General features: G+C 67.0%; 95 protein-coding genes, 2 tRNA genes, 21 pseudogenes and 1 riboswitch (2 of these 119 running past the window's edge). Of the genes and pseudogenes, 78 read left to right on the top strand and 40 right to left on the bottom strand.

Annotated elements, in window-relative coordinates:
• Both N0A20_RS12720 and N0A20_RS12715 read left to right on the top strand, forming a co-directional pair.
• Positions 1–807 carry the 3' portion of a diacylglycerol/lipid kinase family protein gene (locus tag N0A20_RS12720; protein WP_260580726.1) on the top strand. 168 nt of this gene lie to the left of the window's left edge, so 807 of the gene's 975 nt are visible here — the last part of the coding sequence; its start codon lies off the left edge, out of view; the stop codon is at positions 805–807.
• A gap of 149 nt (positions 808–956) precedes the next feature.
• On the top strand, positions 957–1,808 hold the full coding sequence (locus N0A20_RS12715; protein WP_409574684.1) for a hypothetical protein: 852 nt from the start codon (positions 957–959) through the stop codon (positions 1,806–1,808).
• A gap of 178 nt (positions 1,809–1,986) precedes the next feature.
• Here N0A20_RS12715 and N0A20_RS12710 read toward each other — a convergent pair whose 3' ends face one another.
• The 4 genes from N0A20_RS12710 to N0A20_RS12695 all read right to left on the bottom strand — a co-directional run bounded on the left by N0A20_RS12710 (position 1,987) and on the right by N0A20_RS12695 (position 5,609).
• Complete coding sequence (locus N0A20_RS12710; protein WP_260580725.1) at positions 1,987–3,153, bottom strand: ATP-binding protein; 1,167 nt, start codon at positions 3,151–3,153, stop codon at positions 1,987–1,989.
• On the bottom strand, positions 3,065–3,949 hold the full coding sequence (locus N0A20_RS12705; protein ID WP_260580724.1) for a CHASE3 domain-containing protein: 885 nt from the start codon (positions 3,947–3,949) through the stop codon (positions 3,065–3,067). Before N0A20_RS12705 ends, N0A20_RS12710 begins: the two co-directional genes overlap by 89 nt.
• Positions 3,950–4,063: 114 nt before the next feature.
• Complete coding sequence (gene spt / locus N0A20_RS12700; RefSeq protein WP_260580723.1) at positions 4,064–5,266, bottom strand: serine palmitoyltransferase; 1,203 nt, start codon at positions 5,264–5,266, stop codon at positions 4,064–4,066.
• Positions 5,267–5,375: 109 nt separating this feature from the next.
• Positions 5,376–5,609, bottom strand: coding sequence for an acyl carrier protein (locus tag N0A20_RS12695; protein ID WP_260580722.1), 234 nt, complete (start codon positions 5,607–5,609; stop codon positions 5,376–5,378).
• A gap of 150 nt (positions 5,610–5,759) precedes the next feature.
• On the opposite strand from N0A20_RS12695, the gene N0A20_RS12690 reads away from it, so the two are divergent.
• From N0A20_RS12690 to N0A20_RS20195, 3 genes are all read left to right on the top strand, one after another.
• Positions 5,760–6,326: a Pycsar system effector family protein gene (locus N0A20_RS12690; protein ID WP_260580721.1), complete on the top strand. Its 567-nt coding sequence runs from the start codon at positions 5,760–5,762 to the stop codon at positions 6,324–6,326.
• 312 nt (positions 6,327–6,638) lie between these two features.
• Positions 6,639–7,142: an MATE family efflux transporter gene (locus N0A20_RS20200; protein ID WP_312846540.1), complete on the top strand. Its 504-nt coding sequence runs from the start codon at positions 6,639–6,641 to the stop codon at positions 7,140–7,142.
• Positions 7,143–7,209: 67 nt separating this feature from the next.
• A complete protein-coding gene (locus N0A20_RS20195; protein ID WP_312846539.1) occupies positions 7,210–8,052 on the top strand; it encodes an MATE family efflux transporter in 843 nt (280 codons plus the stop codon).
• A 117-nt stretch (positions 8,053–8,169) separates the two neighbouring features.
• Here N0A20_RS20195 and N0A20_RS12680 read toward each other — a convergent pair whose 3' ends face one another.
• On the bottom strand, positions 8,170–8,619 hold the full coding sequence (locus N0A20_RS12680; protein WP_260580720.1) for an HNH endonuclease: 450 nt from the start codon (positions 8,617–8,619) through the stop codon (positions 8,170–8,172).
• 140 nt (positions 8,620–8,759) lie between these two features.
• Here N0A20_RS12680 and groES point away from each other — a divergent pair, with 140 nt between their 5' ends.
• The 6 genes and pseudogenes from groES to N0A20_RS12650 all read left to right on the top strand — a co-directional run bounded on the left by groES (position 8,760) and on the right by N0A20_RS12650 (position 15,162).
• Positions 8,760–9,050 carry a co-chaperone GroES gene (gene groES / locus N0A20_RS12675; RefSeq protein WP_260580719.1) on the top strand — a complete coding sequence of 97 codons (291 nt, stop codon included), beginning with the start codon at positions 8,760–8,762 and terminating at the stop codon, positions 9,048–9,050.
• Positions 9,051–9,113: 63 nt separating this feature from the next.
• Entirely contained in the window at positions 9,114–10,757 is a 1,644-nt protein-coding gene (groL, locus tag N0A20_RS12670) for a chaperonin GroEL (RefSeq protein ID WP_260580718.1), read from the top strand.
• Positions 10,758–11,435: 678 nt separating this feature from the next.
• Entirely contained in the window at positions 11,436–13,172 is a 1,737-nt protein-coding gene (locus N0A20_RS12665) for a hypothetical protein (protein ID WP_260580717.1), read from the top strand.
• A gap of 10 nt (positions 13,173–13,182) precedes the next feature.
• Entirely contained in the window at positions 13,183–14,364 is a 1,182-nt protein-coding gene (locus N0A20_RS12660) for a hypothetical protein (RefSeq protein ID WP_260580716.1), read from the top strand.
• A pseudogene (locus tag N0A20_RS12655) lies at positions 14,361–14,987 on the top strand (glutaminyl-peptide cyclotransferase); the annotation flags it as partial. The gene N0A20_RS12660 and the pseudogene N0A20_RS12655, both read left to right, overlap by 4 nt.
• 73 nt (positions 14,988–15,060) lie before the next feature.
• Positions 15,061–15,162: a glutaminyl-peptide cyclotransferase gene (locus N0A20_RS12650; RefSeq protein ID WP_260583912.1), complete on the top strand. Its 102-nt coding sequence runs from the start codon at positions 15,061–15,063 to the stop codon at positions 15,160–15,162.
• 39 nt (positions 15,163–15,201) lie between these two features.
• Here N0A20_RS12650 and N0A20_RS12645 read toward each other — a convergent pair whose 3' ends face one another.
• The 4 genes from N0A20_RS12645 to N0A20_RS12630 form a co-directional block, all read right to left on the bottom strand.
• A complete protein-coding gene (locus N0A20_RS12645; RefSeq protein WP_260580715.1) occupies positions 15,202–15,894 on the bottom strand; it encodes a DJ-1/PfpI family protein in 693 nt (230 codons plus the stop codon).
• A riboswitch (ZMP/ZTP riboswitch) is annotated at positions 15,862–15,954 on the bottom strand. It overlaps the preceding gene by 33 nt.
• A 33-nt stretch (positions 15,955–15,987) precedes the next feature.
• Positions 15,988–16,197 carry a hypothetical protein gene (locus tag N0A20_RS12640; RefSeq protein ID WP_260580714.1) on the bottom strand — a complete coding sequence of 70 codons (210 nt, stop codon included), beginning with the start codon at positions 16,195–16,197 and terminating at the stop codon, positions 15,988–15,990.
• A gap of 78 nt (positions 16,198–16,275) precedes the next feature.
• Positions 16,276–16,605: an entericidin EcnAB gene (locus tag N0A20_RS12635; RefSeq protein ID WP_260580713.1), complete on the bottom strand. Its 330-nt coding sequence runs from the start codon at positions 16,603–16,605 to the stop codon at positions 16,276–16,278.
• A 184-nt stretch (positions 16,606–16,789) separates the two neighbouring features.
• A complete protein-coding gene (locus N0A20_RS12630) occupies positions 16,790–17,257 on the bottom strand; it encodes a hypothetical protein (protein WP_260580712.1) in 468 nt (155 codons plus the stop codon).
• A gap of 87 nt (positions 17,258–17,344) precedes the next feature.
• On the opposite strand from N0A20_RS12630, the gene N0A20_RS12625 reads away from it, so the two are divergent.
• The 4 genes from N0A20_RS12625 to metH all read left to right on the top strand — a co-directional run bounded on the left by N0A20_RS12625 (position 17,345) and on the right by metH (position 23,104).
• Positions 17,345–18,331, top strand: a complete 987-nt coding sequence (locus tag N0A20_RS12625; protein WP_260580711.1) for an ArsR/SmtB family transcription factor — start codon at positions 17,345–17,347, stop codon at positions 18,329–18,331.
• Positions 18,328–19,269, top strand: coding sequence for a methylenetetrahydrofolate reductase (metF, locus tag N0A20_RS12620; RefSeq protein ID WP_260580710.1), 942 nt, complete (start codon positions 18,328–18,330; stop codon positions 19,267–19,269). Before N0A20_RS12625 ends, metF begins: the two co-directional genes overlap by 4 nt.
• Positions 19,205–20,332: a homocysteine S-methyltransferase family protein gene (locus N0A20_RS12615; protein WP_260580709.1), complete on the top strand. Its 1,128-nt coding sequence runs from the start codon at positions 19,205–19,207 to the stop codon at positions 20,330–20,332. The genes metF and N0A20_RS12615 overlap by 65 nt, the downstream gene beginning before the upstream one ends.
• 150 nt (positions 20,333–20,482) lie before the next feature.
• Positions 20,483–23,104 carry a methionine synthase gene (gene metH, locus N0A20_RS12610; protein ID WP_260580708.1) on the top strand — a complete coding sequence of 874 codons (2,622 nt, stop codon included), beginning with the start codon at positions 20,483–20,485 and terminating at the stop codon, positions 23,102–23,104.
• Positions 23,105–23,206: 102 nt separating this feature from the next.
• Here metH and N0A20_RS12605 read toward each other — a convergent pair whose 3' ends face one another.
• Positions 23,207–23,458: a hypothetical protein gene (locus N0A20_RS12605; protein WP_260580707.1), complete on the bottom strand. Its 252-nt coding sequence runs from the start codon at positions 23,456–23,458 to the stop codon at positions 23,207–23,209.
• On the opposite strand from N0A20_RS12605, the gene N0A20_RS12600 reads away from it, so the two are divergent.
• Positions 23,457–24,086: a phytanoyl-CoA dioxygenase family protein gene (locus N0A20_RS12600; protein WP_260580706.1), complete on the top strand. Its 630-nt coding sequence runs from the start codon at positions 23,457–23,459 to the stop codon at positions 24,084–24,086. The genes N0A20_RS12605 and N0A20_RS12600 overlap by 2 nt on opposite strands.
• A gap of 212 nt (positions 24,087–24,298) precedes the next feature.
• On the opposite strand, the gene N0A20_RS12595 is transcribed toward N0A20_RS12600, so the two are convergent.
• A complete protein-coding gene (locus N0A20_RS12595; protein ID WP_260580705.1) occupies positions 24,299–25,087 on the bottom strand; it encodes a response regulator in 789 nt (262 codons plus the stop codon).
• 253 nt (positions 25,088–25,340) lie between these two features.
• On the opposite strand from N0A20_RS12595, the gene N0A20_RS12590 reads away from it, so the two are divergent.
• The 9 genes and pseudogenes from N0A20_RS12590 (at position 25,341) to N0A20_RS12555 (ending at position 35,108) form a co-directional block, all read left to right on the top strand.
• On the top strand, positions 25,341–26,816 hold the full coding sequence (locus N0A20_RS12590) for a GAF domain-containing protein (protein WP_260580704.1): 1,476 nt from the start codon (positions 25,341–25,343) through the stop codon (positions 26,814–26,816).
• 17 nt (positions 26,817–26,833) lie between these two features.
• Positions 26,834–27,571, top strand: coding sequence for a Crp/Fnr family transcriptional regulator (locus N0A20_RS12585; RefSeq protein WP_260580703.1), 738 nt, complete (start codon positions 26,834–26,836; stop codon positions 27,569–27,571).
• A 77-nt stretch (positions 27,572–27,648) separates the two neighbouring features.
• Positions 27,649–28,662: a ligase-associated DNA damage response exonuclease gene (locus tag N0A20_RS12580; protein WP_260580702.1), complete on the top strand. Its 1,014-nt coding sequence runs from the start codon at positions 27,649–27,651 to the stop codon at positions 28,660–28,662.
• Complete coding sequence (locus tag N0A20_RS12575; protein ID WP_260580701.1) at positions 28,659–30,362, top strand: cisplatin damage response ATP-dependent DNA ligase; 1,704 nt, start codon at positions 28,659–28,661, stop codon at positions 30,360–30,362. The genes N0A20_RS12580 and N0A20_RS12575 overlap by 4 nt, the downstream gene beginning before the upstream one ends.
• Before the next feature lie 120 nt (positions 30,363–30,482).
• On the top strand, positions 30,483–31,097 hold the full coding sequence (locus tag N0A20_RS12570; RefSeq protein WP_260580700.1) for a superoxide dismutase: 615 nt from the start codon (positions 30,483–30,485) through the stop codon (positions 31,095–31,097).
• A 107-nt stretch (positions 31,098–31,204) separates the two neighbouring features.
• The gene (locus N0A20_RS12565) at positions 31,205–32,782 is read left to right on the top strand and encodes an acyltransferase family protein (RefSeq protein WP_260580699.1); all 1,578 of its coding nucleotides are present in this window, start codon (positions 31,205–31,207) and stop codon (positions 32,780–32,782) included.
• Positions 32,667–32,987: pseudogene (locus N0A20_RS20760) on the top strand (acyltransferase); the annotation flags it as partial. The gene N0A20_RS12565 and the pseudogene N0A20_RS20760, both read left to right, overlap by 116 nt.
• A 103-nt stretch (positions 32,988–33,090) precedes the next feature.
• On the top strand, positions 33,091–34,470 hold the full coding sequence (locus N0A20_RS12560) for an L-serine ammonia-lyase (protein WP_260580698.1): 1,380 nt from the start codon (positions 33,091–33,093) through the stop codon (positions 34,468–34,470).
• Between the two features lie 65 nt (positions 34,471–34,535).
• On the top strand, positions 34,536–35,108 hold the full coding sequence (locus N0A20_RS12555) for an AbiV family abortive infection protein (RefSeq protein WP_260580697.1): 573 nt from the start codon (positions 34,536–34,538) through the stop codon (positions 35,106–35,108).
• 14 nt (positions 35,109–35,122) lie between these two features.
• Here N0A20_RS12555 and N0A20_RS12550 read toward each other — a convergent pair whose 3' ends face one another.
• The gene (locus tag N0A20_RS12550; RefSeq protein ID WP_260580696.1) at positions 35,123–36,013 is read right to left on the bottom strand and encodes a LysR family transcriptional regulator; all 891 of its coding nucleotides are present in this window, start codon (positions 36,011–36,013) and stop codon (positions 35,123–35,125) included.
• 99 nt (positions 36,014–36,112) lie between these two features.
• On the opposite strand from N0A20_RS12550, the gene N0A20_RS12545 reads away from it, so the two are divergent.
• The 4 genes from N0A20_RS12545 to N0A20_RS12530 all read left to right on the top strand — a co-directional run bounded on the left by N0A20_RS12545 (position 36,113) and on the right by N0A20_RS12530 (position 39,153).
• On the top strand, positions 36,113–37,225 hold the full coding sequence (locus N0A20_RS12545; RefSeq protein WP_260580695.1) for an S-(hydroxymethyl)glutathione dehydrogenase/class III alcohol dehydrogenase: 1,113 nt from the start codon (positions 36,113–36,115) through the stop codon (positions 37,223–37,225).
• A gap of 119 nt (positions 37,226–37,344) precedes the next feature.
• A complete protein-coding gene (purU, locus tag N0A20_RS12540; RefSeq protein ID WP_260580694.1) occupies positions 37,345–38,205 on the top strand; it encodes a formyltetrahydrofolate deformylase in 861 nt (286 codons plus the stop codon).
• A gap of 55 nt (positions 38,206–38,260) precedes the next feature.
• Positions 38,261–38,641: a VOC family protein gene (locus tag N0A20_RS12535; RefSeq protein WP_260580693.1), complete on the top strand. Its 381-nt coding sequence runs from the start codon at positions 38,261–38,263 to the stop codon at positions 38,639–38,641.
• A gap of 8 nt (positions 38,642–38,649) precedes the next feature.
• The gene (locus N0A20_RS12530; protein ID WP_260580692.1) at positions 38,650–39,153 is read left to right on the top strand and encodes a prolyl-tRNA synthetase associated domain-containing protein; all 504 of its coding nucleotides are present in this window, start codon (positions 38,650–38,652) and stop codon (positions 39,151–39,153) included.
• A 61-nt stretch (positions 39,154–39,214) separates the two neighbouring features.
• Here the strand turns inward: N0A20_RS12530 and N0A20_RS12525 are convergent, their stop codons facing one another.
• Positions 39,215–39,427: a hypothetical protein gene (locus tag N0A20_RS12525; RefSeq protein WP_260580691.1), complete on the bottom strand. Its 213-nt coding sequence runs from the start codon at positions 39,425–39,427 to the stop codon at positions 39,215–39,217.
• 243 nt (positions 39,428–39,670) lie between these two features.
• Positions 39,671–40,783, bottom strand: a complete 1,113-nt coding sequence (locus N0A20_RS12520; RefSeq protein ID WP_260580690.1) for a serine hydrolase domain-containing protein — start codon at positions 40,781–40,783, stop codon at positions 39,671–39,673.
• Between the two features lie 72 nt (positions 40,784–40,855).
• Here N0A20_RS12520 and fghA point away from each other — a divergent pair, with 72 nt between their 5' ends.
• Complete coding sequence (fghA, locus tag N0A20_RS12515; protein ID WP_260580689.1) at positions 40,856–41,719, top strand: S-formylglutathione hydrolase; 864 nt, start codon at positions 40,856–40,858, stop codon at positions 41,717–41,719.
• Positions 41,720–41,751: 32 nt separating this feature from the next.
• Here fghA and N0A20_RS12510 read toward each other — a convergent pair.
• The 5 genes and pseudogenes from N0A20_RS12510 to N0A20_RS12490 form a co-directional block, all read right to left on the bottom strand.
• Positions 41,752–42,731, bottom strand: a pseudogene (locus tag N0A20_RS12510) (quinone oxidoreductase family protein).
• A 210-nt stretch (positions 42,732–42,941) separates the two neighbouring features.
• A complete protein-coding gene (locus N0A20_RS12505) occupies positions 42,942–44,756 on the bottom strand; it encodes a DEAD/DEAH box helicase (RefSeq protein WP_260580688.1) in 1,815 nt (604 codons plus the stop codon).
• A 124-nt stretch (positions 44,757–44,880) separates the two neighbouring features.
• Entirely contained in the window at positions 44,881–46,053 is a 1,173-nt protein-coding gene (locus N0A20_RS12500; RefSeq protein WP_260580687.1) for an NAD(P)/FAD-dependent oxidoreductase, read from the bottom strand.
• 6 nt (positions 46,054–46,059) lie between these two features.
• On the bottom strand, positions 46,060–46,239 hold the full coding sequence (locus tag N0A20_RS12495) for a hypothetical protein (RefSeq protein WP_260580686.1): 180 nt from the start codon (positions 46,237–46,239) through the stop codon (positions 46,060–46,062).
• Positions 46,236–46,712 carry a GreA/GreB family elongation factor gene (locus N0A20_RS12490; protein ID WP_260580685.1) on the bottom strand — a complete coding sequence of 159 codons (477 nt, stop codon included), beginning with the start codon at positions 46,710–46,712 and terminating at the stop codon, positions 46,236–46,238. Before N0A20_RS12490 ends, N0A20_RS12495 begins: the two co-directional genes overlap by 4 nt.
• 122 nt (positions 46,713–46,834) lie before the next feature.
• On the opposite strand from N0A20_RS12490, the gene N0A20_RS12485 reads away from it, so the two are divergent.
• A complete protein-coding gene (locus tag N0A20_RS12485; RefSeq protein WP_260580684.1) occupies positions 46,835–47,581 on the top strand; it encodes a head GIN domain-containing protein in 747 nt (248 codons plus the stop codon).
• Between the two features lie 43 nt (positions 47,582–47,624).
• The gene (locus N0A20_RS12480; RefSeq protein WP_260580683.1) at positions 47,625–48,335 is read left to right on the top strand and encodes a head GIN domain-containing protein; all 711 of its coding nucleotides are present in this window, start codon (positions 47,625–47,627) and stop codon (positions 48,333–48,335) included.
• A 187-nt stretch (positions 48,336–48,522) separates the two neighbouring features.
• On the opposite strand, the gene N0A20_RS12475 is transcribed toward N0A20_RS12480, so the two are convergent.
• On the bottom strand, positions 48,523–49,341 hold the full coding sequence (locus N0A20_RS12475; protein WP_260580682.1) for an SDR family oxidoreductase: 819 nt from the start codon (positions 49,339–49,341) through the stop codon (positions 48,523–48,525).
• A gap of 537 nt (positions 49,342–49,878) precedes the next feature.
• Between N0A20_RS12475 and N0A20_RS12470 the strand changes: the two genes are divergently transcribed.
• The 8 genes from N0A20_RS12470 to N0A20_RS12435 all read left to right on the top strand — a co-directional run bounded on the left by N0A20_RS12470 (position 49,879) and on the right by N0A20_RS12435 (position 59,405).
• Positions 49,879–50,058, top strand: coding sequence for a hypothetical protein (locus N0A20_RS12470; RefSeq protein ID WP_260580681.1), 180 nt, complete (start codon positions 49,879–49,881; stop codon positions 50,056–50,058).
• A 116-nt stretch (positions 50,059–50,174) separates the two neighbouring features.
• Complete coding sequence (secA, locus tag N0A20_RS12465; RefSeq protein ID WP_260580680.1) at positions 50,175–52,910, top strand: preprotein translocase subunit SecA; 2,736 nt, start codon at positions 50,175–50,177, stop codon at positions 52,908–52,910.
• Between the two features lie 164 nt (positions 52,911–53,074).
• Positions 53,075–53,833, top strand: a complete 759-nt coding sequence (locus tag N0A20_RS12460; protein WP_260580679.1) for a sulfite exporter TauE/SafE family protein — start codon at positions 53,075–53,077, stop codon at positions 53,831–53,833.
• A gap of 308 nt (positions 53,834–54,141) precedes the next feature.
• Positions 54,142–55,539 carry a circularly permuted type 2 ATP-grasp protein gene (locus N0A20_RS12455; protein ID WP_260583911.1) on the top strand — a complete coding sequence of 466 codons (1,398 nt, stop codon included), beginning with the start codon at positions 54,142–54,144 and terminating at the stop codon, positions 55,537–55,539.
• 211 nt (positions 55,540–55,750) lie between these two features.
• A complete protein-coding gene (locus N0A20_RS12450; protein ID WP_260580678.1) occupies positions 55,751–56,692 on the top strand; it encodes an alpha-E domain-containing protein in 942 nt (313 codons plus the stop codon).
• Positions 56,693–56,703: 11 nt separating this feature from the next.
• Complete coding sequence (locus tag N0A20_RS12445; protein ID WP_260580677.1) at positions 56,704–57,507, top strand: transglutaminase family protein; 804 nt, start codon at positions 56,704–56,706, stop codon at positions 57,505–57,507.
• Positions 57,508–57,543: 36 nt separating this feature from the next.
• On the top strand, positions 57,544–58,275 hold the full coding sequence (locus N0A20_RS12440) for a peptidase (RefSeq protein WP_260580676.1): 732 nt from the start codon (positions 57,544–57,546) through the stop codon (positions 58,273–58,275).
• An 83-nt stretch (positions 58,276–58,358) separates the two neighbouring features.
• On the top strand, positions 58,359–59,405 hold the full coding sequence (locus N0A20_RS12435; RefSeq protein WP_312846538.1) for a right-handed parallel beta-helix repeat-containing protein: 1,047 nt from the start codon (positions 58,359–58,361) through the stop codon (positions 59,403–59,405).
• Between the two features lie 103 nt (positions 59,406–59,508).
• Here the strand turns inward: N0A20_RS12435 and N0A20_RS12430 are convergent, their stop codons facing one another.
• The 6 genes and pseudogenes from N0A20_RS12430 to N0A20_RS12405 form a co-directional block, all read right to left on the bottom strand.
• The gene (locus tag N0A20_RS12430) at positions 59,509–60,015 is read right to left on the bottom strand and encodes a YbjN domain-containing protein (RefSeq protein ID WP_260580675.1); all 507 of its coding nucleotides are present in this window, start codon (positions 60,013–60,015) and stop codon (positions 59,509–59,511) included.
• A 45-nt stretch (positions 60,016–60,060) separates the two neighbouring features.
• Positions 60,061–60,349: pseudogene (locus tag N0A20_RS12425) on the bottom strand (accessory factor UbiK family protein).
• Position 60,350: 1 nt separating this feature from the next.
• Positions 60,351–60,596: a tryptophan-rich sensory protein gene (locus N0A20_RS12420; RefSeq protein ID WP_260580674.1), complete on the bottom strand. Its 246-nt coding sequence runs from the start codon at positions 60,594–60,596 to the stop codon at positions 60,351–60,353.
• Between the two features lie 79 nt (positions 60,597–60,675).
• Positions 60,676–60,894: pseudogene (locus N0A20_RS12415) on the bottom strand (tryptophan-rich sensory protein); the annotation flags it as partial.
• Between the two features lie 345 nt (positions 60,895–61,239).
• Complete coding sequence (locus N0A20_RS12410; protein ID WP_260580673.1) at positions 61,240–61,977, bottom strand: TlyA family RNA methyltransferase; 738 nt, start codon at positions 61,975–61,977, stop codon at positions 61,240–61,242.
• 96 nt (positions 61,978–62,073) lie between these two features.
• Positions 62,074–64,146 carry a protein-disulfide reductase DsbD family protein gene (locus N0A20_RS12405; protein ID WP_409574683.1) on the bottom strand — a complete coding sequence of 691 codons (2,073 nt, stop codon included), beginning with the start codon at positions 64,144–64,146 and terminating at the stop codon, positions 62,074–62,076.
• Positions 64,147–64,230: 84 nt separating this feature from the next.
• On the opposite strand from N0A20_RS12405, the gene N0A20_RS12400 reads away from it, so the two are divergent.
• Both N0A20_RS12400 and proC read left to right on the top strand, forming a co-directional pair.
• A complete protein-coding gene (locus tag N0A20_RS12400) occupies positions 64,231–65,919 on the top strand; it encodes an alkaline phosphatase family protein (protein ID WP_260580671.1) in 1,689 nt (562 codons plus the stop codon).
• Between the two features lie 19 nt (positions 65,920–65,938).
• A complete protein-coding gene (gene proC / locus N0A20_RS12395; protein ID WP_260580670.1) occupies positions 65,939–66,769 on the top strand; it encodes a pyrroline-5-carboxylate reductase in 831 nt (276 codons plus the stop codon).
• Positions 66,770–66,797: 28 nt separating this feature from the next.
• Here the strand turns inward: proC and N0A20_RS12390 are convergent.
• Positions 66,798–67,308 (bottom strand): annotated as a pseudogene (locus tag N0A20_RS12390) (MarR family winged helix-turn-helix transcriptional regulator).
• 77 nt (positions 67,309–67,385) lie between these two features.
• Between N0A20_RS12390 and N0A20_RS12385 the strand changes: the two are divergent.
• From N0A20_RS12385 to N0A20_RS12355, 7 genes and pseudogenes are all read left to right on the top strand, one after another.
• Positions 67,386–68,473: pseudogene (locus N0A20_RS12385) on the top strand (branched-chain amino acid aminotransferase).
• Between the two features lie 58 nt (positions 68,474–68,531).
• Positions 68,532–68,606, top strand: a tRNA-Gln gene (locus N0A20_RS12380).
• Between the two features lie 72 nt (positions 68,607–68,678).
• Positions 68,679–69,266 (top strand): methylated-DNA--[protein]-cysteine S-methyltransferase, encoded by a 588-nt coding sequence (locus tag N0A20_RS12375; protein WP_260580669.1) that lies wholly within the window; start codon positions 68,679–68,681, stop codon positions 69,264–69,266.
• Between the two features lie 74 nt (positions 69,267–69,340).
• On the top strand, positions 69,341–71,152 hold the full coding sequence (locus tag N0A20_RS12370) for a monovalent cation:proton antiporter-2 (CPA2) family protein (protein WP_260580668.1): 1,812 nt from the start codon (positions 69,341–69,343) through the stop codon (positions 71,150–71,152).
• A 201-nt stretch (positions 71,153–71,353) separates the two neighbouring features.
• Entirely contained in the window at positions 71,354–72,130 is a 777-nt protein-coding gene (locus N0A20_RS12365) for an SDR family NAD(P)-dependent oxidoreductase (RefSeq protein WP_260580667.1), read from the top strand.
• A complete protein-coding gene (locus tag N0A20_RS12360; protein ID WP_260580666.1) occupies positions 72,127–72,918 on the top strand; it encodes an enoyl-CoA hydratase/isomerase family protein in 792 nt (263 codons plus the stop codon). The genes N0A20_RS12365 and N0A20_RS12360 overlap by 4 nt, the downstream gene beginning before the upstream one ends.
• Positions 72,915–73,673: an N-acyl homoserine lactonase family protein gene (locus N0A20_RS12355; RefSeq protein ID WP_260580665.1), complete on the top strand. Its 759-nt coding sequence runs from the start codon at positions 72,915–72,917 to the stop codon at positions 73,671–73,673. The genes N0A20_RS12360 and N0A20_RS12355 overlap by 4 nt, the downstream gene beginning before the upstream one ends.
• Before the next feature lie 176 nt (positions 73,674–73,849).
• On the opposite strand, the gene N0A20_RS12350 is transcribed toward N0A20_RS12355, so the two are convergent.
• The 5 genes and pseudogenes from N0A20_RS12350 to N0A20_RS12335 all read right to left on the bottom strand — a co-directional run bounded on the left by N0A20_RS12350 (position 73,850) and on the right by N0A20_RS12335 (position 78,134).
• Positions 73,850–74,044 carry a hypothetical protein gene (locus N0A20_RS12350; RefSeq protein ID WP_260580664.1) on the bottom strand — a complete coding sequence of 65 codons (195 nt, stop codon included), beginning with the start codon at positions 74,042–74,044 and terminating at the stop codon, positions 73,850–73,852.
• A 19-nt stretch (positions 74,045–74,063) separates the two neighbouring features.
• A pseudogene (locus tag N0A20_RS20755) lies at positions 74,064–74,579 on the bottom strand (enoyl-CoA hydratase/isomerase family protein); the annotation flags it as partial.
• Positions 74,576–75,421: a MaoC family dehydratase N-terminal domain-containing protein gene (locus N0A20_RS12345; RefSeq protein WP_260580663.1), complete on the bottom strand. Its 846-nt coding sequence runs from the start codon at positions 75,419–75,421 to the stop codon at positions 74,576–74,578. The pseudogene N0A20_RS20755 and the gene N0A20_RS12345, both read right to left, overlap by 4 nt.
• 75 nt (positions 75,422–75,496) lie before the next feature.
• Positions 75,497–76,999: pseudogene (locus N0A20_RS12340) on the bottom strand (MFS transporter).
• A gap of 99 nt (positions 77,000–77,098) precedes the next feature.
• Positions 77,099–78,134: pseudogene (locus N0A20_RS12335) on the bottom strand (LacI family DNA-binding transcriptional regulator).
• A 383-nt stretch (positions 78,135–78,517) separates the two neighbouring features.
• Between N0A20_RS12335 and N0A20_RS12330 the strand changes: the two are divergent.
• From N0A20_RS12330 to N0A20_RS12310, 5 genes and pseudogenes are all read left to right on the top strand, one after another.
• A pseudogene (locus N0A20_RS12330) lies at positions 78,518–81,260 on the top strand (TonB-dependent receptor).
• A 75-nt stretch (positions 81,261–81,335) separates the two neighbouring features.
• Positions 81,336–82,841 carry a tryptophan halogenase family protein gene (locus tag N0A20_RS12325; RefSeq protein WP_260580662.1) on the top strand — a complete coding sequence of 502 codons (1,506 nt, stop codon included), beginning with the start codon at positions 81,336–81,338 and terminating at the stop codon, positions 82,839–82,841.
• Positions 82,838–84,652, top strand: coding sequence for an alpha-amylase family glycosyl hydrolase (locus N0A20_RS12320; protein WP_260580661.1), 1,815 nt, complete (start codon positions 82,838–82,840; stop codon positions 84,650–84,652). Before N0A20_RS12325 ends, N0A20_RS12320 begins: the two co-directional genes overlap by 4 nt.
• Before the next feature lie 13 nt (positions 84,653–84,665).
• A pseudogene (locus N0A20_RS12315) lies at positions 84,666–86,311 on the top strand (alpha-amylase family glycosyl hydrolase).
• A pseudogene (locus tag N0A20_RS12310) lies at positions 86,311–88,348 on the top strand (glycoside hydrolase family 97 protein). The pseudogenes N0A20_RS12315 and N0A20_RS12310 overlap by 1 nt, the downstream one beginning before the upstream one ends.
• A 64-nt stretch (positions 88,349–88,412) precedes the next feature.
• Here N0A20_RS12310 and N0A20_RS12305 read toward each other — a convergent pair.
• Together N0A20_RS12305 and N0A20_RS12300 are read right to left on the bottom strand one after the other, a co-directional pair.
• Positions 88,413–88,489: transfer RNA gene (locus N0A20_RS12305), tRNA-Thr, on the bottom strand.
• A gap of 18 nt (positions 88,490–88,507) precedes the next feature.
• Complete coding sequence (locus tag N0A20_RS12300; RefSeq protein WP_260580660.1) at positions 88,508–89,380, bottom strand: hypothetical protein; 873 nt, start codon at positions 89,378–89,380, stop codon at positions 88,508–88,510.
• Positions 89,381–89,443: 63 nt separating this feature from the next.
• Between N0A20_RS12300 and N0A20_RS12295 the strand changes: the two genes are divergently transcribed.
• From N0A20_RS12295 to N0A20_RS12255, 9 genes and pseudogenes are all read left to right on the top strand, one after another.
• A complete protein-coding gene (locus tag N0A20_RS12295) occupies positions 89,444–90,022 on the top strand; it encodes a NifU family protein (protein WP_260583910.1) in 579 nt (192 codons plus the stop codon).
• A gap of 28 nt (positions 90,023–90,050) precedes the next feature.
• Positions 90,051–90,645, top strand: a pseudogene (locus N0A20_RS12290) (malonic semialdehyde reductase).
• Positions 90,646–90,715: 70 nt separating this feature from the next.
• Positions 90,716–91,267, top strand: a complete 552-nt coding sequence (gene tsaB / locus N0A20_RS12285) for a tRNA (adenosine(37)-N6)-threonylcarbamoyltransferase complex dimerization subunit type 1 TsaB (RefSeq protein ID WP_409574682.1) — start codon at positions 90,716–90,718, stop codon at positions 91,265–91,267.
• Complete coding sequence (locus tag N0A20_RS12280) at positions 91,264–91,659, top strand: GNAT family N-acetyltransferase (RefSeq protein WP_260580658.1); 396 nt, start codon at positions 91,264–91,266, stop codon at positions 91,657–91,659. Before tsaB ends, N0A20_RS12280 begins: the two co-directional genes overlap by 4 nt.
• Before the next feature lie 195 nt (positions 91,660–91,854).
• Positions 91,855–92,289, top strand: coding sequence for a MucR family transcriptional regulator (locus N0A20_RS12275; protein ID WP_260580657.1), 435 nt, complete (start codon positions 91,855–91,857; stop codon positions 92,287–92,289).
• A gap of 132 nt (positions 92,290–92,421) precedes the next feature.
• Positions 92,422–92,844 (top strand): Fur family transcriptional regulator, encoded by a 423-nt coding sequence (locus N0A20_RS12270; protein WP_260580656.1) that lies wholly within the window; start codon positions 92,422–92,424, stop codon positions 92,842–92,844.
• Positions 92,816–93,698 (top strand): annotated as a pseudogene (locus N0A20_RS12265) (lysophospholipid acyltransferase family protein). Before N0A20_RS12270 ends, N0A20_RS12265 begins: the two are co-directional and overlap by 29 nt.
• A 49-nt stretch (positions 93,699–93,747) precedes the next feature.
• Positions 93,748–95,089: pseudogene (gene miaB, locus N0A20_RS12260) on the top strand (tRNA (N6-isopentenyl adenosine(37)-C2)-methylthiotransferase MiaB).
• A complete protein-coding gene (locus tag N0A20_RS12255; RefSeq protein WP_260580655.1) occupies positions 95,089–96,093 on the top strand; it encodes a PhoH family protein in 1,005 nt (334 codons plus the stop codon). The pseudogene miaB and the gene N0A20_RS12255 overlap by 1 nt, the downstream one beginning before the upstream one ends.
• 136 nt (positions 96,094–96,229) lie before the next feature.
• On the opposite strand, the gene N0A20_RS12250 is transcribed toward N0A20_RS12255, so the two are convergent.
• From N0A20_RS12250 to N0A20_RS12230, 5 genes are all read right to left on the bottom strand, one after another.
• The gene (locus tag N0A20_RS12250) at positions 96,230–96,898 is read right to left on the bottom strand and encodes a hypothetical protein (protein ID WP_260580654.1); all 669 of its coding nucleotides are present in this window, start codon (positions 96,896–96,898) and stop codon (positions 96,230–96,232) included.
• Positions 96,899–97,012: 114 nt separating this feature from the next.
• Positions 97,013–97,285, bottom strand: coding sequence for a hypothetical protein (locus N0A20_RS12245; RefSeq protein ID WP_260580653.1), 273 nt, complete (start codon positions 97,283–97,285; stop codon positions 97,013–97,015).
• A 181-nt stretch (positions 97,286–97,466) separates the two neighbouring features.
• Positions 97,467–97,829: a hypothetical protein gene (locus tag N0A20_RS12240; RefSeq protein WP_260580652.1), complete on the bottom strand. Its 363-nt coding sequence runs from the start codon at positions 97,827–97,829 to the stop codon at positions 97,467–97,469.
• A 97-nt stretch (positions 97,830–97,926) separates the two neighbouring features.
• Positions 97,927–98,832, bottom strand: coding sequence for a hypothetical protein (locus N0A20_RS12235; RefSeq protein ID WP_260580651.1), 906 nt, complete (start codon positions 98,830–98,832; stop codon positions 97,927–97,929).
• A 1-nt stretch (position 98,833) separates the two neighbouring features.
• Positions 98,834–99,814 carry a toll/interleukin-1 receptor domain-containing protein gene (locus tag N0A20_RS12230; protein ID WP_260580650.1) on the bottom strand — a complete coding sequence of 327 codons (981 nt, stop codon included), beginning with the start codon at positions 99,812–99,814 and terminating at the stop codon, positions 98,834–98,836.
• 270 nt (positions 99,815–100,084) lie between these two features.
• On the opposite strand from N0A20_RS12230, the gene N0A20_RS20190 reads away from it, so the two are divergent.
• The 4 genes and pseudogenes from N0A20_RS20190 to N0A20_RS20745 all read left to right on the top strand — a co-directional run bounded on the left by N0A20_RS20190 (position 100,085) and on the right by N0A20_RS20745 (position 103,339).
• A complete protein-coding gene (locus tag N0A20_RS20190) occupies positions 100,085–101,356 on the top strand; it encodes a TonB-dependent receptor plug domain-containing protein (RefSeq protein ID WP_312846536.1) in 1,272 nt (423 codons plus the stop codon).
• A pseudogene (locus tag N0A20_RS20185) lies at positions 101,241–102,119 on the top strand (TonB-dependent receptor domain-containing protein); the annotation flags it as partial. The gene N0A20_RS20190 and the pseudogene N0A20_RS20185, both read left to right, overlap by 116 nt.
• A 241-nt stretch (positions 102,120–102,360) precedes the next feature.
• Positions 102,361–102,660 (top strand): annotated as a pseudogene (locus N0A20_RS20750) (DUF6607 family protein); the annotation flags it as partial.
• A 52-nt stretch (positions 102,661–102,712) separates the two neighbouring features.
• A complete protein-coding gene (locus N0A20_RS20745; RefSeq protein WP_409574681.1) occupies positions 102,713–103,339 on the top strand; it encodes a DUF6607 family protein in 627 nt (208 codons plus the stop codon).
• Positions 103,340–103,682: 343 nt separating this feature from the next.
• Here the strand turns inward: N0A20_RS20745 and N0A20_RS12215 are convergent, their stop codons facing one another.
• Entirely contained in the window at positions 103,683–104,066 is a 384-nt protein-coding gene (locus N0A20_RS12215; RefSeq protein ID WP_260580649.1) for a DoxX family protein, read from the bottom strand.
• 267 nt (positions 104,067–104,333) lie between these two features.
• On the opposite strand from N0A20_RS12215, the gene N0A20_RS12210 reads away from it, so the two are divergent.
• From N0A20_RS12210 to N0A20_RS12160, 11 genes and pseudogenes are all read left to right on the top strand, one after another.
• A complete protein-coding gene (locus tag N0A20_RS12210) occupies positions 104,334–104,789 on the top strand; it encodes a carboxymuconolactone decarboxylase family protein (RefSeq protein ID WP_260580648.1) in 456 nt (151 codons plus the stop codon).
• A gap of 87 nt (positions 104,790–104,876) precedes the next feature.
• Entirely contained in the window at positions 104,877–105,656 is a 780-nt protein-coding gene (locus N0A20_RS12205; protein ID WP_409574680.1) for a sigma-70 family RNA polymerase sigma factor, read from the top strand.
• A 361-nt stretch (positions 105,657–106,017) separates the two neighbouring features.
• The gene (locus N0A20_RS12200) at positions 106,018–106,299 is read left to right on the top strand and encodes a hypothetical protein (protein ID WP_260580647.1); all 282 of its coding nucleotides are present in this window, start codon (positions 106,018–106,020) and stop codon (positions 106,297–106,299) included.
• 136 nt (positions 106,300–106,435) lie between these two features.
• Positions 106,436–106,942, top strand: a complete 507-nt coding sequence (ybeY, locus tag N0A20_RS12195) for an rRNA maturation RNase YbeY (protein WP_260580646.1) — start codon at positions 106,436–106,438, stop codon at positions 106,940–106,942.
• 18 nt (positions 106,943–106,960) lie between these two features.
• Positions 106,961–107,897 (top strand): annotated as a pseudogene (locus N0A20_RS12190) (hemolysin family protein).
• Positions 107,898–107,938: 41 nt separating this feature from the next.
• A pseudogene (locus N0A20_RS12185) lies at positions 107,939–109,093 on the top strand (glycosyltransferase family 4 protein).
• A 4-nt stretch (positions 109,094–109,097) separates the two neighbouring features.
• Positions 109,098–110,418 (top strand): annotated as a pseudogene (locus N0A20_RS12180) (replication-associated recombination protein A).
• 567 nt (positions 110,419–110,985) lie between these two features.
• The gene (locus N0A20_RS12175; protein ID WP_260580644.1) at positions 110,986–111,354 is read left to right on the top strand and encodes a BlaI/MecI/CopY family transcriptional regulator; all 369 of its coding nucleotides are present in this window, start codon (positions 110,986–110,988) and stop codon (positions 111,352–111,354) included.
• Positions 111,351–113,072, top strand: a complete 1,722-nt coding sequence (locus N0A20_RS12170) for a M56 family metallopeptidase (RefSeq protein ID WP_260580643.1) — start codon at positions 111,351–111,353, stop codon at positions 113,070–113,072. Before N0A20_RS12175 ends, N0A20_RS12170 begins: the two co-directional genes overlap by 4 nt.
• 332 nt (positions 113,073–113,404) lie before the next feature.
• On the top strand, positions 113,405–114,325 hold the full coding sequence (locus N0A20_RS12165; RefSeq protein WP_260580642.1) for an MBL fold metallo-hydrolase: 921 nt from the start codon (positions 113,405–113,407) through the stop codon (positions 114,323–114,325).
• A protein-coding gene (locus N0A20_RS12160; protein ID WP_260580641.1) for a DUF4230 domain-containing protein crosses the window boundary here: on the top strand, positions 114,322–114,474 show its beginning. It continues 456 nt past the right edge of the window; 153 of the gene's 609 nt are visible here — the first part of the coding sequence; it begins with the start codon at positions 114,322–114,324; its stop codon lies beyond the right edge, outside the window. The genes N0A20_RS12165 and N0A20_RS12160 overlap by 4 nt, the downstream gene beginning before the upstream one ends.

Below are 114,474 nucleotides of genomic sequence, written 5' to 3'. Positions count from 1 at the left end.
ATCGTCGCGATCAACGGCGGCGACGGCACGGTGCAGGCGGCGCTGACCGAGCTGTATTCGGGCGGCCATTTCGGCGGCTCGCCGCCGCCGGTCGCGGTGCTGCCCAACGGCAAGACCAATTTGATCGCGCTCGACCTGGGCGCGGAGGGCGATCCGCTCAAGGCGCTCGAACGCGTGATCGAACTGGTCGAATCGGGCCGGATCGAGGATCATGTCATCGAACGCCAGCTGATCTCGCTCGACAGCGGCGGCGAAGCCCGGCCGGTGCTCGGCATGTTCCTCGGCGGCGCCTATCTCGCCGACGTCATGCTCTATTGCCGCAACCGCATCTATCCGCTCGGCCTGCCGAACGGCGTGTCGCATTTCCTGGCGGCGGTGCTCGGCCTGTTCGCGATGATCCTCGGCCTCGGCGGCGGGCGGCTGCCGCCCAAGCCCGAACCGATGACCGTGTCGCTGATCCGTCAGGGCGAGTTCAAGGGCAAATTCTCGCTGCTGATCGTCACGACGCTCGAGAAACTGCTGCTCAGCATCCGCACGAGCGAGGCGCATGGCACCAACGGCCACATGAAATTGCTCGCGACCGATACCAGCGTCGGTGCGCTGTTCCGCATGCTCGGCGGCGCCTGGCGCGGCACGCTCGGCCAGCACCATCTGGCGGGGGTGCATTTCGAGCAGGGCGATGAAATCCGCATCGAGGGCAAACGGTCGAACGTCATCCTCGACGGCGAGATCTTCGAGGCGACGGGCGGCAGGCCGATCGTGCTGACCTCGACCCAGCCGGTGCCCTTCCTGCGCCTCGCCGCCTGAGGGCATTCCCGTGGCTCGGCCCGAATTTCCCAGCCGCTTCCCCGAGCGAAGACGAGGGACTCCTTCGAGCGGAGCGAGAAGCATCGGACGTCGAAGGCCTCGACTTCGCTCGGCCGGGCCCCTCGTCTTCGCTCGGGGAAGCGGAGGGTTTGGTGTCGCTGGTCCGCGCCGAACTTTCCATCCCCGTCGATCCGCGCGTCCGCGCGATGGCGGCGGCGATCGCGGCGCATTATCCGGGCTCGGCGCGCGCGGTGCTGTTTTACGGCAGTTGCCTGCGCGAAAGCGAACTCGACGGGCTGATGCTCGATTTCTACCTGATCGTCTCGGACTATGGCGACGCCTATGACCGGCGCTGGATGGCGGCGGCGAACCGGCTGATCCCGCCCAACGTCTTTCCCTTCCAGCATCAGGGGCTGATCGCCAAATATGCGGTGCTCAGCGAGGCCGACTTCGACCGGCTCAACGGGGCCGGGACGCGCAACGTGTCGGTGTGGGCGCGCTTCGCCCAGCCGTCGCGGCTGGTGTGGGCGGTCGACGACACCGCGGCGGAGCGCGCCGTTGCGGCCGTGTCGCGCGCCGCGCCAACGCTGCTCGCCGCGGCGGGGCGTGTCGAGGGCGAGGATGTCCTCGACTGGTGGCGCCGTGCCTTCTCGCTGACCTACGCCGCCGAACTGCGCGCCGAGCGCAAGGGACGGGCGCAATCGGTGGTCGATGCCGACCCGGAACGCTACCGGCGCTTCGGTGCCCCCGCGATCGCCGCCATTCCCGCGAACGCGCGCGGCGGCGGCTGGCTGCGCCGCCGCGTCGAAGGCAAGGCGCTCAGCATCATCCGGCTTGCGAAGGCGAGCCTGACCTATGCCGGCGGGATCGATTACCTTGCCTGGAAGATCAACCGCCACGCGGGGACGAAGATCGAGATCAAGCCCTGGCAACGGAGATGGCCGCTGGTCGCGGCGCTGACGCTGGTGCCGCGATTGATGCGGAGCGGGGCGATCCGGTAGGCTGTTTCGGGCGGTTGCGGATGTTCCTTCTCCCCTCCCTGCAAGGGAGGGGTCGGGGTGGGTGGCCGCCAAAGGCGGCGCTTTTCCTCTTGCTCGCTGCGCTCGCTACCCACCCCTAACCCCTCCCTAAAAGGGAGGGGAATGTCTTGTGTCCACCCCAACGCCGCTGCTCTGGCTTCTACCCGAACGCCGCGACCTTTTCCGCCGGGCGCGGTTCGGTGCTTCGCCGGATCGCCTGGTCGAGCTGGGTCAGCGTGAAGGGCTTGCGCAGCACGTCATGGTCGCCGAAGCTGGCGATCTCGCTCGCGTCGCCTGCGAAACCGGTCACGAACAGCACCGCGAGATCGGGCCAGCGCTGCTTCAGTCCGGCGACCATTTCGGGGCCGGTCAGTTCGGGCATCAGCACGTCGGACAGGATCAGGTCGAAGCCATGCGCCTCGACCAGCGCCGCGGCCTCGCGCGGGTCGCCGCACGCGACGGCGCGGTGGCCCAGTTCCTCGACCGCCTCGACCGTCGCGGTCAGGACGCGCGGATCGTCCTCGACCACCAATATCTGCAGCGCGTCGCTCGCCGCCGCCGCGGCGGCGGCCGGGGCGGCGGGGAGGTCGGCCGGCATCGCGGCGGGCGGGCGCGCGACGGGCAGCAGCATCGCGACGCGGGTGCCTTCGCCTTCGGCCGACTGGATCTGCACCTCGCCCTCCGACTGGCGGCAGAAGGCGAAGACCTGGCTCATGCCGAGGCCGGTACCCTGGCCCGCGGGCTTGGTCGTGTAAAAGGGGTCGAAGACGCGTTCGAGCACTTCGGGCGACATGCCGCAGCCGGTGTCGATCACCTGCACCGCGAGCGCCGCCGCCTCTTCCTCTTCGTCGCGCAAGGTGCGGATCGTCAGCGAGCCATGCCCCTCCATCGCGTCGCGCGCGTTGACCGCGAGGTTGAGCAGCGCGTTCTCGAACTGCTGGCGGTCGAGCCAGCAGGCGAGCCCCGGCGCCTGCAGGTCGAGCGTCAGCGCGATGCGGTCGCCGATCGTGCGTTCGATCAGCTCGGCGAAGGCGGCGATGCTGTCGTCGACGACCATCATCTCGGGCCGCGCGGGTTCGGACCGCGCAAAGGCGAGCAGGCGGCGGGTCAGGTCGGCGGCACGGTTGGCGCCGTCGAGCGCATTGTGGATATGCCGCTGCGCCTTGTCGGGCGCGTCGGCGAGCCAGCGCTGCGCGAGTTCGAGCCCGCCGACGACCACCGCGAGCATATTGTTGAAATCATGCGCGATGCCGCCGGTCAGCTGGCCGACCGCCTCCATCTTCTGCGCCTGGCGGAGCTGGTCCTCGGCCGCCGCGCGCTCGGCCATCTCGCTGCGCAGCGCGAGGTTCGCGCGCGCCAGCTCGGCGGTGCGGTCCTCGACCGCCGATTCGAGCTGCGCCGCGCGCTCGCTTTCGGCGAACTGTTCGCGGCGCGCGAGCCGCCGCTCGCCTTCGGCGCGGACGAGCGAGAAGGTAGCGACGATCGCGATGATCGCGGCGCTCGGCGCCGAGCAGCGAAAAGAGCAGGATCGCCTGGTTCAGGCTGGCACGGTCGGACGCCGCGATCCGGTTGCGTTCGGCGAGCAGGGTGCGCTCGTTGCGGATCAGCTCGGTGAGCAGCCGGTCGATCCGCACCAGCGCGGCATCATGGCCCGCGGCATTATATTTGGAGATGGCCGCGACGGTCTGGCGGTAATTGGCGCTGAGCGCGGCATCGCCGAGCTGCTGGCCGCGGCGGTCGAGCTCGGCGGTCAATTGCTTGACCAGTTCGGCCGCCTTCGGATTGTCGCGCACGTTGCGGCGCAGCAGCGTCAGATATTGGCGCGCGACGCCCCATTGCTGCTGATAGACGCGGCCATCCTCCTTTTGCAGCCCGACCGCGAAACGCCCGAGCGCCGCCTCGGCGCGCGCCAGCGCGGCGTCGAGGCTGCGCGTCTGCGAGATGACCTCCAGGCTGTGCGCCTGCGAGCTCAGCGAGCGATCGTAATTGTCGTTGGCGCGGGTCACCAGCAGGACGAGGGCGACCACGACGCCGGTCAGGATCGCGCCCACGCCAACGGTCAGCCAGAAGCGGATCCGCCCGCGCCGGTCGTCGTTTTCGCTGTCGTAATCCCGCTCGAACACCGCCGCCTTGTACCGGACAAGCGCCGCGCCGCAAAGCCACGAACGAGATCGCGGCGGCCCCGCCCGATCAATTCGCCCCGAAAAGGAATCCGCTGGTCGGCGCCGGCGCCCGGTTCAGCCGATAATCCCCACGGCCTTGCCGGCGCGCTCGAAGCGGCCCAATATCTCGCCGACCTGCGCGCTCGAATGCTCGGCGCAGAGCGAACAGCGCAGCAATGTCATGCCCGCGGGGGTCGCGGGCGGGCGCGCGAGGTTGACGTAGAGGCCTTCCTCCAGCAGCGCCTCCCACATCATCGCGCCCTTTTCGAGATCGGGCATGATCACCGCGATGATCGCCGACTGCGGCTCGTCGGTGCCGAGCGTGAAGCCCAGGTCGCGCAGCCCCTTGTGCAGCGCCTTGCTGTTCTCCCACAGATGGGCGCGCTTGTTCGACCCGTGCATCAGCTTGCGGATGCTCGTCGCGGCGGTCGCGACGACGCTCGGCGGCAGCGAGGCGGTGAACACATAAGGGCGGCAGACGAGCCGCATGATCTCGAACTTCGGATGGTTCGACACGCAGAAGCCGCCGACGGTGCCGACGCTCTTGCTGAAAGTGCCGATGATGAAGTCGACATCGTCGATCACCCCCTGCGCCTCGGCGACGCCGCGGCCATGCTCGCCGATGAAGCCCATCGAATGTGCCTCGTCGACCAGCACCATCGCGCCGTTTTCCTTGGCGATGCGCACCATCTCCTTCAGCGGGGCGACATCGCCGAGCATCGAATAGACGCCCTCGAGCACCACCAGCTTGCCCGCTTCGGGGGGCAGGCGCTTCAGCCTTTTCTCCAGCGCTTCGATGTCGTTGTGGCGAAAGGCGACGATCTCGGCATCGCCCATCTTGCAGCCGTCGTAGATCGAGGCGTGGCTGTCGATGTCGAGGATGACGTAGTCGCCCTTGCCGGCGATCGTCGAAATGATGCCGAGGTTCGCCTGGTAACCGGTCGAGAACACCATGGCATGATCCATGGCGTAGAACTCTTTCAGCGCCTCCTCGCACTCCTTGTGCCCCTGATAGGTGCCGTTGAGCACGCGGCTGCCGGTGGTGCCGCTGCCGAATGTGTCGAGCGCCTCCTTGCCCGCGGCGATGACATCCGCGTCGAAGGTCATGCCCATATAATTATAGGTGCCGAGCAGGATCGTCTCGCGCCCGTTGCAGATCGCGACGGTGGGGGAGACGACGCGCTCCATCACCAGGCTGAACGGGTCGGTGACGCCGGTCGCGAGCAGGGCCTCGCGCTGCTGGATGAGCGGATCGAATTTGGAAAAAAGGTCGGCCATATCAAATATCCAAAGACCGTTCGCATCGAGCGAAATCGAGATACCCCTCGAACTTGCGCTATCCCGGCGGGTGCCTCGACTTCGCTCGACACGAACGGAGAAAGAGGCGTCAGCCCTGCAGTTTTTCCACCGCGGCGACGAGTTGGCCGACATTCTCGATCTCGGCCTGCTGGTTCATGCTGATGATGATGTCGAACGTGTCTTCCACCTCCGCGACGAAATCCATCACCGTCAGGCTGTCCCACTCGAGGTCGCCCGCGAAAGTCGTGGCGTCGGTCAGTTCGACGCCCTTTTTGTTGAACGGCGCGATCAGGCCGTGAATCTGGTCCTTGAGGCTGCTCATTGGCTGCGTCCCGTAAAGAGGAATGTTGCGCGCGGCCATGCCGCGCCCCCGCCCGCTTGGCAAGCGAATGCGGCGGTATTCGGGCAGCATCTTGCCCGCGCCGGACGGACGTGCCATCGAACGGGCGTGGGGCGAAGGAACAGGCGGGCGATGGTGCAAGAAACGAAGGGCGAGGAAAAGCCGGCGACATCCTTTCCGGTGAACGCCGCGCATCTGGTGCGCACGACGCAGCAGCTGACCATGCAATTGTCGCAGATGGCCGACCAGAAGGCGTCGATCCTGATGGGCGCGACCTTCGTCGTCTTCACGCTCGCGGTCGGACAGGCGCGCTCGGGCGGCGGCGCGCTCGCGATGCCGCTGACGATCCTCGCGACCTTTTCCTTCCTGTCGGCGCTGCTCGCGGTGTCGGCGGTGCTGCCGCGGGTGGGGAAGGGGCCGCCGGTCGATTATCGCGACGGCAAGGATCACAGCAACATCCTCTTCTTCGGCCGCTTCGCGCAGATGAGCGAGGACGAGTTCATCGCCGCGATCAAGGAGCGGATGCGGACCGAGGAGGATATGTACGAAGCGATGCTGCGCGACACCTATCAGAACGGCATCGTGCTGGCGCGGCGCAAATATCGCTATCTCGCTTATGCGTACCGGCTGTTCGTCGTCGGGCTGAGCCTGACCTTCGCCGCCTTCGCGGTCGAGATGGTGATGCTGTGGAGCCGATGACGCGCTGATGGGCCGAGCTGACCGGTTTGGGGTGGTGAGCGGACATTTGAGGAATGAACCGGTTTCCCCTCCCGCAAGCGGGAGGGGCAGCGAGACTTACGAACTTGTTCGTTAGTCGCAGCGGGGTGGGCCATCGCGACGCCGCTGCCCACCCCCGACCCCTCCCGCCTGCGGGAGGGGAGATAAACGTCCGCCCCCACCCCAAACCCCTCATCCCTGTTGCCTTTATGCCACCCGCGGCAACGAAACGCCGCCTTGCCCGCGCCCGCGATTGAAACCTCCGCTCGGCCGCGCCTATCCGGGCTGGCTGTGTTGCAGAAGACCACCCCCCTGACCGCGGAGATTCCGCATGGCCTCGGCGCCGAATTCCGCGCGACGCTGGCGCTTGCCTGGCCGCTGGCGGCGGCGAATCTGCTGCAGATGCTGGTCCATGCGATCGACGTGATCTTCGTGGCGCGGCTCGGCGATACGGCGCTCGCCGCCTCGTCGCTCGGCGTCTCGGTCTTCGGGCTGCTGCTGTGGACCGGCTCGGGCCTCGTCGGCGCGTCGGCGCCGCTGATCGCTGCCGAACTCGGGCGGCGCAAGCATGCGGTGCGCGAGGTGCGGCGCACGGTGCGCATGGCGCTGTGGCTCAGCGCGCTCGTCTCGCTGGCCTTCATGGGCATTTGCGCGGCGGGCGGGCCGATCATGCGCGCGACGGGGCAGGCCCCCGACCTGTCGGCGCGCGCCGCGGGGTTCCTCCTCATCCTGCTGTGGGGCATGTTCCCGATGATCGCCGCGAGCGTGCTGCGCATCTTCGTCTCGGCGCTCGGCTAAGCCGAAGATCGCGACCGCGATCACCTTCGGCGCGCTCGGGGTCAACGCGCTCGGCAATTGGGCGCTGGTGTTCGGGCATCTCGGCCTTCCCGCGCTCGGTCTGCACGGCTCGGCGCTGTCCAGCGTGATGACCAGCACGCTGATGCTGCTCGCCTATGTCGTCGTCATCCAGTCCGACCGGCGGCTGCGGCGCTATCATCTGTTCGGCAACTGGTGGCGCGGCGAATGGACGCGCTTTTTCGACATGCTGCGCATCGGCGCGCCGATCGCGCTGACCATCCTGGCCGAGGCGGGGCTGTTCACCGGCGCCGCCTTCCTGATGGGGCGCATCGGCGAGGCGCAGCTCGCGGGGCATACGATCGCGCTGCAGGTTGCGGCGCTCGCCTTCCAGATTCCCTTCGGGGTCGCGCAGGCGGCGACGATCCGCGTCGGCCTCGCCTATGGCGCGCGCGACCGTCGCGGCATCGCCCATGCCGGGACCGCGGCGATGATGCTGGGCATCGGCTTCATGGGGCTGACCGCGCTGACGATGTGGCTGTTCCCGTCGCTCGTGCTGTCGATCTATGTCGATGTTAACGCCGCAAAGAATGCGGCGCTCGTCGGCTTCGCGATGCAGTTCCTGGTGGTCGCCGCGGCCTTTCAGCTGTTCGACGGCGCGCAGGCGGTCGCGGCGGGCGCGCTGCGCGGCCTGCAGGACACGCGCACCCCGATGATCATCGCGATCTGCGGTTACTGGATCGGCGGTTACGGGACCGCGATCTACCTCGGCTTCTTCACGCCATGGGCGGGGGTCGGGGTGTGGATCGGGCTGGCGGTCGGGCTGGTCGTGGTGGCGGGCCTGCTCATGCTGCGCTGGCGGATGCGGTCGCGACTGGGGCTGCTTCCTGTTCCTGCGACCATCCCGAAATGACCAAGCTTTGCGCTCCCGCGAAGGCGGGAGCCCAGGGGTTGCGAAAGCCCAGCTTGGCGCAATGACGATCTGGGTCCCGCCTTCGCGGGGACACACGGCTTTGCCGTGAAACTGGGCCTAGCCCAGCTTCCGCAGACGCTCCTCTACCTGTGCATGAAGTGCTTGTAACCACTCGCGTCCGGCGTCGGGTTTGAAGGCGTCTATGGGGGAGTGGCCTTTCTTGGCGTTGCACGGTTTGCACGCCAGCACCAGATTCTGGATAGCGTTGGCAGCGTCGCCGGTCTGGCCTTCGACATGATCTATGGTGGCCGTGTCCTTCGCCAAGGTCGCAGAGCAATAAAAGCAGGTTGCGCCATGAGCCCCGACAGCCTTCTTCAAACTGTTCGTTGCACTCCATGGCCCGTCGGCGACTCCGGCGACCCAGTAGAGTGGTACTTTCATCTCGTCACTGTGCAGACGCGCAAACACAAGCGCCCGATAGGGCATCGAATTGAGGCAGGGGCGGGCCGCGATTTCCGGCCGCTCCAACTCTTCCTGCGCTGTCTTTCGTATCGCTTTGCCTGCCATGCCGAGCGTTATGGCGCGCAAGCGTAAAATTTTCGTTGGACCCGCTTGACGCTATCACATCCCCCGCCCATATGCCCGCCTGTTAGCACTCACCCATGGCGAGTGCTAAAGACCATTGTTCGCAAAATGGAGGGAGTCCCATGGCTCAATTTCGTCCGCTGCACGACCGCGTGCTCGTCCGCCGTATCGAAGCCGAAGAAAAGACGGCCGGCGGCATCATCATCCCCGACACCGCCAAGGAAAAGCCGCAGGAAGGCGAAGTCGTCGCCGTCGGCACCGGCATCAAGGCCGAGGACGGCAAGGTCACGCCGCTCGACGTCAAGTCGGGCGACCGCATCCTGTTCGGCAAATGGTCGGGCACCGAGGTCAAGGTCGACGGCGAAGAGCTGCTGATCATGAAGGAATCGGACATCCTCGGCGTCATCGCCTGAGCGATTTCATCGAATTCAGTGTGAAGTTGCGCAGTTTTCTGCGCCTTTGAAAGGAACAAGCACATGGCTGCTAAAGACGTCAAATTCTCGCGCGACGCGCGCGAACGCATCCTGAAGGGTGTCGACACCCTCGCCGACGCGGTGAAGGTCACCCTCGGTCCCAAGGGCCGCAACGTCGTGATCGACAAGAGCTTCGGCGCGCCCCGCATCACCAAGGACGGCGTCACCGTCGCCAAGGAAATCGAACTGAAGGACAAGTTCGAGAATATGGGCGCGCAGATGCTGCGCGAAGTCGCCAGCAAGGCGAACGACAAGGCCGGCGACGGCACCACCACCGCGACCGTGCTCGCCCAGGCGATCGTGCGCGAGGGCATGAAGTCGGTTGCTGCCGGCATGAACCCGATGGACCTGAAGCGCGGCATCGACCTCGCGGTCACCAAGGTCGTCGAAACGATCAAGGCGCAGTCGAAGCCGGTTTCGGGCACCGCTGAAATCGCCCAGGTCGGCATCATCTCGGCCAATGGCGACAAGGAAGTCGGCGAGAAGATCGCCGAAGCGATGGACAAGGTCGGCAAGGAAGGCGTGATCACCGTCGAGGAAGCCAAGGGCCTCGATTTCGAGCTCGACGTCGTCGAAGGCATGCAGTTCGACCGCGGCTATCTGAGCCCCTATTTCATCACCAACCCGGAAAAGATGCTCGTCGAGCTGACCGATCCCTATATTCTGATCTTCGAGAAGAAGCTGTCGAACCTCCAGTCGATGCTGCCGATCCTCGAAGCGGTGGTGCAGTCGGGCCGTCCGCTGCTGATCATCGCCGAGGACATCGAGGGCGAAGCGCTCGCGACCCTCGTCGTGAACCGCCTGCGCGGCGGCCTGAAGGTCGCGGCCGTCAAGGCGCCGGGCTTCGGCGACCGCCGCAAGGCGATGCTGCAGGACATCGCGATCCTGACCGCCGGCGAAATGATCAGCGAGGACCTCGGCATCAAGCTGGAGAGCGTCACGCTCAACATGCTCGGCCAGGCCAAGCGCGTCACCATCGACAAGGACAACACCACCATCGTCGACGGTGCGGGCGAGGCCGATGCGATCAAGGGCCGCGTCGAACAGATCCGCGCGCAGATCGAAACCACCACGTCGGACTACGACCGTGAAAAGCTGCAGGAACGTCTGGCGAAGCTCGCCGGCGGCGTTGCGGTGATCAAGGTCGGCGGCGCTTCGGAGGTCGAGGTGAAGGAACGCAAGGACCGCGTCGACGACGCGCTCCACGCGACCCGCGCCGCGGTCGAGGAAGGCATCGTCCCCGGCGGCGGTACCGCGCTCCTCTATGCGACCAAGGCGCTCGAAGGCCTGTCGGGCATCAACGAGGACCAGACCCGCGGCATCGACATCATCCGTCGCGCGCTGCAGGCTCCGGTCCGCCAGATCGCCGAGAACGCGGGCTTCGACGGCGGCGTCGTCGCCGGCAAGCTGTTCGACCAGCAGGACACGAGCTTCGGCTTCAACGCCTCGACCGACGTCTATGAAGATCTGGTCAAGGCCGGCGTCATCGACCCGACCAAGGTCGTGCGCATCGCGCTGCAGGACGCCGCCTCGGTCGCCGGCCTGCTGATCACCACCGAAGCGGCGGTGAGCGAGCTGCCCGACGACAAGCCGGCGATGCCCATGGGCGGCGGCGGCATGGGCGGCATGGGCGGCATGGATTTCTAAGGTCCGACGCCGGCCTGCCGAACGGCCAAGTCACAAGGAAGGGCCGGGAGAGCGATCTCCCGGCCCTTTTTCTTTGGCGATCATGTCTTTTGCAAACCGGCGTGGACGGCGGCTTTGGGGTGTATTGCAGTCATTCCCCTCCCTTTTAGGGAGGCGATTATGTCCATTGCAAACACGCCCGGTGAACAGGCGGTATTGGGCGGGAGCGGACATTGGAATAGATCAGGCCCTCCCCTTCAGGGGAGGGCAGCGAGACTTACGAACTTGTTCGTTAGTCGCAGCGGGTGGGGTCCATCGGCCTTGCGCAAGGCCGATGGACCCCACCCCAACCCCCTCCCCTGAAGGGGAGGGGCTTTATGTCCGCCTTCCACCCCGATCCCGACAGGCCGCTTGGGTTTGCAAAAGATATAATCGCCTTTAGGGAGGGGTTAGGGGTGGGTAGCGAGCGCAGCGAGCAAGAAGGAAGAACGCCGCCTTCGGCGGCCACCCACCCCCGACCCCTCCCTTGCAGGGAGGGGAGATCAGCGTCCATTCCCGTCCGATACCAGCCGTTCAGCGGGCGTGTTTGCAAAGGACATAATGGCCATTCTTTTGGTCAATCGGAACCTCTTCGGCCTGGCTTTGCTGTTGCAAAAATGCGGTGATGCCCTTCTATCGCCAAAAAGGGAGGCGGCTGACGTGAAGCGTTTTTGGGGATGGGCGGCGATGACGGTGAGTCTGGCCGCGGCTGGCGCGGTCGCCACGCAGGCTTTCGCCATCCCCGAGCCCGATCTCGTCTTCCGCGCCACGCCGGTGGTCGACCCGGCGACGCGCGAGATCGACGCGATCGACATCGACATGGTCTTTCGCGGCGCCGCCGACGGCACGACCCGCGTCGAATTTCCCGACGAATGGGGCGGCTTTTCCGGCCTCTATCGCTATGCGAACCATATCCGTGCCGACGGTGCCACAATGGCGGCGGGCACGAAGCCGGGCGAACGGCTGCTGACCCACGAACCCGGCGCGACGGTCCGCCTGTCCTATCGCATCGCGCGCCGGATCATCGCCGACCCGCTCGACGGCAACGAGCGCGTCAACAATTACAAGCCGATCGTCACCGCCGACTATTTCCACCTGCTCGGGCCGACCTATATCGCCCGGCCGAGCCATCTCGATGACAGCAGGGCGGTACGGGTCGAGCTTGGCGCGATGCCCGCGGGCATGAGCCTGGCCTCCGACCTCCAGCATGTCGCGGCGGGGGCGAACACCGATTTCGCCACGCTGGTCGACAGCGTGATCGTCGGCGGCGATTTCCGGCTGCTCGACACCGGCGACGGCGCGCGCATCGCGATCCGCGGCACCTTCAAGAGCCGTACCGATGCCGAATGGCTGTCCTCGTTGCGCCGCGTCGCGGTGACCGCGCGCGACTATTGGGGCGACGGCGATTTCCCCTATCTGGTCACGATCATGGCCAGCCCGCGGCAGCCGCACGGCCGCCAGAACGGCGGCACCGGCCTTGGCGACGCCTTCGCCTTTTTCGCGACCGAGGACAGCGATCCGCTCGTCATCGACGACACGATGATGCACGAAATGACGCATACGTGGATCACCAATCGCGTCGGGCAGCTGGCGCTGACCGGCGGGCGCGAGGCCGAGCAATATTGGCTGTCCGAGGGCTTCACCGACTTTGTGAAGATGCGGCTGATGGTGCGCGCCGGGCTGTGGGACGCCGCCGCCTTCGCCGGGGCCTTCAACGCGCTGCAGTCCGAACTCGCCGCCTCGCCCTTCGTCGCGGCGCCGAATCTGGAGGTCGCGCCGAAATTCTGGACCGACCACAGCGGCCAGCGATTGCCCTATCTGCGCGGCGCCCTGTTCGCGATGCTCGCCGATCAGCTGCTGCGGCGGAAAAGCGGCGGGCGCGCGACGATGGACGATGTGCTGCGCGGCATGAAGGCGCGCGCCGCGGCGGGCGACCCCGGCGATGCGATCGCGCTGTTCCGCGCGGGGCTGACCGCGAAGGGGGTCGGGGCGGGCCCGCTGATCGCGCGGCATATCGACCAGGGCGTTCCGATCGTGCTGGCGCCGGACAGCTTTGCGCCCTGCGGCACGCTCGAGGCGCGCAGCACGCCCGCCTGGACGCCGGGCTTCGCCGTATCGGCGCTGCGCGGCGACATGCGCGTGATCGGCGGGGTGGAGGAGGGCGGTCCGGCGTGGAAGGCGGGGCTGCGCGACGGCATGAAGGCGCTCGGCTGGTCGATCTATGCGAACGACATGACAAAAGAGATCGAGATCACCATCGACGACGGCGGCAAGCCGCGCGAGGTCAAATATCTGCCGGTCGGCGACCGTCAGGTTCATTATCAGGAACTGGTGCTGCGGCCCTTGTCGAGCGATGCCGAACGGGCGCTATGCCTGAAGCGCCTCGGTGGCGTATGAGCGGACCAAGATGACCCAGGCCAATCCCATCGACCGCCTTCGCGCCGCGCTCCTCGCCGACGAGGCGGCGCAGCTCCGGCTCGCGCCGCTCGCCGACACGGCGGCATTTCTCGACGCGATCACCGCTTATGTGGCGGGCCTTGGCCTGCCGATCGCGCGCGACGCCTTCGCCGCCGGGCTGGCGCGCGCCGCGACCCCGCAGATGCTCCAGCAACTGCCCGCGCTGCGCCTCGCCGAGGCGCCGCCGCGCCAGTGGCTGCCGGTCGAGCTCAAGGATTTTCAGGGCGCGATCGTCGTCGAATGGCTGCATTTCGCGGGGCTGCCGCTCACCGATCCCTTTTTTGACGACACATGGCGCAAGGTGCAGCATCTGCCGTTCAATCGCCTGATGCGCTGCGCCACCCCCCTGTCGGCGATCGACGCCTTTGCCGACGCGCCGGCGCCCGATGGGCTGGTCTTTCACATGTCGCGCTGCGGATCGACACTGGCGGGGCAGATGCTGGGGGCGGAGCCGAGCCATATCGTCGCCGCCGAGCCGCCCGTCGTCGATACGGTGATCCAGCTGGTCGGGCAGGGGATACTGCCGCCCGCGACGATCCACGCGATGGCGGGGGCGGTGATGCGCGACCGGACCGGGCAGGCGCGGCACCGCTTCATCAAGGTCGATGCCTGGCACGCGCTGGTGCTGCCGCTGCTGCGCGGCGTCTGGCCCGGCACGCCCTGGACCTTCCTCTACCGCGACCCGGTCGAGGTGCTGGTGTCGCAGCAGCGCTGGCCGGGCATGCATGTCCGGCCCGGCGTGATCCCGCTCGCGGCCTATGGCGTCGATCCGGCCGAAGGCGCGGCGGCGGGCCATTATGCGGCATGGATCCTCGACCGCATCTGCGCCAGCGCGCTCGCGGCGATCGACGGGCACGGCCTGCTCGTCAATTACGACCAGCTCCCCGGGGCGCTGACCGACGCGGTGCTGCCGCATTTCGGCATTGCGCCGGGCCCCGACGCGCTGGCGCGCATCGCGGCGGCGGGCGGGCGTTATTCCAAAGCGCCCACCCGGGCCTTCACCGGCGATTCCGAAGCCAAGCAGCGCGCGGCTTCGCCCGAACTGCGGGCCGCCGCGGCGCCGCTGCTCGCGACCTATGCCCGGCTGGAGGAGCGGCGGGCCGCGGCGATGGCCCCGGTTGCGGCAGGATGACGATGCGCGCGCTGCTCCTGATCGCCGCGGCGGTGCTGGCGCTTCCCGCCGCGGCCCCGCCGCCCGAGCCGGTTGCGGAGGCGGCCGCGCCGAAAACGGTACCGGTCTGCGGCTATCGCATCGTCCAGACCTATCCGCACGACCGCGGCAGCTTCACCCAGGGGCTCTTCTGGCACGATGGCCATCTTTATGAAGGCACTGGGCAGTACGGCCGCTCGCGGGTCGCGCGGCTCGACCTCGCCACCGGCAAGGCGCTCGCCGAAACGAAATTGCCCGCCGGCGAATTCGGCGAGGGCATCGTCCGCTGGAAGAACCAGATCATCGGGGTGACGTGGCAGGGCGGGGTCGGCCACCGCTGGCGGCTCAAGGACCTGAAGCCCATCGGCGATTTCCGCTATGACGGCGAAGGCTGGGGCGTGACGATGGTCGGCGACAGCCTGGTGCTCAGCGACGGCACGCCCGACCTGCGCTTCTTCGACCCGGCGACGATGACCGAGCAGAAGAAGGTCACCGTGCGCCTGGCGGGCGCGCCGCTGCCGAGGATCAACGAACTCGAGACGATCGACGGCGAAATCTGGGCCAATATCTGGATGACCGACGCGATCGTGCGCATCGATCCCGCGACCGGCGTGGTGAACGCCGTCGTCGATCTGACCGGGCTGAAGGACCTGGTCGAGCGGCAACGACCGCGACGCGGTGCTCAACGGCATCGCCTGGGACGCGAAGGGGAAACGGATCTTCGTGACCGGCAAATATTGGACGAAACTGTTCGAGATCGCGCTGACCGACTGCCGCTAGGGCGCGGTGAGCGCCGCCTCCATCCGCGCCGCCGCCGCGTCATAGGCGCGCGCTTTCAGCCCCGCCGTCACCGCCGCCGGGGCGCGGTCGGGGTGACCGCCGCACGAAGGGCGGCGCGGGGTCATATTCGATCGCCAGCTGGATCGCCTGCGCGACCGCGTCGCCCTTCAGCCGCGCGATCAGGGTGAGCGCGAAATCGAGGCCCGAGGTGACGCCGCCGCTGGTCACGACATTCCCGTCCTCGACGACGCGCGCATCGACCCATTCGGCGCCGACCAGCGGCAGCAGATGGGTATAGCCCCAGTGCGTCGTCGCCCGTTTGCCTTGCAGCAGCCCGGCGCGGCCGAGCAGGAAGGCGCCGGTGCACACGCTCGTCACCCACTGCGCGCCCGCGGCCTGGGCGGCGATGAAATCAATCGTCGCCGGGTCCGCCAGCGCCTCGACGACGCCATGCCCGCCGGGAACGCAGAGGATGTCGGCCCGCGGCGCCGAGGCGAAATCGTGCGTCGGCAGGATCGCAAAGCCGCTGTCGGTGGCGATCGGGTCGCGGCTTGCCGCGGCGCCCGCCAGGATCGCGCCGGGCATCCGCGACAGCGCCTGCGCGGGCGCGGTGAAGTCGAGCTGGGTGATGCCGGGGAACAGCAGGAAGACGATGGCGGTCGGCTGGGTGTCGGTCATGGGCGTGTCCTTGCGCTGGCAGTGGAGCACCCAGGCGCGCGGCTTGCGGGACATGATGGTCCGTCCCGCTTCCCGATGGGACTCCATCTTCAAGCGCCAGTCGCGGGACCGCCCCTGTCTATCGGGTCCCGTCCGAAAGCGAAAGCGCTATCGCCCTTTCTCGTCGGCTCCGGCGCCGGCCTCCTTCGCGGCCGCCGTGCCGTCGCGGCTTTCGAGCATCTTGGCGGCATCGTCGAGCGCCTTGGCCTCGCCGACCGTGACCCCGCCGGGCCCGGGTTCATTCTCGGTACGGTCGCACCCGGTGGTCGCCATCAGCGCGGCGATCATCGTCGCGATCGCGGCCTTGCGGTCCGGCATCGTCTCTCTCCCGAAAAAAGGGCCCCATCCGCGCGCGAATGGAGCCCCTTTCGTAGCGCGCCTCGGCGCGCCGACGACTTATTTCTTGTCGTTGGCCTCGGCCTTCTTGGTTTCTTCGGCGATCTTGTCGCCGGCCTTCGCGGTGGCGTCACCGGCGGCGTTCACCGCGCCTTCGACGACATTGCCGGCCTTGTCGGCGGCGCCTTCGACGGCGGCCCCGGCATCCTTGGCGGCATCGGCGGTGGCGTCGGCGGCGTCGGCCGCGCCTTCGGCGACGGCATCGCCGGCAGCGGTGGCGTCGTCAGCGATGGCGTCGGCGGTTTCGCCGACGGCGTCCTGCGTCTTTTCCGAGCAGGCGGCGAGGCTGAACGCCGCAGCGGCGGCCGAAGCGATGATGAATTTGCGCATGGATATTCCTTTCAAAAGCAGGGAGACCGCTTCCGGTCCCTGGCGCGCAGGACTAACCCCCCGTTATGCGGTTGGCAACTGCGCGTGCCGAACGCGCGAGGCGCCGGTCGGTTCCAGAACGGAAAAGGGGCCGCCGGCATGTGCCGACGACCCCCTACTCCTTGGTCCGGAGACCGGAAGAAGCTTACTTCTTGGCTTCTTCGACGGCGGCCTTGGCGGTGTCGACCGCTTCCTTGGCATCCTTGGTAGCGGCAGCGGCCTTGTCGGCGGCTTCGCCGGCCTTGTCGGCGGCGCCGGTCGCGGCGTCGGCAGCTTCGCCAGCGGCAGCGGCGGTCGCGTCGGCAGTGCCTTCGGCGGCGGCCATCGCGCCATCGGCAGCGCCTTCTGTGGTGGCTTCGGTCGTCGCTTCGGGGGTTGCGGCTTCGTCAGCCTTCTTTTCGCCGCAGGCGGCGAGGCCCAGCGAGGCGGCGAGGACGAGCGACAGAGTGATCGACTTTTTCATATTGGGAATACCCCTCTCGATTGAACTGATCGGTAGCACAACGGATACGGTCCATTCCGACCCGGCGAATTGCCCACCGGCGAATATCGCTACAATTTCGCCAAAAGCGGCGCAACGGGGTTTTTGCGCGCTTCGCCGCAAATGGGCCACGACGCCCGTTCATCTTTGCGCAAGGTAGCGGAAAAGCGGCACGGCGCTCGGTTGACTGGATATAAAGAAATCTTTATATGTAGTTTCGTGACCGAGTTGATCGACATTTTCCGTGCCTTGGCGGACCCGACGCGCCTGCGAGTCGTCGCCTTGCTGCGCGAGATGGAGCTGGCGATCGGGGAATTGGCCGTGGTGCTCGAACAAAGCCAGCCGCGCGTGTCGCGCCACGTCCGCATTCTCGCGGAGGCGGGAATCATCGAACGGCGGCGCGAGGGCAGCTGGGTGTTCCTGCGCATCGCCGAGGACGGGCCGGTCGGCCAGATCCTGGCGCGGGCGGAGGAATGGCCCTTTTCGCCGCGCGAGGCGCTGATCGTCGGATATGATGCGCAGCGGCTCGCCGCGGTGCGCGCCGAGCGTGCGGCGGTCGCCGAACGCTATTTTGCCGACCATGCCGCCGAATGGGACGCGATCCGGTCGCGTCATGTCGCCGAAAGCGAGGTCGAGGCGGCGATGCTCGCGCTGGTGGCGGGACGCCGGCTCGGCCACCTGCTCGACATCGGCACCGGCACCGGCCGCATGGCCGAGATTTTCGCGCCCAGCGTGCGGCGGATCACCGCGCTCGACCGCAGCCCCGAAATGCTCCGCATCGCGCGCGCCAAGCTCGCCGACCAGCCCGTGCCGATCGACCTGGTGCAGGGCGACTTCCTCGCCCTGCCGCTCGCCGATGCCAGCGTCGACAGCGTCGTGATCCACCAGGCCCTGCACTTCGCGCACGAACCCGACCGGGTGATCGCCGAGGCGAGCCGCGTGCTGCGCGGCGGCGGCCACCTGCTGATCGTCGATTTCGCGCCGCACGAGGACGAGGAGATGCGCACGCTCGCGGCGCACGCCCGCCTCGGTTTTTCGGACGCGCAGATCCGTGGCTGGTTCGCCTCGGCGGGCATGGTGCTCGAAACCTCGCAGACGCTCGAGGGCGGCGACCTTGCGGTCAAGCTCTGGCTCGGCCGCCGGCGCTCCGACGAAGATCAAAACCCCGTCCGCGAGGACGGACAACGCAAGAGGCTCGCGGCATGACGACCAATCTCAACTCGCTGTCGGAAGCGCGCCGCGCCGCCGCTTCGCCGCTTTTCGCCAATCTGGAGGGCGATATCGGCGTCAGCTTCGAATTCTTCCCGCCCAAGACCGAGAAGATGGAAGCGCAGCTGTGGGATACGTTCCGCACGCTCGAGCCGCTGGCGCCGACCTTTGTTTCGGTGACCTATGGCGCGGGCGGATCGACGCGCGAGCGGACCCACGCGACCGTCGCACGGATCGCGGCGGAAAGCGCGGTGCCGCCCGCCGCGCACCTGACCTGCGTCGAGGCGTCGCGCGCCGAAATCGACGAGGTCGCGCGCGCCTATTGGGACGCGGGCGTGCGGCATATCGTTGCGCTGCGCGGCGACGTGCCGGGCGGCGCGCCCTATCGCCCGCACGCGCAAGGCTATGCCAATGCGATCGAACTGGTCGCGGGGCTGAAGGCGATCGCGCCGTTCGACATTTCGGTCGCCGCCTATCCGGAGGTGCATCCCGACGCCTCCTGCGCCGAGGCCGATCTCGACAATCTGAAGCGCAAGCTCGATGCCGGCGCGACCCGTGCGATCACCCAATTCTTCTTTTCGCCCGACGCCTTCCTGCGCTTTCGCGATGCCGCGGCCGCCGCGGGCATCGACGCGCCGATCGTGCCGGGCATCCTGCCGGTGTCGAACGTGTCGCAGACGCGGCGCATGGCCGATATGTGCGGGACGCAAATCCCGGCGTGGATGATCGCACTGTTCGAGGGGCTCGACGACCTGCCCGCCGCGCGCCAGCTCGTCGCCGCCACGGTCGCGGCGGAGATGTGCCGCCGCCTCTATGCCGGCGGGGTGCGCGATTTCCATTTCTACACGCTCAACCGGGCGGAACTCAGCTATGCCATCTGCCACCTGCTCGGCCTGCGCCCGGCGGCGGCCCCCGCGACGGAGAAAGCCGCATGACCCCCCTTCTTCTTCGGGCGCCCGCGAAGCCCTGCAGGCGGCGGCGCGCGAGCGCATCCTGCTCACCGACGGCGGCTGGGGCACCCAGATCCAGCTCAGGAAGCTCGTCGAGGCCGACTATGCGGGTTCGCTCGGGCTTTCGCACGACCAGAAGGGCAATAACGACATCCTCGCGCTGACGCGCCCCGATGTCGTGACCGCGATCGGCGAGGCCTATCTGCAGGCGGGGTCCGATATCGTCTCGACCAACACCTTCAGCGCCAACCGCATCAGCCAGGCCGATTATGGCGCCGAGGCGCTGGTCGCCGACATCAACCATCAAAGCGCGCGGCTGGGCCGCGAGATCGCCGACGTCTATCAGGAGCGCGACGGGCGCCGCCGCTTCATCGCGGGCGCGGTCGGGCCGACGAACAAGACGCTGTCGCTCTCGCCCGACGTCAACAACCCCGGTTATCGTGAGATCGACTTCGACGAGCTGAAGGCCGTCTATCTCGACCAGGTGGTGGCGCTGGCCGAAGGCGGGGCCGACTTCATCCTGATCGAGACGATCTTCGACACGCTGAACGCCAAGGCGGGCATCGCCGCGACGCTGGAGGCCGAGACGAAGGTCGGGCGCGAGCTGCCGCTGATGATCTCGATGACGCTCACCGACCTCAGCGGGCGCAATCTGTCGGGGCATACGGTCGAGGCCTTCTGGTATGCGGTGCGCCACGCGAAGCCGCTGACGATCGGGCTCAACTGCTCGTTCGGTGCGGCGCAGTTGCGCCCGCATGTGAAAGTGCTCTCCGACCTCGCCGACGCGCTGGTGATGGTCTATCCGAACGCCGGCCTGCCCAACGAACTCGGCGAATATGACGAGATGCCCGAGACGACCGCGGAGCTGGTGCGCGAATGGGCCGAGCATGGGCAGGTCAACATCCTCGGCGGCTGCTGCGGCTCGACGCCCGCGCATATCGCCGCGATGGCGAAGGCGATCGAGGGGCTGGCGCCGCGCGTGCTTCCCGAGGTGCCGGTGCGGACAAGGCTGGCGGGACTGGAGCCTTTTACGATGGCGGCAGCCTGACAATCCTCCCCGCTCGCGGGGAGGTGGCAGCGCGCAGCGCTGACGGAGGGGGTTCTCGGTCAGCAGCCACAGTTTTTGCGGAGAGCCCCCTCCACCACCGCTTCGCGGCGGTCCCCCTCCCCGCGGGGCGGGGAGGATCTGGAAGAAAAAATGACCGAAACCCTTTCCTCCTCCACCTTCGTCAACATCGGCGAGCGCACCAACGTCACCGGCTCGGCGGCGTTCAAGAAGCTGATCCTCGCCGACGATTATGCCGCCGCGGTCGAGGTCGCGCGCCAGCAGGTCGAGAACGGCGCGCAGGTCATCGACGTCAATATGGACGAGGGGCTGCTCGACGCCGAATATGCGATGACGACCTTTCTGAAGCTCATCGCCGCCGAGCCCGATATCGCGCGCGTGCCGGTGATGATCGACAGCTCGAAATGGAGCGTCATCGAGGCGGGGCTGAAATGCGTGCCCGGCAAGCCGATCGTCAATTCGATCAGCATGAAGGAAGGCGAGGAGCCCTTCCTCGCCCATGCGCGCAAATGCATGGCCTATGGCGCCGCCGTCGTCGTCATGGCGTTCGACGAGGTCGGGCAGGCCGATACCCGCGACCGGAAGATCGAGATTTGCGAGCGCGCCTACAAGCTTCTGACGGGCATCGGCTTTCCGCCCGAGGACATCATCTTCGACCCCAACATCTTCGCGGTCGCGACGGGGCTGGAAGAGCATGACAATTATGCGGTCGACTTCATCGAGGCGGTGAAGGAAATCCGCCGCCGCTGCCCGCACGTCCATTTTTCGGGCGGGCTGTCGAACCTGTCGTTCGGTTTTCGCGGCAACGAGGTCGTGCGCCGGGCGATGCACAGCGTTTTCCTCTATCATGCGATCCCCGCCGGGCTCGACATGGCGATCGTCAACGCGGGGCAGCTCGATGTTTACGACACGATCGACCCCGAACTCCGGCAGGCGGTCGAGGACGTCGTGCTCAACCGCAAGGCCCCCGGCGAGGCCGAAAGCCCGACCGAACGGCTGATCGCGCTCGCCGAACGCTACAAGGGCACGACCGCGGCGCAGGAAAAGGCCGCCGAGGAATGGCGCGGCTGGGAGGTCGCGAAGCGGCTCGAACATGCGCTGGTCAAGGGCATCGACGCCTATATCGTCGAGGATACCGAGGAGATGCGCCTCGCCATGCCGCGCCCGATCGAGGTGATCGAAGGCCCGCTGATGGACGGCATGAACGTCGTCGGCGACCTGTTCGGGTCGGGCAAGATGTTCCTGCCGCAGGTCGTCAAATCGGCGCGCGTGATGAAGAAGGCGGTCGCCCACCTGCTGCCCTTCATCGAGGCGGCGAAGGAACCGGGCGCGAAGGGCAAGGGCAAGGTCGTGATGGCGACCGTCAAAGGCGACGTCCACGATATCGGCAAGAATATCGTCGGCGTCGTGCTCCAGTGCAACGGCTTCGAGATCGTCGATCTCGGCGTGATGGTACCGTGGAGCAAGATCCTCGAAGCGGCGAACGAGAATGATGCCGACATCATCGGCCTGTCGGGCCTGATCACCCCCTCGCTCGACGAGATGGTGACGGTGGCCGAGGAGATGCAGCGCGCGGGCATGAACACACCGCTGCTGATCGGCGGCGCGACGACGTCGAAGGTCCACACCGCGCTGCGCATCGACCCCGCCTATGCCGGGCCGGTGCTCCATGTGCTCGACGCGAGCCGCGCGGTCGGCGTCGCGACCGCGCTGGTCAGCGATACCGGGCGCGACGCCTATGTGCAGGGCTACAAGGACGATTATGCCCATGTCCGCGACGTGCGCGCGGGCAAGGGGCAGAGCGTGCTGCTCAGCATCGAGGAAGCGCGCGCCAATTATTATGACGCGTACCTTAGTGACAAGCCCGCGCCTCCCGCGCAGCCCGGCCTGCACCGCTTCGACGATTGGTCGCTTTCGGACCTGCGCGAATGCATCGACTGGACGCCCTTTTTCCGCGCGTGGGAATTGCACGGCACCTGGCCGTCGATCATGGACGACGAGGTGGTCGGCGAGACGGCGCAGGCGCTGAAGGCGGACGCCGACGCGATGCTCGACCAGCTGATCGCCGAGAAATGGCTGACCGCGCGCGGCGTCTGCGCCTTCTGGCCGTGCGCGCGCGACGGCGACAGCGTGACGATCCACCTCGCCGACGAGGAGCGCCACGTCACGCTCCCCTTCCTGCGCCAGCAGATCAAGAAGAGCCGCGACCGCGCCAATATGTGCCTCGCCGACTTCATCGATCCGGCGGGCGACTGGATCGGCGGCTTCGCGGTCGGCATCCACGGCATCGAGCCGCATTCGGAACGTTTCCGCGCCGACAAGGACGATTATTCGGACATATTGCTGAAGGCGCTCGCCGACCGCTTCGCCGAAGCGTTCGCCGAGCGGCTGCACCAGCATGTCCGCACGACGCTATGGGGTTATGCGCCCGGCGAACAGCTCACCAACGAGGCGCTGATCAAGGAGGAATATCGCGGTATCCGTCCGGCGCCGGGCTATCCCGCCTGTCCCGACCATAGTCTGAAGCCGATCCTGTTCGACCTGCTGCGCGCGGGGGAGAATGCGGGGCTGATACTCACCGAAAGTTTCGCGATGCTGCCCACCGCCGCAGTGAGCGGTTTCTATTTCGGCCATCCCGAAAGCCAGTATTTCGGCGTCGCGCGGATCGGCAGCGACCAGCTTGCCGACTATGCAGAACGGCGCGGGGTCGATATCGAGACCGCGACGCGCTGGCTACGCCCCAACCTCGACTGACGAAAGTTCTCCATGGCCGCATTGCCGGAAATCGCCTGCCTCGAGGAATTTTGGGCGTCGCACAGCGGCAAGGGCCCGCCGCTCGACGAGATGGTCGGCAAGCTATTGCTCGACACGCTCGGGCTCGGCAACCAGCAGGTGTTCGAACAGCTTTATCTGGCGAAGCCCGATTTCGCGGGCTTCGCGCAGTGGATTCTCGACACCGCGGGGCCGCCCGACCCGCGGCTGGTCGACCGCTATCACGCCTGGCTCTACGACATGCCGCCGGGCGAGGAAGCGCAGGCCGGGCTGGATGCGATCGCGGCGATGCCCGACGTGCTGGACGCGGACGCGCTCGCCCATTGGGACGCGCATGGCTATGTCATCCTGCCCAATGCAATTTCCGCCGAGCGAAATCGACGCGGTCAAGGCGCTGCTGTGGCGGGTGATCGATGGATCGCCCGGCGATCCCGAAAGCTGGTATGGCGCCCAAACCAACGGCATCATGGTGCCGCATTTCCAGCACCCCGCGCTCGAAGCCGCGCGCCGCAGCCCGCGGGTGCACAAGGCCTTTGCCCAACTCTGGGGCAGCGAAAATCTGTGGGTGACGATCGACCGCATGGGTTTCAATCCGCCCGAGCGGCCGGGGCATTTGTTCAGCGGATCGGACATTCACTGGGACGCCAGCCTCGTCCAGCCGATTCCCTTCGCGACGCAGGCCGTGCTCTACCTCAGCGATACCGCCGAGGATCAGGGGGCGTTCCGTTGCGTTCCCGGCTTCCACAAGCGGATCGACGGCTGGCTCGCGGGGCTGGACGGCGCCAATCCGCGCGAGGCCGATCTGTCGGCCGAGGTGAAGCATGTCGCAGGCAAGGCGGGCGACCTGATCATCTGGCGGCAGGACCTGCCGCACGCGGCAAGCCCGAACCGGTCCGGCCAGCCGCGGCTGGCGCAATATCTGACCTATTATTCCCCCGACCTGGTGATTCGTCCCTGGCGATAGGGGAAAAGAGCGAATGGCGGACGCTGGCCGGTCCGCGGGCAACCAGGCGGGATGCTAGAGTCTTTCCGTTTCGGATGGAATCACCCCTCCCCTTCAGGGGAGGGGAAGGGGGTGGGGTCTATCGGCCTTGCGCAAGGTTTCGAGACCCCACCCCAACCCCTCCCCTGAAGGGGAGGGGCTTCAGATATGCACCAATCAACGTCGGAAAGACTCTAGGCGGCCAATTGCGGCGTGAAGAGCAGGCTCTGGCTGATCGCCGCGCGCACGGTGTTCTCGCGAAAGGGCTTGGAGATCAGGAAGGTCGGCTCGACGCGGTTGCCGGTGAGCAGCCGTTCGGGGAAAGCGGTGATGAAGATCGCCGGCACCGGCGCGATCGCCAATATGTCCTGCACTGCGTCGATTCCCGACGAGCCGTCCGCGAGCTGGATGTCGGCGAGCACCAGCCCCGCGTCGCTGTCCTCGAAGGCGGCGACGGCATCCTCGTGCGTCGTCGCGACGCCCGCGACCTCATGACCGAGCGCGCGGACGATTTCCTCGAGCTCCATCGCGATCAGCGGCTCGTCCTCGATGATCAGCACCGACGTGCGCGATTCACGGTCGAGATCCTCGATCGCTTCGCCGAGCAGGACTGCGACCGTCGCGCCGTCGGTGCCGGTGATCAGCGCCGCCTCCTCGTTGGAAAAGCCTTCGAGCGCGGTGAGCAGCAATATCTGGCGGCCGAGCGGGGTCAGGCGCGACAGGCGGCGCGTCGCGGCGCGGACGAATGCGGTGTCGCCATCGGCCTCGCCATCCTCGATGAAGGCGCTTTCCCAAATGCGGTGGAAGGTGCGGTAGAGGTCGATGCGGATGCCGTCGCCGGTGCGGAATTCCCCTGGTGCGGCGACGATGGCTTCGAGCATCGTGTGAACGAAATTGTCGCCATGCTGCTGGCTGCCGGTCAGCGCCCGCGCATAGCGGCGCAGGAAGGGCAGATGCCCGCGGATTTCTTCGCCCAGACTCATGCACGTCCTCCCTCTTGATGAAAGGCATACGCGCGCCCGCGCGACCGGGTTCCGCCGGCGCGTCGGAAATCTGCGCAACCAGTGGCCGCGACATGCGTAGAAGCGGGTGGGACGCGACAGCCGCAGGACGATGGGAACGGGTTTTCCTTTTCATCCGACTGGTTAAAATGCTTGTAAGGACCGGTTTCATGGCACAGCGACCCGGGGGCAGGACGGCGGTGCAATGATGCCGCGGCACGGCAAGGGGCGCATTTTGGCGGACGGCGGGGACAGGGGGGTCTTGCACGACGAGGAGCAGCGGCTGCGCACGCTGCGCGAATATCGCATTCTCGATACCGCCGCCGAACCCGGCTTCGACCGGATCACCAGGCTGGTCGCCGACCTGTTCGAGGTTCCGGTCGCGCTGGTGTCGCTGGTCGACGATTCGCGCCAATGGTTCAAATCGGCCTTCGGCCTCGACCTGCCCGAAACGCACCGCGATATCAGCTTCTGCCGGTTCATCATCGCCCAGGGGCAGCCGATCGTGGTTCCCGACGCCACGCTCGATCCGCGTTTCCGCGACAATCCGCTCGTCACCGGCGCGCCGGCTATCCGCTTCTACGCCGGTGTGCCGCTACGTGCCTATAACGGCGCGATCCTGGGCGGCCTGAGCATCGCCGATCGCAAGGCGCGGCCCGGACTGACCGCCGAAGAGCTTGCGCGGCTCGAGGATTTTGCCGCGATCATCATGGCCGAGGCCGATCTGCGCCGGATCAGCATCGAGCGCGACGCGGCCCGGACCATGCTCGAACGCGCGCTCGATTTTTCGGGCGTCGCGGCTTGGCAGCTCGATCCGCGCACCGATGCCCTGCGCTGGCAAGGCGCGGTCGCCGAGATATGGGGGGCCGACTACGAGACCGCGCTGACCACCGCCGAAGCGGCGTTCGGGCGTATCCATCCCGAGGATCATGCGCTGGCGCGCGCGGTCCTCGACGAATCGATGGCAAACGGGACGCCCTATGCTGTCGAGTATCGCATCCTGCACCCCGAACGCGGCATCCGCTGGCTGTCGATTCGCGGCGACTGGGATGTGCGGTCGAACGACGCGATGCTCACCGGCGTCAGCATCGACATCACCGAGCAACGCAACCGGCGCGACAATGACACGATCCTGATGCGCGAGCTGCACCACCGGATGCGCAACCTGTTCGCGACCGTCGGCGCGATCATCTCGCTGACCCGTCATGCCGCGACCGGCGTCGACGATTATGTCGACCGGATCAGCAGCCAGCTCGATGCGCTCAACCGCGCCCAGAATGTGTTGCTCGGCGCCAATTTCCTGACCGGGTCGATGCACGCGCTGCTGCGCGAGGTGGAGGCGGCGTTCCCGCGGGTGACCTGGTCGGGACCCGACCTCGAGCTGCCCGAAAATGCGGTGGTCGCGATGGCGCTGCTGTTCAACGAACTGGCGACCAACGCGGTCAAGCACGGCGCGCTGCTCAGCGAGCAGGGCCGCGTCGATGTCCACTGGTCGCAGGATGCCGAGGAGGTTCCCGACCGGCAGTTCCGCCTGACCTGGACCGAAAGCGGCGGCGCGCCCATCGCGGGGCCACCCGCGCGCACCAGTTTCGGCACCTTGCTGATGGAGCGCAGCGTGCGCAACAATCTGGGCGGAACGATCGAGCGGCACTGGCAGCCGGGCGGGCTGGTCTGCACCATCAGCTTGCCCGCGCGGTGGCGCGACGCATAATCACGAGGGGCGGGTCCATGGCATTGGAAGCACTGGCGGCGCGCCTGCAATATTATGCCGACCTCGGCGACGCCGACCGCGATCAGCTGCTCGCGCTCGGCGGCAAGCCGCGCGGCTTTGCCGCCAACGCCGAACTGGTGAGCGCGGGCGAGCCGATGGACGCGGTGCTGGTGATGCGCGAGGGCTGGGCGGCGCGCTACAAGGAACTGGAGGACGGTCGGCGCCAGATTCTCAACATCCTGCTGCCCGGCGACATCTTCGACCTGCAGGTGCTCGTCGCGGCGGAGGCCGACCACGGCGTGTTCGCGATCACCGCGGGCTCGCTCTATGCGATTCCGCCGGGCGCGGTGCGCGACCTGCTCGCGGGGTCGGGGGCGCTGACCATGGCCTTCTGGTGGACGCAGGTGCAGGAGGAGGCGTTCCTGCGCGAACAGATCGTCCGAAACGGGCGCCAGAGCGCGCGCGAGCGGATCGGCCATCTGCTGCTCGAACTCCATCGCCGCGCCCAGATTGTCAATCTGGCGAACGGCGACGCGATGCGGCTGCCGATGACCCAGACGCAGATCGCCGACACGCTGGGGCTGACGCCGATCCACACCAACCGGGTTTTGCGGCGGCTGGTGCGCGAGGGCTATATCGAGACGAACCGCCAGTGGATCCGTTTTGTCGATGCCGATGCGCTGGCGGCGATATGCGATTTCGACCCCGCCTATTTCCACCTCGATGCGTTCCGGATGCGGCTCGGGCGGGGGTAACGATATTTGTTCCTTTTTCGTTCTTCCTGCTATGGTGCCGGGATGAACCTTTTCGCGTTTCGCATGCTTCTTCGCTGATGGGGAAACCTCGCACCTGGATCGAGCCGCACCCGAGCGGCATTTACGTGCGGCCCGCCGATGTGTGGATCGACCCGTCGCGGCCCGTCGCGCGCGCCGCGGTGACGCACGGCCACGCCGACCATGCGCGCAGCGGCCATGGCGCGGTCTATGCGACGCCCGAGACGCTGGCGATCATGGCGCTGCGCTATGGTGTCGATGCCGAGGCCAGCCATAATGCGGCTTTTCCTTATGGCGAGGGTTTCGAGCGCGGCGGGGTGCGGTTCAGTTTCCATCCCGCGGGGCATGTGCTGGGCAGTGCGCAGATACTGATGGAATATGCGGGCGAGCGGATCGTCGTCACCGGCGACTACAAGCGGCGGCGCGACCCGACCTGCGCCCCGTTCGAGGTGGTGCCGTGCGACATCTTCATTACCGAGGCGACTTTCGGCCTGCCGGTGTTCCGCCACCCGCCGACCGGCGACGAAATTGCCAAGCTGATCGGCGCGGTGCGTGCCGAGCCCGACCGCAGCGTGCTCGTCGGCGCCTATGCGCTGGGCAAGGCGCAGCGGGTGATCGCCGAACTGCGCGGCGCGGGGTGGGAGGCGCCGATCTATCTCCACGGCGCGCTCGAGAAGATGTGCAATCTGTACGCGCTGCATGGCGTCGATCTCGGCGAACTGCGGCTGGTCAGCGAAGCGGACAAGGCCGAGATGGCGGGGCAGATCGTGCTCGCGCCGCCCTCGGCGCTGAACGACCGCTGGTCGCGGCGGCTGCCCGATCCGGTGACCGCGATGGCGTCGGGCTGGATGCGCGTGCGCCAGCGCGCGCGGCAGCGGATGGTCGAACTGCCGCTCGTCATTTCGGACCATGCCGACTGGGACGAACTGACCGCGACGATAATCGACGTGAACCCACGGGAGACGTGGATCACCCATGGCAGCGAGGACGGCCTCCTGCGCTGGTGCGAGCTCACCCAGCGCAAGGCGCGCGCGCTGCACCTCGTCGGGCGCGATCTGGAGGAGGAGGCGTGAGGCGTTTCGCGGCGCTGATCGACCGGCTGGTCTACACGCGCTCGCGCAACAGCAAGCTGGCGCTGATCGCCGATTATCTGCGTCACACCCCCGATCCCGATCGCGGCTGGGCGATCGCGGCGCTGACCGAGAGCCTCGACTTTCCGGCGGTGAAGGCGGGGACCGTGCGGGCGCTGCTGGCGACGCGGGTCGATGAGGAGCTGTTCCGCCTGTCGCGGCATTTCGTGGGGGATACGGCGGAGACGGCGGCGCTGCTGTGGCCGGAGCCGAACCGGGGAACAGGAACAATCCGTGCCCCCGAGCGAAGACGAGGGGCTCCGCCGAGCAAAGTCGAGGCGGCGACGCCAGCGGTTCTCGCTTCGCTCGAACGGGCCCCTCGTCTTCGCTCGGGAACTCGGGATTCGGAATGGCGGCAATCCCCTTTGTCGGTCTCCCAAGCCGTCGACGCCCTCTCTGCAGCCAGCCGCAGCGATGCCCCCGCCATCCTCGCCTCCTTGCTCGACCGGCTCGACGCCGACGGGCGCTATGCCCTCCTCAAGCTCGCGCTCGGCGGCATGAGCGTCGGGGTGTCGGCGCGGCTCGCGAAACAGGCCTTCGCGCAGGCGTTCGGCGTGCCCGTCGACGATGTCGAGGAACTGTGGCACGCGATCCCGCCGCCCTTTGCGCCGCTGTTCGCGTGGGGCGAGGGCAGGGCGGAGCGCCCCGACCTTGCCGACGTCGCCTTCTTCCGCCCTTTCATGCTCGCGCACCCGCTCGAAGAGGAGAGCATCGACCTCGCCGACTATGCCGCCGAGTGGAAATGGGACGGCATCCGCGTCCAGATTGTCCATGGTGGCGGCGAGACGCGCATCTACAGCCGCGGCGGCGAGGAGATCGGCGGCGCCTTCCCCGAACTGGTCGCGGCCTTCGATCAGGACGCGGTGATCGACGGCGAACTGCTGGTGCGCGGCGAGGCCCAGGGCGGGGAGGCGGCGAGTTTCAATGCGCTCCAGCAAAGGCTCGGCCGCAAGCTCGTGTCGAAGAAGATGCTGGCCGACTATCCCGCCTTCGTCCGCGTCTACGACCTGCTCGCGGTCGATGGCGACGATCTGCGCGCCCTGCCGTGGACCGAACGGCGGCGGCAGTTGGAGGCGTTCGTGCCGCGGCTCGCCGACAGCCATTTCGACCTGTCGCAGATCATCGACGCCAGGGACTTCGAGGATCTCGCCGAACGCCGCGCCGGCGCGCGCGATGCCGCGATCGAGGGGGTGATGCTCAAGCGCCGCGACGCGCCCTATGTCGCGGGCCGCCGCGCGGGGCTGTGGTACAAATGGAAGCGCGACCCGCTGACCGCCGATTGCGTGATGATGTACGCGCAGCGCGGCAACGGGCGCCGCGCGAGCTTCTATTCGGACTATACCTTCGGCTGCTGGTCCGACGCGGGCGAGTTGCTCCCCGTGGGCAAGGCCTATTCGGGCTTCACCGACGAAGAGCTGAAATGGCTCGACAAATATGTGCGCGACCACACGCTGAACCGCTTCGGCCCGGTGCGCGAGGTCGAAAAGTCGCTGGTGCTCGAAGTCGCCTTCGATTCGATCCATGCGTCGAAGCGTCACAAGTCGGGGCTGGCGATGCGTTTTCCGCGCATCTCGCGCATCCGGCGCGACAAGCCGACCGAAGAGGCGGACCACATCGCGACCTTGCGGGGCATGGTGACGTGACGACCAAGCCCCTCCTCTTCAGAGGAGGGCCTTTAAAGACCGAAAATTTCCCCGTCACGGGGTTGCAACTCGCGGGCAACATACCGAGTTAGACCCCCGACAGCAAAAAAGGAGACTGCCATGACGATCGCCTATCCTCCCCTGCCGTATGCCGAGGACGCGCTGGCACCGCATATTTCGGCCGAAACGCTGCAGACGCACCATGGCAAGCACCACAAGACCTATGTCGACAAGGTCAATGCCGCGATCGAGGGCACCGAGCTGGCCGACAAGAGCCTCGAGGAAATCGTCCACCACGCCGAAGGTTCGGGCAACAAGGGCTTGTTCAACAACGCCGCCCAATCTTGGAACCACGCCTTTTACTGGGAAAGCCTGTCGCCCGCCAAGACCGCGCCCGAAGGCGATCTGCTCGCCGCGATCGAACGCGATTTCGGCTCGCTCGACGAATTGAAGAAGAAGCTCAAGGACACCGCGGTCAACCATTTCGCCTCGGGCTGGGCCTGGCTCATCTCGCGCGACGGCACGCTGTCGGTCACCGACACGCACGACGCGGGCACCGAGCTGACCGCGGGCATCAAGCCGCTGCTCGTCATCGACGTGTGGGAACATGCCTATTATATCGACCGCAAGAACCTCCGCCCCGCCTATGTCGAGGCGGCGGTCGAGGAATTGCTGAACTGGGATTTCGCGGCGGAGAATTTCGCGCGCGAGGGTAGCTGGACCTACCCGGCCTGATCCGGCAGGACGGGCGGCGTCGGCCGCCCGTCCATCCCCCCTTTCCCGAAGGACGCCAAGCGGCTAGGCAGCATCGGCTCGCGCTCAGCCAGCGAAATTGGGGAATCATGCATTATCGCAACGACATCGCCGGGCTGCGCGCGCTTGCCGTGCTGCCGATCCTGCTCGTCCACGCCGGGCTGACCGCGATCCCCGGCGGCTTCGTCGGGGTCGATATCTTCTTCGTCATCTCGGGCTATCTGATCAGCCGCATCATCCTGAAGGAGATGGAGGGCGATCGCTTCACCCTCACCGGTTTCTATCGCCGCCGCGCGCTGCGCATCCTGCCCGCGCTGCTCGTCATGCTTATGGCGGTACTCGCCATCGGCTGGTGGCGCCTGTTTCCGCAGGACATGCGCGACCTGTCGTGGAGCGCCGCCGCGACCGCGCTGTCGGGGTCGAACATCTGGTTCTGGCGCACGGTCAATTATTTCGGCGATGCCGAGCTGACGCCCTTGCTCCACACCTGGTCGCTGGGGGTCGAGGAACAATTCTATATCTTCTACCCGCTGCTGCTGATTGCGCTGCGGCGCTGGCTGCCGCGGCATATCGTCGCGGCCTTGTGGGTGATCGCGGCCGCGTCGCTGGCGGCGGGCTATGGCCTGATCCTGGTCAACAAGGCGCAGGCGAGCTTCTATCTCCTGCCGTCGCGCGCATGGGAACTGGCGCTTGGCGGGCTGATCGCGACGGGCGGCTTTCCCGCGCTCGGGCCGCGGCTGCGTTCGATCGCGGCATGGGCGGGCCTCGCGATGGTTGTCGCGTCGCTGTTCGTCATCGAAGAGGGCATGGCCTTTCCGGTGCCATGGGCGCTGCTGCCGTGCGTCGGCACCGCGTTGCTGATCGCCTATGGCGAAACCGGCGGCACCGCGCGCCTGCTGTCGCTGGCGCCGATGCGCTTCGTCGGCGATATCAGCTATTCGCTCTATCTGTGGCACTGGCCGGTGATGGCCTTCTGGCGCTTCGAGCGCGGGCTGACGCTCGACGCCGGCGAGATGGCCGCGACGATCGCCATTTCGTTCGCGCTCGCGATCCTCAGCTATCGCCTGATCGAGCGGCCCTTCCTCGAACGCGGCAAGGCGTGGCCGACCCCGCGCGTGCTCTGGATCGCGCTCGCGGCGATGATCGCGGTTGCTGCGGTCGCGGCGCTGCTCGCGCAGCAGGCGAAAAACACCCGCATCGCAAACCCGGAGGTCGCGCGGCTGCTCACCTATCTCGACTATGACGAGAGCCCCCAATCCTATTTCCAGTTCCGCCGCGGGGTGTGCATGGCCGACAGCGCGCTGCCGACCTATGATCCCAGGACCTGCGCGACGCGGCGCACCGACCGGCCGAACATCATGGTCATGGGCGACAGCCACGCGGGTCATATCGTCCAGGCGCTGGCCGAACGGATGCCCGATGCGAATGTCCTGCGGCTGACCGCCTCGGGCTGTGACCCCATCTGGCCCGTCGAGGGCGATCCGCGCTGCACGCGCGTGATGGCGATCGGGTTCGAGGGGCGCACGCCGGGCAGCCGGCCCGATCGCGCGCGTGATCCTGTCGGCGCGCTGGCGCGACGACCGGCTTCCGGGGCTCGTCCGCGCCGTGAAGCTTTTCCGGGCCCGGGGCATCCCCGTCACCGTCTTCGGCCCCGTGGTCGAATATGACGAGCCTTTGCCGCGCCTGCTCGCGCGCCTCACCGCGCGCGGCGATGTCGACGCCGCGCGCGGCGGCCGGCGGATGGACCTGCTCGTCACCGACCGCGTCATGCGCGATGCGGTGACCGCGGCGGGGGCGACCTATGTCTCGATGCAGGATATCGAATGTCCAAAGGGGGGCGTCTGCCCGCTCTTCGCATCCGACGGCTCGCCCTTTCATTTCGACTATGGCCATCTTACATTGGCGGCATCGCGCCAACTGGCGGCCCGGATACCCCTCGCCGCGATCAGCGCCCCCTTCCTGACAAAACTCGACCATGACCATCAGCCTGTTCGAATTGTTCAAGATCGGCGTCGGCCCGTCGAGTTCGCACACCGTCGGCCCGATGGTCGCGGCGCGGCGCTTTACCGTGTGGCTCGACGAGGCCGAACTGCTGACGAAGACCGCGCATGTCGAGGCCGATCTCTACGGCTCGCTCGCGCTGACGGGGAAGGGGCATGCCGCCGACACCGCCGTGGTCGCGGGGCTGGCGGGCGAAATTCCTGCCTCGACGAGCCTCGCCGCGATCAAGGCGCATTGGGACCGCGCGGCCGGCGAAGGTTTCCTCTATCTGCTCGGCCGCCAGCGCGTGCGCTTCCAGCCGGCGCGCGACCTGCATTTCCAGATGCGCCAGCGCCAGCCCTTCCACAGCAACGCGCTGAGCTTCACCGCGCGCGACGGCGACGGCGAGATAGTGGCGAAGCGCATGTATTTCTCGATCGGCGGCGGCTTCGTCGTCGACGAGGACGAAGCGGGGCGCAACAGCCGCGGCGCGGAGGACGAGGTCGAATTGCCCTTCGCCTTCACCTCGGGCGCCGACCTGCTGAGCATGGGCGCGGCATCGGGAAAGAGCTTCGCCGAGATGATGCTCGACAATGAGCTCGTCCACCGCAGCCTCGAACAGGTCGAGGCCGGGATCGACGCCATCGCGGCGGCGATGGACGGCTCGATCGACGCCGGCTGTTCGAGCATCGGCATATTGCCCGGTGGGCTCAAGGTCCGCCGCCGCGCGCCGCAGATCGCCGCCGACATCCGCGAACGGCACGAAGCGAACCTGTCCGATCCGATGGCGATGATGGACTGGATCAACCTGTGGGCGATGGCGGTGAACGAGGAAAATGCCGCGGGCGGCAAGGTCGTCACCGCGCCGACCAACGGCGCGGCGGGGATCATCCCGGCGGTGATCCGCTACTATAAACGCAGCTATCGCGGCGACGCGACGGGCGTGCGCACCTTCCTGCTCGCCGCGGGCGCGGTCGGTGCGCTCTACAAGCGCAACGCCAGCATCTCGGGCGCCGAGGTCGGCTGCCAGGGCGAGGTCGGCGTCGCCTGCTCGATGGCGGCCGCTGGGCTGACCGCCGCGCTCGGCGGCACCAACGCGCAGGTCGAAAATGCCGCCGAGATCGGCATGGAGCACAACCTCGGCCTCACCTGCGATCCCATCGGCGGGCTGGTGCAGATCCCGTGCATCGAGCGCAACGCGATGGGCGCGATCAAGGCGATCGACGCGAGCCGCATCGCGATGATCGGCGACGGCACGCATGTCGTGAGCCTCGACACGGTGATCGCGACGATGCTGCAAACGGGGCGCGACATGCGCGACAAATATAAGGAAACGTCGAAGGGCGGGCTGGCGGTTAGTGTGGTGGAGTGTTGAGAGATACAGACTAACGCCGCGATCGGCGATAAATTGGACTACCCTTAGCCTGACTAGCGCACACGATGACAAATTCTCTAAACAAACCAAGCGAGGACGATATTGCCGAATTCAGCAAGATCGTCGCTAACGCGCAGCGCCTTGGTGCTGATTCTCGGCTGCTCATCGAAAGTGACCGAGCCTTCTCCGCTATTATGCTCGCCATCTTTGCGATTGAGGAATTAGGCAAGGCGCTCATTGCGCTGTGGGGCGTGCGGAACAAAAAGCATAGCCGCCCATTTCCTTCCCACGTTGAAAAGCAGTCGGCCTCGCTGGCCCTCCTTGCGGGCGTCGAGATATCAAAAATGACGAAAAGCCAGCTAAGTGAAATCAGGAATGCTGGCGGCGGGTTTCATGAGATGGGCCCGTTTTCGAGTCAGTTCGCGTATGCGCGTTCTGGCTTCTTTGACGATTTAAGAATGGCGGTCACGTATGCTGACCGGCAGCCGAAGTTGCCAATTGAAGGTGCCGAGGAGGTTGGGGCGTCGATGGCCAGCGAACTGCTCGATTGGTTCGATCTAGCTTTTGCCTCTGTCACAAATGATTTGGCTATGGATGTGGCGTCCACCATTTTCGAGAATGATCTCGGACGGATGTAATCGGCGTTTAGGCGCTACGTTCCGCTCCGCCGCAATGCCCCCGGTAATTCCTCGCGCAGCTTGTCGATCAGCAGCCGCACCTTCGGCAGCAGGTGCCGTCGCTGCGGATAGACCGCCCAGATCGGCTCTTCCTGCGGGCGGAGCGAGTCGAGGAGCGAGACGAGCGCGCCGCTTTGCAAATGCGGCATCACATAGAAATCGGGAAGCTGGCAGACGCCGTGGCCGGCGAGCGCGGCTTCGGTGACCGCGGTGCCGCTGTTGCAGCGCCAGCGGCCGGCGGCTCGGTGGGTGATCTCCTTGCCCTGCGACCGGAAATGCCAGGCGGGGGCGGTGCCGAGCAGGCATTCGTAGCGCGCGAGATCGTCGATCGACGCGGGCGTCCCGGCGCGCGCGAGATAGGCGGGCGCGGCGCAGAGATAGAGGCTGCGCGAGGCGATGCGCGTTGCGACCAGCCCCGAGTCCGGAAGCGTGCCGGTGCGGATCGCGAGGTCGAAGCCCTCGGCGAGCAGGTCGACGACGCGGTTGGTGAGTTCGAGCGTCACCGTCACATCGGGAAAGGCGAAGGCATAATCGCGCGCGATCTGCGCGACGAAGCGCTCGCCCATCGCGATCGAGCAGGTCATCCGCACCTCGCCGCGCGGCGCGCCGTCGTCGCTGACCGCCGACAGCGCATCGTTGCGCGCCGCGATCAGACTGCGGAATTGCTCGATCAAGGTGCGGCCGGCGGGGGTCGGGACGACGCGGCGCGTCGTGCGCACGAAAATCTGCGCGCCGATGCGGTTTTCGAGGCGGATCACCGCGCGGCTGATGTGCGAGGTCGAGGTGCCGAGCCGCGCCGCCGCCGCGACGAAGCTGCCCGCGTCGGCGATCGCCACGATCTCGTCGATGCCCTCCCATGCGCTCATTATCTCACCTCTGGGATAATATATTGCCGATTGGCCCCTTTATCCGGCTTTCGATCGGTGTAACAGGCAGCGCAGCCATTTTTCCCTGAGGAGTTTCCCATGAAGACCCGCGCCGCCGTCGCATTCGAAGCGAAGAAGCCGCTCGAAATCGTCGAACTCGACCTAGAAGGCCCGAAGGCGGGCGAGGTGCTGGTCGAGATCATGGCGACAGGCATCTGCCACACCGACGCCTATACGCTCGACGGCTTCGACAGCGAGGGCATCTTCCCGAGCGTGCTGGGGCACGAGGGCGCGGGCGTGGTGCGCGAGGTCGGCGCGGGGGTCACCAGCGTGAAGCCGGGCGACCATGTGATCCCGCTCTACACCCCCGAATGCCGCCAGTGCAAAAGCTGCCTTTCGGGCAAGACCAACCTCTGCACCGCGATCCGCGCCACGCAGGGCAAGGGGCTGATGCCCGACGGGACGACGCGCTTTTCGTACAAGGGCCAGCCGATCTTCCATTATATGGGATGCTCGACCTTCTCGAACTTCACCGTGCTGCCCGAGATCGCGGTCGCGAAGATCCGCGAGGACGCGCCGTTCCAGTCGAGCTGCTACATCGGCTGCGGCGTGACCACCGGGGTCGGCGCGGTGATCAACACCGCCAAGGTCCAGGTCGGCGACAATGTCGTCGTGTTCGGGCTCGGCGGCATCGGGCTCAACGTGATCCAGGGCGCGCGCCTCGCGGGGGCGAACAGGATCATCGGCGTCGACATCAACCCCGCGCGCGAGGAATGGGGCCGCAAGTTCGGCATGACCGAATTCCTGAACTCGAAGGGCATGAGCCGCGAGGATGTCGTCGCGGCAATCGTCCAGATGACCGACGGCGGCGCGGACTATACGTTCGACGCCACCGGCAATACCGAGGTGATGCGCACCGCGCTGGAGGCCTGCCATCGCGGCTGGGGTACCTCGATCATCATCGGCGTGGCCGAGGCGGGCAAGGAAATCGCGACGCGTCCTTTTCAGTTGGTCACCGGGCGCAACTGGCGCGGCACCGCGTTCGGAGGCGCCAAGGGCCGCACCGACGTGCCGAAGATCGTCGACATGTACATGACCGGCAAGATCGAGATCGACCCGATGATCACCCACGTCATGAGGCTGGAGGAGATCAACAAGGGGTTCGACCTGATGCATGCGGGCGAGAGTATCCGCAGCGTCGTGGTTTATTGAGCTTTCTAATTTTCCGTTCGCCCTGAGCTTGTCGAAGGGCCGTTCTTCCTGCATGCGGCGGCGCAAGAAAGAACGGTGCTTCGACAGGCTCAGCACGAACGGAATTGGGGAGTGACGATTTGACCGGACCCTATGTCCTGACCTTCAGCTGCGCCGACGCGGTGGGCATCGTCGCGGCGGTCACCGGGCTGCTCGCCGACAAGGACGGTTTCATCCTCGACAGCCAGCAATATGCCGACCTCGACACGGGGCGCTTCTTCATGCGTGTCGAGTTCCGCGGCGCGGGACCGCGCTTCCCCGAGAGGCTGGTCGGCGTGCAGGCGGCCTTCGCGCCAATCGTCAAGCGTTTCCGGATGGACGCGCGGATCAGCGACCGCGGCGCCAAGCCGCGCTTCGTCATCGCGGTGTCGCAGGGCAGCCATTGCCTCAACGACCTGCTCCACCGCTGGGCGACCGGCAATCTCGCGATCGACATCGTCGGCGTGGTGTCGAATCACGAGGCGCAGCGGCGGCTCTCCGAATGGCACGGGGTGCCGTTCCATTATCTGCCGGTCGACGACGCGAACCGCGCCGAACAGGAGCAGGCGATCCTCGATGTCATGGCACGCGGCGGCGCCGAATATCTGGTGCTCGCGCGCTACATGCAGATATTGTCGGGCGAGCTGTCGGCCCGGCTCGCGGGGCGGTGCATCAATATCCACCACAGCTTCCTGCCGGGTTTCAAGGGCGCCAAGCCCTATCACCGCGCGCACGAGCGCGGCGTCAAGCTGATCGGCGCGACCGCGCATTTCGTCACGGGCGACCTCGACGAAGGGCCGATCATCGAACAGGCGGTCGAGCGCGTCGACCACCGCGACGGGGTCGACGACCTGATCCGCATCGGCCGCGACGTCGAGGCGCAGGTGCTGGCGAAGGCGGTGCGCTGGGTCGCCGAGCAGCGCGTTTTGATCGACGGGCGCAAGACGGTTGTCTTCCGCTGACGCCGCGCGCAAGATAAGTATCGAATCGCAACCAAAAACCGGAGGAGCGGAAGCCATGTACAGTCACAATATGGTCGGGTCGAACGACCTCGACGCGTCGAAGAAATTCTATGACGCGACCTTTCAGGCGATCGGCGGCAAGGCGGGGATTCAGGACGACAAGGGGCGCCTGATCTATATGCACAACGGCGGCATCTTCATGGTGACCGCGCCGATCGACGGTCAGCCCGCGACCATCGGCAACGGCTGCACCATCGGGTTCGCGATGGAAGGGCCGGAGCAGGCCGACGCTTGGCACAAGGCGGGGGTCGAGAATGGCGGCACCTCGATCGAAGATCCGCCGGGCGTGCGCGATGGCGGGTTCGGCCAGCTTTACCTTGCCTATCTGCGCGATCCGTCGGGCAACAAGCTCTGCGCGCTGCACCGGATCGTCTGAGGACGAATATGCGGGGCGAGGCGGGGTTGCTGGCGGATCTGGACGCGCTTGCCATCCCCTTCGCTTCCTTCGAGCATGTCGCGGTGTTCACCGTGGCCGAAAGCGACGGGGTGAACGCCGCGATCCCCGGCGCGCATACCAAGAATCTGTTCCTGAAGGACACCGGCGGCGCCTTCTGGCTCGTCACCGTGCCAGGCGAGGCGCGCGTCGACCTGAAGGCCTTGCCCGCCGCGATCGGCTGCAAGCGGGTCAGCTTCGGCAAGGCAGAGGATATGGAACGCCTGCTGGGAATCGCGCCCGGGTCGGTGACTCCGCTCGCCGCGATCAACGCGGCGCCGGGCAGCATCACCGTAGTGATCGACGCGGGGCTGGCCGATGTCGACCCGGTCAATGTTCACCCGCTGCGCAACACCGCGACGCTCGGGCTGGCGGGCTCGGCGATCTTGCGGCTGCTGCGCCATTGGGGACATGCGCCGCTGGTGGCTGCGATTCCCGTCCAGGCCGGACGATAAAAAACCGCCGAAGCGCGGTGGCTTCGGCGGTATGCCTCACCGGGATTTGTCCCTGGTGTGATTATGCCTCCGGCTCGGGCGCCGGGGCGGGTTCGTCCGACGGCGTCGGCTCGTCCGACGGTGCGGGTTCGTCGCTCGGCGCGGGCGCCGGTTCGACAGTCGGCTCCGATGCCGGTTCCTCGGTCGGTGCCGGCGTTTCCGGTTCCTGAGCGGCGGCCAGCGGCGCGATGAAGAAGCTTGCCGTCGCAACGGCCATGATTGAAATCTTACGCATAATTTCCCCTATCGTGGAATATTGGAGAGAACCGAAGGGTTCGACCCATGGACACCATGCTTAAGCCGTTCCCCGCAGACTTTGGCGCCTGATCAAACCTGTATCACTATGGGAAAGTTCCACATTATGGCCCGGGAGCGGCATTTTCGGGACGAACGCCCCCAGATGAGGGATGAAATGAAGCTGTCGCAAAGGCCGCGACGGGAGCGCAGGGCGGCGTTTCTATGCCGCCGCCATCGCCATCTACATCGCGCCGATCAGCGTGAAGGAGCGCGGGTCGCCGGTCAGCCCGCTGTTCATCTTGTTCATGACGTAGCTGAAGGTCGCGCGGGCATCCATGTCGATGATGATCAGCGACCCGCCATAGCCGCCCCAATAGAGGGTGTTCGGGTTGGGCAAGGGCACCAGCTCGCCGGGCAGGCCGAAGCCCATGCCGTAGCGGATCGGGATGCCGAGGATCAGGTCGGTACCCGCGATCTGCAACTCGAGGGCCTTGCGGCATCCGGCTTCGGATAGCAGGCGCTTGCCCTTCGCGACGCCGCCGTTGGCGAGCAGGGCATGGATTTCGGCGACGCTGCGCGCGTTGCCGGTGCCGCCCGCCGCCGGAATTTCGGCGCCGCGCCAGGCGCGGGTGCGCGTCGCCGACACCTCGACGCCGGGATTGGTGAAGGTCTTGCGCTGGATATCGCTGGTGAAGGCGCTGATCGTTTCGGGCGGCGCGATCAGGTCGGCGACGCGGTGGTCCTCCGACGCGGGCAGGCCGATGTGGAAATCGGCGCCGAGCGGTTCGGCGATCTCCTCGCGGAACACCGTGCCGAGCGATTTTCCGGTGATGCGGCGCACGACCTCGCCGACCAGATAGCCCTGGGTGATCGCATGATAGCCGGGCGCGCTGCCCGGCGGCCACCAGGGCGCCTGCGCGGCGAGCAGCGACGTTGCCTTGTCCCAATCGTAGAAATCCGCGGTCGTCATCGGCGCGTCCCAGCCCGAGAGGTCGGCGCTGTGGCTCATCAGCTGCGCGACGGTGATGTCGGCCTTGCCGTTCGCGGCGAATTCGGGCCAGTAGCGCGCGACCGGCGCCGCGAAATCGAGTTCGCCGCGGTCGGCGACGAGCAGGGCGGTGAGCGCGGTCATCGTCTTGGTCGTCGAATAGACGTTGACGATCGTGTCGGCCTGCCAGGGGCGCGTCCGCGCTTCGTCGGCATGGCCGCCCCACAGGTCGACCACCGTCTCGCCCTCGACCGTCGCGCAGAAGGAGAGGCCGACGTCGGCACCGCTCGCGAGGCTCGCCGCCATGCCGAGCCGGACGGCACCAAAGCGATCCTGACACGTTCCATGGATGACAGTATCGAACATGCGGCGCGCTCTCCCCTTTGGCTTTCGTGTCAGCATGGACTAGGCTCGCGAAAAGACAAGCAGGACGACATCATGCCCCTCGAAACCCTCTCCACCACCCGCAGCCATGGCGGCACGCAGGGCGTGTACAGGCACGCCAGCACCACGACCGGCACCGACATGACCTTCGCGGTCTTCGTGCCCGACCATGCCGAAGGCGCGAAGCTGCCGGTGCTCTGGTATCTGTCGGGGCTGACCTGCACCCATGCCAATGTCATGGAAAAGGGCGAATATCGCGCCGCCTGCGCCGAGCATGGCGTGATCTTCATCGCGCCCGACACCAGCCCGCGCGGCCCCGATTCAAACGGTGACGCCGTTCCCGACGATCCCGAGGGCGCGTGGGACTTTGGGCTCGGTGCCGGCTTCTACGTCGATGCGACCGAGGAGCCGTGGGCGAAACACTACCGGATGCGCAGCTATATCGAGGACGAACTGCCGTCGCTGGTGCTGCGCAATTTCGCGGGCGCCGACCTGACGCGGCAGGCGATCACCGGCCATTCGATGGGCGGCCACGGCGCGCTGACCATCGGCCTCCGCAACCAGGACCGTTTCCGTTCGGTCTCGGCCTTTTCGCCGATCGTCGCGCCGCTGCAATGTCCGTGGGGGGAGAAGGCGCTGTCGAACTACCTCGGCGACGACCGCGAGGATTGGCATGCGTATGACGCCTGCGCGCTGCTCGACCAGGGGCTGCGGGTGCCCGACCTGCTCGTCGACCAGGGCGAAGCCGATGGTTTTCTCGCCGAACAGCTCAAGACCGAACTGCTGGTCGCGGCATGCGAACGCAACGGGCAGAAGGCCGAAATCCGGATGCAGCCGGGATATGACCACAGCTATTATTTCATCTCGACCTTCATGGCCGAGCATGTGGCGTGGCACGCGGAACGGTTGAAGGCGTAACTACTCCCCTCCCGCCTGCGGGAGGGGAGAGGTCAGGGAATCAGCACCGTCGATCCCGTCGTCCGTCCGGCCTGCAAGTCGGCATGCGCCCGCGCGGCATCCTGCAACCCGTAACGCTGCCCCACGGTAATCCGTACCGCGCCGCTCTCGATCATCTCGAACACCCGCGCCGCGCCCGCCGCGCGTTCGCCGGGATGGAGATAATAGTCGAACAAGGTCGGCCGCGTCACGAACTGCGAGCCGTGCTGCGCGAGCACGCCGAGGTTGACGCCCGTCACCGGCCCGTCGGCATTGCCGTAGCTGACGATCAGCCCGCGCCGCGCGGTGGCCTTGAGCGAGACCTCCCACGTCGCCATGCCGATCCCGTCGAAGGTCACCGGCACGCCCTGGCCGTCGGTGAGGCTGCGGACATGCGCGGCGACATCGTCGCTCTTGTACAGCAGCACATGGTCGGCGCCCGCCTCGCGCGCGGCCTCGGCCTTGGCTTCGGTGCTGACGGTGCCGATCACGGTCGCGCCGATCGCCTTCAGCCATTGCACGAGGATCAGCCCGACCCCGCCCGCGGCGGCGTGGACCAGGACAGGCCGAAGCCGGCCTCGACCTTCGCGCAGCGTTCGACGAGCATTTCGACGGTGCAGGCCTTGAGCAGCGCCGCGGCGGCGGTTTCGTCGTCGATTGCGGCGGGCAGCTTGAACAATGACGCGGCGGGCAGGATGCGCGCGCTCGAATAGGCGTTGCGGTCGGGACCGAAGGTCGCGACGCGATCGCCGGGCTGGAGGCCGTGGACATGCTCGCCGACCGCGACGACCTCACCGGCCGATTCGACGCCGAGGCCGCTCGGCAGTTCGACCGGATAAGTGCCGTCGCGATGATAGGTGTCGAGATAGTTGAGTCCGATCGCCGTGTGGCGCAGCAGCACCTCGCCGGGGCCGGGTTCGCCGAGCGTCACCTCGCGCCAGTCGATGACCTCGGGACCGCCCTGGGTTTCGATGAAGGCCTGGACTGCTTGCATGATCGCGCTCCTGCTGATGGTCTCATCTGGGACGCGGGCAGGCTGGGTGCAAGGGAGGATGCGTTGAAAGCCCCTCCCCTTCAGGGGAGGGGTTGGGGTGGGGGCTGTTACGATGGTGCAAGGCCGCTGGCCCCCACCCGCTGCGACTAGGGACGGCTTACGCCGACCCAAGTCTCGCTGCCCTCCCCCGAAGGGGAGGGTGGATTTACATTAGTATTTCCCCGTCTTGCGCGGGGTGCGCTGGCCGTAGGGCTTGGGCTTGTAACGCTCGGGCTTGCCGCCGGGGCCGCCCGGACCCCGCGGGTCGGCGCGTTCGCCGGCGCCGCGCGGTGCGCTGCGGTGCGTATCGCGGCTACCCTTGTCGCGGCGCGGCGGATAGGTGGGACCGTCGGGCGCCGGGGTGATCGCGACGCCGCTGTCGTCCTCGCCATCCTGGTTCGCGGTGCGCGTCACCGCCTCGGCGAAGCGGTCGGCGATCGCGAGGGGGATGTTGAACAAGGTCTCGTTCGGTCCGATGCGGATCGCGCCGATCTCGTTCTTGGTCACATGGCCGCGGCGGCAGAGCAAGGGCAGGATCCAGCGCGGGTCGGCGTTCTGGCGGCGGCCGATGTTCAGCTTGAACCAGATGCTGTCGTCGAAACCTTCGCGGCGCTCGCCGCGATCCCGCGGCTCGCGTTCGAAACGCTCGCCGCGTTCGGGGCGCTCGCGGCCGCGTGCGCTGTTGTCGATCAGATCCTCGGGCGCGGGCATCAGCGCGCGGTGCGCGCGGACCAGCGACGCCGCGATATCTTCGGCGCTTCGCTCGGCCATCAGGCGCTGCGCGAGTTCGATATCCTCGGCTTCATGCTCGATGGGGGCGAGCAATTTCTCGATCAGCCGTTCCTGGTCGCGTTTCCGTACATCGGCGGCGGTCGGGGCCTCCATCCATTCGGCGTTGATGCGCGCGCCGCGCAGCATCCCGTCGACGCGGCGGCGGCGCGGATAGGGGACGATCAGCACTGCGGTGCCCTTCTTGCCCGCGCGGCCGGTGCGGCCCGACCGGTGCTGAAGCGTTTCGGCGTCGCGCGGAATCTCGACATGGATGACGAGCGACAGGCTGGGCAGGTCGATGCCGCGCGCCGCGACGTCGGTCGCGACACAGACGCGCGCGCGGCGGTCGCGCAGCGCCTGCAGCGCATGGTTGCGTTCGTTCTGGCTATGCTCGCCCGACAGCGCGACGGCGGCGAAACCGCGGTCGGTCAGGCTGGCGTGCAGGCGGCGGACATTGTCGCGCGTCGCGCAGAACAGCATCGCGGTTTCGGCCTCGTGGAGGCGCAGCAGGTTGATGACGGCACCCTCGATATCGGCGGGGGCGACGGTCACCACCTGATAGGCGATGTCGCCATGGCCGCGATCCTCGCCGACGGTCGAGATGCGCAGCGCGTCGCGCTGGTAACGCTTGGCGAGCTGGGCGATCGGCTTGGGGATCGTCGCCGAGAAGAGCAAGGTGCGGCGCGTCTCGGGGGTCGCGTCGAGGATTTCTTCCAGATCCTCGCGAAAGCCCATGTCGAGCATCTCGTCGGCTTCGTCGAGCACCGCGACGCGCAGCGCGGCGAGGTCGAGCGCGCCGCGTTCGAGATGGTCGCGCAGGCGTCCCGGGGTGCCGACGACGATATGGACGCCCTGGTTGAGGCTGCGCCGTTCCTTGCTGGCGTCCATGCCGCCGACACAGGTCGCGATGCGCGCGCCGGCCTTGGCATAGAGCCAGCCGAGTTCGCGGCTGACCTGCAGCGCCAGTTCGCGCGTCGGCGCAATGATGAGCGCGAGCGGCGAGGTGGCGAAGGGCAGGCGGTCGCCCTCGATCAGTTCCCCGGCCATGGCAAGGCCGAAGGCGACGGTCTTGCCCGACCCGGTCTGGGCGGAGACGAGCAGATCGCGGCCGACCGCTTCGGACTCGACGACATGCGCCTGGACGGGGGTGAGGGCTTCATAGCCGCGCGTGGTGAGGGCGTCCGCGAGGACGGGGGAAAGATGGTCGAAAGGCATTGGTCTTCTTATCCTGTGCGGCGCTGCGCCGTTTTCTGGGTCTCCTCGCCGCCGTCAGGCCAATGATGCCAAGGCGGCGGGGCTATCGTCCCGCCAGCATCCCGAGGAATATGTCTGGTTTTTCCTAAAGCGCCCGACCGGCGGCGTGTCCGCTGGCCCAGGCCCATTGAAAATTATAGCCGCCCAGCCACCCGGTGACGTCCACGGCTTCGCCGACCGCATACAGTCCCGGCACCGATTTGGCCATCATTGTTTGCGAGGACAGGTTCGCGGTCGAAATGCCGCCGACGGTGACCTCGGCTTTCGCGAAGCCTTCGGTGCCGTTGGGGCGGAAGATCCAGCGCCGGAGGCGCGCCTCGGCGTCGGCGAGCCTGCGGTCGGTCTGCGCGCCGAGTTCGCCGGGGAGGGCGAGGCGGTCGGCGAGCGTCTGCGCGAGGCGGTCGGGCAGGGCGAGCGCCGAGGCGAGCGTCGCGCGCGGTCTGGCGCGCTTGGCTTCGAGCAGCCAGCCTTGCGGCGCATCGGGCAGGAAATCGATCGTCACCGATTCGCCGGGACGCCAATAGCTGCTGACCTGCAGGATGGCGGGGCCGGAGAGGCCCTTGTGGGTGAAGAGCGCGGCTTCGCGGAACGCCGCCTTGCCCGCGCGCGCCTCGACCGGCGTCGCGACGCCCGACAGGTCGCGGAACAGCACGTCGTCGCCGCCGAGCGTGAGCGGGACGAGCGCGGGGCGCGGTTCGACGACCTTCAGCCCGAACCGGCGCGCGAGGTCGTAGGCGAAGCCGGTGGCGCCCATCTTGGGGATCGAGGGTCCGCCGGTGGCGATGACGAGATTGGGGGCGGCGAACTGGAAGTTGGCGAAAGTGCCGCGGAACAGACCGTCGGCATGGTCGATTTGTCGTACAACTTCGCCGCAGCGGATGTCGACGCCGCCCTTCGCGCATTCGGCGAGCAGCATCGCGACGATCTGTTTCGCGGAGCCGTCGCAGAAGAGTTGGCCAAGGGTTTTCTCATGAAAGGCAATGCCATAGGCCCGGACCAGCGCGATGAAATCGGCGGGCGTGTAGCGCGCGAGCGCCGATTTGGCGAAATGCGGATTGGCCGAGATATACGTTTCCGGGCGCGCGTGGATGTTGGTGAAGTTGCACCGCCCGCCGCCCGAGATGAGGATTTTCTTGCCCACCTCGTCGGCATGGTCGAGCAGCAGGACGCGCTTGCCGCGCTGCCCCGCGGCCGCGGCGCACATCAGCCCGGCCGCACCGGCGCCCAGCACGATGGCGTCATATCGGGCGGCGGTCATGAAGGATCAGTGCAGCTTCGCGATCGGCAGGCCGTCGGCCCTGGCGCGCGCCTTCACCGATTCCTCGCTGCGCGTCAGCGCCCGGGCGATGGCCTTCAGCGCCATGCCCTTCTTCGCCAGCGTGTGCAGCTTGTCGATCTCGGCGGCGGTCCACGGCTGTTTGTGGCGTTCGAACTTGTCCTTCATGCCTGCGTCTCCGGATCGGCCGCGGCGGCGATGATCGCGATCGCGTCCTCGCGGCCCTGATAGTCGAGCGCCTCGCCGGCTTCGGCGCCCATCAGCGCGCGGGCGAGCGGGGCGGAAAAGGCGATGGTCCCCTGCGCCGGATCGGCCTCGTCATGGCCGACGACGGTCAGCGTACGCGTCGCGCCGTCGAGCGTGAAGGTCACCTTGCTGCCGATGCCGACGACACCGGCGCCGGGCGCGGGCTGCACCTCGGCGGTCGACTGGCGCGTGTGGACATAGCGTTGCCGTTTCCGGAGCGTCTTGCGCGCCTCTTCGTCTTCGGCCGCCGCGATCGCATCGGCCAGTCGGGCCGCTTCCTCGTCGAGCAGCCGTATTCCTCGCGGGGTGACCAGGTTCGGACCGACGGGAATCGGCCATTCGAACGCGGGTTCCTTATGTTCGTCGTCGCTTTCGCGGCGAAACGCTACGCTCATCGTCCATCATCCGGTTGAAGGGGAACGGTGCCTCTGGCCCAGGAAGGTGGCGACAAGATGGCGCGCTCTGGACAGGTGGCTCCGATGTGTGTTATGTAAGCAATACACGAAGGAGATTGGTGATGCGTAACTGGACGATCGCGGCGCTGCCGCTGACTTTGGCGCTGGCGGCGTGCAACGGCACGATCACGACCGACGAGGGCGGCAAGGGGCGCTCCGCCGATCCGGGGCCGACGACGACGCAGGATTTCGCGCTCACGGGTTTCACGGGGGTCGAAGTGACGGGCCCGGACGACGTCACCATCCGCCAGGGCGACGCCTTTTCGATCAGCGCGAAGGGGCCGAAGGCCGAGATCGACGATCTGGAGATCAAGCTCGACGGCACGACGCTGTCGATCGGGCGCAAGCGCAGCGGCTTCAGCTTCGGCGGGCGCGACCATGACGAGGTCGAGATCGCGATCACCATGCCCAGGCTCGGCGCGGTGAAGCTGACCGGATCGGGGTCGATCGACGCCGATACGATCGACGGCAATGACGTTGCGGCGGTGCTTACCGGGTCGGGCGACCTGAAGGTCGCGAAATTCAGCGGTGCCAAGGCGAAGCTGACCGTATCGGGCTCGGGCGACATCGAAATCGCCGGCGGCGCGATCAAGTCGGGCGACCTCGACGTGACCGGGTCGGGCGATATCGACGCCAAGGGACTTGCCGCCGAGACGCTCGATATTTCGGTCACCGGATCGGGCAACATCGCGGCACAGGCGACCGCGAGCGCCGATATCAGCATATTGGGTTCGGGCGACGTCGACCTGACCGGCGGCGCCGCCTGTACGACCAAGGCGATGGGATCGGGCACCGCGACCTGCAAATAGGCTCCCACTGGCGCCGTCCGGCCGGACAGGGTAGGGCGGCGCCATGGCATTCCTGATCCGATGGGCCGCGCTGGCGGCCGCCGCCCTGCTCGCCGCAGCGTCCGCTTCGGCGGCCGAGAAGCGCTATGGGCTGACCAGTTTCGAGGCGATCGAGCTCAATGCCGACGTGACGGTCGAGGTGGTGACGCGCGCGCCGGTCAGCGCGGTGGCGACCGGCTCGCCCGACGCGCTCGACCGGCTGACGGTCGAGACGCGCGACGGGCGGCTGGTGATCGGGCAGAAAATCTATGCGGGCGACGAGGCGCGGCGCCAGCCGCTCGGCGCGGTGACGCTGCGCGTCAACGCCGCGAATTTGCGCTCGGCGACGGTGGTCGGCGGCGGGTCGCTGCAGATCGACACGCTGAAGGGCACGAAGGTGACGATCGGGCTGCGCGGGCCGGGGCGGCTGACCGTCGGCACGGTGACCAGCGACCGGCTGACCGTCGCGATGATCGGCAACGGCACGATGGTGCTGGCGGGCCAAGCCAAGACCGCGCAGATGACGCTGTCGGGCGCCGGGGCGGTCGATGCGGGCGACCTGAAGATCGACGAACTGGTCAGCGACAGCGAAGGCACCGGCGACCATATTTTTCACGCGGTCAAAAGCGCCGCGGTGACGAGCCGCGGGCTGGGCCGGGTGACGGTGCTGGGCAAGCCGCTGTGCACGGTGCGCAACGTCGGGGCGGGCACGGTGCAGTGCGGGGCGAGGAAATAGAGGGCAGATAACGGGCGGGAGCGGGGGTTGATCTCCCCTCCCTTTCAGGGAGGGGCTGGGGGTGGGTGGCCGCCGAAGGCGGCGCTCTTCCTTCTGGCTCGCTGCGCTCGCTACCCACCCCTAACCCCCTCCCTAAAAGGGAGGGGAATGACTGCTCACCACCCCCACCCGCCTTCGACCGGCGCGTCTAATGCCCCCCGGCCGCGCCCAGCCCATCGACCTTTTTCGATTGCTTGACGATCAGCCCCGGGAACCAGCGGGCGATGCGCGACAGGCGTTTGGCCATCTTGCCGACGGGGGTGTGCACCCTCTCGCCATGCACCGCCGCCCATGCCGCCTCGCCGACGCGCTCGACGGGGACGATCTCGAAGCCGCTCGCCGACAGGCGGTTGCGTGCGGGTTCGTTGCTGTCGGCGCTGACCTGGTCGAGCAGGGGCGTGTCGATGAAACCGGGCATCAGCGAGCGCACCTTGATGCCGTGCTTGGCGAATTCGATGTCCAGCGCCTCGGTCAGCCCGCGCACCGCGAATTTGGTCGCCGAATAGACCGCAAGCCCCGCGACGCCATAGAAGCCCGAAGCCGAACCGGTGTTGAGGATCGTCGCCCCCGGCGTCGCTTTCAGCAAGGGCAGCGCCATATAGATGCCGTTGACCACCCCGCCGAAATTGATCGCGATCAGCCGGTCGGCCTCTTCGGGCGCCATGTCGATGAACTGGCCGCCCGAGCCGATGCCGGCGTTGTTGAACAGCACGTCGAGCCGCCCGCCGCTCTGTTCGGCGAAGGCGGCGAGCGCCGCCCGCCACTGGTCGCGGTCGCGCACGTCCATGACATGGCGCGACGACGCGCCCACGGGGAGCAGTGCCGCGGTCTCGTCGATCCCGGCGCTGTTGACGTCGGCGATGCCGACGAACCAGCCCTGCGCGGCGAAATGACGCGCGGTGGCGCGGCCGATGCCCGAGCCGCCCCCGGTGATGAAAATCGCTTTCCGTGCCCCGTTGCTGGCCATATGCGCCCTCTCCTTACATTCTTGTTAGTGGCAGATGATGCGATGTTGGCTGGGAGGTCAAGTCGAAAGGCGGGCGGTGGAGGTTTTGGGGTGGGGAGCGGACATAAAGATCCTCCCCGGCACGGGGAGGGGGACCAGCGAAGCTGGTGGAGGGGCACAGGCGGTTTGCCTTGCCGGTGAGGCCGTGCTTGCGGCTCGGTTCACCGGAAAGGAAGCTTCCCTGGCTCGGAGCAGCGTCAACCTCCCGTGCCCCTCCATCACCCTGCGGGTGGTCCCCTCCCCCCGTTGGGGGAGGATCGCTTGCGGCCGCTCCCGTCCGAAACCCGCCACACCGACCCCGGCTTCCCGTCGCGCCGCCGATCTCCCTCTGGACCTTGCTCCCGTTTCACCCTATGTTCAGCATCCAGCGTGCTATAAACCGCGCGTCTGATAACAAGGGGCGTTATTCTTTGCGTTTGCTGCTGACCCTGTTGGCTCTGCTCACCGGACTCGTCGGCGCCGATCGCGCCATGGCGGCGCCCGCGACAGCCGGCCGCGATGGGGTCGCTGATCCTGCTCGCCGAAACGGGGCAGCAGGCCGAAGCGAACGACAGCGAACGCCGCCCCGTCGCGACGACGCCGACGCGGCGCACCGTCACCTCGGGCCGCAAGCCGCGCAAGGCGCCGCCGCCGCACCTGCCCGGCCTGCTCATCGGCAGCGACCGCGCCCTCGAATAGCCGATAATGCGACGGGCGCTCCGCCGCCCGCGACCTGTTTTGCGCCGTGCCCGACGGGCGGCGTCTATGGCCGTAAAACCGGCCTTTATCATCCTCATATCCCAAGGAAATACGCCATGTTCGGCAGCATCGCCAAGAGCCTGTTCGGCTCGTCCAACGACCGTTACGTCGCCTCGATCCGCAAGATCGTCGACAAGATCAACGCCTTCGAGCCAGCGATGCAGGCGTTCGACGACGCCGCCCTGCAGGCGCAGACCGCGAAGCTGCGCGCGCGGCTGGAGGCCGACGAGACGCTCGACGACATATTGCCCGAAGCCTTTGCCACGGTGCGCGAGGCGGCGGTCCGCACGCTCGGCATGCGCCATTTCGATGTGCAGATGATCGGCGGCGTCGTGCTCCACCGCGGCGAGATCGCCGAGATGGCGACCGGCGAGGGCAAGACGCTGATGGCGACGCTGCCCTGCTATCTCAACGCGCTCGAGGGCAAGGGCGTGCATGTCGTGACGGTCAACGATTATCTCGCGCGCCGCGACGCCGAATGGATGGGCACCGTCTATGGTTTCCTCGGCCTGACCACCGGGGTCATCGTGCCGAACCTCAACGAGGTGCAGCGGCGCGAGGCCTATGGCTGCGACATCACCTATGCGACGAACAACGAGCTGGGGTTCGATTATCTGCGCGACAATATGAAGTTCGACCGCCAGCAGATGGTCCACCGCCCGTTCAATTTCGGCATCGTCGACGAGGTCGACTCGATCCTGATCGACGAAGCGCGCACGCCGCTGATCATCTCCGGCCCCACCGACGACAAGTCGGAACTCTACATCCGCGTCAACGAGGTGGTGCACCAGCTCGTCGAGGAGGATTATGAGAAGGACGAGAAGTCCAAGTCGATCAGCCTGACCGAGGAAGGCACCGAGCATGTCGAACGGCTGCTCGAAGCCGCGGGGCTGCTGCAGGGCAGCAACCTCTACGATATCGAGAACACCCAGGTCGTCCATCACGTCAACCAGGCGCTGAAGGCGATCATGATGTTCAAGCTGGACATCGATTATATCGTCAAGGACGGCAAGGTCGTCATCATCGACGAATTCACCGGCCGCATGATGGACGGCCGCCGCTGGTCCGACGGCCTGCACCAGGCGGTCGAGGCCAAGGAAGGCGTGCAGATCGAGCCCGAGAACCAGACGCTCGCGTCGATCACCTTCCAGAATTATTTCCGCATGTACCCGAAACTGTCGGGCATGACCGGCACCGCGGCGACCGAGGCGCCCGAATTTTTCGACATCTACAAGATGAACGTCGTCACCATCCCGACCAACCGCCCGATCGCGCGCAAGGACGAGGAGGACGAATTCTACAAGAATATCACCGACAAGTTCGGCGCCATCGCCAAGACGATCCGCGAGGCGAACGAGCGCGGCCAGCCGGTGCTCGTCGGCACCGTGTCGATCGAGAAGTCGGAACTGCTGTCCTCCTATCTCGAAAAGGAAGGCGTGCCGCACAGCGTGCTCAACGCGCGTTTCCACGAGAGTGAGGCGCATATCGTCGCGCAGGCGGGCCGCACCGGCGCGGTGACCATCGCGACCAACATGGCGGGCCGCGGCACCGACATCAAACTGGGCGGCAACGAGGAATTCCGCATCGACGACGAGCTCAAGGACCTGCCCGAAGGCCCCGAGCGCGATGCCGAAATCGCGCGCATCCAGGCCGAGGTCGCCGCCGAGCGCGAGGCGGTGCTGGCCGCGGGCGGCCTGTTCGTGCTCGCGACCGAGCGCCACGAAAGCCGCCGCATCGACAACCAGCTGCGCGGCCGTTCGGGGCGCCAGGGCGATCCGGGCCTGTCGAAATTCTATCTGTGTCTCGACGACGACCTGCTGCGCATCTTCGGCCCCGACACGCTCTTTTCCAAGATGATGAACAAGAATCTGGAGGATGGCGAGGCGATCGGGTCGAAATGGCTGTCGAAGGCGATCGAGACCGCGCAGAAGAAGGTCGAGGCGCGCAACTACGACATCCGCAAGCAGGTCGTCGAGTACGACAACGTCATGAACGACCAGCGCAAGGTCATCTACGAGCAGCGCGGCGACATCATCGACAGCGAGACGGTCGACGATGTGATGGCGGCGATGCGTGCGGAGACGGTGAATGCGATCGTCGCCGACGCCTGCCCGCCGGGCAGCTATCCCGAGCAATGGGATATCGAAGGCATGAAGGCGCGCGTCGCCGATATCCTCGACCTCGACTTGCCGATCGACGACTGGATGCAGGAGGATGCGGTCGATGCCGAAATCTTCGAGGAGCGCATCCAGGAACGCGCCGACGCGGTCGCGGCCGAAAAGGCGGCGCTGGTCGACGGCGAGACGTGGAAGAGCATCGAGAAATCGGTGCTGCTCCAGACGCTCGACCATCACTGGAAAGAGCATCTGTCGACCCTCGACGCGCTGCGCCAGGTCGTGTTCCTGCGCGCCTATGCGCAGAAGCAGCCGATCAACGAATATAAGCAGGAGGCGTTCGGCCTGTTCGAACGCATGCTGTCGAACATCCGCGAGGATGTGACGCGCACGATCGCGCGGCTCGACCTGCGCTTCGAGGAGCCCGAGCCGATGCCGCTGCCCGAACTGCCCGATTTCCTGACGACGCATATCGACCCCTTTACCGGCGACGACAACAGCGCCGATATCGACGGGGGCTCGCTGGGCGTGATCGCGAACACGCTGCCGCCGATGCAGGCGCCGCGTCCCGACCTGCCGCAGGGCGAAAACCCCTATGCGGCGCTCGAGATCAGCCGCAACTCGCCGTGCCCGTGCGGTTCGGGGCGCAAGTACAAGCACTGTCACGGGGCGCTGTAGGCGCGCGGCATGCAATATAGGACCCGATTCCCCGAGCGAAGACGAGGGGCCATGCCGAGCGAAGTCGAGGCAGCGCCCTTGCGGGTTCTCGCTTCGCTCGAACGGGCCCCTCGTCTTCGCTCGGGGAATCGGGTCATGTTCTGCGTCGAAAGCGGGATGCCGCAATGACCGGGCTCGCCGCAGCTTTCGGCCTCACCGCGCTGCTCTATGCCGCGGTCGGGTTCGGCGGCGGGTCGACCTATACCGCGCTGCTGATCCTCGGCGGCGTCGCGGTGGGGCTGGTCCCGGCGATCAGCCTGGCGTGCAACGTCATCGTCGTCAGCGGCGGCACGATCCGCTTCGCGCGCGCGGGGGTGATGCCCTGGGCGAAGGCGCTGCCGCTGATCGCCGTCGCGGCGCCGCTCGCCTTTCTCGGCGGGCTGACCCCGGTGAAGCAGGGGGTGCTCGTCATCCTGCTAGGGCTGTCGCTGCTCGCCTCGGCGGTCGCGCTGATGGTCCAGCCGCAGGCCGCGAAACCCGTGAACCTGTCGCCCAAGCTGTTGCTGCCGGTCGCGGCGGGGCTGGGCTATCTGGCGGGGGTGGTCGGCATCGGCGGCGGCATCTTCCTCGCGCCGATCCTCCACCTGATCCGCTGGGCCGAAGCGCGGCAGGTCGCCGCGACCGCCAGCCTGTTCATCCTCGTCAACAGCCTGTTCGGGCTGACCGGCCAGCTGATCAAGGGCAAGGGGCTGGAGATGGCGCACGCCGTCGCCGACCACTGGCCGCTGCTGGTCGCGGTGCTGATCGGCGGCGCGATCGGCACGCAGATCGCGGTGAAGACCGGCCCGGCGATGCTGATCCGGCGGCTGACGGCGCTGCTGGTCGGGTTCGTGGCGGTGCGGTTGCTGTATTTGGCGCTGATGCTTCCGTTGGCGGGCGTTTAGCGTTGCGCTCAGGTTCCCGTTCGCCCTGAGCTTGTCGAAGGGCCGTGCTTTGCCCTTGCGGCGTCCAAAGAGAAGGACGGTGCTTCGACAAGCTCAGCACGAACGGGGCTGGGGCGATCTTATCTTAGATTGCAACGCGCCACCCATCTTGCCTTCCCGCACCGGAGTGCTAGCATCGGCCTCATAAGCTTGTCGGCCATGCAGCCGGCAGGTGCGCAGCAGCTGGAACATCGGGCGTCGCAACGGTTTGCGGCGGTGGGAAGGCATGTTGCGTGGAAAGGGCTGGCTCCATTCAATTCTTCGACGAGATGCATGGCCATGGGGGCGACACGAGGACGCCCTATACCGAATTTTGCGAATGGTTCGCCGCCGAGGAACCCGCGCGTATCCACCGCAAGGCGCAGCAGGCCGAGGCCTTTTTCCGCACCACCGGCATCACCTTCAACGTCTATGGCGAGGATGACGCCGACGAAAGGCTGATCCCCTTCGACGTGGTGCCGCGGATCATTTCGGCGAGCGAGTGGCGGCGGCTGTCGCGCGGCATCGAACAGCGGGTGCGCGCGCTCAACGCCTTCCTCCACGATATCTATCACCGGCAGGAGATATTGCGCGCCGGGCGGGTGCCGGTCGAGCTGATCTCGCGCAACGAGGCGTTCCTGCCGATGATGATGGGGATGGATCCGCCGGGCGGCGTCTATACGCATATCACCGGCACCGACATCGTCCGCACCGGCCCGAACGAATTCTATGTGCTGGAGGACAATGCCCGCACGCCGTCGGGCGTCTCCTACATGCTCGAAAATCGCGAGACGATGCTCCAGATGTTCCCCGAGCTGTTCGCGAAGGTGCCGGTGCGCGAGGTCGGCGACTATCCGATCAACCTGCTGCGCTCGCTCGCCGCCTGCGCGCCGCCGAAATGCGACGGGACGCCGACGGTCGCGGTGCTCACGCCGGGCATCCACAACAGCGCCTATTTCGAGCACAGCTTCCTCGCCGACCAGATGGGCGCCGAACTGGTCGAGGGACACGACCTGCGCGTCGTGAACGGCCGCGTCGCGATGCGCACGACGCAGGGCTATACGCCGATCGACGTCGTCTATCGCCGCGTCGACGACGATTTCCTCGATCCGCTGAACTTCCGCCCCGACTCGATGCTCGGCGTGCCCGGCATCTGGGACGTCTACCGCGCCGGCGGCATCACCATCGCCAATGCGCCGGGCACCGGCATCGCCGACGACAAGGCGCTGTACAGCTACATGCCCGACATTATCGAATTCTACACCGGCGAGCGCGCGCTGCTGCCCAATGTGCCGACCTGGCGCTGCAGCGAGACCGAGCATCTGAAGGAGGTGCTCGACCGATTGCCCGAACTGGTGGTCAAGGAGGTCCATGGCTCGGGCGGTTACGGCATGCTCGTCGGTCCCGCCGCGAGCAAGAAGGAGATCGCCGCCTTTCGCGCCAAGCTGGAGGCGAACCCGCGCGGCTATATCGCGCAGCCGACGCTGTCGCTGTCGACCGTGCCGATCTTCACCAGGGCGGGCCTCGCCCCGCGCCATGTCGATCTGCGGCCCTTCGTGCTGATGTCGCCCGCGGGCGTCACCATCACCCCCGGCGGCCTGACCCGCGTCGCGATGACCAAGGGGTCGCTGGTGGTCAATTCGAGCCAGGGCGGCGGGACCAAGGATACGTGGGTGCTGGAGGATTGATGGTGGGCATGACGTCATTCCTTCGCCACCCCCTCCCGCAAGCGGGAGGGGCAGCGAGGCTTGGCAGCTTGCTGCCTAGCCGCAGCGGGGTGGGCCAGCCACGCCGCGTTTCCGCCCACCCCGCTGCGACTAGGCCCGGCTTCGCCGAGCCAAGTCTCGCTGCCCCTCCCGCCTGCGGGAGGGGAGGCCGGGTGCGTCGGAGCCTACGCCCATGCTAGGCAAGACCGCCGGCAGCCTCTTCTGGATGGCGCGCTATCTTGAACGGAGCGAGAATAATGCGCGGCTGATCGACGCCGGGTTCCGTATCGCGCTGACGCGGTCGAGCACCGCCAGGGCCGAGTGGAAGTCGATCCTCGTCACCGCGGGGTCGAACCAGGCGTTCGAGGCGACCGGGCAGGAATATAGTTCGGCGAAGGTCGTCGACTTCCTGCTCCGCGACACGCGCAATCCGTCGAGCATCTTGTCGGTCGTCAAGCAGGCGCGCGACAATGCGCGCACCGCGCGCACCTATCTGACCCGCGAGGTGTGGGAGGCGGTGAACACAAGCTGGATGACGCTCGGCGCGCTGCTCAAGCGGCAGGTGCGCGACGACGACCTGCCCGATGTGCTGTCGGCGATCCGCCAGCAGAGCGCGCAGGTGCGCGGCGCCTTTTCGGGGACGATGCTGCGCAACGACGGCTATAATTTCTCGCGGCTCGGCACCTTCCTCGAACGCGCCGACAACACCGCGCGCATCCTCGACGTCAAATATTATCTGCTGCTGCCCTCGGTCGCGCATATCGGCACCTCGATCGACAATGTGCAGTGGGAGACGATCCTGCGCTCGGTGTCGGCGCACCGCGCCTATCACTGGCTGTACGGGACCGAGATCAGCGCGCTGAAGATCGCCGAATTCCTGATCCTCTACAAACAGATGCCGCGCAGCCTGGCCTTTTGCGCGCAGAAGATGCAGGACAATATCGGCTGGCTGCAGCGCGGCTATGGCGAGGAGACCGAGGCCGGGCGCATGGTCGCGGCGCTGCACCAGAAGAAGCTGGCCGGGCCGATCCAGGCGATCTTCGACGGCGGCCTGCACGAATATATCACCGACTTCCTCCGCGCCAACGCCGCGCTCGCGCAGCAGATCGAGCGCGACTACCGGTTTGTGGAATAGGGTTCGGGACCATGCGCCTTCGCGTCGAACATACCACCCGCTACGAATATGACAGCCCGGTCGCCTATGCGCTGCAGCAGGTCAAGCTGACGCCCAAGGAACGGCCGGGGCAGCAGCTGATCCACGGCTGGAGCGTCGAGATCGGCGGCGGCACCAGCCAGCTCCACTACACCGACCATCATGGCAATGGCGTCGACCTGATCGCGGTCGATCCGGGGTCGCGGGAATTGGTGATCCATTGTTCGGGCGAGGTCGAGCTGATCAGCTGGGACGGCGTCATCGGCGCGCATCGCGGGGCGATGCCGCTGTGGATCTTTCTGCGCCCGACCCCGCTGACCCGCGCCGGGCGCCATGTGCGGGCGCTGGCGGCCGAGCTGGGGCGCGATTTCGCCTCGGACATCGAACGCGCGCACGCGCTGTCGAAGCTGATCCTCGAAAAACTGCCCTACAGCATTGGCGTGACCGGGGCCGACACCAGCGCCGAGCAGGCGCTGGGCGGCACCGGCGGGGTGTGCCAGGACCATGCCCATATCTTCATCGCGGCGATGCGCCACCTGGGGCATCCGGCGCGCTATGTGTCGGGCTATCTGATGATGAACGACCGCACGCACCAGGATGCGACGCACGGCTGGGCCGAGGCGCATTTCGATGCGATCGGCTGGGTCGGTTTCGACGTGTCGAACGGCTATTCGCCCGACCAGCGCTATATCCGCGTCGCGACGGGGCTCGATTATCACGATGCCGCGCCGGTGCGCGGCATGCGTTTTGGTGCAGCGCAAGAAAATCTGGTTGTCCAATTGCAGGTGCAGCAATAAGCCAAACGGGGGCAGGACAAAGAGGCTGACGACAAGATGACCTATTGCGTGGGGATGCGCCTGAACAAGGGACTGGTGTTCATGTCGGACACCCGCACCAACGCGGGCGTCGACGACATCGCCCAGGTGCGCAAGATGCGCAGCTGGCACGTGCCGGGCGAGCGCGTCATCACCCTGATGTCGGCGGGCAATCTGGCGACGACGCAGGCGGTGGTCAGCCTGCTCGACGAGCGTACCAAGGCGCCCGGGGACCGGCACCCGTCGATCCTGGAGGCGCCGTCGATGTTCCAGATCGCGACGATCGTCGGCGAAACGCTGCGCCAGATCGTCACCCGCCACAACCCCGAAGGCCCCGCCGCCGAGTCGCTGTTTCGCGCCTCGCTGATCGTCGGCGGCCAGATCAGGGGCGCCGAACCGCGCCTGTTCATGATCTATCCCGAGGGCAATTTCATCGAGGCGGGCGAGGACAATCCCTTCTTCCAGATCGGCGAGACCAAATATGGGCGGCCGATCATCGTGCGCTCCTACGATCCCGCCATGTCGTTCGAGGATGCGGTGAAGCTGCTCTGCGTCTCCTTCGATTCGACGATCCGCGCCAATGCCGGGGTCGACCTGCCGATCGACCTCAAGATCCACGAGCGCGACGATTTCACGACCGTCGTCGAGCGCCGCTTCGAGCGCCACGACCCCTATTTCCAGAGCGTCGCCGACGGCTGGGCCGAGGCGCTGGGGATCGCGCTGGCGGAATTGCCGGACTTTCATTTCTAGCGGATATCAGGCATTTCTAGCGGGCCGCCGGGCTCCGGGCGTGCCGGGCTCGACCCACGCCGCGCCGAAACCGGCCTTAATCCTTGCCGATCCAACCGTCCGCTTTCGGGACGCCCGGCAAATTAACCAGCCTTGCAAACGACTGGCGGCCGCGCCCGGTCTATAGGCCTAGCCATGATCCGCATTCGCCCCAGCCTGATCGCCGCGCTGCTCCTCGCCGCCGTGGTCGTTGCCGCCCCCGCGCCGCAGCGCAGACCGGCGGCGCGCCCTTCAGCATCGACGGCCGCGGCTTTTCGCGGCTGCAGGATGCGGTCGACTCCATAGGCGACGGCCAGGGAACGATCCTCGTCGCGCCGGGCTATCACCGCGACTGCGCGGTGCAGACCGCCGGACGCATCGCCTTCGTCGCCGCCGAGCCGGGCCGCGCGATCTTCGACGGCGTGACCTGCGAGGGCAAGGCGGCGCTGGTGCTGCGCGGCGCGGGCGCGAAGGTCGACGGCATCGTCTTTCAGAATATGCGCGTGCCCGACGGCAATGGCGCGGGCATCCGGCTCGAGACGAGCGATCTCGAGGTCGCGAACAGCATGTTCCGGAACAGCGAGGAAGGCATCCTCACCGCCGACGATCCCGGGGCGACGCTGACCATCGACCGCTCGACCTTCTCGCGCCTCGGCCGCTGCGACCGCGGTTTGAGCTGCGCGCACAGCGTCTATACGGGCATCTATGGCCGGGTGATCGTCACCCGTACCCGCTTCGAAAAGGGCAGCGGCGGCCATTATCTGAAATCGCGCGGGATCGTCGTCGACGTGCGCGACAACAGCTTCGACGACACGCAGGGCACCGGCACCAATTATATGATCGACCTGCCGTCGGGCTCGGCCGGGCGGATCGCGGGCAATCTGTTCGTGCAGGGGCGCGACAAGGAAAATTATTCGGCGCTGATCGCGGTCGCCGCCGAGGAACGCAAGAATCCGTCGCGCGGGCTGGTCATCGAGGACAATCGCGCCAGCCTGCCCGCGGGGCTGAACCGCAAGTCGGTGTTCGTCGCCGACTGGAGCGGCGAAGCGCTGGCGATCGGGCCGAACGAGCTGGGCGCCGGGCTGACGCGGTTCGAGAGGCGCTCGAACTAAAACAATAGCGTGCTCCCGCGCAGGCGGGAGCCCATCACCCGTGGGTTCAACCTGGCGCTGACCGGAGATGGGTCCCTGCCTTCGCAGGGACACAGGATCGAACCTAAGCCTCGCCGCGCGTTTCGATCAGCGATGCCGCCAGCGCCTCGGCGGGCGACTTGCCGCCCCACAGCACGAACTGGAACACCGGATAGAAACGCTCGCATTCGTCGATCGCGCTTTCGATCAGCGTCTCGGTCAGGTCGAGCGACAAGGCCGCGTCGCCGCCCAGCAGCATGCCGTGGCGGAACAGGATCGTCCCGCTGTTCGACCACAGCTCGAAATGCCCGAGCCAGAGCTGTTCGTTGATCAGCGCCAGCGCCTCGTGCGCCGCGGCGCGCTTGTCCTCGACGACGCGGATGTCGGGAAAGGCGAGCAACTGGATGACACCGTCGTCGGCGCGCCACACGGCGCGCAGCTCATAGGTCGTCCAGCTGCCCTGCGCGGTCGCGACGATCTCGTCCTCGCCGACCATCTCGTGCGGCCAGTCGTGCGCGGCGAAATAGGACGCCAGCATTTCCATCGGCGCCGCGTCCTGGCCGTCTTCGTCGTCGTAGATATCGTCACTCATGCGCGCGCCTTTAGCGGGAAACGCACGAGGTGGCGAGTCGCTGCGTCAGGCCTTGGGCTTGCGCGCCGCGGCGGGCTTCGCCGCCTTGGGGGCCGCCGCGCCCTCCAGCTTGTCGAGCCGCGCCTTCAGCGCCTCGGCCTCGGCGCGCGCGGTGGCGGCCATCTGCTTGACCGCCTCGAATTCCTCGCGGCTGACGAAATCCATGCGGCCGATCCATTCCTTCGCGCGCTCGCGCATCGCCGCCTCGGCCTCGCGGCCGGCTGCCGGCGACGGTTCCGGCGACGCCGTTCACCATCTTGGCCAGATCGTCGAAAAAGCGGTTTTCGCTCTGCATGTCATTGTCCTTCGTCGGGGGGTGGCCCCTTGCCGATGCTTATCTGGGTGGTCGCGGCGGGCGTGACAAGGGTTTCGGCATCGGGATTGGCGCGGTCGATCTGGAAATTGAGCAGCGCGATGAACGCCGTCCACAGCAATGCAGGGACCAGAAGCAGGGCGGCCGCGCGCCTGACCGGCGCGGCCGTCACGATCGCCGCGATCGTCAGCGCCAGGGCGGCAACGGCCAGATAGAGGCCGGTGGTCACCTGATGCCGAGCCGAAAAAGACCGGAGTCCACAGCGCGAGGACGCAGAGCTGGGAAAGCAGCATGATGAGCGCCAATCCGCGCCCGCGCGCGCCGCGCGCGTGCAGCAGCATGGCAAGCGCCAGACCGGCCAGCAGGAACAGCAAGGGCCAGGCCCAGCGGAACACCCAATCCTGCGGGGCGATCCCCGGAAGGTTCAGCGAATCGAACCAGCGCCCGCCGACCGCCCCCCCGCCGACCAGCGTTCCGGCCAACAGCACCGCTGGAACCGTCACCAGCGCCCAGCGGAGGTAGGACATGCGAAGCTGACCCGGCGTGGCGATTTCACTCATCGGATGGCGGCCCCTGTTCGCGATTCTGCTGTGCGCAGATGTTGCGGGTGGCGAGGGGCACGTCAAGCGCGCTGGCGTGGGTGATTTTATATCTCGCACGAAGGCACGAAGGCACAAAGCTGGATCAACCTGCATCCGTTCGTGCTGAGCTGGTCGAAGCACCGTTCTCCCCTTTGCGTCCTAGGAAAAAGCACGGCCCCCTTCGGCTGCCTTGCAGGCGCTCAGGACAGGCTTCGACAGGCTCAGGACGAACGGGGTTGGAAAATCTTTGTGCCTTTGTGCCTTTGTGCGGGAATTCGAGGGCGCGGCATCTCAGTTCCCGCGCACCGCCGCGATCAGGAATTCGACATTGCCCTCCGGCCCGGTGATCGGGCTTTCGACCAGATCGGCGACCGCCCAGCCCTCGCTTTCCAGCCAGGCGCGCACTTCGCCGCACACGCGCTCGTGCACGGCGGGGTCGCGCACGACGCCCTTCTTGCCGACCTCGTGGCGTTCGGCCTCGAACTGCGGCTTGATCAGCGCGACCAGCCGCGCGCCGACCCGCGCGAAGGACAGCGGCACCGGCAGCACCTTCGCCAGTGCGATGAAGCTCGCGTCGCAGACGATCAGGTCGACGGGTTCGGGGATGTGCGCCGCCGTCAGGATGCGCGCGCTCGTCTGTTCGTGGACGATGACGCGTTCGTCCTGCCGCAGCTTCCACGCGAGCTGGTTGGTCCCCGAATCGACCGCATAGACACGGGCGGCGCCCCGGCTGAGCAGCACGTCGGTGAAGCCGCCGGTCGACGACCCGACGTCGATCGCGACCGCGCCGGTCACGTCCCAGCCGAGGTGGGCGAGGGCATGGTCGAGCTTGATGCCGCCGCGCGACACCCAGGGATGATCGCGGCCCTTGACGCTGATGTCGGCATCGGCGGCGACCTGCTGCCCCGCCTTGTCGATCTTGCGGTCGCCGATGAAGGCGAGCCCAGCGAGGATCAGCGCCTGCGCGCGTGTCCGGCTCTCCGCGAGGCCGCGGTCGACGAGCAGCTGGTCGGCGCGGACTTTGGCCATCAATCCAGTCCCGTCATTGCGGGCGCTGCGAAGCAATCCGGGGCGGTTTACGCCACTCTGGATTGCTTCGCCGCGCTCGCAAGGACGAAAGGGGGGTCATTTCGCTTCAGCCTTTTCGATGAGCAGGCCGGGCGTCAGTATCTGCGGCAGGATTTCGGGCTCCGCCGCGCCCGGCGCGTACCAGAGGTAGAGGGGCACGCTGTTGCGGCCATGTTCGGCGAGGGTGCGGGTGATGACGGGATCGCCGTTCGTCCAGTCGCCGACGAGCGTAGCGACGCCCCTCGCCTTGAACGCCTCCTGCACCGTTTCGCGGTCGATCGCGCCAGCCTCGTTCGCCTTGCACGACAGGCACCAGTCGGCGGTGAAATAGACGAAGACCGGTTTGCCCGTGGCGCGCGCCTTGGCAAGGGCTTCGGGGGAAAAGCTGTCGCCAGCGATGCTCGATACCGTGCCGTCGTGAGCGCCGTTGACCAGACCTCTGACGCTGATCGCCGTGATTGCGACCGCGACGAACAGGAAAAAGAGGACCGTTCGTCGGCTCGTTCGCCCGCGCTGTTGCCGGCCAAGCGCGTTGAAAAGCACGATGGACCAGATCACGGCGGCCAGCACCGGCGGCCACGCTGCGCCACCCGCTTGTCGCCACAATAGCCACGCAAGGGCCAGTGCCGTGATCCCCATCGGCAGCGCCATCCACTTACGGAATGTCGCCATCCATGGCCCCGGCCTGGGCAGGCGGTTGCGCAGCGCGGGAAGGAAACCGATGGCGAGGAAGGGCAGGGCCAGCCCCAGCCCCAGCCCGCCGAAGATCGGCAGCGCGGCCCATGCCGGAAGCACCAGCGTCGCGCCGAGCGCGGCGCCGAGCAGCGGCCCGCTGCACGGGGTCGCGACGAAGGCCGCGAGTGCGCCGGTCCAGAAACCGCCCGCCGCGCCGCCTTGGCCCGCCAGTTTCCGCCCGCCGCCGAACGAGGGCAGTTCATAGGCGCCGAGCAGGTTCAGCGTGATCGCCACCGCGAGCAGCAGCAGGATGAACACGCTCAGCGGATGCTGCAACTGGAACGCCCAGCCGACCTGTTCGCCCGCCGCGCGCAGCGCGAGCAGCGCGCCGCCGAGCGCGAGGCAGACCAGCACCGCACCGGCGGTATAGGCGACGGCTTCGCCCTTCGCTTCGCGTGCATCGCCGCCCGAGCGCGCGAGGCTCAGTGCCTTCAGGCTCAGGATCGGGAAGACGCACGGCATCAGGTTGAGGATCAGCCCGCCGAGGACCGCGCCGCCGAGCGCGGCCCAGAACAGTCCCATGTCGATGCCCGGCCTGGCGCCGACGACCGGTTTGCCCGCAGGCCGCACCGCCGCCTGTTCGAAGTCCACCGTCAGCCCGCGCCCGTCGGCGAGCTTGACCAGTCCCTTCGCCGGTCCCGTCGCATCGCCATTGGCGCGCGTCTCGATGACGATCCAGTCGCCGTTGCGGCTGAATGTCTGCGGCGCCGGATAGTCGATCAGATTTTGCGTCTCGAGGAACAGGTGCGGCGCGTTGATCGCAACCCCCGCGGGCAGCGGAATGTCGAAGCGCAGCACATCGCCGCGCCGTTCCCAATGGCCCGCGCGATCGAGCGGCTGCGGCAGCCGCGCCCGCCATGCGTCGAACCGCGCCCGCGACGCCGCCGATATGGTGCCGTCGCCCGCGGTCAGCTTGACCGAGACCACCGCCTTTTCGGGAACGCACACCTTGTCGGTACAGGCCAGCCAGTTGGCGACCCCCGACAAGGTCAGATCGCTGCCCGGCGCGACGCTCCTGTCGACCTCGATGTCGGCGAGCAGTGCATAGGGGTGCTCATACACATGGTTCATCATACCGAAGAGCATCAGCGCTTCGGGCACCGGATAGCGGAAGCCGGAGATCGCGACCCCTTCGGGCAGGTTCCAGTCGACCGACATGCCGAATCCGGCGTCGCCGCCGTTGAGCCAATAGCCGTGCCAGCCCTTGGCGGGGGTCATGCCGAGGGCGAGGGTCGTGGTCGTTCCCGGCGCGGGGACCGCGGTTTCGGCCACCAGTTGCGGCGTGATATTCACCGTTTGCGCCCGCGCCGGACCCGGCGCCAGCAACGCCAGCGCCAGCACGGCCAGCATCGCGCGCCACGCGGCTGTCACAATATTGTTCCTAGTACGGACCATGCCCCGGCGGTTTCCATCCATCGTTCAAGGCTTGCCATATAGGCAGCTTTCGTCGAGAGGACAGCCCGCGCTGAAGCCCCCGACATGGAGACGATGCCCGTGACGATCAAACGCCTGACCTTCGCCCTTGCCGCCACGCTGTCGCTGGCCGCAACCGGTACCAGCCTTGCCCAGGATTCGTCGCCGCCAGCGCAAAAGGTTACGGCTGCGACCCCGCCGCCCAAGCTGATCGTCATGGTCGCGGTCGATCAATTCTCCGCCGACATCTTCGCCGAATATCGCGGCAGCTTCACCGGCGGTCTTGCGCGGCTCGCTTCGGGCGTGGTCTTCCCTTCGGGTTACCAGTCGCACGGCGCGACCGAGACCTGCCCCGGCCATTCGACGATCCTGACCGGCAATCACCCCGCGCATACGGGGATCATCGCGAACAATTATTTCGACCTGTCGACCGCGCGCGAGGACAAGCGCCTCTATTGCGCCGAGGACGAGAGCGTCGCCGGTACGACATCGGGCAGCGGCAAATATGCCGCGTCGGTGAAGCATCTGCTCGTCCCGACGCTCGGCGACCTGATGAAGGCGCGCAATCCCGAAACCCAGGTCGTCTCGGTCGCTGGCAAGGACCGCGCCGCCATCATGATGGGCGGGCATCGGGCCGACGAGCTGATGTGGCTCGTGCCCACCGGCCTCACCAGCTATCGCGGCACGGCGCTGTCGCCCGTCGCGGCGCAGGCGGGCGCCGCGATCGCCGCCGCGATGGCGCAGCCGCGTCTGCCGCTCACCCTGCCCGCCGATTGCGCGGCGAAGGACATCGCGATCCCGATCGACAAGGGCGGCACCGTGGGAACCGGCCGCCTCGCGCGTGAGGCCAATAATTTCCGCGGCTTCATGGCCTCGCCCGAGGCCGACGGCGCGGTGCTCGCGACCGCGGCGGCGCTGCGCGCGGCGCGCAAGATGGGCGAGGGCGACACCACCGACCTGCTGATCGTCGGCCTGTCCGCCACCGACTATGTCGGCCACACCTATGGCACCGAAGGCAGCGAAATGTGCCTGCAGATGGCGGGGCTCGACCGCGAACTCGGCGATTTCTTCGTGCGGCTCGACGCGACGGGGATCGACTATGCCGTCGCGCTGACCGCCGACCATGGCGGCCACGACCTGCCCGAACGCAACCGTCAGAACGCCTGGCCCGCCGCCGAACGCGTCGATCCCGCGCTCGACGCCGACAAGCTGGGCAAGGCGGTCGCCGAAAAGCTCGGCCTACCGCAGCCCTTGCTCTACAGCGACGGCCCGTTCGGCGACATGTATCTGTCGAAGGCGCTGACCCCGGCGCAGCGCAAGGCGGCGTCGGACGAACTGCTCGCCCGCTGGCGCGCGCATCCGCAGGTCGAGGCGGTGGTGACGGCGGAGGAACTCGCTCAATATCCGATATCGAAACGCTCGCCCGACGTGTGGACCCTGATGGACAAGCTGCGTGCGTCGTACAATCCGCAGCGGTCGGGCGATTTCCTCGTCGTGCTCAAGCCGCGGGTGACGCCGATCCCCGAATCGGGCCTCGGCTATGTCGCGACCCACGGGTCGGTGTGGGATTATGACCGCCGCGTGCCGATGCTCTTCTGGCGCAAGGGGCTGGCCGGGTTCGAACAGCCCAATGCGGTGATGACGGTCGATATCCTGCCGACGCTGGCCGGCCTGGTCGGCCTGCCGGTCGACGCCACCAAGATCGACGGCCGCTGTCTCGACCTGCTGTCGGGGCCCGAGAGCAGTTGCCGTTAAGGAACGAAAAGACAGGATCATGGCAAAATCATTGCGGACTTTCCCCGGCACGCTGCTGCTCGTCGGGTGCGGTAATATGGCGGGGGCGATGCTCGACCGCTGGCTCGCGGAAGGACTCGACCCGGCGCGGGTGGCGATCGTCGATCCGGTCGCCGCGCCCCGCGAGGGGATCGCCCACCATGCGTCACTTGCCGAGTGGCAGGCAGCGGGCGGCAGCGCCGACTGGGTGATGCTCGGCATGAAGCCGCAGCAACTCGGCGACGTCGCCGCAGACCTCGCGCCGCAGGTCGGTGACGACGTCCATCTGCTCTCGATCCTCGCCGGCGTCTCGCTCGCCGATCTTGCGGCGCGTTTCCCCGATGCCCGGGCGCATGTCCGTATCCTGCCCAACCTCGCCGCGCGCATCGGCGCCGGCGTGTCGGCGGTCGCCAGCCTCGGCCGCACCGACGACAGGGCGGTCGCCGCCTTGCTCAAGCCGCTCGGCCAGGTCGTGCCGCTCGCCGACGATTCGACGATGGATCTGGTCACCGCCTTCACCGGCAGCGGCCCGGCCTTCGTTTTCCGCCTGATCGAATCCTATGCCGCGGCGGGCGAGCGCCTGGGCCTGTCGAGCGAGGACGCGCTGGCGCTCGCCACCGCGACCTTCGGCGGCTCGGTCGCCTTGCTCGCCGACAGCGCCGAAAAGCCGGGCGCCCTCGTGGCGCAGGTCGCGAGCAAGGGCGGCACGACGCAGGCCGGGCTCGACGTCCTCGACGAGGGCGGCCAGCTGGTGGCGCTGATGACCAATGTCCTGCGCGCCGCCCGCGACCGCGGCCGCGAACTCGCCGACATCGCGCGCAGGGAAAGCTGACGCCGCTCCGGCACGGCGGGGGCGGCGGTCAGGATTCGCCCCCCAATTTCCCCACCCGCTCGCGCTCGCGCGGCGGCAGCAGGGCCTCGCTGACCTGCCAGAATCCGGTCACCGCCTGCTGCCCCGCCTGCGTATAGGCGTGGCTCATCGCGTCGCGGAGCAGGTCGAAGATCGCCGCCTCGGCCGCGCGGCCCGCTTCGGTCAGCCGCAATTCCTTCGCGCGCCGGTCGCGCCCGCCGGGCCGCGTCGCGATCAGGCCGCGCGCTTCCAGCTCCTTCACCACCCGCCCCAGCGACTGTTTGGTGATGCCGAGCAAGGCGAGCAGGTCCGAAATCGTCAGCCCCGGCTGAGCGCGCGACGAAGTACAGGGCGCGATAGTGCGCGCGCCCCAGCCCCGCTTCGGCGAGTCGCGCGTCGATCGATCGCCACAGCGCCGCATGGGCGAAAAACAGAAATTCGATGCCGCGGCGTACTTCCGCCTCGCGCAAGAAAAGAGCCGAAGCCGTGGGGACCTGTGAAAGAAAATTATCGTTCGGCATGGTCACTAGCGTTGCGCGAAGGGCCGTGCTTTGGCAAGAGGCGCGCGTGATTCACCCCTGACCGAGTAGGTTTCCGCATGTCCTTTCCCGCCTTCGCCCGCCTTCCGCACCCGAACAAGGTCGCGGACGAGGTACGCGCGGCGGCGATCGCCGACCCGGTTTTCGGGCGCGTCTTCACCGATCATATGGTGTCGATCCGCTATTCGGAGGACAAGGGCTGGCACGATGCGCAGGTGATGCCGCGCGGCCCGCTGACGCTCGATCCGGCGACCGCGGTGCTCCATTATGCGCAGGAAATCTTTGAAGGACTGAAGGCGTACCGGCTCGACGACGGGTCGATGGCGCTGTTCCGGGTCGATGCCAATGCCGCACGCTTCAACGCCAGCGCGCGCCGCATGGCGATGGCCGAACTGCCCGAGGAATTGTTCATTGCCGCGGTGAAGGAGATCGTCGCGGCGGACGCCGAGCTGGTTCCCGCCGGTGGCGGGCGGCGCGCTCTATCTGCGTCCGTTCATGTACGCGAGCGAGGTGTTCCTCGGCGTGAAGCCCGCCGCCGAATATCATTTTCTCGTCATCGCCTCGCCGGTCGGCAATTATTTCAAGTCGGGCGCCCCGGCGATCTCGCTCTGGGTATCGGACCATTATACGCGCGCCGCGCCGGGCGGCACCGGCGCCGCCAAATGCGGCGGCAATTACGCGTCGAGCCTCGTCGCGCAGCGCGAGGCGATCGCGAAGGGTCACGACCAGGTCGTCTTCCTCGACGCCGCCGAGCATCGCTGGATCGAGGAACTGGGCGGCATGAACATGTTCTTCGTGTTCGCCGACGGCAGCCTCGTCACCCCGCCGCTGACCGGCACGATCCTGCCCGGCATCACCCGCGACGCGATCATCGCGCTGGCGCGCGATACCGGGCTGACGGTGCGCGAGGAGCCCTATGCGATCGACCAGTGGCAGGCCGATGCGGAGAGCGGAAAGCTGACCGAGAGCTTTGCCTGCGGCACCGCGGCGGTGGTGACTCCGGTCGGCAAGGTGACGCGCGGACAAGGCAGCTTCACCATCGGCGCCGCACGGCCCCGGACAGGTGACCGCGATGCTCAAGGACAGGCTCGTCGATATCCAGCGCGGCCGTGCCGCCGACCCGCACGGCTGGGTGACGCGGCTCTAAGGGCTGCCTTGCAATAGCTGCAGCGGCGCGTTCTAGAGCGCGCGTCGCACCGGCCCGTTGGGGCGTCGCCAAGCGGTAAGGCAGCGGCTTTTGATGCCGCCATTCGCAGGTTCGAATCCTGCCGCCCCAGCCAGCCGGTGTGTTCCGCGAAACGACCCCTGGCGCCGTTGCATTCGGGCGGCGATCCGCCGATATCGGACCCGCCATGGCAATGCGGATCGATTATCATATGTTCGACACCGTCGCCGGCGTGGCCGCCGTCGGCTGGAGCGCGCGCGGCATCTGCTGCCTGCGCCTGCCCGCCCCGGCCGCGCGTGAGGCGGAGCGGTCGCTGGTGCGCCGTTTTCCGGCCGCGCGTCCGGTCGTGCCGCCGCCGCATGTCCGGCCGGTCGTGGAGGCCGTGGCGCGCTATTTCGCCGGTGAACGGATCGACTTCGGCGCGGTCCCGGTCGACATGGGCGAACAAACGCCCTTTTTCGAGCGCGCCTACGCATTTGTCCGCACGCTCGGATGGGGCGAGACGACGACCTATGGCGCGGTGGCGAAGGCGCTTGGCGCCGGTCCCGAATATGCGCGCGACGTCGGTCGGGCGATGGCGCAAAATCCGATACCGCTGATCGTGCCGTGCCACCGTGTCACCGGCGCGGGTGGCCGGATCGGCGGTTTTTCGGCGCCCGGCGGATCGGCATCGAAAGCGCGGATGCTCGCGCTCGAAGGCGTCCCGATCGAGCCGCCGACGCGGAAAGGGGCGGCAACCGCCAGGGACCAGGCGCAGGCCGGTTTCGATTTCTAGCGGCCCTCGGGGGGTGGAGATATCGGCCATCCTGCCCTAAGCCATCGTTTTGACGACCGGGCAAAGGGGATCCCATGGCCGCCGAGACCGCAACGCACGCCGCCGAAGCCGCCGCGCACGGGTTCGACATCGTGCCGATCGTCGTGCTGCTCGCGGCCGCGGTGATCGCGGTGCCGCTGTTCAAGCGGCTCGGGCTGGGATCGGTGCTCGGCTATCTCGCTGCGGGGCTCGCGATCGGACCCTTCGGCCTCGGGCTGTTTTCGGATGCCCAGACGATATTGCACGTCGCCGAGCTCGGCGTCGTCATGTTCCTCTTCATCATCGGGCTGGAGATGCAGCCATCGCGGCTGTGGGCGATGCGCGGCGAGATATTCGGGCTCGGCGTCGCGCAGGTCGGCGGGGCGATCGCGCTGCTGATCTGCGTCGGACTCGTGCTCGGCTATCCCGTCGCGGCGAGTTTCGTCGCGGGGACGGGCTTCGTGCTCACCTCGACCGCGATCGTGATGCAGATGCTCGACGAGCGGCGCGCGCTCGGCGCGCCCAAGGGGCGGCGGATCATCGCGATCCTGCTGCTCGAGGATCTGGCGATTGTCCCGCTGCTCGCGCTTGTCGCCTTTCTGGCGCCGGGCGGCGAGGCGGTGTCGACCGCCGACCGCTTGCTGGCCGTCGGCATCGGGCTTGCGGCGATCGCCGGGCTTGTGCTCGCGGGGCGCTATCTGCTCGATCCGATGTTCCGGCTGCTCGGCCGCGCCAAGGCGCGCGAGGTAATGACCGCGGCGGCGCTGCTCGTCGTGCTCGGGTCGGCGCTCGCGATGCAGACGGCGGGGCTGTCGATGGCGATGGGGGCCTTCCTGGCGGGGGTGCTGCTGTCCGAATCCTCGTTCCGGCACCAGCTCGAGGCCGATGTCGAACCGTTTCGCGGCATCCTGCTCGGCCTCTTCTTCCTCGGCGTCGGCATGGCGCTCGACCTGAATGTCGTCGCCGCGAATCTCGGGCTGATCGCGGTGTCGGTGACCGCCTATATGACGCTCAAGATGGTCGTCATCTATGGCGTTGCCCGCCTGATGAAGGCGAACCATGCCGAGGCGGCCGAGCGCGCGGTGCTGATGGCGCAGGGCGGCGAGTTCGCCTTTGTCCTCTACGCGTCCGCCGCGAGCGTCGGGATCATCGATGCGGAAAGCAACGCGATCCTGACCGCGATCATCATCGTGTCGATGGTGCTGACGCCGATCATGATCATCCTCCACGACCGCCTGACGTCCGGGCGGGAGGAATCGACCGACGATCTCGACGTCGCCGACGATCTGCGCGCCAACATATTGATGATCGGCTTCGGCCGCTTCGGGCAGATCGTCAGCCAGCCGCTCTTCGCCAACGGCTGCTCGATCTCGCTGATCGACACCGATACCGAGGCGATCCGCGAATCCATGGCCTTCGGGTTCAAAATCTATTACGGCGACGGCACCCGGCTCGACATATTGCACGCCGCGGGGGCGCATAAGGCCAAGCTGATCATCGTCGCGACCGACGACCGCGAGGCGACGCTGAAGATCGTCGAGCTGCTGAAGGCGGAATTTCCCCATACCCCCGTGCTGTCGCGTTCCTACGACCGCGAACATGCGATCGAGCTGATCCACGCCGGGGTCGATTACCAGGTTCGCGAAACCTTCGAATCGGCGCTTGTCCTGGCGGAGGAGGCGCTACGGCGGATGGAGGTCGACGACGATGCGATCGCCGACATCATGGAGGAAACGCGGCGGCGCGATCGTGAACGCTTCGACATCGAGATTTGCGACGGCGTCTATGCGACGCGGCATATGATCCAGGGCAATGTCCCCGTCGAGGATCGCGACCGCTATATCGTGAAACCGCCCGAGGGGCGCTGATCCGGCAACCCTTTATCCCCCGCCCGCCGCGCCAGGCAGCCGCGGCGGGGGATGAGGTTGTGTGTGCACGATGAGAACATTAGTGGAACATGACCGGGCCGTCAATCCCCTTTTGTTCTCTTTTGGCGGGCGCCTCTCGCCGGTTGACGCCGCCGCCGGTCGCAGCCAATGCTGAGCAGGCTAATCAAAGAGGGAGAGACGATGGCGGAGCAACCCAAGTTCGATCTGACGGGCCGCGTCGCGCTTGTCACCGGCGCCTCTTCCGGACTCGGCGCCGGCTTCGCCAAGGCGCTCGCCGCCGCCGGTGCCAAGGTCGTGCTCGCCGCGCGCCGCGCCGACAAGCTCGCCGAACAGGTCGCCGACATCACCGCGGCGGGCGGGCAGGCGGTTCCGGTTTCGATGGACGTCACCGACGAGGCTTCGACCAAAGCCGCCTATGACGCCGCCGAGGCCGCCTTCGGCACGGTCGATACGATCGTCGCCAACGCCGGCGTCGCGACCGAGAAGCTGGCGATGGGCCTGTCGGTCGACGAGGTCGATTTCCTCCACGCCGCCAATGTCCGCGGCGTCTTCCTGACCGCGACCGAGGGCGCCCGGCGCCTCGACAAGGCGGGGGCCCGCGAGAAGCAGCATGGCCGCATCGTCCTGATCGGTTCGATCACCGCCGAGAAGGTCTTTGCCGCGACCTCGGTCTATGGGGCGACCAAGGCGGCGGTGCGCCATCTCGGCAAGGCGCTCGCGCGCGAATGGGCGCGGCGCGGGATCAGCGTCAATGTCATCCAGCCGGGCTATTTCGAATCCGAAATGACCCATGAGCTGTTGGAAAGCGACGTCGGCGGCGCGATGGTGAAGAGCTTCCCGCGCCAGCGCCTGCGTCCGGCGACCGACCTGCACGCGCCCTTGCTGCTGCTCTGTTCCGATGCCGCGCTCGGCATCACCGGCGCCGTGTTCACCATCGACGACGGGCAGACTTTGTGAGCGGCGAACTGCTGATCGAAACGCGCGGGGCCGTCGAGATCGCGACGCTCAACAGGCCCGAGCGGCTGAATGCGCTGAGCGAGGGTCTGGTCGAAGAGCTCAACGCCTATTTCGCCGGGCTCGCGGACCGCAAGGAGGTGCGCGTCGTCATCCTGCGCGGCGCCGGGCGCGGTTTCTGCGCCGGGCTCGACATCCAGGAGGACCGTACGACCGACGAGACCCCGGTGCTCCGCACGCTGCGCACCCAGACGAGCATCGGCAACATCTATCGCAAGATGCGCGCCTGTCCGCAGCCGATCATCGCGCTCGGCCATGGCGCCGCGGCGGGCGGCGGGCTGTCGCTGCTGCTCGCGTCGGACGTGCGTTACGGCAGCCCGAGCTTTCGCTGCAACGCCGCCTATATCCGCATCGGGCTGGGCGGCTGCGACATGGCGTCGAGCTATTTCCTGCCGCGTCTCGTCGGCGCCAGCCTTGCCTCCGAGATGATTCTGACCGGACGCTTCATCGACGCGCAGCGCGCGCTGTCGGCGGGGCTGATCAGCGAGATCGTCGAAGAGGAAGCGCTGCTCGACCGCGGCCTCGCGCTCGCCGACGAGATGCTCGCGACCGCGCCCTGGGGGCTGCGGCTGTCGAAACAGGCGCTGAACCTCAACATCGACGCACAAAGCCTGGACGCGGCGATGGCGATCGAGGACCGGCAGCAGGTGATCCTCTCGGCGACCGAGGATCATCGGGAAGCGCTCGCCGCGTTCCTCGGCAAGCGGCCGCCCGACTATCGCGAACGGTGACCGATACGCTCCGCCTCTATGCCTTCAACACCGGCTGGTTCCAGTGCCGGCCGGGCTATTTCATCGAAGGTGAGGAGGGCGACTATCTGAAAGGCCCCGTGCCCTCCTACCTGATCGACCATCCGAAGGGCCGCGCGCTGTTCGACACCGGCATGGGGGTCCGCTACCGCCGCAGCCTCGAAAATGCGTTGCCGCCGAACAAGTTCGGCCTGCAATATTTCGAGGGGCAGGAGATCGCGGCGCGGCTGAAAAGCATCGACGTCGATCCCGCGAGTATCGACTACGTCGTCAACTCGCACCTCCACATCGACCACTCCGGCGGCAATGCCAGCCTGCCGAATGCCTGCATCATCGTGCAATCGCGCGAATTGGCGGCGGCGCAGGCAACCGAGGAGGCGGGGCTCTATGAAGCGGTCGATTATGCCACCGGCCAGCCGGTGAGGGCGATCGACGGCGAACTCGATCTGTTCGGCGACGGCAGCGTACGGATCGTGCCGACCTACGGCCATACGCCGGGGCACCAGAGCGCGATCGTCAAGTTGCCGAGCGGGCGCGAGGTGCTGCTCGCGGCGGACTGTTGCTATACCGAGCGCAATCTCGACCTGATGGTGCTGCAACGGGCGGTGGTGGACCGTGAAGCGGGATTGCGCACGATGGACTATCTGCGGCGCCAGCGGCGGGCGGGCGCGCATATCCTCTTCGGGCATGATGGGCGCCAATGGGCGAGCATCGAGGAGGGGAAGGCGATCGGTTAGCGGTCGTTTTCGGGCTTTGGCGGACATATCGGAACTGATCCCCGGCGAAGGCCGGGGTCCAGAGCGTAACAACGCAACGCCGAGCGTTCTACCGCTCTGGACCCCGGCCTTCGCCGGGGAACGGGCTATGGCGGATCGCCCGCTCCCTACTCCGGATGCGCTAACTCGACGTTGCGCTAAAACTGCTTCGCCACCCGCTCCGCAAAGTCCGGCGCGACCCCGGCGCTGTTGAACACCTCGTGCGCCAGTCCCGCACCCAGGGGCAGGTCCGCCTGCTCGCGGTAGAGCCGCTTGTAGGCGAAGACGCTGTGCCGCGATTGCGCCGCGATCGCTTCGGCGAGCCGCGCGTGTCGTGGCCTCCAGATCGGCATCGGCGACGCAATGGTTGGCGAGGCCGATCCGCGCCGCCTCGCGCCCGTCCACCGGCAGGCCGGTGAAGCTCATCTCGCGTGCTTTCCAATCGCCGACGCGGCGTGGCAAGCGCTGGCTCATCCCCCATGCGGGCACCAGCCCGAACTTGCCATGCGTGTCGGCGAAAAGCGCGCTTTCGCCCGCGACAATGATGTCGCCCGCCAGCGCCAGCTCGAGCCCGCCGGTAAAGCAGCCGCCCTGAACTGCGACGATCACCGGCTGCGCCAGCTCGGCGAGCCTGGTGACGATCGACGCCTGATAGAAGCGCCGCGGCGCCTTCGCCTCGCGCTCCTTGAGGTCGTTGCCCGCGCAGAAGACCGCGCCGTTCGCGCGCAGCACCACGACGCCGATCGCGTCGCCCGCCGCCGCGATCGCATCGACATGCGCCTCCAGCTCGCCCCACAGCGCAAGATTGAGCGCGTTGCGCTTGTCGGCGCGGTTGAGCGTCAGCGTCGCGATCCCGTCGCTGTCTTCGCGCAAGACCAGTTCGCTCATGCCTTCGCCTCCGCCGCCATGATCGTCCGCCCGTCGGGGCCGATCGCCGCCATTTCCCAGCCGCCCTCCTTCGTCCGCCCGACGAGATGCAGCGGCTCGCCGACGAAGGCCGGCGCCTGCGCGCGCATCGTGAAGCCGGTCAGCGCATTGGCACCGAGCTCGCGCTGGGCGAGGTCGAGCAGCAGCGTCGCGGTCAGCGGGCCGTGCACGACGAGGCCGCGATACCCTTCTTCATCGCGGGCATAGGGCAGGTCGTAATGGATGCGGTGGCTGTTGAAGGTCAGCGCCGAATAACGGAACAGCATCGCCTCGCTCGGCAGCACGTCGCGCCGCCATGTCCAGCCCGACAGGTCGGGTTCGCCAACGGGCTCGGGGGCGGGGGCAGGCGGCGCTCCCGGGGCGGGGGCACGAAACACGATCGTCTGGCGCTCCCGCACCGCGACTGCATCGCCGGCGCGCGTTTCATGCTCGACCTCGACGAAGACGAGCTGGCCCGTGCCGCCGGTCTTTTCGTTGATCGCGGCGATCGTCGAGGTTCGCTCGATCGCCGCGCCCACCGCGATCGGCGCCAGGAAACGCACATCGCTGGCTGCCCACATGCGGCGCGGCAGGGGGATCGGCGGCATGAAGCTGCCCGGATCGTCCTGTCGCAGCGGATGGCCGTCCGATCCCAGCGCCGCCGTCGGCGCGTCGGGCAGGCACAGGCACCAGTGGATCGCCTGGTTCGCGACCTCGCCCGCCGCATCGCTGTCGAGCGTCGCGCGAAAGCGCGCCAGCGCCGCCGGGGTCAACCTGTCGCGCTGGACGATGCTGCGCCCGATCCAATCATCCCAAGCCGTCATTGCCGCTTCCCTCGTCTGCTTTGCCGATCCGCCAAAGCAGCAATCGGGCGCCATGCCAAGCGCCGAAGCGTCGGTCTAACGCTGCGGAGCCAGCGGAATGACGCGCAGCATGGCGAGGGCCGCGAGCAGCAGGGTCGCCGCAGCGAACAGCATGGAATAGATCGGCTCGCCGGGGAAGAAGTGCCGCATGATCGACCCCATGACGGTGGCGACCAGCAGTTGCGGCAGCACGACGAAGACGTTGAACAGCCCCATATAGATGCCGAGCTTCGCCTGCGGCAGACTGGAAGCGAGGATCGCATAGGGCATGGCGAGCACCGAGGCCCAGAAGATGCCGATGAGGATCTCGCTGGCGATCAGCAGGTTCGGGTCGCGGATCAGGAAGAAACTGGCATAGCCGATCGCCCCTGACACCAGCCCCGCGATATGCGTCCGCGCCGACCCGATGCGGCGGGCCAGCCAGGGGAGCAGCGTCAGCGCCGCGATCGCCGCGACGCCATTGTAGACGGCGAACAGTTTGTCGACCCAGTTCGCCCCGGCCTGATAGGCGGCGGTCGCGGCGTCGGGCGACCCGAAATGATATTGGGCGACGATCGGGGTGGTGTTGATCCACATGATGAACAGCGCCGACCAGCTGAAGAACTGGACCAGCGCCAGCCGCTTCATCAGCGGCGGCATGCCCGAAAAATCGCCGACGATGCTCGACAGCATGTTGGTCGTGTGCCCTGCTCTGGCGAGGGCGATCGCGACGATGCTGGCGATGCCATAGGCGGCGAGCAGCGCGGCGAGCAGCGACACCTCGCGCAGCAGGCCGAGGCGCCCGGTCAGATAGAAGACCACGGCGCCGAGCGGCGATCCACAGCAGGCCGCCCGCATAGCCTCGCGAGGCGAGCGCGCGCATGGCATGGCCACCCTCCGGCCCATCGCCGCTCGTGGCGAATTGCCGCATCCGGTCCGGGCTATATTCGTCGGTGGTCAGCACGGTCCACAGCACCGAGGCGAACAGCGCCGCGCCGCCGAACCAGAAGGCGTAGCGCACCGTGTCCGGGATCTGCCCCGGCGGCGCGGTGTTGGCGACCCCCAGCGCCTCCATGAAGGGTGGGAACAGCGAGCCGACGACGGCGCCCGCGCCGATGAAGGCGGTCTGCACCGCATAGCCGATGCTGTGCTGGTCCTTGCGCAGCATGTCGCCGACAAAGGCGCGGAACGGCTCCATCGAGATGTTGAGCGACGCGTCGAGCAGCCAGAGCATCATCGCGGCGAACCACACCGCCGGGCTTTCGGGCATCACGAACAGTGCGAAGGCGGCGAGAATCGCGCCGCAGCGAGGAAATAGGGCCGCCGCCGCCCGAGCCGCCCGAGCCAGGTCCGGTCGCTGAGGTGCCCGACGATCGGCTGGACCAGCAATCCGGTCAGCGGCGCCGCCACCCACAGGCCGGGCAGGCGGTCGAGGTCGGCGCCGAGCGACTGGAAGATCCGGCTCATATTGGCGTTCTGCAACGCGAAGCCGATCTGGATGCCGAAAAAGCCGAAGCTGATGTTCCACAGGCCCCAAAAGCCCTGGCGTGGCTTTTCCATCGCTCTCTCCCCGTCGGTCCGCGCGTAGCGCCCGTTCAGCGACCGGGTCTTGCAGCGCCGCATGGGGCAGGGCAAGTCAGGCATACGAATACGTTGGCGTCAGACCGCTGTGCTCTGGCGCTCGATCAGCCGAGTCGGCAGCACGCGCCGTTCGGCTGGCTGGCCGTCGATGCGGCGGAGCAGTGCGTCGACCAGCAATTCGCCGGCGCCCTTCATGTCCTGCATCACCGTCGTCAGCGTGGGCGAGGTCAGGCCCGCGGCCGGGATGTCGTCGAAGCCGATGATCGCGACATCGCGCGGCATATGCAGGCCGGCCTCGCCCAGCGCGCGCATCGCGCCGATGGCGATGAGGTCGCTGGCCGCGAAGATCGCGTCGAAAGGCTTGCCTGCGGCGAGCAGCGCCCGTGCGGCCGCATAGCCCGATTCCTCCGACGAGACCGCGTCGCGCTGCAGCGCGGGATCGGGAGCGAGACCGGCCGCCCGCATCGCTTCGCACAGCCCGGTATAGCGATCCTGGAATTCGGGCGCATGGTCGGACGCATCGCCCAGAAAGGCGATCGACCTGCGCCCGATTTCGATCAGATGGTCGCCCGCCTGTCGCCCCGCGCCGACATTGTCCGAACCGACGGTCAGCCCGATGCCGTCGTCCGACACCGAGCCCCAGCGCACGAATTTCGTGTCCATCTCGACCAGATGCTCGAGCTTTGCCCGATAGGTCTGATAGTCGCCATAACCGAGCAGGATGATGCCGTCCGACCGGTGGCTGTCCTGATAGGCGACGTGCCAGTCGTTGTGCATCTGCTGGAAACTGATCAGCAGGTCGTATCCGCGCAGCGCGCATTGCCGCGTGATCGATCCCAGCATCGACAGGAAGAAGGGGTTGATCATCGACTCGTCGGGGGTGGGGTCCTCGAAGAAGAGCAAGGCGAGCGTGTGGGTGCGCTGCGAGCGCAGGCTCGATGCGTTCTTGTCGACGGTGTAGTTGAGCTCGCGCGCGATGCGCTCGATATTGGCGCGGGTCGCGGCGCTCACCGATTTGCTGCCGCGCAGCGCGCGGCTGACGGTGGGCTGCGACACAGCTAGCCAGATAGGCGATGTCGAAGCTCGTTGGCTTGGCCGAGGGCGGTCGCCCCATGCTCCTCTCCTGTCGCGGGTGCCTTGTTGCCGGCGCCCTGTCCCCGCAGGTTAGCGCTCGCGCGACAGCCTGCCAAGCGGCGTCGGCGGGCGGCGCGTGTCTGTGATATTTTCGCGACAGCGGCCCCGGCTGCATAATATGCGTATACGTATACCCTATGGCGAGCGCCGCCGATTGGTTCCAATTGCGGGGGGCAGATGGGAAAAACCCACGCTTCGGTGAGGATGCCGTGCGGCGCAGGCGCGCCGCCCCCTTGCTGTCGCATGGTCAAACCGGCCCATCGCACCAGGGGAACCAGAATGACCAAGCCGAAGATTTTCAGCCGCGGTGCCAGCGCCATCGCGCTCGGACTCGCCTTGACCGCCATCGTGCCGGACGCCGCGATGGCGCAGGACAGCGATCCCGCCGCCGGCACCGAAGAAGGCAGTGAAGATGCTATCGTCGTCACCGGCTTTCGCGCCAGCCTGCAGAGCGCCGTCAACGCCAAGAAGAGCCGCGACCAGGTCGTCGAATCGGTGTCGGCCGAGGATATCGGCAAGCTGCCCGACGCCTCGATCGCCGAAGCGATCGCGCGCCTGCCGGGCCTGACCTCGCAGCGCGTCTCGGGCCGCTCGAATTCGATCTCGATCCGCGGCTTCGCTCCCGACTTCTCGACGACGCTGCTCAACGGTCGCGAACAGACCTCGACCGGCGACAATCGCGCGGTCGAATATGACCAATATCCCAGCGAAGTCGTGAGCCAGGTGCTCGTCTACAAGTCGCCGATGGCGTCGATCATTGGCCAGGGGCTGTCGGGGACCGTCGACATGCGGACGATCCGCCCGCTCGACTATGGCAAGCGCGTCGTCTCGATCGGCGGGCGCGGCGTCTGGGCCGACCTCGGCAAGCTCAACGCCGGTTCGAACAAATATGGCTACCGCGTCAACGGCAGCTACGTCGACCAGTTCGCGAACGACACGATCGGCATCGCGCTTGCTGCCTCCTATCTCGACGAGCCCTATCAGATCCAGGAATTCAACGCCTGGGGCTATGCCGGCGACGGTACCGCCGCGAGCCCGGTCGTGATCGGCGGGTCGAAAAGCTATGCGACCTCGACCCAGCTCAAGCGCCTGGGCCTCCAGGGCACGCTGCAATGGCAGCCGAGCCCCAATTTCACCTCGACCTTCGACGCCTTCTATTCGGACTTCAAGGACGACCAGATCAAGCGCGGCATCGAACTGCCGCTCGCCTTCGGCGGCGCCGGCGTCACTGTCACCGACATCGACGACAGCGGCGAATATGTCTTCGCCCGCGCGGGCACTTTCACCAATGTCGAGGGCGTCGTGCGCAACGACGTGTTCGAGCGCAAGGCCAAGCTCTACAGCTTCGGCTGGAACAACAAATGGCAGGGCGACGACGGCTGGAACGCCTATGTCGACATCAGCATGTCGAAGACCGACCGCAACGAGCTGATCCTCGAAAGCAATGCCGGTACGGGCCGCGGCGGCGGGGTCGGCGCGGTCGACACGATCGGCTTCACCAGCGACCGGAACGGCACCGTCTTTTCGCCGACGCTGAACTATGGCGACTATAATCTGATCCAGCTCACCAGCCCGCTCGGCTGGGGCGGCGACCAGACCGCGGTCAACGGCGACCGCATCCGCGGCGGTCAGGACGGCTATTACAACAACCGCATCATCGAGGACGAACTGTGGCAGTATCGCGTCGAGGTCGAACGCGAGCTCGAGGGCTTCCTGAAATCGGTGCAGTTCGGCGTGAACTATACCGACCGCAAGAAGAGCCTGGTGCCCGACGAGGCCTTCGTCGGCCTGGTCGCCAACACCGACGGCCTCACCAGCCTGCCGATCCCCGAACAATATCGCCTCGGCACCACCAACCTGTCCTACCTCGGGTTGGGGCCGGTGGTCAGCTACGACCCGCGCGACCTGCTCGCGGGCGGCATCTACAGGCTGGTGGCGAACCCCTATGGCGACGTCGTGGTCAAGGCCTATGACGTCTCCGAAAAACTGATGACCACCTATATCCAGGCGAACATCGACCAGGAACTCGGGTCGTCGGTGCTGACCGGCAATGTCGGCGTGCAGGCGATCTTCACCGACCAGAATTCGAACGGCGCCAGCGCGTCCTTCATCGGTACCAACCCCAACGGATCGCCGAACATCCAGGGCATCCCGCGTCGCGAAAGCACCGACTATGTCGACGTGCTGCCCAGCCTCAACCTGTCGCTGCGCACCGCCAGCGATTTCGTCTTCCGCATCGGCCTTGCGCGTGAGGTCATCCGGCCGCGGCTCGACGACATGCGCGCGAGCCTGTCATACGGCACGACGGTCGGCGATCCCGGCGGCATGGTCTGCCCGACCGGCCGCCAATGCGCGGTCGTGCGCGGCGATACCGGCAACCCCTATCTCCGTCCCTGGCGCGCCAATGCGGCCGACCTGACGGTCGAGAAATATTTCGGATCGTCTGGCTATGTCGCGCTGCAGCTCTTCTACAAGGATCTGAAGAGCTACATCTATAATCAGGCAATCCCGTTCGACTTCTCGAACTATCCGATCGCGCCGGTCGGCGACGATCCGAACGGCCTGCCGATCATCGTCAATTACCTCGGCACGGTGAATGCGCCGATCAACGGCGAGGGCGGCAAGATCTATGGCGCCGAACTGGCTAGGCACGCTGCCGTTCGGCACGTTCATTTCGGCGCTCGACGGTTTCGGGATCACCGGCGGCGCGTCCTATACCAAGACCAAGATCCAGCCGACCCCCGGCGCCCCGGCGGAAGATATCCCCGGCTATTCGAAATGGGTCGCCAACGGCACCGCCTATTTCGAGAAATGGGGTTTCAATGCCCGCGCCAGCGCGCGCTACCGGTCGAGCTTCGTCGGCGAGCTTTCGGGCTTCGGCGGTGCGCGCGTGCGGCGCCGGGCGCGCAGCGAAACGATCATCGACGCGCAGATCGGCTATGATTTCCAGCCCGGCAGCGCGCTCGAAGGCCTGTCGATCTTTGTCCAGGGGCAGAATCTGACCGACGAACCTTTCGTCACCGACGATCCGCGCGATGCGCGCGCGGTGATCGACTATCAGGTCTATGGCCGCCGTTTCCTCGCGGGTGCCTCGTTCAAATTCTGATCTCTCCCTCGTGGGGGCGGCAGGGTCGCGCCGCCCCCACACCCTTTGTTGCGCAGAGCGGCGCGGACTGATCAAATGAACCCCATGCGGATCATCATCATCGGCGGAGGCACGGCGGGCTGGATGGCCGCGGCCTGTCTGCGCCGCTTTCTGCCCGAAAGCTGGTCGATCCGGCTGATCGAATCGGACCAGATCGGCACCGTCGGCGTCGGCGAGGCGACGATCCCGCAAATCCGCCTGTTCAACGACGCGCTGGGGATCGACGAGAACGAATTCCTGACCGCGACGCAGGGGACGATCAAGCTCGGTATCGAATTCAGCGACTGGACGCGGCTCGGCCATCGCTACATGCACGCCTTCGGCGCGATCGGGCGCGGGCTCGGCCTGCTCGAATTCCACCATTATTGGCTGCGCGCGCGCGCGGCGGGCGTCGCCAACAGCCTCGATCATTATTCGCTGAACGAGCAGGCCGCGCACGCGCGGCGGATGCAGCGCGGGGCGCCGCGCACCTCACCCTATCTGCTCGAAATGCCCTATGCCTATCATTTCGACGCCGCGCTCTATGCCGCGTATCTGCGCCGCCGGGCCGAGGCGGGCGGTGTCGAGCGTGTCGAGGGCAAGGTCGCCGACGTGCGGCGCGACGGGGCGAGCGGCCATGTCGCGGGCGTGACGCTGACCGACGGCCGCGCCTTCGACGGCGATTTCTTCATCGACTGTTCGGGCTTTCGCGGCCTCCTGATCGAGGGTGCGCTCGAAACCGGCTATGACGACTGGTCGCGCTGGCTGCTCAACGACCGCGCGGTCGCGGTGCCGTGCGCGCATGGCGATACGCCGCAGCTACCCTGGACCGGCGCGACCGCGCGCGCGGCGGGGTGGCAATGGCGCATCCCGCTGCAGCATCGCATCGGCAACGGCTATGTCTATTGCTCGGACCATATTTCCGACGACGACGCGGAGGCGACCCTGCTCGCCAATCTCGACGGCCCGGCGCAGGCCGAGCCGAACCGGCTGCGCTTCACCAGCGGCAAGCGGCGCAAGCATTGGAACCGCAACGTCGTCGCGCTGGGGCTGGCGAGCGGTTTCATGGAACCGCTCGAATCGACGAGCATCCATCTGGTGCAGGCGGGCATCTCGCGTCTCCTGAAGATGCTGCCTTCGGGTGCCGCCGACCCCGCCGTCGCCGCCGAGTTCAACCGGCAGAGCGATTTCGAATGGGAGCGCATCCGCGACTTCATCATCCTCCACTTCAAGGCGACCGAACGCGACGACACCCCATATTGGCGCGACCGGGCGGCGGTCGAGGTCCCCGACACGCTGGCGGCCAAGATCGAGCTGTTCCGCGCGCAGGGGCTGATCTTTCGCGAGCATGAGGAACTGTTCACCGAATCGGGCTGGCTGCAGGTGATGGTCGGGCAGGGGATCGAACCGCGCCGCTGGCATCCGCTGGCGGACGGCATCGGCGAGGCCGAACTCGCACAATATCTCGCCGGCATTTCGCTGATGATCGACCGCGAGGTCGCGCAGATGGAAAGCTATGACCGCTTCCTCGCCGCGACCCGCCCGATCGGCGTCCCCGCATGATCCGCCGCGCCGATCGTTTCTGGGGCCCGCTCGCGCTGTTGCTGGCGCCGCTCCCCGCCGCCGCGCAGGTGGAAGAGGTGCGGGCGCGCCCGGCGAGTGACGAGATCGTCTATTTCGTGCTGCCCGACCGCTTCGAGAATGGCGATGCGCGGAACGACCGGGGCGGCCTCGAGGGCGACCGGCTGGCGACCGGTTATGACCCGGCGGCCAGGGGTTTCTATCATGGCGGCGACCTTGCCGGGCTGACCAAGAGGCTCGACTATATCGAGGGGCTGGGGGCGACCGCGATCTGGTTCGCGCCGATCTTCAGGAACAAGCCGGTGCAGGGGCCGAAGGGCGACGAGAGCGCGGGCTATCACGGCTATTGGGTCACCGACTTCACCCGGGTCGATCCGCATTTCGGCACCAATGCCGAGTTCAAGGCCTTTGTCGACGCGGCGCATGCGCGCGGGATGAAGGTCTATATGGACATCATCACCAACCACACCGCCGACGTGATCCGCTATGCCGAGGGCGAGGGGGCGGGCTACAAATATCGCAGCCTCGCCGACTATCCCTTTTCGCGGCGCGGCGGCGTGGACGGCGCGCCGATCAATCCGGGCTTTTCGGGCGACCATGATCCGAGCGCGGAAAATTGGGCGAAGCTGACCGACCCGCGCTTCGCCTACACGCCGGTGGTGCCGAAGGGCGATGAGCGGGTGAAGGTGCCCGCCTGGCTCAACGATCCCATTTACTACCACAATCGCGGCAACAGCGACTGGGTCGGCGAGTCGGCGCTCTATGGCGATTTTGCCGGGCTCGACGATCTGGCGACCGAGCATCCGAGCGTCGTCGAGGGGTTCATCGACATTTATGGCCGCTGGATCGACGAATTCGGCATCGACGGTTTCCGCATCGACACCGCCAAGCATGTGAACCCCGAATTCTGGCGGGCCTTCGTCCCCGCGATGCAGGCGCGCGCCAAGGCGAGGGGAATCCCCCATTTCCACATTTTCGGCGAAGTCTATATCGACGCGGTCGATCCGGGGGGGCTGGCCTGGCATACCCATGCCGCCGGGCTGCCGAGCGTGCTCGACTTTGCCTTTGCCCGCGCGACGATCGATGCGGTGAGCGGCACGAAGGGAACCGCCGATTTCGCGCGGCTGTTCGACGGCGACCTGCTCTACAAGGGCGGCGCGGCGGCGGCGTTCGAACTGCCGACCTTCCTCGGCAACCACGACATGGGCCGCTTCGCGATGTTCGTGAAACAGGCGAACCCGGCGGCAAGCGAGGAAGAACTGCTCCAGCGCGTGATGCTCGGCCATGCGATGCTGCTGACGCTGCGCGGGGTGCCGGTGATCTATTATGGCGACGAGCAGGGCTTCGTGTCGGACGGCGGCGACCAGCTCGCGCGCGAGGATATGTTTCCGTCGAAGGTCGCGGTCTATAACGACAACGATCTGATCGGCAGCGAGGCGACGACCGCGAGCGCCAATTTCGACACCGGCCATCCGCTCTATCGCCAGATCGCGGCGCTGTCGGCGATCCGGCGCAAGGTGCCGGCGCTGTCGCGCGGGACGACCAAGGTGCGCGCCGTTTCCGAAGAGCCGGGGCTGCTCGCGGTATCGCGCTTCGACCCCGACAGCGGGCGCGAGGTTGTGCTCGCCTATAATATGTCCGCGACGCCGCTTTCGGCGGCGATTGCCATCGACATGAAAAGTGCGCGCTTTACAGCGCTCTATGGCGACTGTCCGGCGACGCTTGCCGCGCCGGGCAGCCTGCATCTGTCTCTCCCCGCCTTTGGCACCGCCATCTGCCAGGCCAGCGAATAAGCGAAAGCCCCGCGTGACGACGAACCAGCCCCTTCAGAAAGCGGATAGCGCGCCCGTTGCCGCCGAGACCCCCTGGTGGAAGGGTGCAGCGATCTATCAGATCTATCCGCGCAGCTTCGCCGATTCGAACGGCGACGGCATCGGCGACCTTGCCGGGATCACCGCGCGGCTCGGCTATGTCGCCGACCTCGGCGTCGATGCGATCTGGCTGTCGCCCTTCTATCCCTCGCCGATGGACGATTTCGGGTATGACATCGCCGATTATTGCGAAGTCGATCCGATCTTCGGCAGCCTCAGCGATTTCGACGCGCTGGTCGCGCGCGCGCACGAACTGGGGCTGAAGGTCACCACCGACCTCGTTTTCGCGCACACGTCGGACCGGCACGCCTGGTTCGCCGAAAGCCGGGCGAGCCGCGACAATGATCGGGCCGACTGGTATGTCTGGGCCGATGCCAGGCCCGACGGATCGCCGCCGACCAACTGGCAGTCGGTGTTCGGCGGCCCGGCGTGGACCTGGGACGCGCGGCGCGGCCAATATTATATGCACAATTTCCTGGCGTCGCAGCCGCAGCTCAACGTCCATAACCGCGCCGTGCAGGACGCACTGCTCGGCGTCGTGCGCTTCTGGCTCGACCGTGGCGTCGACGGTTTCCGCATCGATGCGATCAATTTTTCGATGCACGATCCGATGCTGCGCGACAATCCGCCCGCGCCGCCGTCGAACAAGGTGCGCACGCGGCCGTTCGATTTCCAGCAGAAGATCCACAACCAGTCGCATCCCGACATCCCGCTCTTTCTCGAGCGCATCCGCGCACTGACGGATGAATATCCGGGCCGCTTTACCGTGGCGGAAGTCGGCGGCGACGAGGCCGAGCGCGAAATGAAGAGCTTCACCGCCGCGGCGAACGGCGGCTGAACAGCGCCTATGGCTTCAACTTCCTCTACGCCGACCAGCTGACCCCCAGGCTGGTGCGCGAGGCGGCCGATGGGTGGTCCGACGCGCCGGGCGTCGGCTGGCCGAGCTGGGCGTTCGAAAATCACGACGCGCCGCGCGCGGTGTCGCGCTGGGCGGTCGCAGGTGTCGATCCCGCCGCTTATGCCCGCATGAAAATGGCGCTGCTCTGCGCGCTGCGCGGCAATATCATCGTCTACAACGGCGAGGAACTCGGGCTCGACCAGGTCGATATCCCGTTCGAGCTGGTCAAGGATCCCGAGGCGCTGAAGAATTGGCCGCTGACGCTGTCGCGCGACGGGGCGCGGACGCCGCTGCCATGGGTTTCGAGCGCGCCGCACGCGGGCTTTTCGGACGCCGATCCGTGGCTGCCGTTGGGCGAGACGCACGGCACGCTCGCGGTCGACCGGCAGGAAGCGGACCCCGAATCGATGCTCGCGCTGACCCGCCGTCTGCTCGGCTTGCGCGCCGCCAGCCCGGCGCTGCGGCTGGGCGCCAATGATCGCTGGATCATCGACGGCGACCTGCTCGGTTTCGACCGGGTGGCGGAGGGACAGCGGATCCGCTGCCTGTTCAACCTCGGCGCAGCGCCGGTCGATATCGCCGCGCATGGCGGCGGCCGCGAGCTGCTGGCGCTGAACGGTGCCGATGCTGCCACGCTGCCGCCCGCGGGCGTGTTGTGGATGGAAATGGAAGAGACGAACTGATGCGTACCCTGTTGCTTCTCGCCGCCGCCATCGCGGTCCCCGCCTCGGCGCAACAAGCGCCCGCGCCGAGCCACCGCGACCTCGCCCGACGGCCGGATCGTGCTGACCGTGGCGACCGACAACGACCAGCGTCCGACCTGGTCGCTGTCGCGCAAGGGGCAATTGCTGATCGCGCCGTCGAAGCTCGGCTTCATCCTCACCGACGGCATCGGGCTCCAGCGCGGCTTCGCGATCGAGAGCGTCGAGCGTGCGAGCGGCGATACGACCTGGGAACAGCCCTGGGGCGAGCGGCGCTTCGTGCGCGACCGTCACAACGAGCTGCTCGTGCGGCTGCGCCAGAACGACAGCTGGGGCGGGCACCGGCTGAATGTGCGGTTCCGCCTGTTCGACGACGGCATCGGCTTTCGCTATGAATTGCCCGAACAGGCGGGGCTGGAGACCGCGAAGATCGCCGATGAGTTCACCGAATTCGACATCGTGCCCAAGGGCACGGCGTGGTGGATCACGGGCGGCGAATGGAACCGTTACGAGCAGGTCTATCAGGAAACCCCGATCGACGCGGTCGCGACCGCGCATACGCCGATCACGATGCGGCTGGAGGACGGCACCCATCTGTCGTTCCACGAGGCGGCGCTCGTCGATTATGCGGGCATGTGGTTCAAGCGCGCCGAGGGGCAGAAGTTCCGCGCCACCCTGTCGCCCTCGTCGCGTGGGCCACGGGTGATCCGCGACCTGCCCTTCGCGACGCCGTGGCGGACGCTGCGCATCGCCGACAATGCGGCGGGGCTGGTCGAAAGCGACCTCGAGCTCAATCTCAACGAACCGAACAAGCTCGGCGACGTCAGCTGGTTCAAGCCGATGAAATATGTCGGCATCTGGTGGGGCATGATCCGCGGCGACTGGACCTGGGCCGAGGGGCCGAAGCATGGCGCGACGACCGAGCGAACGAAGCAGGTGATCGACTTCGCCGCGAAGCACAAGTTCGGCGGGGTCTTGGTTGAAGGGTGGAACAAGGGCTGGAACGGCAACTGGTTCGGCCATGGCGACGAGTACAGCTTTACCGAAGCGACCCCCGACTTCGACCTGAAGGCGGTAACCGATTATGCGCGCAAGAAGGGCGTGCAGCTGATCGGCCATCATGAGACCGGCGGCAATATCGCGGTTTACGAAGCGCAGCTCGACGATGCGATGAAGCTCTATGGCGAACTCGGCGTCGGCACGGTCAAGACCGGTTATGTCGCCGATGCGGGCGGGATCATCGCGCCGGGCGACAATCCGGGCGAGACGCGGATGGAATGGCACGACGGCCAGCGCCAGGTGCAGCACCATCTGAAGGTCGTCGAGACCGCGGCGAAATATAAGGTCGCGGTGAACCCGCACGAGCCGGTGAAGGACACGGGCCTTCGCCGCACTTATCCCAACTGGGTCGCACGCGAAGGCGCCCGGGGCATGGAATATAATGCCTGGGGCGCCTTCGCAAACGGCCCGGATCATGAACCGACGCTCGTCTATACGCGGATGCTGTCGGGGCCGATGGATTTCACGCCCGGTGTGCTGAGCCTCGAGGGGGCGAACAAAGCGCCGCTCGCCTCGACGCTCGCGAAGCAGCTCGGGCTCTATCTCGCCATCTATTCGCCGATCCAGATGGCGGCCGATTTTCCCGAGACGCTGGCGAAATATCCGCGCGAGCTCGAATTCATCGGCAAGGTTCCGGCCGACTGGGCCGAGAGCCATTTGATCGCGGGCGAAGTCGGCGACTATGCGATCTTCGCGCGCAAGGATCGGAACAGCGCCGACTGGTATGTCGGCGGCGTCAATGACGCGACCGCACGCACGGCCGAACTGCGCTTCGATTTCCTGGAGCCGGGCAGGAACTATACCGCGACCGTGTACAAGGATGGCGAAGGCGCAACCTATCTGACCGACGCGCGGCACCGGATCGCCTATGAGACGATCACGGTGAAGAGGGGTGACAGCTATAAATTGTGGCTCGCGCCGGGCGGCGGCGCCGCGATCCGCCTCGCGCCGGAGAAATGACCGGGACCGCCTGGCCCTTCCGGAGGCTGCCGAGAGAAAGCCGAGCTCCGTTGGGAGGGCCGAATGGTGCCGAGCTGTCAGACTCGAACTGACGACCTACCGCTTACAAGGCGGTTGCTCTACCAACTGAGCTAAGCCGGCGCCTTTCGGCCCTTTGCTTCAAATGATGCCAAAGGTCCAGCCTTCGGTTCGGGCGAGGCTTTCGGTCAGCGGGGCCGGAGACCAGAGGGCGCGTTTTCCCGCGAAAGCGCGGAGCCACGCGGCGGTCAGCAGCGCGTCTGCGGCATGGTCGCTGATCGGGCCGATGTGCGCCACGGGTGGCGATGCGAGCGCCGCCAGCGCCGCGTCGAGCGCGATGCCGTCGCGGATCTTGCTGCGTCCCGACGGGACGCCGGCGGCGCGGGCGGCAAGTCCGGTGTAGATTTCGACGAGCAACGGCCCGGCTGCCGGCACCGGGTCGAGCGGCCAGAGCGGCACGCGGCTGCGCAGCCGGTGGAGCAGGCGCATGCCCGCAAGGCTCGCCTTGCCGACCTGCGCCGCGCCGACGAGGTTGAAATTGCTGACGCTGGCCGCCTGCCGCGTCGCGCGCTGGTGATGCTCGACGACACGCAATCGCCCGGCACCCGGCTCGAACAGGTCGCCGACATCGCCTCGGCCATGACGGAAATGGCGCCGCGCCTCCGCATGCGCCAGAAAAGTGGCGACCTCGAAATGCGGATCGGCGGCGGTCAGCCGCTCGACCAGCGCCCACAGGCCAGGCAGGTCGCACGGGCTGTCCGGCCAGCCGGGAAAATAGGCGCCGCGATCCTCGAACGCGAAAGCCGCCGAAAAATCGAAGCCTATCAGCATGTCGGCCTCCGACCCGGCGATATCTTCGAGCCAGTCCAATATCTCGGCGCGCGACCAGATATGCCCCGGCCGGACCAGCATGGGCGCCGCCGTTCCGCTGGCGACAGCCAACGCGATCCCGCGCTGGCGCGGTCCGCGCGCGCCCGACCAGTCGATCGCGGCGAAATGGGAGAAATGGCGCATTTTTCGTGTCTAGCGCATCTTTGTCGGCTTGCACAAAGCCCGATCGCGCCCCACATGCGCCCCATGCTGATCGAAACCGAATCGACGCCCAACCCCGCGACGCTCAAATTCCTGCCGGGCCAGCCGGTGATGGAAACGGGCACCCGCGACTTCGCCAGCCCCGAAGAGGCCGAAGCCTCGCCGCTGGCCGCCGCGCTGTTCGCGCTCGGCGACGTGACCGGCGTGTTCTTCGGCCGCGAATTCGTCTCGGTCACCGCGGCGCCCGGCGTCAACTGGAGCGACCTCAAGCCCGACGTGCTCGGCATCGTCATGGACCATTTCCTGGGCCAGATGCCGCTGTTCAACCCCGGCACCGCCGCCGGGATCAGCGTACCGGGCGAGGATGCGGCCGATTTCGCCGACGACCCTGCCGACGCCGACATCATCGACCAGATCAAGGACCTCATCGAAACACGGGTTCGCCCGGCCGTCGCCAACGACGGCGGCGACATCATCTATCGCGGCTTCGACAAGGGTAATGTGTACCTCAAGATGCAGGGCGCCTGCGCCGGCTGTCCGTCGTCGACCGCGACGCTGAAGAACGGTATCGAATCGCTGCTCAAACATTATGTGCCCGAAGTGACGGCCGTTCACGCCGTCTGACCCACCGACAATCAGGAGAATTGACCCGATGAGCGAGCCGCTTTCCGACGCCGCCCTCGACCAGCTGTTCCGCACCGCGCGCACCTATAACGGCTATGTCGACAAACCGGTCGGCGAGGAACAGCTGCACGCGATCTGGGACCTGATGAAGTTCGGCCCGACGAGTGCCAACTGCCTGCTCGGCGCGCATCATCTGGGTGACGAGCGCCGCGGCGAAGGAAAAGCTGGCGACGCTCGCGCTGCCTGCCAACGGCGACAAGATCCGCAAGGCGCCGGTCACCGCGATCATCGGCATGGACCTGGAATTCTACGAAAATCTGCCCGAGCTTTTCCCGCACGCCGATGCGAAGAGCTGGTTCAACACCAATGCAGAACTGGCTCACGCCACGGCGTTCCGCAATTCGAGCCTGCAAGGCGCCTATTTTATCCTCGCCGCGCGCGCGCTGGGGCTCGATAGCGGTCCGATGTCGGGGTTCGACAATGCGGCGGTCGATGCGGCCTTCTTCGCCGACCAGCCGAGCGTGAAGAGCAATTTCATCTCGACGCTCGGCTATGGCGACCCCGCGACCATCTTCGAGCGCAGCCCGCGCCCCGGTTTTGAGCGCTTCAACCGCATCGCCTGACGGCCGAAGGCTCGTCATCGACTCCGCCAGCGAGGCCTGTTCGGTCGCGCTGTTCGACGGTGCGCGCCTGGTGGATTTTCGTCATGAGGTCATCGGGCGCGGTCATGCCGAGCGGCTGGTGCCGCTGATCGCCGAGCTCGCGGATGGCGGGCGGGCCGACGCGATCTTCGTCGGGTGCGGCCCGGGAAGCTTCGCCGGGGTGCGCATCGGCGTCGCCGCGGCGCGCGCGCTGGCGCTCGGCTGGCAGGTGCCGGCCTATGGTTTTTCGACCCTGGCGCTCGTCGCGGCCGGTGCGGCGGACACGATCGCCGCGGCGGACGGCGCGCTGGTCGTGATGGAGGGCGGGCACGGGCAATGGTTCGTCCAGCCTTTCGCCGCCGACCTGTCGCCGCGCGCCGATGTCCGGTCGCTCCTCCCCGACGCGGCGGTGCGGCTCGCCGACACGCTGGTGGTCGGCAACCGCGCCGAAGCCTTTGTCGAACGGCGCGGATCCGGAACCGCTGTGCCGATGCTGCCCGATGCCCGGGCTTTCGCGGCGCTGCCCGCCACTGCGATCTTTGCCGGCCCCAGCCCGGCCTACGGCCGCGCGCCCGATGCGAAGCCGATGGTGGCGTCCGCATGACCGGCGAAATTCGCCTCGCCACGGCGCGCGTTGCCGATCTCGCGGCCGTCATGCGCGTCATGGATGCCGCCTTCGATCCCGCTTATGGCGAGGCGTGGAGCCGCGCCCAGCTGCTCACCCTGTTCGCGCTGCCCTCGGCGCGCATATGCCTCGCCCGGGACGGCGAGACCCCGTGTGGCTTTTCGGCGGCACGGGTCGCGGGTCCCGAAAGCGAACTGCTGCTGCTTGCGGTCGATCCGGCGTGGCGCGGACGCGGGATCGGCATGGCGCTGATGGCCGATTGGCAATCATGGGCGACCGCCGAAGGGGCCGAGGAGTATTTCCTCGAAATGCGCGCTGACAATGATGCGGTTCATCTCTATGAGCGCAGCGGCTTTTCGGAATGCGGCTAAGCGCAAGGACTATTATCGGGGTGGAGACGGCATGATACGCGATGCGATTACGATGCGCCGTTCGTCCAATACCGATATAACTAGGTGACAGACCTTGCGGAGATGCTGCCAAAATGGCACTATCGCCGCCGGATGAAGAAGAGTTTGAATAAAAATCGTCCATCTTCTGGGTAACTCGAATAAGGAATTTGTCCCATGTCGGATCAAGCCGATACCAGCGAAATGCTGGTCACCCTGACCGCTGATATTGTCGCGGCTCATGTCAGCAACAACAGCGTTGCGATTTCCGATCTTTCGATGCTGATCAACAATGTTCATGCCGCGCTCTCAGGTCTCGGCAACGCGCCGGTGGAGGAAGAGAAGCTCGTCCCCGCCGTGTCGATCCGCACGTCGGTCAAGCCCGACTTCATCGTCTGCCTCGAGGACGGCAAGAAGCTCAAGATGCTTCGCCGCCATCTGATGACGCATTACGGCATGACCCCCGACGATTATCGCGCCAAATGGGGCCTGCCCGCCGACTATCCGATGGTCGCCCCCAATTATGCCGAAAAGCGCCGCGCGCTGGCCAAGGAAATCGGCCTTGGCACCAAGGGCCGTGGCGGTGGGCGCAAGCGCAAGAAGGTTGCCTGACGCGCATCGGACGATCACCCGGCCGGGCTGATGGGGCGGCGCCGCGGGGCGCCGCCCTTGTCCTATGCGCGGGCCGTGCCTATACAGATCGCAGAACGAAAGACACGGCTGCATCTTGCAGGAAAGGCCCGCATGTCCGGTACCATCGACCTCGAAGCCCTGTGCCACGAAAAGGGGCTGCGCATCACCGAACAGCGCCGTATCATCGCGCGCGTGATCTCCGATAGCGAGGATCATCCCGACGTCGAAACCCTCTACGAGCGCGCGTCGCAGGTCGACAGCGGCATCTCGATCGCGACCGTCTATCGCACGGTGCGTTTGTTCGAAGAGGCAGGCATTCTCGACCGTCACGATTTCGGCGACGGCCGCTCGCGATACGAAGCGGCGCCCGAGGCGCATCACGACCATCTGATCGATGTCGAGACCGGCAAGGTGATCGAATTCGTCGATCCCGAGCTCGAGGCGCTGCAGAAAGTCATCGCCGAACGCCTGGGTTTCCGCCTCGTCGATCACCGCATGGAGCTTTATGGCGTCCGGCTCGACCGCAAGGATTGACCCGGCTGCAGAGCGCGCCGCGATTGCGGCGGGCCATCCCCTGCCGATCTCGCTGCGCGGCAAGGCGCGCATCGCGTGGCGCGCGACCCTGCTCGTGCTGGCGCTGCTGATCCTCGTGCCTCTTCATTATCTGTTCCGGCTCGTCCGTTACGGCTCGCCCTTTCCGAAGCTGTTCCTGTTCCTCGCGGCACGCGTCGCTCGGCGCGCGCGTGGTCAAGCATGGCACGCCGCAGCGCCGCGACGTCTTCTTCATCTCGAACCACGTCAGTTGGGTCGACATATTGTCGCTTGCGGGCGCCAGCGGCACCGCCTTCGTCGCCAAGGCCGAACTCGGCTCGGTTCCGGTGATCGGCTGGCTCTGCCGTCTCAACCGCACGGTCTTCGTCAGCCGCGAGGATCGCGGCGGGGTCGCCGACCAGATCAACCTGCTGCGCGAGGCGCTCGCCGACAATTGGTCGGTGACCGTCTTTCCGGAGGGGACGACGACCGACGGCCAGTCGCTGCTGCCGTTCAAAAGCTCGATGATGCACGTGCTCGACCCGCCGCCGCCGGGCGTGCTCGTTCAGCCGGTGATGCTCGATTATGGCGCGCTTGCCGAATGGATCGGATGGATCGGGGTGGAGGCGGGGATCGACAACGCCAAGCGGGTGCTCGCGCGGCCGGGCCATTTTCCGCTGCACATCCATTTCCTCGAACCCTTCAACCCCGCAGACCATCCCGGCCGCAAGGCGATCACGGCCGAGGCGCGCCGCCGGATCGAGGAAGCGCTGGTCGCCGCGCTCGGCAAGCCGCTGCGGCGCTTTCCGCACGATGTTGCGCCGGTGCGCTACGAAGCGGAACAGCCCGCCGCATGACGGGCCGAATCTCCTTCAATTCCGTGTTTCCTTGCTCTATCGGGGCCGCATGACCGCTACCCCGCCTGCCAAGACCTTCCACGTCAAATCCTTCGGCTGCCAGATGAACGTCTATGACGGTGAACGCATGGCCGAGATGCTGGGTGCCGAGGGTTATGTGCCCGCGGCCGACGGCGCCGACGCCGATCTGGTCGTACTCAACACCTGCCACATCCGCGAAAAGGCGGCGGAGAAGGTCTATTCGGACATCGGCCGACTGAAGCGCGAGGATGGCAGCACGCCGACGATCGCGGTCGCGGGCTGCGTCGCGCAGGCCGAGGGCGCCGAAATCGCGCGCCGCGCCCCGAGCGTCGACGTCGTCGTCGGCCCGCAGGCCTATCACCGCCTCCCCGAACTCATCGCGAAGGCGGCGAAAGGCGAAAAGGCGATCGACCTCGACATGCCGGCGATGTCGAAATTCGGCGCCTTGCCCAAGCGCGCGGGCGGCCAGCGCCCGACCGCCTTTCTGACGGTGCAGGAAGGCTGCGACAAATTCTGCACCTATTGCGTCGTGCCCTACACCCGCGGCGCCGAGATCAGCCAGCCTCTACGCCGACCTGATCGCCGAGGCGCAGGCGCTGGTCGAGGGCGGCGTGCGCGAGATCACCTTGCTGGGCCAGAACGTCAACGCCTGGGATGGCGAGGACGCCAGGGGGCGGGCGATCGGCCTCGACGGCCTGATCCGCGACCTTGCGGAAATCGACGGGCTGGAGCGCATCCGCTATACGACCAGCCACCCCAACGACATGACCGACGGGCTGATCGCCGCGCATGGCGAGATCGAGGCGCTGATGCCGTTTCTCCACCTGCCGGTTCAGGCGGGCAGCGACCGCATCCTCGCCGCGATGAACCGCAGCCACAGCGTCGACAGCTATCTTCGCGTCATCGAACGCGTCCGCGCCGCGCGCCCCGACATTGCGGTCTCGGGCGACTTCATCGTCGGCTTCCCCGGCGAGACCGAGGTCGATTTCGAAGCGACGCTCGCTATCGTCCGCGCGACCAATTACGCGATGGCCTACAGCTTCAAATATTCGCGCCGTCCCGGCACTCCCGCGGCGACGATGGAAGGCCAGATCGACGAGGCGGTGATGAACGACCGGCTCCAGCGGTTGCAGGCCCTGCTCAACGAACAGCAGCAGGCGTTCAACCAGGCGACCGTTGGCAGGACGACGCGCCTGCTCCTGGAACGCAAGGGAAAGCGCGACGGCCAGCTGATCGGCAAATCGCCCTGGCTGCAATCGGTGCATCTTGTCGCGCCGGGGCTGGCTATCGGCGACATGGTCGATGTAGAGATCGTCTCGGCTGGTCCGAACAGTCTGGGCGCGATGGTGCGCCAATTGCAGGAGGCTTGATGTCCAAACGCCCACTCGCCGCAGCGCCCGCCGAACCCGGCGATCGCGTCCGATTGACGGCCGAGTTTGAAAGGACACAGCTTCTCGGCATATTGTTCGGCGAGTTCGACCGCAATCTGGTCGCGATCGAAAACCGGCTGGGCGTCTATATCTCGGCGCGCGGCAACCGCGTGCAGATCGAGGGCGAGGCCGAGGCCGCGGCGCGCGCGCGCGACGTGCTGACCGATCTCTACGACCGCATCGAAAAGGGGCAGGAGGTCGATGCCGGCATGGTCGACGGGGTGATCGCGATGTCGGCGCAGCCGACGCTCGACGGCATCATCCGCCACGACGCGAACGAAGCCCCGACGGTGATGATCCGCACGCGCAAGAAGACGATCGTCCCGCGCGCGCCGTCGCAGGTCCCCTATATGCAGGCGCTCGCCCGCGACGACGTGATCTTCGCGCTCGGCCCGGCGGGCACCGGCAAGACCTATCTCGCGGTCGCGCAGGCGGTCGCGCAGCTCATCACCGGCAGCGTCCAGCGCCTGATCCTGTCGCGCCCCGCGGTCGAGGCGGGCGAGAAGCTCGGCTTCCTCCCCGGCGACATGAAGGAAAAGGTCGATCCCTATCTGCGCCCGCTCTACGACGCGCTGCACGACTGCCTGCCCGCCGAGCAGGTCGAGCGCCGCATCGCGAGCGGCGAGATCGAGATTGCGCCATTGGCCTTCATGCGCGGCCGCACGCTGGCCGATGCTTTCATCATTCTCGACGAGGCGCAGAACACGACCATCCCGCAGATGAAGATGTTCCTCACCCGCTTCGGCATGAACAGCCGCATGGTGATCTGCGGCGATCCCAAGCAGGTCGACCTGCCGATCCCAGCGAGTTCGGGTTTGGCCGACGCGGTGGCAAGGCTCGAAGGGTTGGAGGGCATCAACGTCAGCCGCTTCACCAGCGCCGACGTCGTGCGCCACCCGATCGTCGGGCGGATCGTCGAAGCCTATGAGGGGCCGGGAAGCTAACTTCCGGCCTTTTTGAAAGTCACAACGTTGGCTGCACGACCGGATATCGCGTATTCCCCTGCGCACGATTCCGTCGGGCCAGCGCACCTGATAGACGAAACGGCCGGACAGGCGATTTTCGATGCCGGTTTCGACTTCATTCCATCGGCATTTCAGGCGATCCCATGGATCGGGCTGCTTGCGCGCGCAAACATTGAAGGCGAAGGCGCTGGTCAGCAATACCTGCCCGGCTGAGCGGGTCGGTCGCAAAGACGACCGCTGCCGGTCCGCCGGGGCTTCCGCCGCCACCGCCACCGCCGCCCAGTATACCGGCGATCGGAAAGGCGAAACTGGCTCCGGGCGCGGCTATCGGGCAAAAGCGCGATGCGGAAACCGGGGGCAGGTCCGGTGCCAGCTTCAGTCGATTGTCGTTGATGGCGGCGGCGAGGGCGAAGCGCGGATCGCTTGCGGGCGCCGGTGTCTCGGGGCTCGCCTCCTGCTCCAGCCTGGCCTTTTCAAAATCGAGCAGCGGCGCGTCGTATAGATTTTCGGGATAGCCCAGCTGTCGCAGTTTGGCCCGAAAGCGCGCGCTGTCCATCGCGATCCGGCCGAGGCTCGTCGTGGCCGGGTCCCCCCAGTCGGCGGCGGAATAATCGTGGTCGCAAACGATCAAATCGGCGGAACCGAAACTGGCGAAACCGGTGGTCGTGTCGGGCTGTCCGCCGTGCGGACGATCCGCGAGTGTTGCTTCCGCCGCAATGCGGATGTCGCGGTAGCCATCGGGATACCAACTCTGCGGGGGAATCGCCGCCTCGATCGCGCGCATGACGCCGGGGTCCGGCAGGGCGTCATCCTGTGCGTAAGCGGCAACGGGAAGAAAAAGGGCAGCCGCAGCCGCCAGCCATGGCCCCCGCTTTGCCCCGTACCGCAAGCGCATCGTTCAACTCCCCGTTTTCTTGAACGTCACTGTCGAAGCAGCGGCGCCATTCTGTCCGGCGATGATCTCGCGCGTCCCCTTGCGCACCGTCCCGTCGGGCCAGCGCACCTGATAGACGAAACGTCCCGACAGCGGCCTGGCGATGCCGGTTTCCACTTCATTCCATTTGCAGGCGAAACGGTCCCATGGGTCGGCCTGCTTGCGCATGCAGACCTTGAATGCGAAGGCATTGATCAACAGCACTTCGCCCGCCGCCGGTACGGTCGCCAGCGTCACGCCGGTCGGCGACGGCGCTGCGGCGATGCCTCGCATCGGCATCGCGCGACGAGGTACCGCCGAAGCGACCGCGGCGCACCGGCTCGATGTCACGCCCAGCAGTTCGGGAGCAAGGCGAAGCCGGTTCGCCTCTACCGCGGCGGCCAGTTCGGCATAGGGATCGGCCTCCGACGTGTCGGTGCTAGGCGTCGCGGGAGAGCAGCCTTCGTTCGAATTTCAGCAGGGAGTCGGCATAGATCGCCGGCGAGAATTGCATCCGTCCGAAAACCGACCGGAGCCGCGCGACTTCCAGCGCGGACGCGGCATAATGCTGCGTGATGGGATCGCCCAGGTCGGGATCGAGCTTTCTGGGTGAGCAATTGTCGATCCGATAGGTGTCGATCCGAAGCCTGAAACCCTGTTGCGGCGTTTCGGGGGGATCGCGGAGCAGTTTCTTTCCGGCGTCGGGCGCATCGGCCATTTCGGCTTCCGCGGCGATCCGGACATCGTAATAGCCATCGGGGTACCAGGGCTGGGGCGGGACCGCGGCCTCGATGGCGCGCATGGCATCGGCATCGGGCAGCGGCTCTTCCTGCCCGTGGGCTAGGCGCGGCGAGCGCGAGCGTCGCGACGACTGCTAAGAAACGCATGATGTCACGGGCCTAGCTCCCCGTTTTCCTGAACGTCACGGTCGATGCCGGATCGCCGTCGGGGCCGGCGATGATCTCGCGTGTCCCCTTGCGTACCGTGCCGTCGGGCCATTTGACCTGATAGACATAGCGACCCGACAATGGCTTCTCGACGCCGGTCTCGATCTCGTTCCACTTGCAGGCGAAGCGGTCCCAGGGGTCGGCCTTCTTGCGCGTGCACACCTTGAAGGCGAAGGCGTTGGCGAGCAGCACCTCGCCGCCCGGCGGGCTGGTCCTGACGATCACCGGCGCCCCTTCGCCGGCGCCGCAGCCGCCTTCGGACACGACCATCGGCAGTTTCGGCGCCAGTCTCTTGCGCGCGGCTTCCACGGCTTCGATGAACACGGATTCCGGGCTGTGTTCGAAATCGCCGCCCTCGTCGGGAAAGGGCTCGTCCTCGCCGGGCATTTCGAGGCTGGCCATTATCCGCACATCGCGGTCGGACAGCCTGGCCGCGGCTTCGACCCGCGCGCGCTCCAGCGCGGCGAGCGGCTCGGCATAGACGGCAAGCGGATAGCCAAGCTGCTCCAGTTCGGAACGGATGCGCGAAATATCGACCGCATCCTGCGCATAGCGCAGCATCGCCGGTTCGTAGTCGGCGGCATCGGTATAATATTCGGCGCCGCAATCGACGATGTCATAGCGTTTGCCGCTGCCGTCGCCCCAGTCGAAGATCAGGTCCTTTTTGGGGCGCGGACTTTCGGCTACCTGCGCCTCGGCGGCGATGCGGACGTCGTAATAGCCCTCGGGATACCAGCTTTGCGGCGGCACCTTGCTCTCGATCGCCTTCAATGTGGCGGCATCGGGCGGCGTTTGGGCCTGCGCGCCCATCGGCAGCGCGAGTGCCGCCAGCGCCGTCATCATCCCCGGAACCCGCATATCACTCCTCCTGCTTCAATCGCCGCGGGCCGCCGAGCCAGCCCGCGACGAGCAGGGCCGCGGCCGCCGCTGCGAGCATCCACGCGCCGCCGAGCGTCAGCCTGACCCGCCCGATCGATCCCGCCGTCCACAAGGCCGCTTCGTCATAGGCGGCGTCGATCAGCGCGTCCGACGGCAGGTCGGGACATTCGCTTTCGTAGACCAGCTTCGCATCGGGCGTGCATTCACTGCCGCGCACCAGCGGCGCGCCCTGTTCGCCCTCGATCACATAGCTGCTGTGCGCCCAGCCATAGGTCGCCGCCGCCGCGACGAGCAGCGCGAGCAGCACGCCCTGCACGGCGCGCGCGGTCCACCATCTCGCCTGTCCGCTGCCGATCACCCCCGCGGGTATGGCAAGCGCGATCAGCGGCGCCAGCCAGCCGACCGGCGAGGCGGGCGGGGCGAGACCGCCGAGCCAGGCGGCGAGCAGCAGCAGCGCCAGCACCGCGCCGCCGGTGCCGGCGCGAACCAGCGCATTGTTCCAGCTCAGTTTCGCCGCGCCCTGCGGCTTGGCGGACCGATATTCGCGCGCGTCGGCGACGCCGGACACCAGTTGGCTCACCACATCGCCCAGCCGCGCGATATGATCCTCGACCGGCGGCGACAGCGCGTCGAGCCAGTGCGGCACGCTCATGAAATATTCGAGGCTGCGTTCGGGGACGACATCCTCGATGCGGAATGGGATGATCGGCAGTCCCAAATGGACCGCGCGCTCGACCTCGCGCAGGATCTGCGGCGACGTGTTCGCATGGCGCGAAAACACCAGCACAAAGACCTGCGCGCCTTTCAGCCCGGTGATGATCGCTTCGCCCCATTCGGTGCCGGGCAATATGTCGCGCGGCGCGATCCAGCAGCGATGCCCGCGCTCTTCCAGCAGAGCACACACCATGTTCGCGACGGTGCGGTCCTTCGACGAATAGCTGATGAAGACCTCTGCCGCCATCGCTCCTGTCCCCCCGCCGCCATCATGCCGTGCGGCGGAGGCGAGGGCAATGCGGGAATCATCTCACCGCAGCCCTGAGCCTGTCGAAGGGCGCCTATCTGCGAGAAGCGCCCTTCGACAGGCTCAGGGCTGCGGTGGTGCCGTCGGCGAGCGAGGTTTGTGCGCCGTTCAAGCAAACGATTCGCATTATCATAAAACTTGACCGCCGCCTCACCCCTGCTTATGGCGCCGCTATTGCGAGTCAGTCGCAATCTACAAAGGGGAAGAAATTTGACTATCCAGGGTTCGCCGTCCGTCTCCCGCCTCGCTGCCGGCACCGCGCTGGGTATCGCGCTCGCCGCGATCGCGCAGCCCGCGATGGCGCAGGACGACGACGGCGAATATTGGGCGGCGCGCAAGAACCAGATCGTCGTCACCGCGACGCGCACCGAGGTGAAGGCCGAGGATGCGCCGCTGACCGTGTCGCTGATCACCGAAGAGCAGATCGCGAACGAACTCGCGACCGACATCCGCGACCTCGTCCGCTTCGAACCCGGCGTCAGCGTCCAGCGTCAGCCCGCGCGCTTCACCGCCGCGCTTGGCGCGACCGGCCGCGCCGGCAACGACAGCTTCAACATCCGCGGCATCGGCGGCAACCGCGTGCTGATCCAGGTCGACGGCGTGCGCGTTCCCGACGGCTTCAGCTTCGGCGCGCAGGCGGCGGGACGCGGCGACTATGTCGATCTCGGTCTGGTAAAGTCGGTCGAAATCCTGCGCGGCCCGTCGTCGGCGCTCTATGGCAGCGACGGCCTTGCGGGCGCGGTCAGCTTCATCACCAGCGACCCCGCCGATTTCCTGACCGGCGGCAAGCCGGTCGGCGGCCTCGTCCGCGCCGCCTACAGCAGCGCCGACGAGGAATTCAGCGAAACCGCCATCGTCGCCGGGCGCAGCGGCGACTGGTCGGTCATGGCGGCCTACACGCGCCGCGATTACAAGGAACTCGACAACAAGGGAACGGTCGGCGGGGCTGGCGCGGCGCGGACCAGGCCCAACCCGCAGGATGGACGCTCGAACGCCGCGCTGGCGCGGATCGTCTATGATCCCGCCAATGGCCACAAGCTGCGCCTCACGGGCGAATATCTCGATACCGATCTCTACACCAATGGCCTGACCGGGCTCAGCGCCAGCGTCGACCGGCTCGAGGGCTTTGACAGCGGCGAGCGCAAGCGGGTGTCGCTCGACTGGAGCTGGGAAGGCGAGGGGGCGATCGATTTCGCCCGCATCGCGCTCTACTGGCAGGACGGCGAGGACAATCAGTACACCGAGGAGGACCGCAACCCCGCCGCCGACCGCACCCGCCTCAACACCTTCGAGAACCGCGTGATCGGCGCCGCCGCCGATGCCCGCGCCGAGTTCGCGACCGGCGCGATCAGCCATCGGCTGGTCTTTGGCGGCGACATCAGCAAGACGCGCCAGCGGGGCTTGCGCGACGGGACCATCCCCCCGGCGGGCGAAGTGTTCCCGACCCGCGCCTTCCCGACCACCGATTTCACCCGCGCCTAGCCTGTTCGTCGGTGACGAGATCGGAATCGCCGATGGGGCGCTGACCCTTTATCCGGCGCTGCGCTTCGACTGGTACGATCTGTCGCCGCGCAACGATCCGCTGCTTCCCGTCTTTGCCGGAGCCGGACAGGACGGCTCGCGCGTTTCGCCGAAATTCGGCGCGGTGTGGAAGGTCACCGACCAGGTGCGGCTGTTCGCCAATTATGCGACGGGCTTCAAGGCGCCCGAGCCCGGACAGGTCAACCAGTTCTTCGAGAATCTGGCCTTTGGCTATACGTCGGTGCCGAACCCCGACCTTGGCCCCGAACGCAGCGAAAGCTTTGAGGGCGGGGTGCGCTTTTCGAGCGACCATGTCAGCCTCGACGTCACCGCCTTCACGTCGCGCTACAAGGATTTCATCAGCCAGGAGGTGGTCAGCGGCAGCTTCACGCCCGCCGACCCCGCCGTCTATCAATTCATCAATCTCGATCGTGTCCGGGTCAAGGGGGCCGAGGCGCGTTTCGAGGGGCGAGCGTCGTCCGGCCTCTATACGGCGCTCGCCCTATCCTATGCGAAGGGCGATGTCATCGACCCGACCGGCGCGCGCAGCTCGCTGTCGACGATCGACCCGCTCAAACTCGTGGCCGGTGTCGGCTATCGCGAACGCGCCCGGCGCTTCGGTGGCCAGATCATCCTGACGCACAGCGCGCGCAAGGAAGCGTCGCGGGCCGAGGGTATCTGCACCCCCGAATGCTTCCGTCCGGATGGCTTTACCATTCTCGATGCGACCGCCTTTGCGCGTCTGGCCGACGGGCTCACGCTGCGCGCGGGCGTGTTCAACATTCTGGACAAGAAATACAGCTGGTGGAGCGATGTGCGCGGTCTGGCGCTGGTGTCGTCGACGCCGGCGACGGTGCCCGTGACCCTCGTTCCGCCGCGCGAGTGCCGATGCCTATACCCAGCCCGGCCGCAACGCGAGCGTGTCGCTGAGCTTTCGCTTCTGAACCGGAAAAAGGACTGCACCGATGAAGACCTATCGCCAGATCGCCGTCGGCCTGTTGCTGCTCGGCGTGGCGCTACCCGTCGTGGCGCATGCTCACCCGCCGATCGCCGCCGAGGCCGCGGCGGCCAATTTCGAACAGGACCGCGCCGACATCCTCGCGATGGCGGGCAATTACCGCGTCAGCTTCAACATGCAGGAATCGACGCGCTGGGACCCCGATTACGAGGTGCTCGAACCCAAGCGTTCGGGCGGCAACGAGGTCGTCCGCGTGATCGAGGATACGGGGCGCAAGATCGTGCTGCAGCACATGCTCGTCATCACCGGCGACGACGACAACAGCATGATCATCAAGCATTGGCGGCAGGACTGGGAATATGAGCTTAGCCAAGGTGCTGGTCTATTCGGATCGCAACACATGGACGTGGGAAGACGTACCCGAAAAGATGCGCACCGGCCGCTGGTCGCAGACCGTCTATCAGGTCGACGATTCCCCGAGGTACGCCGGCTGGGGGCAGTTCGAGACGCAGGCGGGCATCCGCCGCTGGCGCTCCAACTGGACCTGGCGCCCGCTCGCGCGCCGCGATGCGGTACGCAATCCCGTCTACGACCGCTATTATTCGATCAACCGCCACCAGCCCTCGCCCGACGGCTGGGTCCATTGGCAAGACAATACGAAAATGGGGATCAAGGACGGCAAGCTGGTGCCCATCGTCCAGGAATATGTCCTCAACACCTATATCCGATACGACCAGTATGACGTGAAGGCGGCCGACGATTATTGGGCCGCCACGAAGGATTATTGGGCCGCCGTCCGCGCCGAATGGGACCGCGTCGCGACGACCAAGGGCGGCATCGCGATCGAGGAAGAGGCGCAGACCGGCACCGTCATCAGCGGCCGCCTGCTCCAAATGGCCGACGAAATCCAGACCAAGAAGCTGACGACCGAGAAAGCGATCGCCGAGGCGAAGAAGCTGATCGAGACCAACACGCGCAAGCTCTGACGACCTTCACCATGTGAAGCCCGCAACTTACAGGGGCGGTTCCACAAGGGGCCGCCCCATTTTTGTTGTGGCGATGGTCGATGCTTCGGCCGGTGGCGGTTTCGGGGTGGGAAGCGGTCATAAAGCCCCTCCCCTTCAGGGGAGGGGTTGGGGTGGGGTCCATCGGCCTTGCGCAAGGCCGATGGACCCCACCCGCTGCGACTAACGAACAAGTTCGTAAGTCTCGCTGCCCTCCCCTGAAGGGGAGGGCCTGATCTATTCCAACGTCAGCTCCCGCCCGATACCTGTCAGTACGTGCGCCTCGGCGCAAGGCGGTGGCCGCGGTGGACGCCGTACACAGGGCCTATTTCTTCATCGCCCCATCGGCGCTCCATATCCCTGCGCCGCGCGTCGCGATGTACAGGAACAGGAAGCAATAAAGCGCGATCGTCTCGCCGTTGTTGGCGATCGGGAAAGGACCCTGGGTGCCGTGCGCGACCCAATAGCCGACCGCCGACATGCCGCTGGCGATGAAGGCGGCGGGGCGGGTCAGGGCGCCGATGACGATCATCGTGCCGGCGATCAGCTCGATCGCGCCCGCGGCGATCAGCATCGGGTTCAGCGGATAGGGGAAAGGCACGGGAAAGTTCAGGAATTTCTGCACGCCATGCGCCAGGAACAACAGGTTGGCGACGATGCGCAGCAGCGCATAGGCCTGTTCGCTGTAGCCATCGAGAAATTTCATCATGCCTGCCCCCTCGCTTGGTGAATGACGAGGCGATGCTACGATCCGGCCCATTATTATCAAGCCGTCATTGCGAGCGAAGCGAAGCAATCCGGGGCGGTTTACGCGGGCTCTGGATTGCTTCGCTTCCGCGAAGCGGAAGTTTATCCCGAGCGCCTGCAAGGCAGCTGAAGGGCTCGCAATGACGGGTTGAAAGAAATGTTCGCCCCATGTCACATTCCGGCGTCCTGTCTCGTCAAAACAGCACAACCCGAGCAAAGGAGACTGACGATGACCAAGGTAACCGACCCCTTCGCTGCCGCGTCGGCACTGATGAAGCAGTGGATGGGGCTCTCGCTGGCCGTACAGGACAGCCTGGAGCCCAGCCTGATCGAACTGGTGAAGATCCGCGCCTCGATCCTGAACGGCTGTGCGAACTGCATCAACATGCACACCACCGAAGCGCGCGCGAAGGGCGAGACCGAGCAGCGCATCTATTTGCTGGCGGCCTGGCACGAAGCCCCCGTCTATACGCCGCGCGAGCGGGCTGCGCTGGCCTGGACCGACGCCTTGACCACCGTCGCGCAAGGCCACACACAAAAGGCCGTCAAGGATGAGCTGGAGGCGCAGTTCACGCCGGAGGAACAGGTGAAGCTCACGCTGATGATCAACGTCATCAACGGCTGGAACCGCATCGCGGTCGGCTTCGACCTCTGGTACGACATGCCTGCGGCGAAGGCGGCCTGATGCCCGGCGGGGGCATCCCCGGCAGCCGGCGACGCGGCGGCCGGTTTCGACCCGCTGCGTCCGCTCCTGACCCGCGTCGCCTATCGCATGCTCGGTTCGGTCGCCGATGCCGAGGATGTGGTGCAGGATGCTTTCCTCCGCTGGCTCGGCACCGACCGCGGCGCGGTGCAAGAGCCCGCCGCCTTCCTGCGGCGCACCGTCACGCGGCTCTGCCTCGACCAGATCAAGTCGGCGAAGAACCGGCGCGAGACCTATATCGGCCCCTGGCTTCCCGACCCGCTGGTCGAGGAGGAGGAAGCCGACGACGTCACCCTGCCGCTGATGCTCGCGCTCGAACGATTGTCGCCGCTCGAACGCGCCGCCTTCCTGCTCCACGATGTGTTCGGGGTCGGGTTCGAGGAGGTCGCGAAGACGATCGACCGCGATCCCGCCGCGGCGCGCCAGCTTGCGGCGCGCGCGCGCACCCACGTTCGCGACGCCCGCCCGCGTTACAAGCTGGAAAAGCAACAGGGGGTCGAGATCGCCAATGCCTTTTTCGCTGCCTCGCGCAGCGGCGATATGGGCGCGCTCGGTGCGCTGCTCGCCGCCGATGTCGGCATGTGGTCCGACGGCGGGGGCAAGCGTCCCGCGGCGATGGAGCCGGTGCTCGGCCATGCCGTCGTGCTGAAACTTCACCGCAGCCTCGCCGTGCTGTTCGGGAAATATGGCTCGACCCTGGTCCACACCGGCACGATCAACGGCCTGCCGGGCTTCGTCACGCGCGAGGCCGACGGGGAATTGCAGACCACGGCGCTGGAGATCGAGGACGGCAAGATCGTCGGCATCTACGTGATGCGCAATCCGGACAAGCTGCGGCACATGCATTGACGCGTGCGTCAACGATTATAGGCGGACAGCCTCAAATCGGTCGTTCGCGACGTCGAGCGCATATCGATTTCGAAACGCAGCCTCCCGGCGTCGACATATATGGTCCAATAGCCTCGCTCGGGGACACGATATCCCTCGCGCGGTTGCACCTGCTGGAACCCGCTGTCGGTCCGGACCGATCCGGGCAGACATGTTTCGATCATCGACGCCAGCTCTTCTGGGCCGTTCCAGGGCTGCGGCGCCGGACTATGACCCCAGCAATGAAATCTGGGGATGCCGTCCGGCGCAATCTCGTGTCCGCATGCACCGAAGCCGAACATCTGACGTCCGTCACGGCCGGTCGGTGGGGGGAAGGAGGCGAATGGTTTCGCTTCGCCAGCGTGCAGCGACGACTTCCGCCACCTCCGCACAGAATTTCGTTCGCTCCGCGCCGACGGGTCCCGCCGACGCGACGGCGATGCCGAATATGGTGCCGATTGTTTGCTTCATCGCTTCGAACGCCCCCGGGGTTGGGAAAGAAGGATGGCTTCGATCACGCATCCTAACTGGATTTGACGGCAAGGAACAAGGCTTGTCGGCTCTGGCGCGCCGCACCACCGGTCCCGATTTCCTGCTCGCGCCTGAAAAATCCGCTGTCCTATGATATTTCGCCGCGATAGCGTGGCCGGGATGATCTGCCTCAACCCTTCTCGGACTGCCGCGCTTGTGAAGCTGCGGAAACGGCAATTTCGGTGTGAAGTTCCGCGGTTTTCGGGGCTATTCCAATTGAGGCTCGTGCCATGCTGAGCGTCGAAACCAACGCTGCGACTCCCTGGCCCGACGCTTTCGACTGGGAGGCGCGTGCGACCGAAGCGGTTGCCGCCGCGCTGGTGCTGACACCTTATGCCGGCCTTGCCGATGCCGCGCCGCTCGTCGAGGTCGCGGTGCGGCTGACCGACGATGCCGAGGTGCATCGGCTCAATCGCGACTTCCGCGGCAAGGACAAGCCCACCAATGTCCTGTCCTTTCCGCAGGTGCAGGAGGATCTGCTCGAAAGCCTGGCAAACAGCGACGACGGCGAAATATTGCTCGGCGATATCGTGCTGGCGCGCGAAACCTGCACGCGCGAGGCCGAGGAGAAAGGGATTGCGCTGGTCGACCATGCCATGCACCTGATCGTCCACGGCACGCTCCATCTGGTCGGATATGACCATATGGACGATGCGAGTGCGGGCGCGATGGAGGCGCTCGAAGTGAAAGCGCTTGCATCGCTGGGCCTCGCCAATCCATATGCGGATCAGGATTAACAGGGAAAAGCCACACCTATGCCCGACGATCAGGGGTCTTCGAACCGATCGGAAGAGGACAGTAGAACCGGCCTGCTGGCTAAGCCTCAAGACATTGCTGTTCGGGGGCGACAAGGAACCCTCGCTGCGCGAGCAGATCGAAGAGGTCATCGACGAGGCCGAGGAGGAAGCCGAGGAGCGGCGCGGCAGCAGCGTCGTCGGCGACCTGTCCCCCATCGAGCGCAAGATGGTGCGCAACCTCCTCCACTTCGGCGAGCAGACGGTCGACGATGTCGCGGTACCGCGCGGCGAGATCATCGCCATTCCGGAAAGCGCCAGCTTCGACGAACTCGTCGCGGCCTTTGCCGAGGCGGGGCACAGCCGCCTGCCGGTCTATCGCGAAACGCTCGACGAGGTCGTCGGCATGATCCACGTCAAGGATGTGTTCGCGGTGCTTGCCGAAAAGCGCGACCCGCCGCCGCTCATCGACCTGATCCGCCAGCCGCTCTATGTCCCGCAATCGATGGACGCGCTCGACCTGCTCGCCGACATGCGCGCCAAGCGCACGCATCTGGCGATCGTGATCGACGAATATTCGGGAACCGAGGGCCTGGTGACCTTCGAGGATCTGGTCGAGGAGATCGTCGGCGAGGTCGAGGACGAGCATGACGACGAACCGGTCGAACTGTTCATCCCCGGCGCCGATGGCTGCTGGGAAGCCGATGCGCGCGCCGAACTCGACGATATCGGTGAAGCGATCGACCCGCGGCTCGCCGAGGTCGAGGAGGATGTCGACACGCTGGGCGGCCTGTCCGTGGTGCTCGCGGGGCACGTCCCGGAAGTCGGCGAAATCCTGCTCCATCCCAGCGGGTGGCGCATCGAGGTGACCGAGGCCGACGAGCGCCGCGTCCATCGCCTGCGCCTCCATCCGCCCGTCGTGGTGGAGCTGGAAGCGCCGTCGGAGACCGGCGACTAGCAACATTGCCTTTGGTGTCCGGGCGGTTTAGCGGGGGCCGGATGGACGTTTCCGATCTTCGCATCGCGCTGTTCAGCGGCAATTACAACATGACCGTCGATGGCGCCAACAAGGCGCTCAACCGGCTTGTCGGCTATCTGCTCAGCCAGGGCGCGGCGGTGCGCGTCTATTCGCCGACCGTTCCCAACCCCGATTTCGAGCCGACCGGCGACCTGGTCAGCGTGCCGTCGATAGCGATTCCGAACCGCCCGGAGTACCGCATCCCGCTGAGCTTCTCGAGCCGGGTGCGCGAGGACATCACCGCCTTCGCGCCGAACATCCTCCACATCTCCAGCCCTGACCGCGTGTCGCGCCAGGCGGCGGCCTGGGCGCGGCGGCGCAAGCTGCCTGTCGCCTGTTCGGTCCACACCCGCTTCGAGACCTATTTCCGCTATTACAACCTGTCCTTTGTCGAGCCGGTCATCGTCGCCTGGCTGCGCAAGCTGTACCGCAAGTGCGACGCGCTGATCGCGCCGTCCGAAAGCTTTGCGCAGGTGCTGCGCGAGCAAAGGATGAATTACGATATCGGCATCTGGACCCGGGAGTCGAGCGCGACATCTTCAATCCGGGCCGCCGCGACATGCGCTGGCGGCAGAGCTGGGGTATCGGCGACGATGTCCCCGTCGTCGCCTTCCTCGGCCGAGCTGGTGATGGAAAAGGGGCTCGACGTCTTCGCCGACGCGATCGACCAGCTCAAGCGCCGCCAGGTTCGCCATGAAGTCGTCGTGATCGGGGAGGGGCCGGCGGGGGACTGGTTCGAATCGCGCCTGCCCGATGCAAAGTTCGTCGGTTTTCAGGGCGGGGCGGACCTCGCGCGCGCACTGGCGTCCTGCGACATCTTCTTCAACCCCTCGGTCACCGAAACCTTCGGCAATGTGACGCTGGAGGCGATGGCCTGCGGACTGCCCGTCGTCGCGGCGCGCGCCACGGGCAGCGCCAGCATCGTCAAGCATGGCGTGACCGGCTATCTCGTCTCGCCGGGGCAGATCAGCGGTTTCGCCGACCATCTGCAGCACTATTGCCAGGACACCGAGCTGCGCGCGCGCCACGGCGCGGCGGCGCTCGCCGAGAGCAGCCATTATCAGTGGGATGCGATCAACCAGACCGTCGCCGACACCTATTTGCGGCTGATCCGGCAGAAACAGCGGAAGGGGTAGGGCGGTGGCCGATCTCTTCGGCGCCGACGAAGCCCCGGCGACGCCCGGCGGGCCGGCCGCGGGCGCCCCGCTCGCCGAGCGGCTGCGGCCCAAGAGCCTGTCTGACGTCGTCGGACAGGATCATCTGACCGGTCCCGAAGGCGCGATCGGGCGCATGGTCGCGGCGGGCCAATTGTCCTCGATCATCCTGTGGGGGCCGCCGGGCACCGGCAAGACGACGATCGCGCGGCTGCTTGCCGAAGCCGTGAACATGCGCTTCGCGCCGCTGTCTGCCGTCTTCTCCGGCGTCGCCGACCTCAAAAAGGCCTTCGCCGACGCCGAGAAGATGGCGGCGGCGGGCAAGCGCACCCTGCTGTTCGTGGACGAGATCCACCGCTTCAACCGCGCGCAGCAGGATGGTTTCCTTCCCTATGTCGAGCGCGGCACGGTGGTGCTCGTCGGCGCGACGACCGAGAATCCCAGCTTCGCGCTCAACGCGGCGCTTTTGAGCCGCGCGCAGGTGCTCGTGCTCCACCGGCTCGATCAGGCGGCGATGGCCACCTTGCTCGACCGCGCCGAGGCCGAGGTCGGCAAGCCGCTGCCGCTCACGCCGGAGGCACGCGAGGCGCTGACCGCCAGCGCCGACGGCGACGGGCGCTTCCTGCTCAACCAGGTCGAGACATTGGTCGCCGCAGGCATCGCCGACCCGCTCGATCCCGCGGCGCTCGCACAGCTCCTCCATCGCCGCATGCCGGTCTATGACAAGGACCGCGACGGCCACTACAATCTCATCTCGGCGCTGCACAAGGCGTTGCGCGGGTCGGACCCGCAGGCTGCGCTTTATTATATGGCGCGCATGCTCGTCGCGGGGGAGGAGCCGCTTTACGTGCTGCGCCGCCTCGTCCGCTTCGCGAGCGAGGATGTCGGCCTTGCCGATCCGCAGGCGCTGGTGCAGTGCCTTGCGGCGAAGGACGCATACCAGTTCCTCGGCTCGCCCGAGGGCGAGCTCGCGATCGTGCAGGCGTGCCTCTATCTCGCCACCGCGCCCAAATCGAACGCGGCCTATGCCGCGCAGAAAGCCGCCTTTGCCTCGGCGCGCGACACCGGGAGCCTCGCGCCGCCGGCTGAACATCCTCAACGCCCCGACGAAGCTGATGAAGGACCTCGGTTATGGCGCGGGCTATGAATATGAGCATGACGCGAAGGGCGGTTTTTCCGGGGCCGATTACTGGCCCGAGGGCATGGGAGCGCAGACCTATTACCGCCCTACCGACCGCGGCTTCGAAAAACGCATCGCCGAGCGCATCGCCTGGTGGGACGAGCAGCGCAAGGCGCTGGGACGATAGCGGCTTCGGGTGGATAGCAGTCATTCCCCTCCCTTTTAGGGAGGGGTTAGGGGTGGGTAGCGAGCGCAGCGAGCAAGAAGGAAGAGCGCCGCCTTCGGCGGCCACCCACCCCCAGCCCCTCCCTTGCAGGGAGGGGAGATCAACGTGGCGTTTCGCCAGAAACCTGGCGTAGCCGCGATATACGGAAAGGCGTCCGGGGGGCGGGGCCTGTCGGCCGCTCCGCCCCCCGTCTGCTTCGGGGGCAAGTGGGGATTTCCCGGGTGGGGGCAGGGGACATCAGGGACCAGACTGATGTCCCCCACCGCTCCTTTGAGCGGAACACTCGGGAACGTCCGATACCATACAAGGGCCGTGCCAGTTTCGGCCGATCGCGCTTTTCGGCGGATGGCGGTGGTTAGCGATTCCTTACCGGGCATGGGGGGTGTCAAAAATCCCGACAACTGATCCTCTCAATCGCAAGTCGATGGAGAGGATAGCCGGGCCGTTCCGCGTCATTCATCATCCGTTCAGCCGAATGACTACATCTGTAGTCGTGTTGCAGACGAGGCCGAAAGGAGGGGTTCCAGCATGGCGGAACGTCCGAGCGAATCCGAGATGCAGATATTGGCGGCGCTGTGGGAAGATTCCCCGCAGAGCGCGACCGATCTGGCCGACACCGTCGGGACCGGCAACGGCTGGACGCTGGCGACGGTCAAGACGCTCGTCGCGCGTCTGGTCCAGAAAGGCGCGGTGACCGCCGAAGCCGAGGGGCGGCGCTATCTCTATCGCCCCGCGATCGAACGCGCCGACGCGGTGGGCGAGGAATCGCAGCGCTTCGTCGATCGCCTGTTCGGCGGCCGCGTCAGCCCGCTGATCGCCCATCTCGCCGAGCGCGAGGCCTTGTCCGACACTGACATCGCCGAGATCGAGGCGTTGCTGCGGAGGCTGAAATCATGAGCGCCGACATGGTCTTCCAGGCCTGGGGCGACACGCTGGTCACGACCGCCGCGCTCGTCCTGATGATCCTGATGATCCGCAAGCCCTTTGCCCGCCACTTCGGGCCGGGATTGACTTACGCTTTATGGGCGGTGCCGGCGCTGCGGCTGATGCTGCCGCCTTTGCCCTTCGCCCAGCCGGAGGCGCCCGCGGTGGCGGCGACGGCGATCGAACCGGCCGCCGAGTTCGTCATGCTCGCGCCCGTTGACGCGGTCGCGGCGGCACCCGCCGCTTCCGCGGCGCCGATGCTGTCCGTCGCGGACCTGCTGCCTGTTCTCTTCGCCGTCTGGGCGGCGGGCATGGCGGCGGTGCTGGTCGCGGCGATGCTCGCGCACCGGCGCTTTCGCCGCGAGGTGCTGGACGGCGCGGTCGCGCTCGAGCCGATCGGGTCGATCCGCCTCGTGATGACCGGCGCGGTCGACGGCCCCGTCGCCTTCGGTCTGTGGCGGCGCTATGTCGCGGTGCCGCGGGATTTCTTCGCACGCTACCTTGCCGAGGAACGCGCGCTGGCGATCGACCATGAGCTGGCGCACCACCGCCATGGCGATCTGTGGGCGAACGCCGCGGCGCTGCTGTTGCTCGCGGTGCAATGGTTCAACCCCTTCGCCTGGCGCGCGATCCGCGCCTTTCGTTTCGACCAGGAGGCCGCGTGCGACGCGCGCGTGCTGACCATGGCGGGCGACGCGCCGCGCAATGTGCGCACCGCGCGCTACGCGACCGCGATCGCCAAGGCGGCGGTCGGATCGCGGCTGTCGCTCGCGGCGCCGATGGCGGTCCATGACAATCTGCAGGAGAGACTGACGATGCTGACGCAGCAGGATATTTCGAAGAAGCGCGGACTGGCCGGGCGGCTGCTCGTCGGCGGCGCGACGCTGGCGGTCCTCGCGACCACCGCGACGCTGGTCCCCGCCGGCATCGCCAGCGCCAGCGCGCAGAGCGATATGTCCGCGCCGCCCGCTCCCCCGACGCCGCCCGAGGCGCCCGACGCGCCGCTGCCGCCCGACGCGCCCGAGGCCGTCACCGGCGCGCACCGCGTGATGATCTTCACCAGCGAAGAGGATGGCGAGGGCGCGGCGGATGCCGCCGACGGCAAGAAGACGCGCGAAGTGCATCGCATCGTGATCCGCAACGGCGAGGTCAGGGACGGCGAGGGCAATGTCACGGTCTTCGCCCCCGGTGACGCCAAGGCGAAGCGGTTCGAACTGCGCATGCCGGGCAGCCTGTCGCGCGACGACATCCTCTCGACGCTGAAGGAACAGGGCATCACCGGAGCGCAGGCCGACGCGATCGCCGACAAGCTGGAGGCCAAGCGCAAGCAGCAGTTCGCGCTCGCACCCATGCCGCCGATGCCGCCGCTTCCCCCGGTCCCGCCGCTGGGCCCCGGCGCCTGGCAGTCGTTCGACGGCAAGAATTTTTCGGCGATAAACTGCGGGCAGGGGCAAAAGCCGATGCCGCTGCTCAATCGCGACGACAAGGACGGCAAGAAGCACAGCCGTGTGGTGATGATCCGCTGCACCGGCGGCGGCTTCGACAAGGCGGGGCAGCTGTCGGCGCTCAGAAAGGCGCGTGCGCAGTTCGCCGAGGGCGAGGCAGGCAAGCGCATGTCCGACGAGATTCGCGCCAAGGTCGCCACCGACCTCGACAAGGCGATCGCCGACCTCGAAAAATCGGACGATTGAGCGTTTCGGTTCTTTGACGCGGGCGCCTTCTCCCCGGTGGGCGTTCGCGGCAGGGGCGGGGAAAGGGAGCGGGCGACCGCTCCCTTTTTCGTTGGGGCGACGGCGGGTTTGGGGTGGCTTAAGACATTCCCCTCCCTTTTAGGGAGGGGTTAGGGGTGGGTAGCGAGCGCGGCGAGCAAGAAGGAAGAGCGCCGCCTTCGGCGGCCACCCACCCCCGGCCCCTCCCTTGCAGGGAGGGGAGATCAACGTCCGCACCGCCCGATACCGGCCGCTACGCCCACTTTTCTCGATCCCCCCTTTTTCTCCGCCGCCCGCGATGCCACATTATGGACATGAGCGACGAAAAGCCCTGGCCCGACAGCATCCGCGCCAGCGATTGCGAGCAGCATGAGCCGCTCGTGCGCCGCGTGCTCGCGCCCAACCCCTCGCCCTATACCTTCACCGGGACCCAGACCTGGATCGTCGGCGCGGGGGCCGACGTCGCGGTGATCGACCCCGGCCCGACCGGTTCGGGACTGAGCATCGGCGACCCGCCCGACGCCAATGGGCAGGGCCATGTCGATGCGATCCTCCGCGCCGTCGCGGGCCAGCGCGTCGCCGCGATCCTGTGCACCCACACGCACCGCGACCACAGCCCCGCCGCCAAGCCGCTGAAGGACGCGACCGGTGCCCCGATCATCGGCTGCGCGCCGCTGGTCATCCGCGACAGCGGCCCGCGCGCCGATTCGGCCTTCGATCCCGACTATGCTCCCGACCGGGTGCTGACCGACGGCGAGCGCCTGTCGGGCGACGGCTGGACGATCGAGGCGGTCGCGACCCCCGGCCATACCTCGAACCATCTCTGCTTCGCGCTGCTCGAAAGCGGGGCGCTGTTCACCGGCGACCATGTCATGGCCTGGTCGACCAGCGTCGTCAGCCCGCCCGACGGCGACATGGCGGCCTATATGGCGAGCCTTCAGAAGCTCTACGCCCGCGACGACCGCGTCTATTATCCCGCGCACGGCCCCGCGGTGACCAAGCCCAGGCAACTGGTGCGGGGGATGCTCGGCCATCGCAAGCAGCGCGAGCGGCAGATTTTGAAGGAACTCGAACGCGGCACGAACGTCATCCCCGACATGGTGTCGCATATGTACAAGGGGCTCGACCCGCGGCTGACGGGCGCCGCGGGGCGCTCGGTGCTCGCGCATCTGCTCGATCTCGAACAGCGCGGCCGCGTCGCGCGCGAGGCCGATGCGTGGCGGCTCGTCGCATGAGCCGGTCGCTCTTTCACATCCTGTTCCTTCTGGTCCTCGGCGTCGCCGTCTTTCTCGGCTGGCGCGCGTGGCACGACTGGCAGCGCGGCTATGATCCCGAAACGGTCGTCGCGGCGAGCCTGCAAGGGCTTCAGGAACAGAATGTGCTG

The organism is Sphingopyxis sp. PET50, assembly GCF_025244705.1.
In the GTDB taxonomy this organism is placed as follows: domain Bacteria; phylum Pseudomonadota; class Alphaproteobacteria; order Sphingomonadales; family Sphingomonadaceae; genus Sphingopyxis.
This window is presented reverse-complemented; position numbering and strand designations above follow the sequence as displayed.

Bases quoted from the DNA above. Each gene is read 5' to 3' on its own strand.
- N0A20_RS12350 (WP_260580664.1), bottom strand. From the start codon at position 74,044: ATGCCGATCTGGAGGCCACGACACGCGCGGCTCGCCGAAGCGATCGCG.
- N0A20_RS12560 (WP_260580698.1), top strand. From the start codon at position 33,091: ATGACCATCAGCCTGTTCGAATTGTTCAAGATCGGCGTCGGCCCGTCG.
- N0A20_RS12365 (WP_260580667.1), top strand. From the start codon at position 71,354: ATGGCGGAGCAACCCAAGTTCGATCTGACGGGCCGCGTCGCGCTTGTC.
- N0A20_RS12490 (WP_260580685.1), bottom strand. From the start codon at position 46,712: ATGAGCGTAGCGTTTCGCCGCGAAAGCGACGACGAACATAAGGAACCC.
- N0A20_RS12600 (WP_260580706.1), top strand. From the start codon at position 23,457: ATGGCTATGTCATCCTGCCCAATGCAATTTCCGCCGAGCGAAATCGAC.
- N0A20_RS12580 (WP_260580702.1), top strand. From the start codon at position 27,649: ATGGGGAAACCTCGCACCTGGATCGAGCCGCACCCGAGCGGCATTTAC.
- N0A20_RS12325 (WP_260580662.1), top strand. From the start codon at position 81,336: ATGAACCCCATGCGGATCATCATCATCGGCGGAGGCACGGCGGGCTGG.
- N0A20_RS12455 (WP_260583911.1), top strand. From the start codon at position 54,142: ATGCATGGCCATGGGGGCGACACGAGGACGCCCTATACCGAATTTTGC.
- N0A20_RS12430 (WP_260580675.1), bottom strand. From the start codon at position 60,015: ATGAGTGACGATATCTACGACGACGAAGACGGCCAGGACGCGGCGCCG.
- spt (WP_260580723.1), bottom strand. From the start codon at position 5,266: ATGGCCGACCTTTTTTCCAAATTCGATCCGCTCATCCAGCAGCGCGAG.
- N0A20_RS12210 (WP_260580648.1), top strand. From the start codon at position 104,334: ATGACCAAGGTAACCGACCCCTTCGCTGCCGCGTCGGCACTGATGAAG.
- metF (WP_260580710.1), top strand. From the start codon at position 18,328: ATGACGACCAATCTCAACTCGCTGTCGGAAGCGCGCCGCGCCGCCGCT.
- N0A20_RS12165 (WP_260580642.1), top strand. From the start codon at position 113,405: ATGAGCGACGAAAAGCCCTGGCCCGACAGCATCCGCGCCAGCGATTGC.
- N0A20_RS12215 (WP_260580649.1), bottom strand. From the start codon at position 104,066: ATGATGAAATTTCTCGATGGCTACAGCGAACAGGCCTATGCGCTGCTG.
- N0A20_RS12615 (WP_260580709.1), top strand. From the start codon at position 19,205: ATGCCATCTGCCACCTGCTCGGCCTGCGCCCGGCGGCGGCCCCCGCGA.
- N0A20_RS20745 (WP_409574681.1), top strand. From the start codon at position 102,713: ATGAGCTTAGCCAAGGTGCTGGTCTATTCGGATCGCAACACATGGACG.
- N0A20_RS12545 (WP_260580695.1), top strand. From the start codon at position 36,113: ATGAAGACCCGCGCCGCCGTCGCATTCGAAGCGAAGAAGCCGCTCGAA.
- N0A20_RS12400 (WP_260580671.1), top strand. From the start codon at position 64,231: ATGGAGACGATGCCCGTGACGATCAAACGCCTGACCTTCGCCCTTGCC.
- N0A20_RS12460 (WP_260580679.1), top strand. From the start codon at position 53,075: ATGACCGGGCTCGCCGCAGCTTTCGGCCTCACCGCGCTGCTCTATGCC.
- N0A20_RS12440 (WP_260580676.1), top strand. From the start codon at position 57,544: ATGACCTATTGCGTGGGGATGCGCCTGAACAAGGGACTGGTGTTCATG.
- N0A20_RS12345 (WP_260580663.1), bottom strand. From the start codon at position 75,421: ATGACGGCTTGGGATGATTGGATCGGGCGCAGCATCGTCCAGCGCGAC.
- N0A20_RS12525 (WP_260580691.1), bottom strand. From the start codon at position 39,427: ATGCGTAAGATTTCAATCATGGCCGTTGCGACGGCAAGCTTCTTCATC.
- N0A20_RS12680 (WP_260580720.1), bottom strand. From the start codon at position 8,619: ATGGCAGGCAAAGCGATACGAAAGACAGCGCAGGAAGAGTTGGAGCGG.
- N0A20_RS12570 (WP_260580700.1), top strand. From the start codon at position 30,483: ATGACGATCGCCTATCCTCCCCTGCCGTATGCCGAGGACGCGCTGGCA.
- N0A20_RS12480 (WP_260580683.1), top strand. From the start codon at position 47,625: ATGGCATTCCTGATCCGATGGGCCGCGCTGGCGGCCGCCGCCCTGCTC.
- N0A20_RS12250 (WP_260580654.1), bottom strand. From the start codon at position 96,898: ATGCGCGCGATCGAGGCGGCGATTCCCCCGCAGAGTTGGTATCCCGAT.
- fghA (WP_260580689.1), top strand. From the start codon at position 40,856: ATGCCCCTCGAAACCCTCTCCACCACCCGCAGCCATGGCGGCACGCAG.
- N0A20_RS12645 (WP_260580715.1), bottom strand. From the start codon at position 15,894: ATGTCCCGCAAGCCGCGCGCCTGGGTGCTCCACTGCCAGCGCAAGGAC.
- N0A20_RS12270 (WP_260580656.1), top strand. From the start codon at position 92,422: ATGTCCGGTACCATCGACCTCGAAGCCCTGTGCCACGAAAAGGGGCTG.
- N0A20_RS12295 (WP_260583910.1), top strand. From the start codon at position 89,444: ATGCTGATCGAAACCGAATCGACGCCCAACCCCGCGACGCTCAAATTC.
- N0A20_RS12230 (WP_260580650.1), bottom strand. From the start codon at position 99,814: ATGGCGGCAGAGGTCTTCATCAGCTATTCGTCGAAGGACCGCACCGTC.
- N0A20_RS12275 (WP_260580657.1), top strand. From the start codon at position 91,855: ATGTCGGATCAAGCCGATACCAGCGAAATGCTGGTCACCCTGACCGCT.
- groL (WP_260580718.1), top strand. From the start codon at position 9,114: ATGGCTGCTAAAGACGTCAAATTCTCGCGCGACGCGCGCGAACGCATC.
- N0A20_RS12585 (WP_260580703.1), top strand. From the start codon at position 26,834: ATGGCATTGGAAGCACTGGCGGCGCGCCTGCAATATTATGCCGACCTC.
- N0A20_RS12280 (WP_260580658.1), top strand. From the start codon at position 91,264: ATGACCGGCGAAATTCGCCTCGCCACGGCGCGCGTTGCCGATCTCGCG.
- N0A20_RS12370 (WP_260580668.1), top strand. From the start codon at position 69,341: ATGGCCGCCGAGACCGCAACGCACGCCGCCGAAGCCGCCGCGCACGGG.
- N0A20_RS12470 (WP_260580681.1), top strand. From the start codon at position 49,879: ATGGGGTCGCTGATCCTGCTCGCCGAAACGGGGCAGCAGGCCGAAGCG.
- N0A20_RS12565 (WP_260580699.1), top strand. From the start codon at position 31,205: ATGCATTATCGCAACGACATCGCCGGGCTGCGCGCGCTTGCCGTGCTG.
- N0A20_RS12375 (WP_260580669.1), top strand. From the start codon at position 68,679: ATGGCAATGCGGATCGATTATCATATGTTCGACACCGTCGCCGGCGTG.
- N0A20_RS12300 (WP_260580660.1), bottom strand. From the start codon at position 89,380: ATGCGCCATTTCTCCCATTTCGCCGCGATCGACTGGTCGGGCGCGCGC.
- groES (WP_260580719.1), top strand. From the start codon at position 8,760: ATGGCTCAATTTCGTCCGCTGCACGACCGCGTGCTCGTCCGCCGTATC.
- ybeY (WP_260580646.1), top strand. From the start codon at position 106,436: ATGCTGAGCGTCGAAACCAACGCTGCGACTCCCTGGCCCGACGCTTTC.
- N0A20_RS12170 (WP_260580643.1), top strand. From the start codon at position 111,351: ATGAGCGCCGACATGGTCTTCCAGGCCTGGGGCGACACGCTGGTCACG.
- N0A20_RS12710 (WP_260580725.1), bottom strand. From the start codon at position 3,153: ATGGCCGAGCGCGCGGCGGCCGAGGACCAGCTCCGCCAGGCGCAGAAG.
- secA (WP_260580680.1), top strand. From the start codon at position 50,175: ATGTTCGGCAGCATCGCCAAGAGCCTGTTCGGCTCGTCCAACGACCGT.
- proC (WP_260580670.1), top strand. From the start codon at position 65,939: ATGGCAAAATCATTGCGGACTTTCCCCGGCACGCTGCTGCTCGTCGGG.
- N0A20_RS12320 (WP_260580661.1), top strand. From the start codon at position 82,838: ATGATCCGCCGCGCCGATCGTTTCTGGGGCCCGCTCGCGCTGTTGCTG.
- N0A20_RS12605 (WP_260580707.1), bottom strand. From the start codon at position 23,458: ATGCGCGTCCCAATGGGCGAGCGCGTCCGCGTCCAGCACGTCGGGCAT.
- N0A20_RS12445 (WP_260580677.1), top strand. From the start codon at position 56,704: ATGCGCCTTCGCGTCGAACATACCACCCGCTACGAATATGACAGCCCG.
- N0A20_RS12200 (WP_260580647.1), top strand. From the start codon at position 106,018: ATGGTTTCGCTTCGCCAGCGTGCAGCGACGACTTCCGCCACCTCCGCA.
- N0A20_RS12240 (WP_260580652.1), bottom strand. From the start codon at position 97,829: ATGCGCGCCATCGAGGCCGCGGTCCCGCCCCAGCCCTGGTACCCCGAT.
- N0A20_RS12640 (WP_260580714.1), bottom strand. From the start codon at position 16,197: ATGCCGGACCGCAAGGCCGCGATCGCGACGATGATCGCCGCGCTGATG.
- N0A20_RS12660 (WP_260580716.1), top strand. From the start codon at position 13,183: ATGACCCAGGCCAATCCCATCGACCGCCTTCGCGCCGCGCTCCTCGCC.
- N0A20_RS12555 (WP_260580697.1), top strand. From the start codon at position 34,536: ATGACAAATTCTCTAAACAAACCAAGCGAGGACGATATTGCCGAATTC.
- N0A20_RS12635 (WP_260580713.1), bottom strand. From the start codon at position 16,605: ATGCGCAAATTCATCATCGCTTCGGCCGCCGCTGCGGCGTTCAGCCTC.
- N0A20_RS12405 (WP_409574683.1), bottom strand. From the start codon at position 64,146: ATGGTCCGTACTAGGAACAATATTGTGACAGCCGCGTGGCGCGCGATG.
- N0A20_RS12255 (WP_260580655.1), top strand. From the start codon at position 95,089: ATGTCCAAACGCCCACTCGCCGCAGCGCCCGCCGAACCCGGCGATCGC.
- N0A20_RS12485 (WP_260580684.1), top strand. From the start codon at position 46,835: ATGCGTAACTGGACGATCGCGGCGCTGCCGCTGACTTTGGCGCTGGCG.
- N0A20_RS12235 (WP_260580651.1), bottom strand. From the start codon at position 98,832: ATGCGGGTTCCGGGGATGATGACGGCGCTGGCGGCACTCGCGCTGCCG.
- N0A20_RS12175 (WP_260580644.1), top strand. From the start codon at position 110,986: ATGGCGGAACGTCCGAGCGAATCCGAGATGCAGATATTGGCGGCGCTG.
- N0A20_RS12690 (WP_260580721.1), top strand. From the start codon at position 5,760: ATGGTGCAAGAAACGAAGGGCGAGGAAAAGCCGGCGACATCCTTTCCG.
- N0A20_RS12495 (WP_260580686.1), bottom strand. From the start codon at position 46,239: ATGAAGGACAAGTTCGAACGCCACAAACAGCCGTGGACCGCCGCCGAG.
- N0A20_RS12595 (WP_260580705.1), bottom strand. From the start codon at position 25,087: ATGAGTCTGGGCGAAGAAATCCGCGGGCATCTGCCCTTCCTGCGCCGC.
- N0A20_RS12530 (WP_260580692.1), top strand. From the start codon at position 38,650: ATGCGGGGCGAGGCGGGGTTGCTGGCGGATCTGGACGCGCTTGCCATC.
- N0A20_RS12505 (WP_260580688.1), bottom strand. From the start codon at position 44,756: ATGCCTTTCGACCATCTTTCCCCCGTCCTCGCGGACGCCCTCACCACG.
- N0A20_RS12535 (WP_260580693.1), top strand. From the start codon at position 38,261: ATGTACAGTCACAATATGGTCGGGTCGAACGACCTCGACGCGTCGAAG.
- N0A20_RS12450 (WP_260580678.1), top strand. From the start codon at position 55,751: ATGCTAGGCAAGACCGCCGGCAGCCTCTTCTGGATGGCGCGCTATCTT.
- N0A20_RS12500 (WP_260580687.1), bottom strand. From the start codon at position 46,053: ATGACCGCCGCCCGATATGACGCCATCGTGCTGGGCGCCGGTGCGGCC.
- N0A20_RS12205 (WP_409574680.1), top strand. From the start codon at position 104,877: ATGCTCGGTTCGGTCGCCGATGCCGAGGATGTGGTGCAGGATGCTTTC.
- metH (WP_260580708.1), top strand. From the start codon at position 20,483: ATGACCGAAACCCTTTCCTCCTCCACCTTCGTCAACATCGGCGAGCGC.
- N0A20_RS12695 (WP_260580722.1), bottom strand. From the start codon at position 5,609: ATGAGCAGCCTCAAGGACCAGATTCACGGCCTGATCGCGCCGTTCAAC.
- N0A20_RS12475 (WP_260580682.1), bottom strand. From the start codon at position 49,341: ATGGCCAGCAACGGGGCACGGAAAGCGATTTTCATCACCGGGGGCGGC.
- N0A20_RS12520 (WP_260580690.1), bottom strand. From the start codon at position 40,783: ATGTTCGATACTGTCATCCATGGAACGTGTCAGGATCGCTTTGGTGCC.
- N0A20_RS12410 (WP_260580673.1), bottom strand. From the start codon at position 61,977: ATGGCCAAAGTCCGCGCCGACCAGCTGCTCGTCGACCGCGGCCTCGCG.
- N0A20_RS12550 (WP_260580696.1), bottom strand. From the start codon at position 36,013: ATGAGCGCATGGGAGGGCATCGACGAGATCGTGGCGATCGCCGACGCG.